Here is a 115,343-nt window from a genome sequence, read left to right as displayed (position 1 = left end):
GCGGATTTACCCCTTCGTATTCAAAAAATTTGGAATCTGTCTAATACCGAACTATTGTTTCAAGTACATGGAAAGAATGCTAAGAAACAATTGCTCATTAGCACTCATTCTTTATACAATCGCATTCAATTCACCAATAGGAAATTCTCTACTCCGGAAGAACCAATTTCTTTTGTGATGTTATTGCGAAAATACATAGAAGGTAGCACCATTGAAAGCATTGAACAAGTCGGATTAGACCGTTGGTTAATTATGAACATTCGGGCTAATAATCATTTAGGAGATATTGTTCATTACCAATTTGTGATTGAACTCATGGGCAAATACGCTAACTGTATCCTCGTTTCTCCGGAAGGAAAAATTCTAGATGCCTTAAAACGTATCCCACCTTTCGCTAATCAAGTTCGAACAATTCAACCAGGTGCTTTGTTTATTCCTTGTGAAGCTCAGAAAAAAAAGAATCCTTTTCAAGATTTTCAATTTGATGCAGATAAGAATTTAACCACTCAATTTGCCGGTTTTTCCCCTCTTTTAAGCAAAGAAATCGAATACCGCCTAGACCATGGACAACATTTTTCTGCCATTATGCAAGAAATTGAAATGTCCAACTCTCTTTATTTTTCAAACGATCATAACCCCAACCATTTTCATACCATTGCTTTAAACCATCTTGGCACCAACAAAGAGCTTTCTTTGGAAGAAGGCTTAGATTATCTTTACAAAGACCTTGAAGAACAAGATCGCATCAAACAATTGGTTGGTGATGTCATGAAGTTTATTCAAAAAGAAAGAAAACATCAAGAAAGAAAATTACCTCGTTTACAAGAAGAATACCAAGAAGCCTTGGATTGTAATCGTTATCGCATCTATGGAGATTTACTCTACGCTCATCAAGAAGAGGTTGAAAAAGGGCTAAATTCCATTTCTTTACGAAGCTATGAAAACAATGAAATAATTACCATTCCTTTAGATCCCGAACTTGATTGTAAGAGTAATGCTCGTAAGATGTTCCGGCTTTATAACAAACGTAAAAAAAGTCAATCTTATCTTCAAGAACAAATTCAAAAAACCATCTTAGAACGTGATTATTTCTTATCCCTTGAAGAACAATTGTCTTATGCAAATGTGGAATCCGCTCGTCAAATTCAAGAACAACTCATTAAACAAGGCTATTTAAAACGTAAAAATAGGAAAAACCAAAAGAAAAAGAAAGACCGAAAGCTAGCCATTCATAGCCTTGTTTCAAAAACCGGACTAGGCATTCGATTTGGTAAGAATAGCTTTCAAAATGAAGAAGTTACTTGGCATAGTCCCAAATCATTCACTTGGCTTCATGCCCAAGATTACCATGGCGCTCATGTGGTGATTGAAAGTGAATCTCCGGATGAAGAAACACTTCGTTTGGCAGCGAATATTGCTGCGTATTTCTCTTCCGGTCGCTATTCCTCTTCTGTTCCTGTCAGTTATTGTTTGATTAAAGAACTTAAAAAAATACCTGGCGCCAAACCGGGTATGGTACAACTAGGCTCTTATAAAACCATTTATATTGATCCAAACGAAGAAGAACTTAACGCTTACAAGCTGCTGAATTAAGTAGCTTTTTTACTTCAAAGCTCTTTAGACGACGATATTCTCCTTGTCTTAAATTCCCCAAATCCAAGAAAGAATAAGCAATTCTTTTTAAGGTATGAATATCCACGCCAAAGTAAGCCATCATTCTTCTAATTTCGCGATTACGACCTTCCTGAATCGTTAAATGAATGCGTGTCTTATTCGTTTTACGACTTCGGGAAAGAACTTCTACTTTAGCTGGTAAGGTAATACCATCTTCTAATGGAACACCGGCCTTTAATTTCGCTAACATACTATCCTCTAAATAACCATCTACGAAAACTTCATAGGTTTTCTCCATCTGATTTCTAGGATGCATCATTGCATTCGCAAATTCACCATCATTTGTTACTAATAATAAACCCGTTGTTTCATAATCCAAACGACCGACCGGAAAAATACGTTGTTTCACATTTGGAAAACAATCCATAATCGTCGCTCTTTTCAAATCATCATGAACCGTACTAATCATTTTCTTCGGTTTATTCAAAAGAAAATAAACCCTTTCTTCTTTTTGAATACTTTGTCCATTAACGATAATTTCATCCTCAGCAGAAACTTGAAGCCCCATTTCCCGAACAACTTTACCATTTACTTTCACTTTTCCTTGAGCAATTAATTCTTCCGCTTTTCTTCTTGATGCGATGCCGGCTTGAGCAATGACTTTCTGTAATCGTTGCATATTCCTCCTTTTAGTGATGATTTTGTGTATGACCCCAAAATCCACTTCCTGCTTTCTTAAAGTTATTTTCAATACAAACCATCGCTTCTTTTTTTCCTAATTCTTGTAAACAAGTTAAGCGTTGATGCCCATCTAAACAAAGATAACCCTCATCCACTTCCTTCACTCGAACCGGAATTGCCATTCCTCTTTGTTCAATCGACTTCTTCAATATTTCATTTGGTTTATCTTGAAATACAATCTCTTTTAATAAGACTTTCTTCGTTATCATACTATAAGTATAAAAGAAAAAATCCTCCTTGGAGGATTAAAGTAAAGTTTCGATAGCTTGGGATACTTTTTTCATACTCGTAGTTGGCTCAAAACGTTCTACCACACGACCATCTCGGTCTACTAAAAACTTCGTAAAATTCCATTTAATATCCGTTGTTTCTTTGTAGTCAGGATGAAGTTTCTTTAACATCGTTGCCATAGCTAAAGCCTTAGGACCTTTACCAAAACCGGCAAAGCCCTTTTGACTCTTTAAATAAGTAAATAAGGGTAACTCATCTTCGCCATTCACATCGGACTTGTGAAATTGATCAAAGCTTGTGTTGTATTTTAAAGTACAGAATTCATGCACTTCATCATCATTGCCCGGTGTTTGACCTGCAAATTGATTGCAAGGCACATCAATAATTTCTAAACCTCTCTCATGAAAAGACGTATACATTTCCTGCAAATCCTTGTATTGAGGGGTAAAACCGCAACCGGTTGCTGTATTTACAATCAACAACACCTTGCCTTTATATTGTTCAAGAGAAACCTGTTCTCCTTGACGATTTTCTAATGTGTAATCATAAATGCTCATAGTAAATTCCTCCATCTATTTATATTGTATACAATATTATTTGATTATTCAACCGGCTCTTTCTTCAATTCTTCCTGTAAAACCTGATATGCAGTAGAAGCTAGTGGTATTCCTACTAACATACCCATAATGCCGAATAAAGATCCCATAATAACCACGGTCGTAAATACCCAAATGGCCGGTAAACCAATTCTAGCTCCCACAACCTTTGGATAAATAAAGTTACTTTCAATCTGTTGCAATATCAGCAAGTAAATAATAAAGAAAAGCGCCAGAATTGGTTTGACAGTAAAAACCATAAATACCCCAATAGCACCACCAATATAAGCACCAATGATTGGAATAATATTGATAAAACCAACAAGAATACCAACCGACAAAGCGTATGGAAAACGAAATAAAAGCATACCTAAGGCACATAAAGTTGAAAGAATAAAGGCTTCCATCAACTGACCAACGATGAAATTACGGCAATTTCGGTGCAATATACCATACGCATACTTTAACTTTGAAATCCAATCCGGTTTTAAGAAATGGTGCACAATCTTGGCTATTTCACTCTTCAAATAATCCTTATTCACCAATAAATAAATCGAGAAAATCAAAGCAATCAAACCATCCGATAAAATCGTCACCAAGGAATTCACAACGCTTAAAGTGCCACTCGCTAAATTCAAAACATTGGTTTGCACAAACTTTACAATATTTTCTATATAGTTTTGCCAATTTACCTTTTGAATTTGTTCAACAACCAAAGGGGCGTATTTTTTTAACTGTTCATTTTCACCAAGGCTTTGAATCGCACTTGGTAAGTTCTTCACTAAAGCACCAATAGAGTTATATAATTCCGGAATCATCACAAATAAAAGAGCGACCATGACGAGTAGGATTAGCACATAAGCTAATCCTAAAGCCAATCCTTTTCCGATTTTCTTCTTTCTTAAAAAGCTATAAACAATATTCACCAAATACGCTAATACTGCCCCTATTAGTAAGGAGTGAAACGCTGATAGAAAATGCACAAGTGATTGAAAAATCCAATCCATCTTTAATAAGAGGATGGCTAATATAAAAATTAAGAGAATACTTTGGTTAACTGGATTGTTTTTAAATTTCATAATTTCTTCTTTCTTTTCTTAAAAAATAGACTGAATTTAAACGAAAGTCAAACCAATTCCCATTAAAAAATACCTTAATGTTTCCATTAAGGTATCTCCAAAACACTAAAGCTTTTCAACAATCTTCTCCGCTTCTTCAACGATGCTCTTAAACTTCTCTAAAGCCAAACGAATCGGTTCTCTTGTGTTTAAATCAACACCGCCAATCTTGAGGGCTTCTAAAGGATACACCGAGGAGCCAACGCTTAAGAAATGACGATAATTATCCCTATCTTCTTGACTACCTAAACGAAGCTTTTCAGAAATCGCAATGGCTGAGCTATAGCCTGTCGCATATACATAGACATAGAAAGGACGATAGAAATGAGGAATACGTGACCATTCATACTTCACTTCTGGATCCATCACCAATTCATCACCGAAGTATTCCTTCACTAATCCTTCATATAAATCATTGAGGTATTCAGTCGTTAAAGCTTGACCTTGTTCACGGTGAGCATGCGCTTCTTTTTCAAATTCCGCAAACATTGTTTGACGATAAATCGTTCCCTTAAATCCTTCTAAGTATTGGTTTAATAAATGAAGACGCTTTTTTAAATCCGTTTCTTTGTCCAAAAGCTGTTCAATCAATAAGTTCTCATTTACCGTTGAAGCCACTTCCGCAATAAACAAGGAATAATTCGCATAAGGTTGTTCTTGCGTATGACTTGTGAAATACGTGTGCATAGAATGACCCATTTCATGTGCAATCGTACTAACCGAATCCAAAGTCTTCGAGAAGTTGGTTAGAATAAATGGATTGGAAGTTCTTGTTCCACTCGAGAAAGCCCCGGAATGTTTACCATCGTTTGGATATGCATCCATCCAGCGATCCTTAAAAGCTTGACGAACAATATCTTGATAATCCTTACCCAATGGCAAAACCGCTTCCACCACCATTTCTTTGGCTTGGTTTAAATCATATTGCATTTCCAACTCACTAAGCGGTGTGTATAAATCATAGTAATGCAATTCATCTAAGCCCAAAATTTTCTTACGTAAAGCCACATAGCGATACATCACCGGCATATATTCATGAATAGTCTCAATCAATTGGTCATACACCGTTTGAGGAATCGCATCATTGTATAAAGAAGCCTTTAAAGAGCTATCAAAATGACGTAATTTTGCGACCCCTGTTGCACTAGTCACACAAGTACTATATGTTTGCGCTAAGGTGTTATTAAATTGTTTGAACGACTTATAGAAAGAGCGGAAAGAATTCTCTCTTAACACACGGTCTGGGCTGGTTTGATAAAGAATATAATTAGATGCATTCAGTTCATGTAGATTTCCATCTTTATCTAAAATTGAATCAAACTTCATATCCGCATCCATCAATTTAGAACTGATTTGAGAAGAAGCACTTAATACCTCTTGTAAAGAAGCTAAAATACTTTCTTCCTTTTCACTTAACGTATGGGCTTTTTCACGAGCCATCTTCTCTAAAATAAAGTGGTATTTCTTTAAATCTTCATCCTTCATTAAGCTCTCCAATTCAGATTCACTTAACGATAACAATTCCGGTTGTACATAAGAAACCAAGCTGACCAGTTCCACATAAGCACCATAAGCACGTGCATACATATCGCTAGCTTTGGCTTGACGTGTATCTTCACTTTCTCTTAAAGAAGCGTAGGTAAAGACATTGTCCAACTTACCCTCTACTTCATAATATAAATCAAAATATTCTTTTAAAGAAGCCACTTCGTTTAAATAACCGGCGTATTTTCCTAAGCTCTTCATTTCTTTTTGGACTTCTTTTAAGGCAATTTCAAAGTCTTCATCACTGTTGAATAAAGTACTTAAATCCCATTTATCTTCTAAAGCTATCTCTTTTCGATCCATTGTTTTTTAAACATCCCTTCATTTTTAGATTATTCTACCATTTTTCCTTATTTTCATAAAGGGTAGTGCTATTATAAATGCTGGAGGATTTTTTATGTTTAAAAAGGCATTTGATTCAAAACAATACTTGCAGATACAAAAAGATAAGATTTTAGAACGCATTTCCACTTTTGATGGAAAATTGTACTTGGAGTTTGGAGGTAAAATGTTTGAAGATTTCCATGCTTCCAGGGTCTTACCTGGTTATGATCCCAATAATAAAATTCATTTATTAACTGAATTAAAAGACCAAGTGGAAATCATTATTGCCGTCAACGCAAACAATATTGCGAACAGTAAAGAAAGACAGGATTTGGGTATTCCTTATGATCAAGAGGTGTTTCGTTTGATCGATGCTTTCCGCTCCTTAGATTTATACCTAGGCTCTGTAGTCATCACTCGTTACCAAAATCAACCGGCAGCGGATGCCTTTCGTCATGCTTTGACTAGACATGGTATTCCTTCTTATTTACACCATCCCATCGATGGTTATCCAATGGAAGTCGAAAAGATTGTATCCAAAGAAGGTTTAGGTAAAAATGATTACATTCAAACCAGTCGTAATTTAATTGTCGTAACGGCTCCCGGTCCCGGTTCCGGCAAAATGGCAACCTGTATCTCACAGCTATACCACGATCACATGCATCATATTAAATCCGGTTATGCGAAATTTGAAACCTTCCCTGTTTGGAATTTACCTTTAGTTCACCCTGTCAATCGTGCTTATGAGGCCGCAACAGCTGACCTAGACGATGTTAATATGTTGGATCCCTATCACCTGGAAAGCTATGGTAAACAAGCTGTCAATTATAATCGTGATATTGAAATCTTTCCTGTTTTAAAACAATTATTTGTTAAAATACAAGGTTCTTGTCCTTATCAATCTCCTACGGATATGGGGGTCAATATGGTTGGTTTCTGTATTAGTGATGATGAGGCAGTAAAAGAAGCTTCAAAACAAGAAATCCTTCGTCGTTATTTCCAAATCTTAGTTGCGAAAGCACAAGGAAAAGTGTCCACCAATGCGGTTAATAAATTAGAATTACTTCTCAATCATATTGAAGCTCGTCCTGAGGATCGTATTGTTGTGGGGAAAGCTAGAGAAAAGGCAATTGAAACAGGTGCACCAGCCATGGCTTTGGAATTAAATGATGGGCGTATTGTCCTCGGGAAAACTTCTTCCTTATTTGGACCAAGTGCAGCCTTGATTATCAATGCTTTAAAATCTTTAGCGAAGATTGATGATGAAACACTTTTAATTCAACCTGAGTTTATTAAGCCAATTCAAAAATTAAAAACGGAGTATCTAGGTAACCATAATCCTCGTTTACACTCGGATGAATTATTGATGGCTCTCGTGATTATTTCCAAAGATAATAAAACCATCACCGAAGCTCTTGAACAATTAAATCATCTAAAAGGATGCCAAGCGCATAGTACCGTTATCTTACCGGATGAAGATAATAATGTTTTTCGTAAATTAGGTGTTGATGTGACCTTTGATCCACAATACACACAAAAGAAGCTATATCACGGGAAAAAATAAAAGTGAGTTCAAGTTGAATTCACTTTTTAATTTTTGTTTCACATACAATTAGAACAATTAAATAAACGATACTCATAGAGACGGTTTAAATCCTTCCCTTTTTCCAAATACCACTGATATAAAAGAGAATAAAGAAAGAAGCAGTCAAACACCAAGAGATTGGATACACCAATAAAGTATCCAAAATTGAATGTCCCGGATAGAAAAGAATCCAAAGAATACGCACGCCAACAACACCAATCAACGATATAATCATTGGCACAAAAATCACATTCATCGCTCTTAAAGAAGCCGAATAGATTTCCAAGAAAGCCACCGCATTCCAGAATGGACCAACTAGCCACAATATCTGCATACCTACCTTTACCACCTCTGAATCTTGAGTAAATAAGCGATAAAATTGTTCACCAAATAAAATAGATACTATCGTAATATTAATCGAACCAAGTAGGAACATTCCTAAAGCAATACGAATTCCTTTTTTCACCCGTTCAAATTGTTTTGCGCCAAAGTTTTGACCAACAAAGGTCAAACAAGAAGCCCCCATGGCACCGGAAAAATTCCAAAAGAACATATCAATCTTACCAAAGGCTGTAAAAGAAGCGACAGAAACTGTCCCATAACTATTCACACTAGATTGAATGAATAAATTCGCAAAGGAATAAAGTGAGCCTTGAATAGCGGTTGGCAAACCAATACTAATAATGCGTTTAAACAGAACATAATCAAACTTCATCTGTTTTAAATCCAAGTAATACACCTCATCTTTATCATGAAAGATGTACAGCGTTAAAGCACAGGTGACCGCTTGTGAAACAACCGTCGCTATCGCTGCTCCAGCTACACCAAGATGCACATAAATAACCAGAAAAATATCTAAAACAATATTTGTGATAGATGCCACCATCAAGAAATATAAAGGTCTTTTCGCATCACCAACCGCTCTTAAAATGCCTGCACCAGCGTTATAAATCATGGTGGGAATCAAGCCTAATAAATAAATACGTAGATAAATAAGAGCATCTTGCATCATTTCTTTTGGAACAGACAATAATTTCAGCATATCTTCTGAAAAAATGAGTCCTAATACCATGAGCACAATTCCTAACACAATATTCATAAGCATTATCGTTGAAACTGTTAAATGCACCTTATCTTTCTCATTAGCACCAATAAATTGAGCGATAATGACTGTTGCTCCAGTACTTAAACCAACCACAAAACCAATGATTAAATTAATAATCATTGAAGTTGAGCCGCCAACGGCTCCTAAAGCAATCGTTCCAACAAAGTTACCCACTACCATTGCATCCACTGTGTTATACAGTTGTTGAAATAAATAACCTAGTAAAATTGGAAAGAAAAAAATTAAAATTTCTTTCCAAATGGAACCCTTTAACATGTTATGAGAACGCATTATTCGTCCTCTTTATGTAGCTTTCCTGCTAAGAAATGCTTACGGCATAAAGCAATATAATCATCATTTGCCCCTAATAGAACCTGTGAGCCTTCTCGCACAATACCATGTGCATTATAACGAGCATTGCAGGTTGCTTTATGACCACACCAACAAACCGTCTTGACCTCACTAATCGTATCCGCAAGCGCCATTAAACGAGCACTTCCTTCAAATAAATTCAATTGAAAATCCGTGCGCAAACCATAACACAACACCGGTACATTCAAATCATCCACCACATGTACTAAGAAATCAATTTCTTCCACACTCGCAAATTGAATTTCATCGACAATAATGGCATCATACTCCTTCAATTCTTCATTCATCTTACAAACTTCTGTCAGTAAAACACATTCTTTTTCTAAACCCATACGACTCTTAATCGTATGCTTACCATCACGAGTATCGGTATTGGTTTTTACTAACAATGCCTTTTGACCACGTTCACGATAATTGTATTCAGCCATTAACGCATTCGCTGTTTTTGAAGAGCCCATCGCTCCATAATAAAAATATAACTTTGCCATAAAAACCTACTTTCTACTCATCAAAAGATAGCTTTATTGTACTGTTTTTAAAACGGGAAAAAAAGGAGAAAATTCTCCTTTCCTTAAAGACACATCTTAAAGATACATACCACATCTTCTTCACTTAAGCCAACAAAGCTATCAAACCATGGATGTGTACAAGATTTCGCCATTTCTTCAAAATGTGTTTCATCAATACCTAACTCGCTTAAATGCATTGGAATTCCAACCGAAACAAAGAAATCATACAAGGCTTGAATACCTGCTTTCGCTAATTCTGTTTCATCTTTATTCTCTAAGCCCCAAACATTTTTCGCAAACTTCACCAGTCTTGGCGTAATACTTGAATCTTTTTCTAAGATATAACTTAACCAGCGCGGTGTTAAAATGGCTAAACCAACACCATGGGTAATATCGTAGAAAGCCGATAATTCATGCTCCATCGCATGACATGGCCAACCCGAAGATACTTTCCCATATTCTGGTATTCCCGAACAAGCAATCGATGAATTCCAAAATAAATTCGCTCTTGCTTCATAGTTTGTCGGATCTTGTAAGACAATTGGTAAATTATGAATAACCGATTTTAAAATACCTTCTTCAATGGCTTCTGATAAGTCTGCATTCATTGTACGAGAAAAATAGCCTTCCATAATATGCGACATCATATCCGCCCCACCGGCAGCGCTTTGCTTGGCTGGCAAGGTAAATGTATAACATGGATCACAAATTGATACAGCTGGAAAAGTAAAAGTACGACCAATCTTTTTATGGATAGCCATATTACTAATGACTCCACCACTATCAAATTCCGAGCCGGTCGCCGCCATCGTCATAATGGCAACCAACGGTAAGGCTTTTTGACTACCATTTGACGCTAAGACCATTTGCCAATAATCATCACCATTGAAATAGGCTCCAACCGCAATAGCTTTGGAACAGTCTAAAACGCTACCACCACCCACAGATAAAATCACATCAATCTTTTCTTTCTTACAAATATCCGCTCCGCGAGCAACCGATTCCACACGTGGATTAGGCTCAATACCAGCGCATTCAAACACTTCAAAGCCGGCTTTAGTTAAAATTTCCAGAACTTCATCATATAGACCAACTCTTTTAATAGAACCACCACCATAAGTTAAAAGAACTCGTTTACCAAATGACTTTAAAGACTCTTCCAAATGCGAAATCATACCCTTACCAAAGTACAACTTTGTTGGTATATCGTGTACAAAGTTTTCCATATTTCCACCCCTTTCAATTTTATTTTAGCACACAGTCTTCTTCATGGTTGTTGATGATACCGCCAGCTGATAAAAAAGAATAAATGGTTGTCGATCCACAAAATTGAAAACCTCTTTCTTTTAAAGATTGGCTGACTAAATCACTAAGTTCATCATGACCAATAGAACCTTTATTATGATAAATACGTGGTTTTCCTTGGACAAAAGACCAGCAATACTGCACAAAATTCGCTTCCCCCATTTTTTTAATTAAAGTCGCATTATGAATAATTGCTCTTATTTTTCTTTCATAATGAATGACAAAGTTATCGTTTAATAAGCGCTTAACATCATTTTCACTATAAGAAGCTACTTTTTCAATATGAAAGTCATCAAAGGCCCTACGAATTCCTTCTCTTCTTTTTAAAATAGTTGACCGGCTTAAACCGGCTTGGAAAATTTCTAATGAAAGTATTTCAAATAATGAATCCGCTTGGAAACATGGTCTTCCCCATTCTTCATCATGATATCGTTTCATTAAATCACTTTCATTGGCCCATAAACATCGTTTCATAGACCTATTTTATCATTTTGAGCATATCTTTTGTTCCAAGAACTTTTCTTCTCTATAATAAAGTCACAAAATGTTAAAGGAGAAAAATAATATGTTACTAGTGTATGCAAGCCGTCAAGGCAAAACAGAAGCTTTAGTCAATGCTTTAAATGTTCCATCGACTCTTAAATTAGCGGATGGAAGTGAAACGGTAAATGAACCTTATGTATTGGTTACCTACTCTGATAAAGTGGGCGAAGTGCCTGCTATTGTTGAAAAATTCTTATCCACAAATCATCGTTTATTAAAGGCTATTATTGCAACCGGTTCTATTGAACGTCATTATGAAACATTTGGTTATGCTGGGCTTAAGATTTCACAAGAGTACCATGTTCCTTTATTAGCGATAGTAAATGGTCGTGGAAGTGATGCAGATGAAATCAAGATTAAAGAAATGTTGACAACTTTAGAAACAAAACTAAGTCAATAAAATGATGGGGAGAAACGGTTGTTTCTCTTTTTTTAAAAATATGGAATTATCTTAATGAAAAATTAAATTCCAGCATTTTCTCATCTATGGTAGTATTAAGAGGATAAAAAGGAGTTTTATATGGTGAAAAAGAAAAATCACATTGATTTTCGAAGAGCAACTTGGATTTTATTATTGTTATGTTCCATTGTAGCTCTTATAGTATTAAAATTTTCCCCTTTCGTGCCATTTAGATGGTGGGTTATAGCTGTATTAATCGTTGCAATTCTCTTACTGTATCGCTTATTACTATCCACCACTAAAAAGCGCTATTGGTTTTCTAAAATTACGATTGGTTTAAACCTTATCTTCTCCGCTTGTTTGATTGTGGTATCGATTTTCTTACCATATATCAAAGGGAATATCGAAGGTATCTTCAAACGTGTTACTGAACAGAGCACCATGATTAATGTCTACGCCCTAACAAGCGAGTATAAATCTGCTCACAAAGATGTCTTTAAGGATACCAATTTCTACGACGATATATTAAATTATAAAGATAAAACTTTCTTATCTCAGACCAGCAGTTCTCTTGAGGACACAAAGGCCGGCTTAGAAGCTGTCCAGAAAAAAATTGGTACTATTAAATTGCTTGAAAAATCCTCTCCGGAAGAAGCAGCCGCGGCTTTATATAGTAACCAAGGTCAAGCCTTAGTGCTTTCAGAAAATGTTGCCAATCTTTTAGCAAGCAATGAGAAATACAAAACTTTCTTAAAAGACACAAAAGTTGTGTATAGCTTTAAAAAGACGGAAAAGCTTCCTGAAGTGAAACGTCGAACTTTACAAGATGGTACCTTCTCTCTCTATGTAGCAGGTAGTGATACCCGTAGTGGTAAGTTATCCTTAAAAGATCGTTTTGATGTCAACATGATTGTGACGGTTAATCCAAAGACACACCAAATCCTAATTACATCTATTCCCCGTGACTCTTTAGTGCCTAACCTTGCTTTAGGTGGTGGAAAGGATAAATTAACGCATCTAGGCGTTCAAGGTGTACAAAATACAACGAAATCTTTAAATCGTTGGTTAAATATGGAAATTGATAATTATGCGATTGTCAATTTCGTTACTTTCTCAAAAATTATTGATGCTTTAGGTGGTATTGATGTCGATAATCCATACAAGTTCGTAGCAACGAATGCGGGAGGCTATACTTATCCTAAGGGTAAGATTCATTTGAATGGTGCAGAAGCACTTGGTTATGTTCGTGAGCGTTATTCTTTAAAAGATGGTGACTTTGGTCGTGGAATGCACCAAACTTTGGTACTAAATGCGATTATCCGTAAGGTAAGTTCTCCATCTGCTATTACGAAGTTTCCTGCTCTTATGAACTCTTTATCCGGTTCTTTATTAACTGATGCTGATATTAATTATTTCTATCAATTAGGTTCTGAAACATTGGCGGCTGATAAAGCTTGGGATATTATCAACTATCGTATCACTGGCAGTGTTGGTATGTTTAAGACAGCTTCGATGCCTAGCACACCATTATCTTGTGTCTTTCCAAATTCAGAGCAAGTAGCCAAATTGAGGCAAATGATTCAAGATATGGAAAATGACAAAGTCATTCAAAATCCAGCTAAGAAAAATACATCTGTGAAACAATAGATAGAAAAGAAACTAATCTTGAGATTAGTTTCTTTTCTTATATTTTAGTATTTTTATCTTTATAACATTACCAGGTATTTCTTAGTCCAGGCTAATAAACTCAACAAACGAATGACCACAAGACTAACAAAAATAGGCACAAAGTGATAAATCAATAAATTGATATAGGCAAATGGAGTGATATCACCTAATTGAAAATGAATGGCTTCCATAACGATGATATGAATGAAATAAATTGCAAAAGATACTTTTGAAATATAAGCAATCATTTCCCATTGCTGTGCTGGATGTTTGCTTTCAAGTCTACTGCCCCATCGACGTATAATTTCAAAGGAAAAGAGCGCTAAAAGCATAATATCGGAATCATAGTAGCCAAAATTATAATGCGAATCAACTTTTTCATAGCTAAACGTCAAAAAAATCGCTATAATCCAGAAAAAAATAGTCAGAAAATATAGCCAAAATCTTTTTAGTCGTTTCAAGAAACCCTCATAAATTAAATAACCAAATACTAGGTATGGAAAATAAATGGATAAAATATTACTGGTATCCATACCAATGCCCAGACCGGTTTCAAATCCTAACACTAAAAATACATGATTTACGTTTGGTAATAGATACCCATATAACAACAGCAAAGATATTGGTAAAAACATTGCCTTTACGGAAAATTTATGAATAAATATAGCCACCAAAGGAATGATTGTATAAATAGATAAAATCACTGGAATATACCAAATATTACCATAGGTATAAGTTGAATCAAATAATAATGTTCTTACCATCCAAATAAGCTGACTGGAAAATTTAGAAATTGGTTCATATCCTGGTACTTTAAATAGCACAATAATCCAGTACATAATCAAAATCCATAGCTCTGAAGTGATAAAAATCTTTAATAGGTTGTGCTTATAAAAATGAAGCACATCTTCCCATGTTTCAAATTTTTTACTTAGTGTTAATGCTCCAGTAATCATTAGAAAAATAGGAACACCCAAACGACTTAAAACATATAAGACAACTCTAAAAATAGCATCCAAACTAAAATTACCTAATAGAAAGCTTATAATTGAATTACTTATATGTAAAGTTCGATCAATCGAATGATTTAAGATAATGGAAAATATGGCGAAGCATCTCGCCATATCAAGCCATAAAATTCTTTTCTTACTCAACATAGAATTCATTTTATTTCTTTTTATTCTTGATAAAAATCATCTATCACACGCACAATCTCTTTACTAACAGGAAAATCAATAAAGCGATTTTGGGTTTTGGAAGAAATGGCTTTAATAAACGCTGAAAGTTCATAACGAATTCCTTCTCCATCCAGTTGATAGAAATAACGTTTATTCTTTTCTTGATTTTCATAACGAACTTCAAAGTAATCTGTCTTCCACCACGGTGCCGGCACATAGACATAACCCTTTGTTCCGGAAACAACCAATTCGCCTTCTGATTTAGCCCCAACCCCAACTTTAATATTCGCAACCGCCTTTGGATAATCAAAGCTAATTCTTGTGAAAGAATCAAACTTCTTCTCTCGGTCGAAATAAAGGGATTTCCTATTTTTCTTTTCATAGTTAGTGCCTAATAGTTGGAAAACCGGTAATAAAGCCGTTGGTCCCCAAGCGCAAATACTATTCCAATTTTTTGCGACATAATCCTCTTTATTTTCAAACTTTGATAAGCTTGTACAAGTTGCATCTACCGATACAACATCACCAATTCTACCGGACTTCACAATCAACAAAAGACGATTGTAAGCTGTCGCATAGGCTGTCTTAATAGCATCCATGAGAATTAGTTTTTTCTCTTTAGCAAGAGCTTCTAATTCTTCTATTTCTTCCATACGCAAAGCCATCGGTGCTTCACATAAAACATGCTTACCGGCCAATAAAGCCTTCTTAACATGCTCATAATGTAACTCGGGTTTAGAAACAATATATAAAGCATCACAGCTATTGAATAGGCTGTCATAGTCATCAAACATTTGGACCGGTTCATCCCTTAATGTCTCTAAAGTCTGCCCCATGTTATAAATACCAGCCACCTCAGCTCCATTGACTACTAAGCTTTCTGTATAATACTTATGCAAAATATTATGCGCACTACCACCCACAAAACCAAGGCGTACATTTCTATCCTTTTGGCGGATTTCCGTACTAGAAATACCTTTGGTACGATCCAAATAAACCACTTCACAGTATTCTTTTAAATAATCAAAGTAGCCTACCCAATCTGAACCGACGGTAAATACATCAATTCCGAGGCGACGAATATCATCAATTTTTTGACCCTCGTATTCTTCAACAATGATTTCATCCGCTATACCAGTGGCTTTAACCGCTTCAATTCTTTCCATTAAAGACTGTTGCACATTTATCTTCCCACGAATTTTATCGAAACCATCTGAAGTAACGCCGACAACTAAATAATCGCCTAGTTCCTTCGCTCTTTCCAAAAGGCGAATATGACCAAAATGCAATAAATCATAAGTTCCATAAGTGATTACTTTTTTCATAATTCTCTCCGTTTAAATTAGATTTCGCCTTTGCATATCTGCTAAAGCGTTAATTAAAGTTGTATTATCTTCCTTTGTTAAAGCACCAATGTGACCAACACGGAACACAAGCTCTTTTAAAAGACCACCATTTGGACAAACCCATATTTGGTACTCATCTTTTAAGATTCTAAAAATATCACTAGCGTTAGCGGTGGTTGGTTTTAAGGCGGTTACCGCATTTGGTAAAGACTTTGATACAATTTCAAATGGGAAAGCCTTAATTTTTTCACGGAAATCTTCTGCCAAAGCGTGAATACGAGCAATTTCAGCTTCTACACCACCTGCCGCTTTGATGTCTTTTAAACGTTGATTTATTTGCAATAAAGTTCCAACCGCTGGTGTGAATGGTGTTTGACCACGTTCCCCATTGGATAAAGCCAGCTTTAAATCAAAGTATAAACTCTTGACTTCATTGACTTGAATTCTTTCAATTGCCTTTGGTGAACATACAATAACCGAAACACCGGGGGGACAAGCTAAAGCTTTTTGTGAACCAGTAATCAAACAATCCACCTCGTATTCCTGCATATTTAATGGATCACATAAGAATGAGCTGATGGAATCCACTATCAAAAATAAATGATTTCTCTTACAAAAATCAGAAATAAGTTTAATATCATACAACACCCCTGTCGATGTTTCATCAATGTTGACAAGAAAGGCTGTATAATCTTTGCCTTCATACTTATTCAAGTCTTCTTTTTGGATTCCAAGCCACTCAGTTGGAACAATTTCTGTGTAAGGAATTTCATGAATTTTACAAATATCCACAAATCGTTGACCAAAACTGCCACCGTTAACAACCAATACTTTATCCTTTTTCGTCAACATATTCATGACCGAAGCTTCCATGGAGGCTGTACCGGAGCCGGTTATGAATAAAACACGAGCTTGGTCACCGGATTGCGTAAATTCTTTGATTAAAGCTTCATTTTCTAACATAACCTCTGAGAACTCAGGTGTTCTAAAGTAAGGGATATTTTGCGCTCCAATTGCACGAACCGCTTCACTTGATTGGACAGGTCCAACGGTAAAATTTAACATAATACTCTCCATTTCTTTTTATTAAACGGCTAATAGCAAAGTTTTAAGACCATTCAGGATAGTTTGTTATTAACGCTAAAATTATACCACATCTAAAAAATGGTCAATGTATATCTGTGATTTTTTTCAAATATTGGTTTGTAAAAATGACCATCGAATTTCACAATAAAAAAGAATATCTCCAGTATCATTCAATATCAAAAAAATCCTTGTTCTACCTATTGTCTACCAACTAATTTTCCATTGGAATACACTCAAATAAATTAAAAATTCCTCGTCAAATCACCCCATAAAAAGTAGAATTCTAAGATATTTTCATTTAAATTATTTTAAGTAAGATGGTATAGTATATGAGTGTTTTATTGAGGTCAATTTATGGAAAAAAGAATTACTTTTTGGGATAATCTAAAATTCCTTTTAATTATATTTATGGTCATTGGTCATTTAGCCTATGAATTTACCGATATATCAAAAACAGCTCGTTTTCTTTACCTAAGTATCTATTCCTTTCATATGCCCCTATTTATATTTATATCGGGCTTATTTCATAAAAGTGATAAATTCAAACAGCATATTTTATTCTATATCAGTATTGGCTTTAGTCAAAAAATGTTCAATGTCCTTTTAGCCTTTCTTTTTCACGAAAGCATCCATTTTAAATTATTGAGTGATGGTGGTATTCCATGGTTTATGTTTGTCTTAGCTATTTATACCCTATTAGCCGAATTACTAAAAGATCAGAATCATACTTATCTCATTCTTGCTTTTGTCTGCTTAGCCTGTTTCATTACTTATGATTCTTCTATCAATGATTACTTATATTTATCAAGAACTATTGTTTTCTTTCCATTCTATTTACTTGGTGTTATTTGTCAGCCGGAGAGATGTTTAGTGATAAAACAAAAATTTTTCTTGCAAGGGAAAATCCTGGCCTCTATTTTCTTGACCGTTATTTTATTCCTATTCTATTTCAAATTAAATAGCTTTTATCCATTCCGCTATCTATTCACCGGACGAGCTATTTCCCCTGAACAATTTAATGATTACAATCCTTTACACCGATTATTCTGTTATGGATTAACAATTTGTATGTCTTTATCCATCATGGCTCTTGTACCAATAAAACATCTTACTGGAATTAGTCATTGGGGTAGAAAAACCATTAACGTCCTTTTCTATCACTGGCCTTTAATTAAAATAATTGGTCATTTTATTTCCTTCAAACAACTATATCAACACCCTATTGGTATGGTTTCCTATTACCTAATAGCCATTTTAATTAGTATCCTTTTATCACAAAAAATCTTTGATTATCCAATCCTTTGGATTAGAAAACAAATCTTCACAACAAAAAAAGTGATTTCCAACTGAAAATCACTTTTTAAAAGGAGGCTTCTTAAACACTTTTCTTTGTGTTAACTAATTCTGGAATAAAACCATTCATAATCAAGCCGGCAAACATCCAAAAGAAGAAAGCTGGTGTATTTTCCATGAAGAAAATCCCTTGATCAAATATAGCTGAAATAAGTCCCGAGATAACGATTAAGAAAGAAAACACATACAAATCTTGCACATGCGTAATCCTTTTCACATATAAGAAGTTATCTTTGAAACTCAATAATAAAAAGGCAAGTAAAGAAAGAATGCCTATATAACCCGTACTAACAAATACCTTTAAATAGCCATTATGTGTATGATAAATCGCCCCTGCCGCAAACTTCTCAGGAAAATTCGTTTTTACATATTGAACAATGTATAAATTTGGTTGGTTTTTAGCTATGTATTTCATATAGTTACCGGGAGATAGACCAATCACGCCAAATTCTCGATAATTGTCTAAATAATCCTTCCAAATAGCCAAACGGTTATTAGAAAAATTGTCCTTTAAATCTTCATTCCGATCTAAAACATCCTTATCCGAAGGTTTGCTGTTATTCGTATTTAATAGCGAAGAAATCGTCGATAAACCATTCGAATATACCCTTATAGAATAATACACTCCTACCATAAAACAAGCACTCAAAACTAAGGCAATCACTGTCCTTTTGAAGTTTACTTTCTTAAAATGGCTTCGATACAATAAGAAAAAACCAATAAATGAACAAATCAACAATGAAAACTTGGCGCTTCTTGAACCGGATAAAATAATATGCACCACAAAAAGAACAGCCGGAATACTATACAACCATTTAAACTTTCTCTTCTTACGGAATTCATAGAGAGTTAAAATAAACAACATTAAAGAAATATAAGCCGCATGATTGATTGGATCAAAAATGCCAAATAAGCGATTTTGTAAGAAACCCTGTCTAGCAATAGAAACATCCTCTGCTAAAGGATTAATCACATAGGTATAACCAATATCCATAAAGAATTGAGCAATGGAAACCAAACAAGCAATACTCCAAATTAAAAACAATAGGTGTATATACATATCCATCGTTTTAATAAATTCTTCCTTCTCAATCCTTGCCGAAATCGAATAAAACAAAGAAAAACTAATCGTTGCCCAAGCAATAGAAAATAAATTATCTTTAATACCAAACTCTCTTGTCCGAACTGTCGCAATTAGAGCAATAAAAGAAATCAAATAGAGCAAATACACGTACTTGGCTTTAAAAACAGTTCTCTGAAGAAGAACATCCACAGCCAAAAGAAGTGCCCCAAATATACCTAGGTAACTTTGAAGATGATAGAAAGGTGTTTTTGTCAAAAAAGATAATACTGGTGAAATAATCATCAATGTAAAAACAACAATGGTTATCCAAATATAATGTAAAACAATTTTATCAAAGAATTCTTTTTTCACCTTTACCATCCCCCTCAAAGAAACCTACTTTTTTCTACTTAATGTTCGTAAAACAATACTCAACAAATGCTTGAACTCATTCGTTTTATAACTAAACCCAACCCAAATAATACCATAAATCACGATAGCTATCACGAAACGAAGTAAAATAGCCACCAAACCATAGTTTTTAACAAAGACTTCCGCTAATCCATAAGCGGCTGAACAAGCCACAATCGCTAACATAACATACAAGCCAATCTTCTTTAAATATCCCTTTAAGCCAAAGCTAAATTGGAAACCAAACAAAGCCCAAGCTTCCCAAGGAAAATAAACAAAGATAAACACAAAGATAGTTGGCCATAGAACCCCTGAAATATCATGGGTAATGGAAATCCAAAGAATACTGCCAATTAAATTGATAACCAAGCCAACATATGGCTTTAACCAATCCTTTGTCCATAAACCGGCCGCATCACGATAGGTTAGCTGCATAATTCGAAACATCCAAGAAAAGAAATAAACAACAATCAAAATCATCAAATCATTTCTTAACAGATAATCTTTACCAACCCATAATACAATAAATGGTTGATACATACATAACATACAAGCGGCAGCCGCTCCAACAATCCCTAGCCAACCATAGCTTAGAGTAATAAATGTTTTATAGTTAGCTTCTTCACTGTCGGTGATTAACTTATTGCCAATACCGGCAATACTACCGTTGGTCACAATTTCAATTAAAGCATTCACTGCTGTTAAAATGTAGTAATAATTACTATATTTTGATAAAGTCGCTAAACCTAGGAAAGAAGAAATTAAGATACTATCAATACTTACCAAAACCGTACTTCCTACTTTGTGACCAAATAAAGTTAGAACTCGCTTTTTAATGACCCTCTTTGTTTCATCATCCACTTCCCCACGACAACTAATTTCAGGGAATTCTTTTCGTGCCATCCATAATATCGCTACATTATTGGGAATGACCATCATCAAATAAATACCCATATAAATGTAGTAATTTGGAATTAAAAATAAGAATAAAACCTGCAAAACATACATCACAATCGACTTAATCGAAGAAATCTTTAGGAAAATATCCTCTCTTTGATAGGCGGAGAAAATTGCTGTATTGTAGGAAAACATCAAGTAACCAAGAGAAGTCTCCAATAAATAAATAACAAATAAAACCTCTAGGTTCATACTCGATGGATAATCACCACTCACTAAATTCTTGACAAATGGAACCAGTGCTAAACCGGAAAATAAGATGACTAAACCCACATACTTATACACTTTCTTAAAATAGTTCAACAAGGCACAGAAGGTATCCATATCATCATTTACAACCGCTCGATACATCATAAATACCAAAGAAGAACTAAATCCCATATTAGCTAAGTTCAAAACACTTAGAATGGATGTAAACAAACTTCCTAAGCCATTGTATTCAGAACCTAGCCGGTAAATGATAATTGTCTTGACAACAAAGGATCCCAATATTGTTACAAGACGGTAAATCATCCCCCAAGATGCATTTCTTACTGTATTTTTTGCTCGATTTAATTTCATAGTTTACCTAATTTCAAATGAAGATGGATTTGGATAACGCTTTTGAAAAGCTCCATCAATGAACTTCTGTTCCAAGTCCATATCAAAATCACCCGGATCATCGTTAACACAAATCACTCTTTTACGTGGCTTTAAGATTGCCTCTTGGATGGTACCTGAATTTTGGTGACCAATCGTAAAATAATCAGAACTTGGCTTCATTGGTGAAAATTCTCCTGAAACCAATTGCCAATAACGGAATAAATATTGATTCACATCGGCTTTATTTCTAAATCTATGTTCACAGGTTTGTTTTAAATCCTCCGAATAAGTCTGCCACACTTCTTCAAATGTTTTCTTATTATAAGAAATAACAGAATGAAAATTACGGAAACCTGTAAAACAACTGAATGGAAGTAAATACAAATTATTTAATAATAAGTGACCATATTTAAAGCTCAACCACTTAGAACGATGCTTTGAAATCACTTCCTTTTTAGCAAATTTTTCATTTATCAAGGCCATCATGTTCAACATAATATATGGCATGAAATTTTCTCTAAGATTATTTTTTATCACGCCGAGAACCGCCGCATCCTTTGGTAAGCCATTATCAAAAAAATCTTTCGGTTGACAAGGTAAATTCAAATACACATCATCGTTAAAATAGATAAAATGGTCAGCCAAATCAGGAATATGATGAAGATTTAACTCAATTACATGCGAACTAAAAGTTGGTAAGTATTCCTTTGGAATGAAATCTTCGTGTTTCACTAAATGAATTTTTTCATGATGAATATTTAACCATTGGGGATAATGACCAAAAGTTAAGAAATGAATTTTTCGGACCCATGGCGCATTTTCTTCAATAGCACGAAACCAATAACGAAAAGTATCCCATGCTCGATAGCGTGAAACATGATTATCGGATAACTTATCAGATGTATACTGATTGTGCACTTGAATCCAATTAGGATCACTTCCATCCACCCAAGGAATCACAATATCAATTGGACTATTCATTATAAGTCTCCTTTATAATAAATATCGTTATGTTCTTCCAAATCCTTCTTTAAATCCATACTAAAACCAACAGAATAGTGTTTCTCACGATCTGCCTCCGGTGGAATGGTCATATAATCGTTGTATTGATTTTTAAGATACGTATCATAATCATGAGGAATATTGATTTGCATATCCTCAAAAGTTGCTTTCACTGGTGGATAATATACTTCTTTCGGCATAATATGACCAAAATAATGACCCATATCCGTCGGTACAGCCCATAAATTCGATGGTTTATGCCATTGAACATAACGATCAAAGGCATCCCCCCATTTCTTATACGAACGGAAAGAGAATAAAAAACCAATCACACAACGAATACGATAGTTGATTTTTCCTCCGCTTGTTTGATAGAAAAATTGTTTCTTTTCTGGACTGCGATAATGATAGAACAAAGTGGATACTGCAATGTATTGCAAAAACATAGCAGAATAGCCCTTAAAGAAACGTGCTACTTTATTCATTGGTACAGCTTCAATCGGAAAAATATCAATGTGAACACCTTTTGGGAATGGTGTATTGTAGTCAAAGAAGCTTGCTTTTAAAGTGTTTTTCTTATAAATAGCAGAAATCATGCTTTCTAAATAATACTTGGAATTGGGAGAAGTCATCTCGTACTTATCCCCCATCTCTTCATCAAAAATTTCAATAAAGCGTTTCAAATCTTCATGGGGCATTAGAATATCCACATCATCATCCCAAGGAATAAAACCATTATGACGAATGGCTCCTAAACAGGTTCCTCCTGCCGCCATATAACAAATACCATGTTTCTCACATACACGGTCAATATCTTTTAAAATTTCTAAAAAACAAGCTTGAAGTTGTTTCAATTCTTGTTCATTCACTTCATGCACGATGTCCACCGGTGGTGTACTTTGCATCGCTTTTCTGGTGGACAATGCGTCTCTAATTCCCATGTCACTTCACCTCTTCTTTTTCAACACAATATTGTATACCCTTATACATCTTATAACTATTTTTCATATCATAGAACTTAATATTATGTCTCAATATTCGATCTTCTTCTTTTGGTGGTGTCATATAATCCCCATAAGAAACTTCCAGCCACTTCTTATAATCCTTCGGTACAGGCATCTGTACTCCTTCAAATAAAAGATGTTCCGGATGCTCAAACCATTCCTTTGGAAAGCGTTGACGCATAATGGTTAAGCCCTCCACAAAAGAGGCGACTTGACCATTGTTCTTTTTACCAAGTGCCAACATTCTCTTTTCACATTTCTTCCAAATTCGATAACGATAATCAAAGGATTTCACCATAGACAAAGCCAACTTTGTCATGTTATACATAAACTTACTCTTATGAGCTGGTAAGCGTTGGAAATTGAAACACGCAAACATCATGGCATAAGGAATTTGTAAAAAGCGTTTAATTGGATTCGCCGCCACATCGTCCACTGGAATGACATCAATCATAATACCTTGGTGAATATCATTGTTTTCATTATGGTAATTGATAAAGGTTGTATTATTATCTTTAATTTCAATAACCGCATGATGAATATTCATTTTATCATTGGAACGAACGCATGAAAAACGATTCTTATCCGCATACTTTTCCCATAAAGATTCTAATTTTTCATAATCCTCTCTTAGCATGAACACATCCACATCATCATCCCAAGGTATCATTCCTTGATGGCGTACTGCTCCTAACAAAGTGCCACCTGCTAAGACAAACTTCAAACCGTGCTCTTCACAAAATTCTTTGAAATACATTAAAATACCAATTAACTTTTCTTGTATTTCTCTGATACCATATTCATTTTTTGTGTCCATCGCTCTTTCCTCCTCAAAAAAGAAATTTAAGCTTAAAACCAAGCTTAAACTTTCTTTTATTTCAATGGTGTAATCAAATCAATAATTGACTGATTTGTAAACTGATTTGTTTCTAATAAATTTTCTAACTTCGAAAGTTTATCGCTTACTAAATCCATGGATATATCCTCCGGTTGTGTGATAAAGATTAAATTGTTGTTCGTTTTCTTACATTTTTTCGGATCTAACAGTAATTCTTCATACAACTTTTCTCCCGGTCTTAAGCCGGTGAACACAATTTCTATATCCTCACCCGGCACATAGCCAGCCAATTCAATTAAATTCTTCGCTAAATCTAAAATCTTAACCGGTTTACCCATATCCAAGATAAAGATTTCACCTGTATTCGCAAAAGCACCCGCTTGTAGCACCAATTGAGCCGCCTCTGGTATTGTCATAAAATAACGGATGATATTTGGATCGGTAACGGTTACCGGACCACCATTTTCAATTTGTTTCTCAAATAAAGGAATAACGGAACCATTGGAACCTAATACATTACCAAAACGAACCGCGCATAACTTCGTAACACCATTGTCTTTATAACCTTGCACCAATAATTCGCACATACGTTTCGTTGCCCCCATGACATTGGTGGTACGAACTGCTTTATCCGTTGAAATCAAAACAAACTTTTCCACATTAGCCTTAATGGAAGCTTCAATTACATTCTTTGTTCCAAAGACATTGTTCTTAATGGCTTCTAATGGCGAATCTTCCACTAATGGTACATGTTTATGCGCCGCCGCATGAAATACAACATCCGGATGAACCTCTTGAAAGATTTCATCCATTCTCTTTTGATCACGAACGGAACCAATCAAACAAGTTAGTTTTGATTTATCAGGGTGGTATTTCATATTCAATTCCATTTGTAAATCATACATATTATTTTCATAAATATCGATTAACACTAAACGTTTTGGATTAAAAGTGAAGATTTGGCGCACCAACTCAGAACCAATTGAACCACCTGCACCAGTTACCACAACAATCTTCCCGGTTAAAAAAGTACCAATCGTTTCATTATTCAAATTTAATTCTCCACGCCCCAATAAATCATCCATCTTAATGTTACGAATAGAAGCTGTTTCCTTCTTTGCACCATCTTGGAAGGTAAAACCGACAATGCGTGTTCGTAATTTCAATTCATGGCACTTTTCAATCAATTTTTTCAAGTCTTCTTTTGTAATATTCTTAATCGCAATATAAGCCGTATCCACATTGTAATCAGAAATAATAGCTGGTAAATCATCATCGGTACCAAGCACCGATACGCCATTTAGAATCTGTTTCTTTTTCAAAGGATTGCGATCCACAAAGCCAACCACGCGAGAGTCATACCGATTTGAACTCATAATTTCTCGTAAAGCCATAACACCTGCTTGACCTGCCCCAAGGATCAAAGCACGATGATTTCTCTTTTGTAGACGAGCTGTGCGACGATACAAACGATACGCCATACGAACTCCAACCATTAAAAGAACTTGTAAAATAAGGGCAATCAATGGCAATGAGCGGAAATAGTCTTCAAAATTGATCGTAATGACAACTAAAAACCAACATATATTCCCGAATAAAGAAGCCATACCAACACGAATGACTTCGTCTAAAGAAATGTATTGCCATAAAGAACGATTTAGATGGAATATAAAGAAGGAAATCACATTTAAAATAACCGGAATAAGCATGAATTGCCATAATAAATCAAAAGCTGCTTGATAGCTTAAGCGACCCAAATCAGTACGAATAAAATAAGCCAATCCATAAGCCATAATTACTAAAACTGTATCAATAATCACTAAAGACACTTCTCTATATTTTTTTATCCAGTTTGTAATTTTGCTCATACGACACTTCCTTCTAATAAATCACTCTAATTATAAAGTTTTATTGATACAATGACAAATTCTTCACTTTATAACAGCCACAATCGTTTTTAATACTAATTGCAAATCTTTTAAGACGTGAAATTCTTTCAAATATTGAAGATTATACTTCATTTTCTTAGGTAGAATTTGTTTCACATAAGTTTCGTTTACATCAGTGCTATTTGCCAATAAAGTATCTTCATCCTTATAGGTAATACTTGCTTCACTAGTTACCCCGGCCGGCAACAACAACGTCGCTAACATTTCTGTTTCATATTGTTTCACATAGCGAGCCACTTCTGGTCTAGTTCCTACAAAAGACATATCGCCTAAGAAAATATCAATTAATTGTGGAATTTCATCCAAACGAAGTCCTCTTAATTTTGAACCTACTTTTGTGATTCGGCTATCATATAAGGTTGTGACCTGAACGTTGCCCTTATCTGCATCGGATACCATTGTCCGAAACTTGTGAATACGAAAGATACGACCATATTGTGTCACTCTTTCTTGACGAAATAGAATGGGACCTTTGGAATCCAATTTAATCCAAATGGAAAGAATTAGGAAAAGTGGTGATAACAATACTAACAAGACCAGTGAAAAAAGAATATCAAACAAACGCTTTAATATAAGACTAAATTGTTTCTGACATAAATATTCATAATAAGGTTTAATTTCTTCTTTTTGAAACTCAACCGGTAAATTGTCCCACTTTTTCAAAATCCCTAACATAATTCCCCTTATTTCAAATATTCGCTAACAATCTTTTTAACCCAATAAATGACATAGTCCTCATCTTCTTCGCTCATCAACGTATGATTTGGTAATGTGATTAGGTTGTGATAATAGTTATAGGCATTTGGATAATCTTTCATATCAAAACCCATATTCTTATACGCTGTCATCATTGGTAATGGCTTATAATGCACATTACAAGCAATTCCTTGTTCTCCTAAGCGTTCAATGATTTCTCTTCTTTCTGCATCATCAATACCTGGTATGCGAATGAGGTATAAATGACCGGTGGATGTGTATTCTTCACTATAATGTGGTACGACTTGAATCCCTAACGGTTTAAAAGCCGAATCATACTTTTCATTAGTAGCTCTTCTTTTTTTCAATAAATCGGGATAACGATCAAATTGTGCTAAGCCGACAGCCGCCAACAAATCCGTCATATTGCACTTAAACCAAGGACCAATAATATCGTATTCCCAAGAGCCTAGCTTACTCTTAGACAAAGCATCTTTATTTTGTCCATGCAAGGAAAGTAGTTGTAAACGCTTATAGATTTCTTCGTTGGAAACCCCTGGAATATCCTTCCAAGTTAAAGCCCCACCTTCAGCAGTAGTAAAGTTTTTAACCGCATGGAAAGAAAAAGCACTAAAGTCAGCGATGGAGCCAACCATCCTACCATGATAGCTTGAACCAAACGCATGCGCTGTATCCGCACAAATAGCGATACGACCAATCGCCTTTTGCAAATCATTCTTTGCTTGAAATAAATCTTTCTTACTTTCAACAATCTTAAACAAACGATCGTAATTACAAGGAACACCACATAAATCCACTGGAATAATGGCTTTCGTTTTGGTTGTGATGGATTTTTCCAAGGCATCGTAATCTATTAAATTACTATCTTTTTGACAATCCACTAACACAATCTTAGCACCCACATGATCAATAATAGAAGCAGATGCTGTATAGGTATAAGCACAAGTAATCACTTCATCTCCTTCACCAATACCTAAAAGACGTAAAGCCATTTCAGCACAAGCTGTCTGACTGTTCAAACAAACCGCTTTTTCAACGCCAATCCATTCCGCAATTTTCTTTTCTAATAATTTCGTGCGAGGACCAGTTGTAATCCAACCGGACTTTAAAGCCGCAACCACTTCTTCCACTTCTTTATCACTAATGTCTGGTGGACTAAAAAGAATTTTTCTTGCTTCTAATGTTGCGTTATTTTCCATACCGGCCTCCAATTTTAAAATTTTTCTTCTTAATTATAATCTTTTTCTTATTTTTTTCTATTGCATACCATTAAATCCGTTTATCCATACGACTTCCTATTTGGATTAATAAGGAAGACGCACAATATAACACAATGATAAAAAGGTAAAACATATTCTTATAATAACGACTTCTCATCATTAAAGTACCATCGTATAAACCATGATAAATCACTGGCACAACAAGGGCTAAAATAAGATAAATATACTTGCGAACCATATAGCCCTTTTTCTCCATTATCTTAGCGTGACTATACATTAAACCCATTCCTATACCAAAACATAAATGCCCCGGTATTGAAAACAAGGCTCTTTCAAACGCTACCCTTAAACCCAATTGATAAACATATAAAACATTCTCGAAAGCCGCAAAACCTAACGAAACTGCCACTGCATACACAATTCCATCAAAACGATAATTAAAGTTTGAATCTCGCCAAGAGAATATCATCAAAAAGAGAAGCTTCATTCCTTCTTCAACCAAAGCAACCGCAAAAAATGCATAGTAAAAAGGATAATATAGATTTCTTTGTCTAACGAATAAAGATAGGATTACTTTTGGCCATTTACCCATATAAATAACCACCAAACCAGCTAATACTCCGGCAACTAATAATTTAAAAATAAGTTTCTTTGGTTCAGATTCTATTTTATCTATCCGATATACATAATTTAATAAGAGAAAGGCAGGAGCCAAAGCTGCTACCAACATAAAAATTCCACTATTCATACATCCATTCCTTTCCACTGCTAAGTATATTTACTATTCTCAGCTTGCATTCTTAAAAATACATCTTTATCAATGATAACCTCATAACTGCTTTCAACATAGTACTTTGTTGCAATTCCATTATTGGCTGCTCTTTTCTTTGATGACAGTTACCTGTCCCGTATCCGGTAAGATTAAGCCCATCATCATTTTTAATAGTATGCTTTTTCCACTACCATTCTCTCCACTAATGCAATATCCACCTGTAAAAAAAGAATAGGAAATTTCTTTTAAAACCGGCTGTTTATCAAACCTCTTGGAACAACGTTCTAATTTCAAATATTCCATTCGACAAGTTCCCCTTTTTTTCCAAATAGTTTCCCATCGCTAAAATCAATCTATCCATAGCAACGCTCAAATACTCTTTATTACATTCCTTTTTAGTGCCTTGGATAAAAGCATTATAGGCACAACCTCCATTGCATAAAAATAAATACGGACAATTTTCACATTCCATATCCACATCCTTTTCACACCATTGGCTTTGCATTAAGGTATCCATATATGGCTTTTTCCAAAAAAATCTTTGTTTAGTAGTACATTTCAAAACCACTCCAATAGACTATTTAAAACACGAGCGCCTGTTTTTTCTAAAACCGAAAAGGATTGGTGTCCTTGAGCAATTAAATAAATATTTTCAACGCCAATGGCTTTTGCGACTTCATAATCGTGGTCGGTATCTCCTAGATAGGTACAATTCTTAGGATTGATTTGTTGGCTTTGCATCCAATCCATAGCTCGTTGAACTTTGGAATTGGCTAAATGGTCTTGAATACCAATCACATCATCAAAAAAACCATCAATCTTCAAATTTTTAACTTGTTTATCAAGTTCATTTTGTTGGGTAGCGGACAGGATGACCTGACGGTAGCCTTGACGTTGAAACTCTTTCGCTCTTTCTTGAAAGCCTAGGCATAAATCAATGGTTTGATAACCTTCATCAAAGCGCTTTTGGAATTCATGTGTAATTTGTTCGTAAGAAACCTTCGTCAAATCATAACCCATCTTTTGATAGTAATGAATCACGGGAAAACAAAAGTTTTCTTGGTATAGTTCTTTCGTTATATATGGTACTTGTAAGTTCCAATCCTTTGCCATTTGATTTTCAATATCAATGCATAATTGAACATCATCAATGATGGTGCCATTAAAATCCCATATCATGATTTTCATGTGTTTATTGTACTAAAAAGAAAAAAGAAAGTGAATGTTCACTTTCTAATTCTCTTGGACTAATTCTTCACCAATTTCGTAGACATTACCTGCCCCAAGCGTTAAACAAAGATCTCCCTTTTTTAAATTCTTTTTTAAATAATCTTTAATTTCTGTAAAGCTTCCTAAGCTTAAGGCATTACCACCTAAATCATGAATTCTTTTTGCTAATAAATCAGATGACATACTACCGTCATTAACTTCTCTTGCCGCATAGATAGGAGCTAGTAGTACTTGATCCACCTGACTTAAAACTTGAGCAAATTCTTCAAATAAGAACTTTGTACGACTATAAGTATGCGGTTGAAATACTATCACCAAATGGTCATGTGGATAATCTTTTGCCATATCTAAGGCCGCCTTGATTTCTTGCGGATGATGAGCATAATCATCAATGATTTCAATATCTTTATAAAAGCCTTTTTTTTCAAAACGACGGTCTGCACCATGAAAATTCTTCAACCCTTCTTTAATAGCTTCAAAACGGATGTCAAAGGAAAGCGCCACCGCTATGGCAGCTAACGCATTGGTGATATTGTGTTGACCACCAACTGATAGTTCAATTGAACCTAAATACTCTTCTTGCAAATAAACATCAAACTTATTTCCACCATGATTTAAATGTTGAATATTCTTCGTGTACAAATCGCCTTTGTACAAACCAAATTGAAGTACCTTACCTGGATAATCTTGAACAATTTCTTCTACGTTATCAATCGCGGAATGGATAACTACGACGCCATCCTTGGATGTTTTTAAAACAAACTGATGGAAAGAATTGCGAATATCTTGAATGTCCTTAAAAAAGTCTAAGTGGTCTTCTTCAATGTTTAAAATAATAGAAGCTAATGGTTTTAAAGCCAAAAAAGAATTGGTGTATTCACAGGCTTCTGCTAAAAAAACTTCACTATGCCCAATACGCACATTACCCTGTATCTTTTTAAAGTTAGCACCAATAGAAATAGTTGGATCCAATTCAGCCGCTAAGAAGATATAACTTAACATAGCCGTCGTAGTTGTTTTCCCATGAGTTCCCGCAACCGCAACTGAGTTATGATAGTGAGCCATAACCTCTGCTAATAAATCCTTTCGATTTAATAAAGGAATACCCAGTTTCATTGCTTGTTGATATTCTGGATTATCACTATGAATAGCAGCTGTATAGACAACCACTTTATATTTATTTGTGATATTCTCCGCTTTTTGACCAATAAAAATAGTCGCACCCTCTTTTTCTAAGTGCTCTGTGTTCATGGAACCATGGGCATCCGAACCGGCAACTTCAAAGCCACGGTCTATCAAAATATGAGCTAAACCGGACATAGATACCCCACCAATACCAATGAAATAAACCGATGTTGGTCGATCAAACTGAATCGTCTTCATAAGAAACCCTCTTTTTCTTTACTAGTTTAGCACAATCAATTCGTTTTATTTTTGAAATTCAAACACTTGTTTCAACATGTCTACCCTAGCTTTTGTATTGATTTTAGTTTGTTTATTATAAAAAGTCTCCACGATAGTGAAGACTTTCTTAGTTCTTATTTAATAGAAGCTTGATAGATTGAATTAGCGGATTGAGCTAATAAAGCATCAAACTCTTCATCCGTTTGTTGAGCAGATAAGCCTTCTACTAAAGCTCTTGAGAAAGAAGCAATTAAACCATGATTACGAGCCAATTTTTCATTCGCTACTTCACGCGAGTAACCACCTGATAAAGCAACCACACGAACCACATGCTTATCTTTCATAAGTTCTTCATAATAATTATCCACATCTGGAATAGTGAGTTTAAACATCACTTTCACATCAGCTTCTAATTGACTAAGTTCAGCCAATAAAGCTTTCTTTAAGTACTCCTCCGCCTTTGTCTTTTCCGGACAATGAATATCCACTTCCGGTTCAATGATTGGCACCAAGCCATACGAAGCCACTTTCTTAGCCACCTCAAATTGTTGAGAAACAACATCCTGAATACCCTTTTCATTCGCTTCCTTAATAACCGAGCGTTCTTTGGTACCAAAGATATGATATTTGACCGCTTTTTCTAACAATTCATCCAATGTCGGCATTGGTTTCATCAACTGAACGCCATTTTCTAACTCAGCTAAACCTTTATCAATCTTTAAAAAAGGAACAACCCCTTTATCTTCCCATAGATAATCAGCGGTGTATTTATGATTCACTTTTCTTTCCATGGTCATTTCAAATAAGATAGCACCAATCATTTTTTCACTGGTAAATGAAGCCGATGTAACAATTCTTGTTCGCATTTGGTGTACCAAATCAAACATTTCTTCTTCATTTTTCCAAGCATCTTCACTAAGTCCATACGCCTTCAATGCTTTTGGTGTGCTTCCTCCACTTTGATCCAAAGCAGCGATAAAGCCTAACCCGGACGACATTCTCTCTAACATTTCTGTATTCATAAATCCCTTTCAGAGTAACAATCTCTTACTACCTTTCTACTTTAGTTATATACCACTAACCCAAAATTTCAAGAAGATTGTTCATCAATCCAACAAATCCAGTTGATTAAGGGCATAGGCGATACTAAAATACCATCTATATCAAAGAATAAATACTTCATTTTCTTTCTCCTTGAATGGTATAAAGAACATCTTCAAAATCTTTTATTGTCCAAATCACCGGTACTGGATAGGTTGGATTGGTCTCCTTTTCCGCTCCTTTAGCTAAGAAAGGAATATCTTTCGTTTGAATTTCAGCTAAATGATTTGGAATATCCATCTTTTCATTCATGGAAGAAAGCCAAGGAATAACCTCTTCCTTCTTTAAACCAATAACAGAACCAATTTCTTGTAAAGAAGTTTGAATACCAGCCCCATATTTTTCTAACACAATTGGTAAACAAACCGCATTGATATAACCATGTGGTAAATGGTATTTAGCCCCTATACCATGAGAAAGCGCATGAACAGAACCTACATAATTATTCGTAAAAGCAATCCCGGCTTTATAAGAGGCTTCCAGCATTTTCTCTCTTGCTTCTAAATCTTCTCCATTTCGATAAGAACGATATAAATAACGATGAATAAGAGCAATCGCTTCTAAGGCATAAGCTTTAGTTTTTTTATTATTGAAATAATTCATATAAGCTTCTATTGCATGGGTTAAAGCATCCATTCCACTATATGCCGTTAAAGAAGCTGGTAAAGATAGCAATAAAGCAGGATCTAAAACCACCACCTTAGGAATTAAGAAAAAATGATTTAAAGAACGTTTGCGCCCCATCTTTTCGTCTATAATGACAGCTCCAGCTGAAACCTCCGAACCACTACCCGCCGTCGTTGGTACGCAATACAATGGATCTAAATGGTACTTCAATTTTCCTTTCATCACATCCGTATACGATATTTCCGGATTTGAAACCTTCGCCAAAGCTACTTTAGAACAATCCATCACTGAGCCACCCCCAATAGCGATTAAAGCTTCCGCATGAATTTGTTTATAAAACTCCACTAATCCTTTCACGTCTTCAAGACTAGGATCTGGATGCGTTTTATCATAAACCGCATATACAATTCCACAATTCTTTAAAGCCATAAAGAATGGTTCCAAGGTTTTTCGTTTGATAAAACCAGAAGTGGTGACCACCATTATCTTTTTCACTTTTAGCTTTGAGGCGAATTGAACTAACGTATTTTTCCCTTGGTATAGCTTCGGTAAGAACTTTAATTGCGTCTTTTGAATGGGACTAATAAGTGCTTGTTTCAAACGTATAAGATTTGTATTCATCGACTTGCCTTTCGTATCTCTTGTTGAATATAGTTTAACACATGCCTTTTATTCGCTGACCATTTCGGCTCGATTAAGTTTTTCTTATCCCCATCTCCGGTCATACGATGGATGACACAAGTTTCCGGTAGGATTTTCAAGCATTGAATTAAAACCGCTGTGTATTCTTCTAAACTAAAGATATGAAAAGGATGTTCTTCATATTCCAATGCCATTTGTGTTCCCTTTAAAAGATGAAGCCCATGGATTTTAATACCATCCAAACTAGGTTTTAAATCAGAAAGATAACGCATACTAGCATACATCATTTCTTCTGTTTCAAAAGGAAGTCCTACAATCATATGAACAATAACCGTCATTCCTATTTTCTTTAAATCCACATAGGCTTTTTCAAAAACATCTAAGGAATAACCACGATGAAACGCCTTTGCACTTTCCTCATGGATGGTCTGTAAACCAAGTTCTATCCAAACGGGTTTTATCTTATTTAAAGCTTCTAAACCTTCTAACATATCTTCTTGTAAGCAATCCGGTCTTGTTCCAATAGCCAAACAAACAATTTCTTCTTTTTCGATGGCTTCTTGAAATAAAGATAATAAACGTTTCGTATCCCCATAGGTATTCGTAAAAGATTGAAAGTAAGCTATATATTTCCATTTTTCTCTAGCAATGGATTTTGGAAATTTAGCTTCCACTTTCTTTTTAGCTTCTACGATTTGACTTGAAATATCTTTAGGACGGCTCGCAAATTCACCTGCTCCTCTTTCTGAACAAAAAGTACAACCACCATAGCCAATAAGTCCATCCCGATTGGGACAAGTACAACCGGTGCTTAAGGATAAACGATAGACTTTCGTACCAAACAATTCTTGACAATAATCCGACATTGTTTTCATTTTCATATTCCTATTATTCCTTAAAAGCCAGGAAAAGAGAATGCTATAATAGGGCAAATGGAAAAAAGTATTCGCTTTCAAGATAAGCTTAAAAACCAAATGATTAAAATTGCCATGATTAGTCTTGTTTTATTAGTACTGGTCTTTTATTGTTCGGCTTATATTTTTAACCAACACTCTAGCCATCAACGATTAAAAAATAATAATGATAAAATTGAAGGATTCGGGTGATGATGATATTGTGGTAGCTTTGAGTACTATTTTAACCATTATAACGATTGTATCACTATTGATCTTTAATGGTTTTTCAAAAGAAAAGGAGCGTTTAAACTCTCCTTTCCTTTATGAAATAAGCAATAATACTTAAACCGATGATTTGTCGTAAGATAATTATCCAACGAAGTTCAAAAGACATTGTTTGTAACATAAGTGTTTGTTTAAGCTAAATCATTGCTACGACAAGCAGACAGGTATATAATAGATTTTTTCTTGTTTGTTTACAATCCATTTATACCTCTTTATCTGTGTTTATTAACTATGCCTAATTAAATAATAGTGGTGTGCCTTTTGCTTGTTAATCATAATGATAAGAGAATTCAAAAAGTGACTAAGAGTATTGCCTCTTAATCACTTAAATTATAATTTCCAACTAGCCGCTTGACTTCTTTCCTGAATAAAGCGTTGATAAATCCCCTCTTCGTTCATCAGAGATTTATGATTCCCATCTTGAACAACATGACCATGATCTAAAACAAGAATACGATCGGCTTGACGAACGGTTTTTAAACGATGTGCAATCATAATAATCGTTTTGTTTTTCGTTAACTCATGGATAGCTTGTACCAGAGATTTCTCGTTTTCCGGATCCACATTGGCGGTTGCTTCATCCAAAATAATGATTGGTGCATTCTTTAAAATAGCTCTTGCAATCGAAATACGTTGTTTCTCTCCACCCGATAAAGAAGAACCACCTTCACCAATAATTGTATCGTAACCATTTGGTAAAGCCATAATAAACTCATGACAACAAGCACTCTTTGCGGCTTCAATCACCTTATCCATGGATACATCCGGCTGACCAAAACGAATATTATTCGCGATCGTATCATTGAACAAATACACATTTTGAAAAACAAAGCTAAAATTTTTCATTAAACTATCCAAACTATAGTCTTTGATATTTCGACCACCTAATAAAATTTCACCCTCTTGTACATCCCAGAAACGAGCTATTAAATGACATAAAGTTGTCTTGCCGGAACCGGATGGACCAACAATTGCTGTCGTTGTTTTCTCTTGAATTTTCAAATTCATATCTTGAATTAAATTTTCATCTTGATATGAAAAAGTAACGTGTTTTAATTCAATGGAATGATTTTCCGGCTCTATCTCTTCACCATCAATATCCATTCTCGGCATTGTTAAAATTTCACCGGCTTGATGAACACAATTTTCAATCACGCGCAATAAAGCCGAATAATTACCGGCCGTATCCAAATGTTCATAAATCATAAAAGACGCTACCAACATCAATAAAGTCATTGCTAAATCCATGGAACCGCTCAAATAAAACCAAATAGAAACCATACTTAGCACAACACCAATCCACTTAATCCAAAGGCTTTGAACCGCCATGAATGGAATAAAAGAATATTCCATTTTTGTATTCACTTGCACATTTTCAGCAATCAGTCGGTGCAACTCTTTCGCTTGCTTGCCGACCAACTGAAACTGTTTAACCTCTGCCATTCCTTGAACCTGTTCCAAAACCTTACTAACTAATTCTGAAGTATTATCCACTTTAGCTTTAGAGATTGCCTTTGAACTATTATTCATCCAATAATTCAAAAGAATATACAAACCAAAGCCAGTCACCAGAATCAATCCTATACGCCAATCAAAAACAAATATCGCAACTGTAATCCATGACGTATTCAATAAACCACTTGAAACCAACATCACCGCTCTTGTCGCAACTTCTCCTAAATTTTCCATGGTATTGGTTGTGACTGAAGTGATTTCTCCTAAACTCTTTTTATTAAAGAAACCCATTGGAAAGTAACGCAAATGTTCCGCAATTTCAATACGCTTATCACAAGCAACACCATAACCGCCCTGTGTTTGTAGCATAGTGCTTTTGGCACGAACAAGAATCGCTCCAATCGTACCAACAACTAGAATAAGTACTACTTTTAAAATTAAAGTCATATCAATGGTATTCTGCACAATTCCTTGTAAAGAAAGTGAAATAGCACCAATCTTAAAAGATTCAAAAAAAGCCACTAGAACACTTAATAAAATTGAAGTATGGAATTTCTTGCGATTCTTTTCATCGCTAAAAGCAAAGAATTTACGAATAATAGAAATCATTTCACCACCTCCATTCCTTCATCTTTAACCGAAATATGCGCTTGCCACATGGATTGATATAAAGGACAAGAGTTCAGTAAATCTTCATGTTTTCCTTGTGCAATCACCTTTCCTTTTTCAATCATACAAATTTGATCCGCATCTTGAATTGTAGATAAACGATGGGCAATCACAATCAAAGTTTTATCTTTTACCAACTGGGCTACAGACTGTTGGATAATAGCCTCATTTTCCGGATCGGTATAGGCTGTTGCCTCATCTAAAATCACAATTGGTGTATTGGCTATCATCGTTCGAGCAATCGCAATTCTTTGTCTTTCACCACCAGATAAATGACCACCTGCCTCCCCTACAATCGTATCGTATCCATTTGGTAAAGCCATAATGAACTCATGGCAACCACTTTCTTTTGCTATTTTCTCTACTTCTTCATCACTCGCATCCGGTTTGCCCATACGAATATTTTCACGAATACTTTGATTGAATAAATAATTATCTTGGGACACAAAGCTAACCAAGCGGTAATAATCCTTTAAAGGAATCTCTTGTCCATTCACCGAGCCAATCGAAATAGAGCCTTCTTTCACATCCCATAAAGCCGCAATCAATTTCGCAATAGTGGATTTCCCGGACCCGCTTGGACCAACGAAAGCAGTCAATTTCCCTTCCGGAATTTCTAAATCAATCCCATGTAGCACTTCCTTTTCTTGATAGGAAAAATGCACATTCTTTAAACTAATATGGTAATTATCCACACTTTGATTTAAAGATTCGGCATGGTTTTGAATTGGATTTTCTAAAATACCAACCACTTCACCTACAATCGTACGAATACGAGCCATGTCATCAGAATAAGACATCATTGTAATTAATGGTGTTAATAAACCCATCGATAAAAGAATAATAACAATGAAATGATAAGTGCTTAAAGAACCATTCATCACAAACCATAAACCAAACGGCAGCACAAATAATAAAGTGTTTGGTGCAACCGTTAAAGCTGTGCTTTGTTTATAACGATGTTTATTCATCCAATCCACATAACAAGAAGCTCCTTCTTTCGCTGCTACAACGAATTTCTCATAAGAGGTTTTGGATTTACCAAAGGCTTTAATCACCTCAATACCTTGAATATATTCCACCGCTGTATCGTTTAAAATCTTAGTTTTATCAATGGTATTCTTATAGTCCTCTTCATAACCATTCATCATCAACATATATGCAGTTATACCAATTGGTAATGGAATTAAAGCAATCAAAGCCATACGCCAATCCAAAAAAAACAAATACACAAAAATAAGAATTGGAATAACCATATTCCCACTCACTTCGGGAACAATATGAGCCAATGTTGTTTCAATGGAATCAATGCGCTCGACCATAATATTCTTTAATGTGCCTGAAGAATAGCTCTGCACTCTTCCCAATTCCATCTTGGATAAATGAAGGCTTACTGCTTCACGCATATTTCCTAAAACTTGAAAGGTTGCCCTATGAGAAAAAGTTGTGGATACTTTCTTTGCTAAAACACTAAGCAACCAAAGTAACGCTAAAACGAAACCCTCATGAAGATAGACTAACCAATCCATTTGTTTGGATAATAGTTGTTGTATCATTTGGGCAATCAATAAATATGGAATAATAGCTAAGGCAACGCCAAGTAGTGATAACACAATAGAAATCACATACGAAGATTGATATTCACCGGCAAACTCGTAAATCCAAGTTGCTGTGGATTTCTTTTTCTTTTTCATACTCCCTCCTTAAAGTTTGTTATAACTAACTAAATAGATTATATACCCTATTTTATTTTTGAACAAAAAAAGACGGGTCTTTGATACATTAAAATTATCATAGATGGATTTAAGCCATCTATACAAAGGCTTTTTTTAGTATTTGATTCTCTTCCACAAGCTAAGCCATACGTTTCTAAAGTTCTTTGACTTGTTTGGCTGTAAGAACTTCTCCACTGTCTGTTTCAACGAGGGTTCGTTTGAAATCCTCGTCGTAACGATTTCTTGTGAACATAAAGATACCTTCTTGTAGTGTATAAAATAACCGTATATCTATTCGGTTAATGTGTCTACTTTAATAAGTATAGTGCAATTTAAGTATAGAACAGACTATGAAATCATAACTGGAAAGACTTTAAAATCCATTATTAAAGAAAGCTAATAATATATACGCCTATTAGCTACAAAATCAAAAAGTTACCGAAACCCTTTGAATAAAGGACTTCCGTAACTTTTTACTTTCTTGAAAGTGTTAAAAATAGGATTTTAGCATTTATTGTTCAAGATTTAAAGATAGGAGTAATCAAGTTCAGTTGTAGGTAAGTTTATGTTGATTTAATATGTATTTTTTGTGTAATATTATTGAGGGTGAAAGGCATTCAATATGGAGGGTGTTTGAATATGAAGATATTAAATAAAACTAAAAAAATATTTATGGCTAGTCTATGTGCTATTTTTTTTATTTGCAAGCAACGTTGAGGCAAAAACTATTGGGGCGTTTTCTAATTTTAGAATTACATATTTTGGTCAAAAGACAGGATATTTAAAAAAACAAAATAAAAGTTATTATGTTTTAAACTTGAAGCCGTGTGAAGATCTTGCACCGATGAGGGTTAAGCATGTTCTTTTGAATTCGAATGGTTCTGAAAGAAGTGGACAAAGTACATTAAGATGTGGTCAAAGAGCTACTTACAGCAACTGGGCTTCACCAGGATACATATATTCTTTGAAAATGGCTAGAGAAAATTGGTGGGACGGTTCAGCGGCTATCACAGGAAGTTGGTCTCCTGATTCTTATTAATTAATAAATTTTGCCTTTTATCTTCTTTTCTATTCAAATAAAAAAAACAATGAAATTATTAAGTAAAAAAAAGTTTATATTAATAGTGGTGCTTGTGTTTTTGTTTTTAATTTTTAAAGATACTATACATACAGCATTGTTTTTTGATATAAATAGTCCAGATTTGTTGAATTCTGATGGTGCTCAGATAAAACTTTACCTTTTAAAAGACAGCATTTCACTAGTAAATCTTAGATTTAATTTTATGTCATATGTATCATTCTTAATACCAATTCTGTTGATTATTCTTGGATATGATTATAAAGAAATTAAGAATAATCTTTTGAAGTATAATATTGGTAAGAATAAAGCATATAATAAGAAATTATTTTTCGGCAAAATGAAATTTGCTGTTTTTGCTTCATTAATAGTGTTATTTGCTTTTTCATTTGTAATGAGTGTGTCTATTTTTTTTAATGGATCTACCACCAATGTAGTAGATGAATTTGTATTTGACAACTCTAGTGTATTAAGTAAAATTTTTAATTCTGATTATGGTTTTTTACTATTTACTGTTTTGTCAGTTATGTTTTCAATTATTATTAATGGGTTTTTTTATTATATATTGATTGACTATATTGATTTTATAAAAGGAACATTACTTTTTATTAGTTTTATTTGGATAGGTTCGATGATATTATATAGGTTTTTACCTTTTTATTTAGTGCCTATGTCTTCGATAATGATAACTTCGTACGGAAACATATCAATTCCAAAAATGTTGTCTCCTTATATTTTTCATATCATGATTTTAGTATATATTCTTTCTTCTAGAAAATATGAGGTTAAGTAAATGAAAGTATTAAAAAGTATTACACTAATAATTTTTAAAATTTTAATTGTTTATCTTTTAGTTGACACTTTGGCTTTTAATGTTCAAGTTGATAGTTGGAATAGTTTTGATATGGAACGATGGTTGAATCAGGCAATAAAAAGTATCTATGTTTATCCGCAAAATAGTGAAAAAATATTTGATATTATTAAGTTTCTTACAACAATTTCTATTTATTTTATAGTGGAAATGGATTCAATTATTAATATTTCCAATCTTACTTTAGGATTTAAAGAAGTTATTAAATACCATTCTGTTAGCAAGCTTGATTACATAAAAAAAGTAATAAAAATTCTTTTTAGCTTAAATTGGTGTGACTTATTATACTGGGGTGCTGTTTTTTTGATCCCTATTTATTCATTTGGAAAAGGTGTATTGGATGCTAGTTCCATACTGAGTGTATTGTCTTTTATAATTATAAACTATTTATTTAATAATTTTATAGCGTTATTAAGTAAGAATCCATTAATATGCATAATTCTATTTATAATAAAGCATTTAGTATACTCATTGTTTATAGGATATGAATATATTTTGATTGTATTGATTATAGTAATAATCGTTATAACATTTAATATAGAGGGAGGGGAATATATATGAATTTAGTTGTTCAAGATGCAAAAAAGAGTTTTGGTGATTTGCTTGTATTTAAGAATATTAATTTAACTTTTGAAACAGGTAAATTTTACTTAATAAAGGGGAGAAATGGTTCAGGAAAGACTGTCTTTTTAAAAACACTTTGTGGATATTATTCTTTAGATGATGGCAGCATTTATCAAGATGGAGTTCGTATTAGAGATAAAATCAACTACATAGAAAATGCAGGAATAGTTATTGAAAATCCTAAGTTTCTATCTCATTTAACATTAATTGAGAATTTAAGATTGTTAAAGACTATGTCCGATAAAGTAGATGAGCAAGCAATAAAAAAATGGATTGATTTTTATGATTTGACAGATTATAAGAATACAAAATATAAACACTGTTCTTTAGGGACAAAGCAAAAAATGTCTTTAATTCAAGCTTTTATTCATAACCCAAAGGTTTTAATATTGGACGAACCCTTTAATGCATTAGATACGCACAGTATAGAAAAAACACAAAAATATTTTAACGATATAAAACAAGATACAATCACAATTCTTAGTACTCATATTGATGATAATTTACGGTATATTTCAGATTATGAATTTATTTTTGATGATGAATTTCTTCTACAGACAACTTAATTTTGGTTTAACGACTATGATTAATTCAGGTATAAGATGTAATTTTAAGGCAAATCAGCAATGTTTTGAATAAATACCAAGGTGTATACATATATTGGTTCTGGTATTTATTTAAAGTCTATCTAATTAAGCTAGGTGCTATAGAAATTTAGAAGTGAATAGTTTGAAATAATTAAACGTATAGAGCAAGCAAGAAGTAAATAAAATTGTAAAAGGTTAGACGATAGTTTTATATAGCTATTTGAATTAAGGACTTCCGTAACTTTTTACTTTCTTGAAAGTGTTAAAGACAGGGTTATATTCCGGATATAAAAAGCCGATGTAGTCCTAAGACCACACTGACCAAATATTTATCTCTCAACTTCTTTTGATACTTCTTAATTACATCAATGACCGATTCTTTTTTCTCATTCGTTTTATCCATACCAAGGTAGCTATCCATATTAGTTTTCAGATGCTCCAATTCCTCATACTGTGCCGATAATGAACTATGTTTCTTGGCAATCTCCTCTTACGAAACTTCATGGAGACTAAATTCCACTTCCCATCTCTGATGTGGAATTTACCTTCTCACTTCAGACCAGAGTTATTGACATAGAAGATTCCTTTACTAAAGCAAAAATAAGCATTACTGTTATATTTCAAAATTGAAATTAGCATTGTAATATCTGAATATGAACCAGCAACTACCAGTATGAACAAAAATGATATTATACTTGAAATCTTATATTTCAAAAACAAAGGTAAAATCAAGCTTAGAAATACAACAGGAAGGGTTATAACCACATTTGGTAATAATAATATTTTCACCACTTGCTTTTTACTAACCTTCTCTGTGCAATACGTCAATAATGAAGTTTGATAAACATAAATGCACTTTTCTTCTTCATTAGAATATGAAATACAGTGCAAGAGTTCATGACAATAAAACAAAGGAATTAAAATAAATAAACCGATGACATCAAAAATTATAGTTTCATATAAACTGAATTTTGCACTGTGTAACATACTATAAAAATTCAAAACACATGGTATGACAATTACGATAAGCGAGATAATTTTTTCTTTTAAATTTATTGATACTTTTGAATAATTTGTAGTATCTGTTTCTTTTAATTCATTATATGACTTAAGCCATCCACAAAATTTAATCATACAATCAACCCCTTTTAAAATTTTATGATAAAGTGAAAAAAAATTTAATTAGACAATGTACATTAAGCGCCAAGAAATCAGTTAAATATATTACGTTCAAAAATTAGAGAGGAGGAAACTCTTTCTCCCCCTCTCTAATTTTTGTTAACCACAAATTTCTTTTGCTGAGGCAGTTTGAGTAATTGATAAACAAGTAACTAGAATGGTAATAATAGTAACTTTAAACGACTGTGGATTTACTGTTCCACCATCATTGCCACCAACGAGAGCTAAAGATTCAAGTTCATCTAAATCAACTTCTCGACTCATAACTTTTTCCATAAAATCCTCCTTTCTAGCGATACTTCTATTTATAATCAGTGAAATTCCTAATAAATCGCAATCAAAACTTATTTTATACAGTAAGATTATATTTCTCTGTATTTTTGTCTATTGCGTATCACATTAAAGTACTTCTCATCTTCAACTATATTTTAATTCATTACTTCTATTTGTCCATAGCCATTTAAGAATTATTATAAAGTGGTAGGTAAAAGAATATTGCAAACCTTGAAATGTTTCCTTGAGGATGAGCACAAGCAAGAATATAACGCAGGTTCATTCAGATAGAGAACAGCACAGATGCTTCATATCATAAATTATGAGAAGCACTTATCGACAGCAAGAAGAGTAACAAAAATGTTTATTCCTATATGATTCGAAAGAAGTTTACTTAAAGGGGGTAAAACGGATTTTGCCCAAGAAATTTCCGCATGCGAAGCTAAAAGTATGACAGGGGCATAGCCACTGTACGAAAATTATCGCCGACACTCTGCATATTGCGAAATGTTAAAGAAAGAGATGTCACAGCGGTCGCTTTTGGATTCATCGGACGCGGATATTTTGACTGTTACCTATATGAGGAATCAATTATTCAATTTATGCTAACAATGAATTTGCGCCGTTATCCAGAAACTGTGGATGACAGTACTTCACTATTATCAAATGCTTCAATGCAATTAACATCCAATAGAAGAACGGATGGAAAATTATTATATTTTTTTGATAAGCACGCATAAATATATCCGGATTCTCCTAACATAAAAGATATGTCGCAACGGAAATTATAATTATCCCAGTTGATTACGTTCGGAGACAAAAGCGATGGTGTATGATAATTCACTTGCTTTAGTGACTGTTTGACTAGCTTATTATTTGCACAATCAATAACAGAGGCGATTCCATGACACAAGGTATAATTTTCCATTTTCTTTAAAGAATTACTGATTTCATTTAATACATGCTCATAATTTTGCTCGATTTTTCTTGAACCAATCAATAAAGAGATAACACAAAATAATCCAAATTGACCCGAACACCATTTATTATTATCTTTATTTAAATTAGAAGTAATTAAGGCAAGTTCTTTTTTTGCTTTTATCCTTACAGTTGCATTTTTCGATATAGATAAAACTTCTAATAATATTCCCAATTCACCATGTAATAATCCATATTCTGATTTCATAGTTCCTTCATCATTTAAATATTGTGATTCTAATTTATTCTCTAATTTATTCTTTATTTTCACAAGTTCTTCAGACAATTTACAATTATTCAAAAATCGAATAACACCCGAAAGACCCGAAAAATATGTTAAATCAACTATATCCTTTTTTTCTATAGAATTAAAAATATCAGTAATTATTTCTGAAAACCTATGGTAATGCATTATATTACCAGATATGACATATGCGTTGTATTCCAAATAAGCCAGTCCACCTATCCCTGTAAACATTCCAAAATCTTTTATATTACTATCATTAACTTTCTGTTGAAAATAGTTTGAATAAATATTTTCTAATAATTTCCTTGCAATATTTTTATAATATTTGTTGTGATTTCCATATTGTAAAAAAAGCATTATAAGCCCGCCACCATTGTATAAACCAGGATTGACTAGCCCTATTTTTAAATCGTTACCGGCAACTTCTAAGATAGGAATATTACATTCGCTCTCATTTATCTCTATTATATAATTTTTTAATCTCTCAAAGTAATCATCAATCTCTTCATAGAGCATATTATTGTCATAGATATCTTTTGATACTTGATTATATACAAAATAATCATTTGATTTATACCATGTACTAAGGGATAGTTTAATTAAATAATTCTGGTACTCGATATAAGATTTATCAAATATGTTCATTTTGTCTATAATAGAATCAATTGGTGATTTTATTAGGTAATTTTCCAATTTTATATTATTACTAAAAAGTGTTTTTTCTCCCAAATTGACATAGTAATAAGGGATATAACCTCTTTTTAAATTATGTATTTCATCTTCACATCGACTATATCCATTTTTACCCGCAACGAAATTTCTTTCCAAAATCGAAAAAATTTTATTATAAGAGATATATGATTTCAAATTTTCGGGTGTTCTAGCTGCAGAAATGAATTTTGCATATATTTGGGTAGCACGTAAAATGAGACGATTCTCCGCATATTTTAGTTTATGATCTTTTAATATTTCTAGAATATAACTTTTATTATTAAGAATAAATTCAGCACCATCATTAAAGCCACGTAAAAGGTATTCTTCAACTTCGTCAGGAGAGATTTCAATTTCATTATAAAAGTTACCGGATGCTCTATTACTTACTGAAGCAAAGTATTTCTTGTAAAGGAAATCATTTTCTTCATCCTCCTCCAGACGGTAATTCTGTAATTTTGTAGAAGTCATATTTCCCGTAAATAAAGCACTAAAGTTAATATCAAAACCACTACTGCGATCAATTACAGGTAACATAGAAGAAAATACTACACTTGACTGAATATCACGGTATTTCTGTGATTCCGAAATGTTATTTACCTCTGCTCTACATAAAGTTTCTAAATCAATAAAATATGGATTATCATCATGAATTATTAAGTTTTCATAATGTAAATCAGATGTTCCAAATAACAAAAAAATAGCCAAAAATATTCCACATTTATAATAGTATTTTTTGACACTATCGTATTCTGAAAAAACTTTTAAGGTAATATACTCTTGCCAAAAATGATCTTTTTTACTTACAAACTTCGTGTATTTTAAATAATTTTTTTCTTTTGTATTATTATATAAATCAATAATAGATGAGAAAAGTATAAAATTTGAATTACTGTTAGGCTTGTATACCAATTTACAATTTGTTGTTTCAACAATCATCACATTTCTTCCACAATGAATATCTCCATCTGTCCACTTAATTGCCCTAATTTTTCCTGGTGGAATTTGTAATGTTTCGGTGAGAAGATTATAATCCTCAGAAAAAAAATTACAGATCTCTTTTATTTCTTCAATAAAATCTAAGCATCTTATATTTATCAGATTTATTAATACAGGATATTTTGCTGAAAATTCATCATAAAAGAATGTTTCTTCCATTTCTTTAAAGAAAAAATTAATCCTTTCCGCGTGATTATACCCTTGTTTTCTGTACACCTCTCTTTTACTTTGATAAATATCAACAACACATTCAACTATCATCTGGTATACCATTTCGTTGATATCTTTTTTTACATCCTTAAAGATACTTAAATCATTTTCTAAAAAAACTTATTTAATTCAAATAATTCATTTTCACAATTATTTTTTATTATTTCATCAATCAATGGCTGTAAATTAGTTTTGTTCATACTCCCTCCATCTCAATACACTATTATCAGACTAAATATACTATTTACATATTAACCCATTTAACTTTTTAAGTACATTAAACGCTTATTTAAGTATCAAAATACTAAGACTAACCACTTTATGTTGACTAATTTCCTTACAGTTTAAAAACTAGTTTTTAATTTACTCACATATCTTATTTCATCAATCACATATCTCTATTTTTTATACATATCAATTATTTGCTAGGACTTTATTGCTGAGATCTTTTTAGAAAATCTTATAATTTCTTTATTATTAATTTCTAATTCACCACAATCGCCAATACTCAATTGATCATATTCGAACTTACTAATTGATATTTCAATTAATTTATCACCAACATCAAAAACAACATCATATACGTTTTTAATGTTACCTTTTGCAGGAATTTGATTATATCTCCCAGTATTTAATAAGCATACCTTCGCTTTGGGATAATATTCACTTTTATTTTTTTTCATTATTACATTTCCTCCAGACTTCTATCTTTAATTTAAACGTTTTATTTTCTGTTTTATAATCACTCAAAACAATTGGTCTTTTTCAAATATAGTGAATGAATTATGAATCCATTCTTTCAAACTATCAGACATTTTATACTTAATAGCACAACCAACTTCATCCTTATTGGAAAATAGATTTTGCCACATGATTTTTTCGTTATTTTGATTAGGTCTATTTTTCATCGAATTCATTTGAAGCTTATAAAATTGATGTTGCAATTCACTTGCAAAAGTTCCATCATGTAGCTCATATACTAAATTAATTACTTCATGTTTGATAATACTGCGATGTGCTTCTTCACTTAAGTTATTTGTATATACGGTAAAGCAACTTTTGCATGAAAAGCCCAAATACTCCTGAACCTCTTTCAGATAGTGCTCAGCTTCAGCAGATCCATTATTATCTGTATTAATTATTACTACACCTATTTTCCCCAAAAAATACATTATGTGACTTAAGAATGCTAGGCGATCAATTAGAGTTTTCATGTATCCAGATATTTGATGAAAATAAACTGGCACAGAGAAAATAACGATATCAGAAGCCATCATTTTAGAAATAACAATATTCATATCATCAGTTAAAGAACATTTTCCATTAGAAAAGCATCTGCAGCATCCAATGCAATTATTTATCTGCAACTCGTTGGGAAGTAATATTTCGTTAATACATTCACCGTAATGATTTAAGGCATTCCCAAAATATATTGCACTTCGTCTCGAATAAGAATTCGCATTTCTATAACTTCCGATAATTGATACAACTTTCACCCTATTTATCATACAATTCTGTATATGCTCCTTTCTTTTCCAGTTTCCCATTGTTCATGACACATATTTTATTGCAATTTTTCAAAACGTTCTTGCGATGCGTAATAACAAGTAATGTTTTTCCTATTTTCTTTAGATAATCATAAATAGCAATCTCTTCCTCTTCCTCCAGTGAGGATAATGCCTCATCAAAGATTAATAAGTTCGGATTCTTTACCAATTCTCTTGCCAAAGAGAGTCTCTGCAATTGTCCGCCTGAAAAATTCGTACCAGAATTAGAAACAACTGTATCCAATTTCATTGGTAGTTCATTCACTTCTTCTTTCAAATGCGCTACAGCCAAGCATTCCCAAAAAACATCATCCTCTATGTTTTTTAAATCCATAGCCAAATTCTCTTTTATAGTACCATTTATGGTTAAAGGATACTGTGGAAGTATTGCAACTGAATAATCAAAAACTTTATTATTTTTTAAATCATCTCCATTTATTAGAATAGCTCCAGTTCTTGGTTCATATAGATGAGTCAACAATTTAATAATTGTTGTTTTACCTGAACCACTATCCCCCACAATTGCAATAAAATCTGATTTGTTAATTTCTAATGAAAAACCACTTAACACATCCCTACCATTATCATTATACTTAAACGAAATATTTTCTAGTTTTAGACATTTAAATGCTACAGACTTTTTTTCCTTTATATAGTCATTTTCCTTTTCATCTATAATATCATCAATATAATTAAATGTTTCAGATAATAAGCTCAATGAATTTATTTCACTAACTGCCATAAAAGACTGTGAGAATAAGGTGTTAATTATTGAATATAAAACAAATATACTACCTACCTGATGATTAAACAAAAGTGCATAAATAATAACAATTAAAAATGGAATATACGAAAAGAACATGCTTAAATATAAACTGCTAAATTGTACATTTTTTTGATTTTTTTCAAATGAATCAATATACTGTTCTAGGGTTAATTGACAATTATTTTGATAATAATTTTGAACGTTTTCACATCTAATTTGATACATATTATTAACAAGATCTGTTTCTGAATTCTTAAATTGCAAATTCTTCTTTTGAGATTCTTTTTGAGTTTTTAAAAGTTTATTATGTATTATTATTGCTATAATTGCTATAACAATAAGACATATAAATATTAAAATTTTTATTATAACTGGATAAATAAAAATAATATATGCCATAATAACCACGGAATTAGAAAAAGCTAACAAGAAATTCACAAAATTATAGCTAATCGCATTTTGTAAATGATCTGATAAAGATAATCTATATAAAATATCTCCTTTGCTACGATTATCATAATATGAAAAATTAATATTAATAAGTTTCATTATAATTTCATTATTAATTTTTTTGATTAGATATATTTGCAATTTAACTAATAATCCATTTCTAATAAGTGATAAGCCAAAAAAACTTAAAATAAAAATAAATATAAATATTATTTTTGTCAATATATTCTCAACAACGCCAAAATCTGTTAGCGCATTTAAAATCACGCTAACTTGAACTGGCAAGAAAACAGAAAAAAGATATGAAATTAAAGAAAGAAAAAAGATAATACTGAGGATTTTTTGTGCACCATTGAGATATTTTTGTAATTTTTTAAAAATATTTGGGCGGTCATTAATAAAATATTCTACGCTCTTTATAGGACTAGCAACGACATAATAGCCACTGAATTTTTTATTTATAGAATCAATAGTGGTTTTTTTCTTTTCATGTGAATTCGGATCAAATAAAAAAATAAATTTCCGTCGCTTTAAAATAACTACATAGTGATTGCTTGTTAAATGTATAATGAGTGGTCCATTTGTAAACATTTCTTCATCAATTCTTTCGGTTTGATAAACTTTACAATTAAATCCCAATTTCCCGAAAATATTATGTATTTGTAGAAGCGAAAGTCCATCACGTCCAACATTTGCACAATTTCTATAGTACGCTATTGAATTATAAAATCCATAATACGAACAAATCATCGCAATACAACATAAGCCACATTCATTTTCTGCGAATTGCGAATAATGTATAATTTTTTTCATGAGTATTTAATCTCCTATATTCTAGAATTCATCTTTGCAACTTTCAATTTTGTAATCTGGCAAAGTTCAATATATTTACGTATTAGAAAGTTGATAAATCATGTTAATAATTATATTATCTCATGATTATGAGATGATGTGTATAACAGAATATGCGTTTTAATTTACCTAGTAGTTTGATATTTGTATATAATTTGTGACTATATATTCCAAATCCTCAAGTTTAAATTCACAGCATCCGGTCCCTGCGGATGAAAACAACGAAATATAAGTTAGTATATTATTAATCATCTTGACTTACTACTCTCTTTCAATATTTTCGCTTGCAATATGTTCCATAATGTCATTCACATCGCAATCCAGTTCATCACAAATTTTGTCTATCATTCTTAAGCTTACAAACTTACCCTTACCTATGTTTGCTAATGTAACCGAAATGAATTCGGTTACATTCTTCAAATCTGTTTTAGTCATATTTTTATCTATCAGTAGTTTCCATAGTTTATTATAGCTAATCGCCATGTCGTCACCTTTATTTTTATAAAGATAATCTTTATAAAAATATACCGCATTCCTTCATATTTTCCCAGAGAAAGAGCAAAAAATCATAACCACCCGTAAAACGAGTGGTTTGTACTGAGGCTATAAGCCTCTTTTTCTTTACCTGTGTACTCAACAGGGCTCGTTACCTATAAAAAAGAGCATTTCATAAAGCCCTAAAACTTCTTATTTTCTCGCTAAAATAAAGTTTAATATAATACCCACAACCGCGGATAAAGCTGTTCCGCTCAAAGTCACAAAACTACCAATTGGCAAGATGGCTCCACCGATACCAATCACTAACATCGCCGAAGCAATAATTAAGTTTCTTTGTTCACTAAAATCAACTTGATGATCAATTAAAACACGTAAACCATTGGAAGCAATGACTCCATATAAAAGAATGGACATACCACCCAATACCGCATTTGGAATGGTTTGAATAACCGCCGATACCAATGGGAACATCGATAACACCATTGCTATACAAGCCGCTCCAACTGTCACATAAATCGAAGCTACCTTAGTCATACCGATAACCCCTGTGTTTTCGCCATAAGTTGTATTGGCTGGTCCACCTAATAAAGCCGATACTGAAGTCGCAATACCATCCCCCATTAATGTTCGATCCAAACCGGGATCTTTCAAGAAATTTTTACCAACTATCTTAGAAAGAACGGTATGGTCACCAATGTGTTCAGAAATTGTCACTAAAACAACCGGTAAAACTGCAATCGTTTCTGGTCCAAAGTAGAAGTGCCATTGGTGAAAATGACCTAGTTGAAATGGCAATAAGAATTCCGGAAGAGCAACTAAACGCCCTGATTGAAGCACTTGCTTAATAGGCGTAAAATCCACAATTCCAAAAGTAATCGCTACTACATAACCAATCACAATTCCACATAAGAAAGGAATAATTTTAAAGAAACCCTTTGCTTTTGTTGAAATCAAAGCCGTTATCACAAAAGTGATAAACGCAACCACCATCGCTCTAGGATTACCACCCTGTACCAAGCCGGCATTACGAATTGCCGAAGATGCTAAGCCTAATCCAATCACCGCAATCATTGGTCCAATCACAATTGGTGGTAATAATTTATCCACCCAATCTTTACCCACAAACTTAACAATCAAACCAACAACCACATAGATTAAACCGACTAAAAATAAGCCGGAAAGAGCCGCATCCTTAGCACCACCCATGGCTTTAACTGCAATTTGTACAGCCGCAATATATGCAAAACTACTACCTAAGTAAACCGGTACCTTAAATTGTGTAATAATCGCATATAATACCGTACCTAACCCCGACGCAAATAAAGCTACAGAAACCGGAAAGCCCGTTAAAATAGGCACTAAAATCGTGGCTCCAAACATCGCAAAGACATGTTGAAAACTTAAGAAAAACCATTTTGATGCTTCTGGCTTATTCTTAACGTCCAAAATCATTTCATTACTTTCTTTCATTTATCCTCCTTTGGTCCTAAAAAAAGTGACCTTATCAGGCCACTATAAATGACATATTTCCATTTTCCTTACTGACCTCTCGTGTCAATTTAAAGGACCTTACCAGTACTTTAGCAGATTTCACTTCTTTTGACTAGATAGAAAGAAAAATTTATAAACAATTTAATTCCTTCAACCAAACTTCCCCACTTACATCACTTGGCATGCGCCAATCCCCTCTTGGTGATAAGGAAATCGTGCCCACTTTTGGTCCGTCCGGTAAACAAGAACGCTTAAATTGTTGACTAAAGAAACGCTTTAAGAAACGCTCTAAAGCTAGCTTAATCTCCTTTTTACTTTGCGATGGATAGGCTACCATCGCTAACGTAACTAACTTCTTTACACTACTTCCAAAACGAATCATGTGATATAAGAAGAAATCATTCAAATCATACTTACCAATTACTTCTTCTGTCTTTTGCACAATTTCACCATTTTGATTCGGGGTTAATTCTGGTGATATTGGTATATTCACAATCCTATGCAAGACATCCGATAAAGCTTTATTTTCCGTTTCTAAAGCATAGGATTCACATATGTACTTCACTAAAGTCTTGGGGATGGAACTATTTACCCCATACATCGACATATGGTCACCATTATACGTACACCAGCCTAAAGCCAGTTCTGAAAGATCACCGGTACCAATCACCAAGCCCTTCTCTTGATTGGCAATATCCATCAATAGATACGTACGCATTCTCGCTTGAGCATTTTCATAGGTTGTATCTCCTTCCCCTTGGTAACTAGTTGGATGACCAATGGCTTTTAAATGTTCCTGAACCATTTCTTGAATGGGAATTTCTCTTACTTCAATGTTTAAAGCTTCCATTAAATCTAAGGCATTTTGATAAGTATAATTAGTTGTATTACCATATGAAGGCATCGTTACACCAATCATTCTTAAGTCTGGATAAAGCTTCCTTGTTTCATGAAGAACCAAAAGAGCTAACGTGCTATCCAAACCACCTGAAACACCTATGACTGCTGTCTTTAAGCCGGTTGCTTTATAGCGTTGAAATAAAGCCCTTGACTGCATTTGCAAAACAGCACGACTTCTTTCTATACGTTCCTTCTTTTCCCTTGGCACAAAGGGGAATGGATTCACATCATAGTGATTTTCATGCAAGAAAGAAACCATCTCCTCAACACTTTCTTCTACTTGTCCTAAATCCACTTCAATAGAAGGAAATAATAAACCATTTCCAAAGGTATTTAGACTACGACGACTTGCGATAATCTTATCCATGTCCACAATAGCTTCTAAGATAGTTCTTTTTAATGGCCAAATCATTTCTTTTAATAAATGACCTTCACCGGCAATCATACAATGACCAGAAAACACAAGGTCTGTACTGCTTTCTCCTAATCCACTTGAAGCATAAATATAAGCACAATGACCAATTGCACTTTGTTGAAGGACAAGATGACGGCGATACTTCGCTTTACCAATCATTTCATTGGAGGCGGATAAATTCACAATCACATTTGCGCCATTTTCGACCAAGACATTTGATGGACGATTTACTACCCAAAGATCTTCACAAATCTCACAACCAATCTTAATTTCACCATCTTTTAACAAGTAATGTTTACCAAAGGCAACTTCTTCCTTTCCAATCATGATGAAATCACAATCCACATCCATTCCACTCGCAAACCAACGTAGTTCATAAAATTCATGATAATTCGGCAAAAAAGTTTTTGGAACTACTAATTTATACTCACCATCTTGAATAAAAACAGCTGTATTGTATAAACGATTTTCTTTCATTAAAGGAGCTCCCACCACTATGAGTTGTTGCGGATAGCTTTGACTAAATACTCTTAATTCCTCTAAGCCGAAAATCACTTCTTTTAATAAACCATCTTGATGAAATAAATCTCCTAGACTATACCCCGTTAAACTAAGCTCGGGAAAGACCACCAGCTTTGCATCGGTTTCTTGTAAGGATTGCTTGATTTGACGAACATTCTCCATCACATTTCCTAAAGCTGTTTCCAAAGAAACACTCGCCATTTTTATAAAAGGATTTTTCATAACACCTCCTGTAATACCGCTAAGGAAAAAGGCAACACTTCTTCCAATTCTTTTCTGTGTTGATGTTGGTCTTGAAGCCAAAGACGCACCTGGCTGGAAGAAATAGTTTTTGACCAATTGGGACTTTTAATGATTGTCACATAAGGCATTAAAGCCATCAAGAAAGAAGAATTTTTCATTTCTTCTAAAACATTTTTTCCTCTTTCCAAGCAAACAATCCCAAATTCTTTGGCAATCTTATCGACATTCAACCAAGTACTTTCCATTTTTAAAAATTGATCGTCTCCCAATAGTAAAGCACAATCATAACCTTTTTGTTTTAAGGCTTTAAGACTTTGATAAGTACGAGGTTGTTCTTTTTGTTCTAAATCATAGGTGGATATTTTCATCCATGGATGATTTTCTTGGCACTTTCTTAATAAAGCCAAACGTTGATTGGCACTTAAGGCATAATTTTTTCGTTGATCTTGTTCAATGTAATGACTTTGACTGGGTAAAAAGATAACACAGTCTCTTTTGGTTTGTTCTAAAGATAGTTTGGCTAACTCAATATGAGCTTTTGTGACTGGATTAAAGGCTCCGGCAAATAAGAGAGCTTTCATTTTCCTGCTTCCTTGTATAATTTTTCGTACAAATCAGCACGTAATTTAGCTAATTTAGGACTTAAATCCACATAATGGCGATGCGGTAACTCAGTTCTTAATTCTGATTCCCAAACACGATATTGAAGTTGTTCACGAATGTATTCTTTTTTAGCACGAATATCCGGTAAATCCAAGACTATTTCCCCTTGAATCATATGTGGAACTAAAATTCTTTCAATGTGAAATGGAGTGATACGAATGATCGGTTCTAATGCATCCGGATCTAAATTCACCACTTCAATTTCTTGACCATTCTCAAAAACTTCATCGTCTAAAGCAATGATGTCACATTGCCCCTTTCCTTCTTCATCAAATACTCGCCAAGCCATTAGTTTACCCGGAATAATGGCTTTTGAAGCTGAATCAGAGAATTTCATCTTTGGTGTGTAAGTTCCATCTTCATTCTTGATAGCAACCAACTTATAAACCCCACCAAAAACCGGATCTGTAGCAGAGGTAATCAACTTTTCACCAACCCCATAGGCATCAAACTTCGCTCCTTCATATAATTCCATATTTGACATTTTCTTTTCATCCAAAGAATTGGAAGCCACTAATTTAATATAGCTCTTGCCAACTCCATCCAAAGCTTTTCTTAATTTCTTATAACCACGGGCTAAATCGCCAGAGTCAATACGTGCTGCTTTGACACGCTTATTTGGATCATTTGGATACTTCGCAATCATGGCATCATCCAACTTAATTAAGTTGGGCAGACCGGAATTAAAGATACTATAAGTATCCAGCAATAAGGACACATTATCTGGGTAAGTTTCAGCATAAGCCTCAAAGGCCTCGTATTCACTTGGAAAGAATTCCACATAAGAGTGAGCAATCGTTCCTACTGCCGGTACATCAGGACCATACTTCATTTCCGCCAAACAATTTGCTGTACCAATACAACCACCTAAGATAGAGGCATAAGCTCCATCATTACCGGCTGAAGCTCCTTGGGCACGTCTCGTACCAAATTCCATGACATTGCGTTCATGATTGGTGCTTAAACCTGTAATCTTAGTGGCTTTAGTGGTGATTAAACTATGAAAGTTCATGGTTTGAAGTAAATACGTTTCAATTAAAATAGCCCCCACCATATCGCATTCAATCCGTACCATTGGTACTTGTGGATAGCACACCGTTCCTTCTCGTAACATATACACATCGCCTTTCCAACGATATGTTTTTAAATAGTCACAGAATTCAGCACTCATTCCCTTGTAAAGTAGCCATTGAATATCTTGATTGTTGAAATGATAATTTTTTAAAAAGCGTAATAACTTATGTTGACCGGCTGAAATAGAATAGCCTAAGTCATCAGGATTTTCTCGGAAGAACATATCAAAGACCATAACAGTATCTTTATAGCCATGTAAGAACAATGAATTTGCCATTGAGAATTCATAAAAGTCAGTGACCATCGCTGGATTATCATAATCTTCATCCGGAATATATGCGTTTACTTGAATATTTGTCATAATGGGAACTCCTTTATTTCCACTTGATTTATTTTTAAGACCTCTAAACTTTTTTCTTTCAATAAGGGACTTGTGGCACTTGTCGCATTTTCATAAACAGAAATCGTACTTTCAGACAAAGCGGTTTTCACTAAAATAGCGTTACTTAAAACACAAATATCGGTACAAATACCTATAAAATCCACTTCATCCGGTTGGCTTTTCTTTAACGCTTCTACCAATTCAAAACTACCAAATTGCCTTTTTTCAATTTTTATAAAAGACTTCTTATTTAATTCTTCAGCAATTGAAGCTTCTAATTGCCAACCGGGACTATCTTTTACGCAATGAAATACCGGTAAATGACGACCTTCATTACTGGATAAATACTGATTATCATGCGTATCCATTGTCACATAAATTTCATCATAAGGCTCTTGAATAATTCTTTTAGCAACCTTTAGAATTTCAGGTGCTTCTTTTGTGCCCAAACTCCCTGTCACAAAATCCACTTGCATATCGACCACAACCAAACATCGTTTCATTTCAAGTTCCTCCCCCATTTCGTTAATGGATTGTATTGATATAATTTAACTCTTCTTCCTTTCTGGATTGCAAAACGTTGAATATCGGTCACATACTTACGTATATCTCGCCGGAAATTTGGTGTATCCACTTTCTTATGTAAAACAGCTTCATAAGCTAATTGGGCTGCTTTCAAACTAAAATTCTTTGGTAACAAGTGAAATAAAAGTCCATCACTCATCACCCGATCTTGTAAATAATCCATAGCTCGATTGATGGCTTTATAATGATCCCCTGCTAATTTAGTCTTGCTTAATAATGTAGAACTTGTTTGAATGTAATTTTCTTTTACCGTATCGCATATTTGGTAACGAATGGAAATATCTTCATATTCCAACACCAAGGTTGAAATTCTCTTTTCATCATCCACACTTTCCACTTTTTTTCTAATTTCAAACCAAGTCGTATTTAAGGCATCATCTGCCGCCATAGCTAAAGGGATAGAAGATGGTGGTACCATCGTTAAATATACGGTTGTAATAATCCGTGTTCGTGGATCCCGGTCTACTTTAGAAAAGGTATAAAGCTGTTCAAAGTAAATATTCTCTGACAAAGAGGTTTCTTCCTTGAGTTCCCTTAAAGCCGCCCCATCTAAATCTTCATTCATATCTAGAAAGCCGCCGGGCATTGCCCAATCATGAATAAAAGGATGGTTTCTTCGTTGAATTAAAAGGACTTTCAACTTTCCTTCATCCACGGTAAAAACAAGACAATCAGCTGTCTGACTGGCTTTTTCATAGTGCGAACTATCGTAACGTTGGAGAAATTCTTCTAAGCTTTCTCCTTTCTCATTCAATATCTTTTTCATAGTCATTTTGACTATTTAATAATAGCCTATTCCCGAAAATAGTCAAGCACCAAAAAAGCTACTTTAGAAAGTAGCTCCTATTGTTTCTTTAGACGACGATATTTTTTTCCTATTTTCTCTTTTAATAATTGTTCTACTGCTTTCTGATTCTTTAAATCAAAGTTTACTTCACGTGTCAATTCTTCAAATTTACGCTTGCGATTTTCCTCTTGGATAATAAAGATAACCGTAAAACGCTTCGCTTGTTTATACACATCATAAGCCTTCACATCCTGATATGGATAGAAATAAGAGCCGGAAACGAAACCCTCATTCCCAACACCATCATGGCTGAAAAAGAAAATTAAGCAGGCAACTAAAGTAACTATATAACGAATAAGCAATAAGACAGAAAAACCGGCAAAAAATTCCAAACTGCTTAAAAGTGCAATTACCAATACTAAGGTACGAATGATGGTCCATTGTCTATCCTTTATTTTAACTTTAGAGGCACAACGAAAATTCAAATAACCCATATACACAGCCAAAAAACCGAAGACCGATACCATTGCCCATTGAAATGTATCATTATTCATAAGAAACCTCTTTCTAACTTCTGTTACTAATGTACCAAAAAAGAGTAGTTTTTGAAACTACCCTTGCAAATGAATTTGATAACCGGACACATCCGCATCTACGATAATTTTCTTTCCTTGTACATCTATATTCTCTAAAAGAACACGAGCCACTCTGGTTTCAATTTCTTTTTGAATATGACGCTTCATAGGTCTAGCTCCATATTCTTGATCCGTTCCTACCGCCACAATTCTTTCTTTTGCGGCATCCGTTACTTCTAATTGCACATCCTTATCCGCTAGACGAGCTTGTAGTTGGGATAAGAACTTCATCGCAATCTTCTTGGATACTTCTTGATCTAAAGAATGGAAAATAATGATGTCATCAATACGATTAATAAACTCTGGTTTAAAATGAGTTTGTATTTCACGACGATAATTTTCCTCTTGGTTTCCTTCTTGGAAAGCGTATTGACTGCCCAGATTGGAAGTCATGATAATGATGGTGTTTTTAAAATCAACTGTAACTCCTTTGGAATCCGTGATGCGACCATCGTCTAAAACTTGCAGAAGAATATTGAAAACATCTGGATGAGCCTTTTCAATTTCGTCTAGTAAGACAATGGAATAAGGATTACGACGAACCGCTTCACTTAATTGACCACCTTCTTCATAACCAACATAGCCGGGAGGCGCCCCAATCAAACGTGAAACAGAGAATTTCTCCATATACTCACTCATATCAATACGAATGATTTTGTTTTCATCATCGAATAATTGTTCGGCTAAAGCCTTTGCGACTTCGGTTTTACCAACCCCTGTTGGTCCTAAAAACAAGAAACTACCTAGCGGACGATGTTCATCTTGAATATTCGCTTTTGCTCTTAAGATGGCATCACTGACCAATGCCAAGGCTTCATCTTGCCCCATCACTCTTTGACGCAAATAATCCGCTAAATGAAGCACCTTTTGTCTTTCCGTACTTAAAAGTTTAGAAACTTCAATATGTGTCCAATTGGATACAATCTTAGCCACCATATCTTCATCTACATCCTGTTGAATTAAAGTGTTATGGTTATTTTCTTCCGCATCTTGAATTTTCTTTTCTAAATTAGGAATAGTTTCGTATTTTAATTTAGCTGCTTGCTCGTAATTAGCTTCATTTTGTGCTTGATTTAAAGCCAACTTTTCTTTTTCCAATTGTTCCTTCGCTAGTTTGACCTCATCCGCCTTTGCTTTTTCTTCTTTCCATTGGCTCATTAATGCTGTCTGTTCTTCCGATAAATTAGAGAGGTCTTTTTGTATTTCTTCTAAACGCCCTTTCGCTTTCGCATCACTTTCTTCCTTCAAAGAAGTTTCTTCAATTTGTAAGGTCATGATTTTACGCGATAGTTCATCTAATTCGGCCGGCATGGAATCCATTTCCACACGAATGGTTGCGCAAGCTTCATCAACTAAATCAATGGCTTTATCGGGTAAGAAACGATCCGTAATATAACGATTAGATAAAGTAGCGGCCGCAATAATCGCTTCATCTTTAATACGGACACCATGATGCGATTCAAAACGCTCTTTTAAACCGCGCAGAATAGAAATCGTATCTTCCACCGATGGTTGATTAACCATAATCTTTTGGAAACGACGTTCCAAGGCTCTATCTTTTTCAATGTATAAACGATATTCATCAAAGGTAGTCGCTCCAATGCACTTGAGTTCCCCTCTTGCTAGCATTGGCTTCAATAAGTTCGCCGCATCCATGGATCCCTCTGTTTTACCGGCTCCTACTAAATTATGAATTTCATCAATGAATAAAATAATTTCACCAGCAGCGGCTTTCACTTCTTTCAATACACCCTTTAATCGTTCTTCAAACTCACCACGATATTTTGCTCCGGCAATTAAGGCTCCCATATCGAGTTCAATAAGCTTCTTATTTTGTAAACCTAAAGGGACATCACCATTCATAATACGCCAAGCCAATCCCTCCACAATAGCTGTTTTACCAACCCCCGGTTCTCCAATCAGAACGGGATTATTCTTTGTTTTACGAGATAAAATTTCCATCACACGGCGGATTTCTTCATCACGACCAATGATTGGATCAATCTTTCCATCCTTCACATCTTGAACAATGTCATGACCATATTTCTTTAAAGCTTCTACTTGGCTTTCCGATGTTCTTTCTTCCATTTTAACACCCCCTCTTCTTTTCAATTCTGCCTCTTCAATCTGAGTAGCACTTAATTGATGTTTCTTTAACCAACTTTGAATAAAGTAATCATTTCCTTGAAAAAGCCCGACTAACACTGCTCCTTGACTTAAGTATTGATCACCTTGTTGCTTGGCCCAAGTTTGTCCGGCTTGAAAAGCTTGGTACAAACCTTGAGATAAGCGTGGTTCATAATTTCCTTCTACCGTTGCGACTTTATGCAGAGCATCCGCTATTTCTTGAATAAACCCTCTTTTATCAATGCCCAAATCAGCCCACAAAGAATCAAAGTCATGTTCATCGACTACGCTTTGTAAAAAATGCAAACATTGAACTTCCGGATGCTTTAGCTTTTGGGCTAAAGCGATAGAAAGAGAAAGAAGCTCTTGAAGAGCTTCTGTCATTTGTTCGATATTCATAGCCATTCCTCCTTAAGAGAACTGTTTCTTGAACTTTTCCCAAAGGGTATCCCCTTTTCCAGAATGTTGGATTTGCGCCAACTGCTGATAAAGCTCTTTCTCTTTTTTGGTTAAGTGTTGATCCACTTGAACCCTAACTGTACAAATTTGATCACCATATTGATCCCGACTGCGCACATCAGGAACACCTTTGGATCGTAAGCGTAACTTCGTGCCATCTTGTGTACCCGCCGGAATTTTCATCTTCACATCACCATGAATGGTCGGCGCCTCAATCTCACAACCCAAAGTCGCATCCACAGCTGAAATTGGAATTTCAAGATGAATGTTACGACCTTCTCGTAAGAATTGTTTATGCGGAAGAACATGGACTTCTAGGTATAAATCACCATTTGGACCACCATTTCTACCTCTTTCACCCTTACCACTAATACGTAAGGATTGACCTTCATTGATACCAGCCGGGATACTTATATCCACACTTTCTCTTTCATGGGTATAGCCTGCTCCATGACAATGATGACAAGCTTTGCGAATCTTCTTACCCGTACCCGAACATTCCGGACAAACTGTTTCTGTTTGCATCGTACCAAAGATGGTTTGTTGAACACCAATCACTCTTCCTGAACCATGACATCTTGGACAAGTTTCCACATCACTTGGCTTTTCCGCTCCACTTCCATGGCAATGGGTACAGGTTTCATCCACCTCTAAATTCAAGGTCTCTTTCTTACCAAAACAAGCATCCATAAAGGAAAGATTGATGCGCATATAACGGTCTTCCCCCTTCGTTGCTCGATTTCTTTGCCGTGATGAACCGCCAAAATCAGAACCGAAACCAAATCCATTACCGCCAAAGAAGGAACCAAAGATATCACTAAAATCACCAAAGCCGGCACCACTAAAACCACCGGCTTGATTGGGATCAACACCCGCAAAACCAAATTGGTCATAACTTTGTTTCTTGGATGGATCGGAAAGAATTTCATAGGCCTCATTGATTTCCTTGAATTTTTCTTCTGCACCCGGCTCTTTGTTCACATCAGGATGGTATTTCTTCGCCAAGTGGCGATACGCTTTCTTGATTTCATCAGCACTGGCTGATTTAGCGACACCTAGGACTTCATAATAATCTCTTTTATCGGCCATATTGCCTACCTTTCTAAAGGAAAGCGGAAGTCTAACTTCCGCTTCTGCTTATTTCTTTTCTTCGAAGTCAGCGTCTACGACATCATCGTTATTGTGATCCGTGGATTGACTGGCATCTTGTTGCGCTTGGGAAGCCGATTGTTGCTGATACATCGCTTGACTGACCGCATTCATTGCTTGTTCCAATGCTTCTAAGCGTGTCTTTAAAGAATCCATATCATTTTGATCAATAGCTTGTTTCAATTCATCTCTCAGCTTTTGAACTTCTTCTTTTTGTTCAGCTGTTACATTTGGAACATCTTGCTTCAAGGTTTCATCAATTTGGTTAATATACATTTCCGCCTTGTTCTTTAATTCCACATTTTCTTTGAACTTATCATCTTCGGCCTTATGAGCTTCAGCTTCTTGCACCATACGGTTAATTTCATCTTCACTTAAACCGGAAGAATCTTTAATCACGATGGACTGTTCCTTATTCGTAGCCTTATCCTTTGCCGTTACGTGAACAATACCATTGACATCAATATCGAATGTGACTTCAATTTGAGGCATACCGCGACGAGCTGGAGGAATCCCATCCAATTGGAAGTTTCCTAATAACTTATTATCCATTGCTGTTGAGCGTTCCCCTTGTAAAACCTTAATATCCACGGCCGGTTGATTGTCCGCTGCCGTAGAGAATACTTGACTCTTTGAAGTTGGAATCGTTGTATTACGAGGAATTAAGACCGTCATTACACCGCCCAATGTTTCAATACCTAAGCTCAATGGTGTGACATCTAGCAATAAGACATCCTTAACATCCCCGGAAATAACGCCGCCTTGAATAGCAGCTCCCAAAGCTACCACCTCATCCGGGTTCACTGACTTATTAGGTTCTTTGCCTAATTCATTCTTAACCGCATCTTGAACAGCCGGAATACGAGTTGAACCACCAACCAATAGAACTTGGTGAATATCATTCTTACTTAATTTTGCATCACTTAAGGCTTGACGAACCGGAACCATTGTTCTTTCCACTAAATCTTTGGTTAATTCATTGAATTTAGCACGCGTTAAAGTTGCTTCTAAATGCAATGGACCAGAAGGACCGGCCGAAATAAATGGTAAGGAAATTTGTGTTTGTAATGTACCACTTAAATCCTTTTTCGCTTTTTCAGCAGCTTCTTTCAGACGTTGAAGTGCCATCTTATCGTTTCTCAAGTCGATGTTATTATCAGCCTTGAAAGTATCCGCTAACCAATCCATGATGCGATTATCAAAGTCATCACCACCTAATTTTGTATCACCGGCGGTTGAAAGAACTTCAAATGTTCCATCTGCAATTTCCAAAATAGAAACATCGAATGTTCCGCCACCTAAGTCATACACCAAAATCTTTTGTTCCATATCATTATCTTTATCCAAACCATAGGCTAAAGCGGAAGCAGTTGGTTCGTTGATAATACGACAAACATCCAAGCCGGCAATCTTACCAGCATCTTTGGTTGCTTGGCGTTGGGCATCGTTAAAGTAAGCCGGTACTGTAATAACTGCCTTTTCTACTTTTTCACCTAAGTAAGCCTCTGCGTAATCTTTTAAGTAACTTAAAATCATTGCTGAAACTTCTTGTGGTGTATATTGTTTGCCTTCTAAAGTTACTTTTTCATTGGTTCCCATTAAACGCTTAATGGAATAAACCGTCTCCTTGTTGGTAATCAATTGACGCTTCGCCGCATCACCAATAATTCTTTCCCCATTCTTAAACGCAACCACCGATGGTGTTGTTCGATTCCCTTCTGGATTAGCGATTACTTTCGCTTCTTTACCTTCCATAACAGCGACACAAGAGTTCGTTGTTCCTAAGTCAATACCAATAATCTTGCTCATATTCTAGTCCTCCTTATTCTGAAACTTTAACCATTGCCGGTCTTAATAATCGATCTTTAATCATATAACCTTTTTGCAATATTTCAATCACTATGTTTGGTTCAACACCTTCCTTAGCTTCACTCATTAAAGCTTGATGGAAGCTACCATCAAATTGATGATTTAAAGCATCAATTTCTTGAACACCTTCTTTCGCTAGAGTGTTTTGAAGTTGACTATAAATCATCTCCACACCTTTGCGATAGGCTTCATCTTGTGTTTCTTGCGCCAAGGCTCTTTCACAGTTATCTAAAATCGGTAATAATTCTTTCGCAAAATTTGCCATTTGGAATTTTGTCCTTTGTTCAAAATCTGTTTGTAAACGTTTCTTCATGTTTTCCGCATCCGCATAGGCTTTTGCATATTCATTTTTCAAGATAGCCACTTGTTCTTCTAAAGTTATGACTTGAGCTTGCAGCTTTTCTTCTGCACTCAATTCAACTTCTTCTTCAACCGGGCTTTCTTCTAATTTTTCTTCTACATTTTCATTTTTTTCAGTCATGGTCATCTCCCTTTCGATAGGCCTCTTCAATCATGCGTGCCACATAATCCAGCAGTGGCACAATCCTGTCATATTCCATACGACTAGGACCGACCACCATTAATTCCCCGCTGTCTTCATCATTCAAGTGAAACTTTGAGCGGACAATCGCTAAATCATTCACCCAAGTTAATTGCGAACCGCCCCTTGTTGTAAGAGCAACCGCATTCGCATTTTCATCCATTTGTTTCCAGATGCTTTCATCTTCAAACATACCCATCAATTTTTTCATCTTATTGATGTCTTCAAATTCCGGTTGGAAAAAAACCTTATCTTTCCCAGAGAAGTAAACGGTATCGTTTGCGAAACGAATGAAAGCTCTTAGAAACGCAGTAAATAAAACATCATGCCTTTGCACAACCGCATTTAGCTCTGGCTTAATTTCTTCTAATCTTAAAGCCAATTCCGTTAAAGCGACACCTTTTAAGCGACGATTCAAAATATCGGTTGTGGTTTCTAAGTCTTGAATGGAAACGGATTGCTTGAAATGAAAGTTTCTTGTTTCCGTATGCCCTTGATCAGTAATAAAGACACAAACTGCATTTCTTTCATCTAACGGGAATAATTTAATGTGTTCTAAGTGCTGTTTTGAAGCATCTGGTCCAATTGCTCCAGCCGTCATGTTAGTCATTTCTGAAACAATTTCACAACTTTGACGAATCGCTTCATCTACACTCATAAGTGATGCTTCAAAGGCATCATGAACAGCAACCTCCATGCGCTTATCCAAATTGGACTCATCCAATAAAGTTTCGCAATAGAAACGATAGCCCATGGTACTAGGAATACGACCACTACTCGTATGTGTCTTTTCTAAATAACCCATTTCTTCCAATACTTGCATATCATTACGAATAGTTGCACTGGAATAAGCTAGGTGATACCTTTCTTGCAAGGCTTTGGATCCAATCGGTTCGGCGGTTTTGATGAACTCATCCACGATAGCTTTAAAGATTTGAATTCTTCTTGGCGTTAGCATCCAACATCACCTCCTTATTGGCACTCTAATTGAATATCTGCTAGTATCGTATCCCATTCGTTTAGCACTGTCAACTATTAAGTGCTAAATTCTTCCAACTTTTTTTGGGATTGCTTCTTCTATCTCTCTACTTGTATGATAGATGTGTTAACAAGGAGTATTTATGAAATATAATGCAGTGATTTTTGATTTTAATGGAACTTTACTATTTGATACGGATTTACATGTCAAGGCTTGGGATACAATCTCACAAAGCTTAAATTGTGGTCCTATTACATTAGAAACCATTCTAACAAAGTATTGGGGACTAGCGAACATTGATTTATTAAAGGGCTTAACGGGAAATCGCTATAGTGATGAAGAATACACTAATCTTTCAAAGAAAAAAGAAGCTTTATATCGCTCCTATGTTGAAGCTGATTCTTCTTTTCAACTAGTGGATGGTGTGCCTGAATTATTGGATTATTTAAAAGACAAGAATATTCCTTTTACCATTGCTTCAGCTTCCATCAAGGATAATATTGATTTTTACATTCGGCATTTTCACTTAGATCAATGGATGGATCCTAAAAGCATTATTTACGATGATGGTAGCTATGCGAATAAGAAAGAAATGTACCAACAAGCCATGAAAAATTTAAAGGTTAGTGATAAAGTACTTGTTTTTGAAGATTCTATCCATGGCATTAAAGCCGCCTTAGAAATAGGAGCCGATGTGATTGCGATTGATTCCCCTCAATTAAGAAATCTTCACCATCCAAATATCAAAGCTTGTATCCACAATTACCAAAATATCTTTGCCTTATTTGATTAGGGAATGAATATTCTTTAGATAATAAGCTTATGGATAAGGTCTTATCCATAAAAATTTAAAAATCTCCTTGAATTGTCAAATCAATTGCAACTTAACTGAATGATATACCTCATATGGAGTTTCCAATTTAAGCATTTACGAGGTCTAAGATTAATTTCTTTCATTTTTGCCTAATCATTGTATGCTTAGAAAATCCTTTCCCTCTATCTGGGGTTATCGTTTTAAGATTTTTTGCTCGCTCCAGTTCCAAATTTACAACACCCATAAACTTGTATATTTTTTTGTCACAAATCAATTGTTATGGTATTCCATTTAGATACGCACAACATGACAGCAACTTCCTAAAATTCAAGAATATTTTTCATCTATTAATTTTATCTGTTCTATACCTTCATATTTCAATACATCAATCTTTTTTATTTCGAATATCGCTCTTCTTAAATTTTCACAAACATTCATAAATCCAACTATTTCAGAAATTAATTTATCATTTTTCTTCAGTCTCGAATGTTCGTTAGGAATATTAGAATGAATATGAATTTCCACCACGTCTTTTAACATGTTTTTATCACTTACAATTGTCTTGAGCATTTCAGATTCTTTTTTGCAATGTCCTAAATCAAAACATATTTTAACTTTGTCTTTATGTAAAGTTGATATAGTACTCTTTATATTTTTGATTTTTTCAATAAACTGTTCATCTCCACTTTCGTTTTCCAATAAAATAGTTGTATTATTTGGAAGTAAATCACAAATAGAGTTAATCACTCTTACATCTGTGTTATTTTGAATGTGTGTTACCAAAAAATCTACTCTTTCTATTTTTTTTAAAATACAATCAAAATATATACTTCTTTGCTCAAAGTTTTCAATCAAATCAGCTTCTAAATGCAACGAAATTCTATCATTATATTTTTTTATTAATTCGTTAATTTGTTTTATGAAAATGTAATTATCCAAATGTTTATTCTTAACCTTAATTTCAACAATATCATACATTGAGAAATATTGATTCATTTCATCTCTTATATTTTCATCCACAACTAATTTCAATGCATATCCATATTTCATAGAGATTTACCTATTTTCTGTTTAATCAAATTCGAAAGATCTTCTGAATTATAAAATGGAGATTCTCCATCTTGATTTAAAAAAGAAATAAAAGAGTCTCTTGAATCATTTGGAAAAATAGGAACAATTTTTTCGTATAATAAAGGTAAAAGCACACAAAAAACAGGATCGGGATTGTATACGCTTCCCGTCAAATATTTTGCCTTTGCTCTACAACCTGAATTGCATACAACAACATATTTACATTTTTCACAATGCTTGATATCTTTAAGAAGTATTTCATTTTCTTCAAAAGAATTTTTATGATTTAAAGTTTCTTTCACATTAAAATTATATTTCTGGTAGTCATAAAGTACATTATGAAAAAAATTGACAAAGTGTTCCTTTTCCATCACTTCTAATAGTTGACTGATGCTGAATATAAGCACATGGAGAAAGATTTAAAATCTTTTTGAAATATTTGTTTTTTTCTTCATATGTATTTAGCATCGGTGGTTTTGTTAAAAGATTTGTTTTAAAAACACCATTTGCTTCTATATCTAATTTATTGATAAGGCTATGTTCTATATAGTGTCTAAGTGTTCGACTCATTTGATCCATAAATTCATGATAATATGTAGAAACATCAAGCTCTTTTATATTTTGATTTGCAGCGCCCTCGTATCCAACATCAAAAATCCGCCACCTGTCCGCCTTAACCTCAAGAATTTTTTTATATATGTCGAACATTTTGTTTGCATTGTGCATAGATGAAACAGTATGAACAACAGTATTTATTTTAGTATTATTTTTAATATATTTACACTTTTCCCACAATTCTTCTACATTACTACCTATTCTATATTTATTATGTTCATCACCAACACCATCAATACTTATCCTAATTCTTTTTAAGCCCGCTTTTGAAAGATTATTTATCATCTTTTCAGTAAGTAATTTGCCATTTGTAACTAAATCCGATTTAATTTTTAAGTCTGTTAAAAGTTGCACAATTTCAACAACATCACTGTTAAGTAGTGGCTCTCCACCAGTCAAAAGCACTTTATTAACTCCTAATTCTTTTTTAAGTGAGATAAGTAATGCTTTAATTTTTTCCGTTGTCATATCATTGTTTTTGTTGGCAAAGTCCAAATTATGGCAATATTTGCAATTTAAATTGCATTTTGATGTGATTTCTAATCTTACCGAGGTAAATAAACTCATTGTAAATCTCCTTTATCTATTTTTTTTATGACCATATCAACAGTTTTATCTTTTAAATCAATTGACAAAACTGTGTCCCAATTTATTTTCTGCAAAAAATTATTTATTCTACCTTGAATTAATATTTTAACCTTATGTGAATTCATTTTATTGATTTCAATATTTTCCGATTCTAAAAGTTCAACTTCTCGATCAAATTCAATCAAAAGTTCGGTGTATTTAACAGATAATACATTCTTCGTTAAATATTCAATGGCAGAACCATCTTCTCTTAAAATCAGTAATCGGTCACACAATTTTGTAATATCTAAAAAATTATGCGATGTAATTACCAAAATACAATCCGGATGGGTTTGTTTATAATCACATAATAATTCAATTATTGTTTCTTTAGTGTGGTAATCCAACCCTATAAACGCTTCATCTAAAAAGATATACTTTGGTTCTCTTATTAAAACCGCTATAATGTCCGCTTGAACTCTTTGCCCATAACTTACCTTTCTTAGCAAATTATTCCAATAATATTTCAAAGTAACTTTTTCACCATAATATTCTAAATTTTCAACCATTTTTTCAGGATTGACATCGTAAATTTTACAAAGTATCTCTATACTTCGTCTAATGGATAAGTCCCACCAAAGTGAACTTCTCTGTCCCCAAACAACTCCTATTTTACTCATCAATTTCCTTCTGAACTTATAAACACTTTTATCGCCAAAATAGATATCACCTTGCTGTGGTCTTAAAATAGATAACATCAATTTAATCAATGTCGACTTCCCTGTTCCATTATTACCCACAACTCCAATGCTTTCTCCATCTTTAATTATCAAATCTAAATTATTAAATAATCTTTTTTTATCTTTATAGTTGAACACAATTTTTTCTAGTTTTATCATAATTCCTCCATTACAAAATATCTATAGCTCTAAATTTGAATATTTAGTAAATTTGTTTTACATCTTTTTACCTATTATTGCTTTGATATTTTAATAACATATAATTAAACATACATATACCCATTAGATTCACTAATACCATTGTGAAAAATGGGTATATATACCCTAAAAAAACAATATCACTATTTCTAATCAAATCTACTGGCAGATATAGACAAAAATAAATTGGGACGATGAATGTATATATAAATTTAGCTGGATTTTTTAATAATGTAGTTGGATAAAATCCTATATTAGCACTTGAATCAACTAAAATACTAGCTAGCATTGTCCCTTCTGTCGTTATAGTTAATATAGATGCTGCAATTAACATCAACCCGATATAAGTTATCCCCAAAATTAATATCAAATATAATGTAGCTATAATAGATAACTCAAACCCTTGCCTATAGCTTTCTAATATAGATATTATTCCAACAATGATACCCGAAATTCTTCTGATAAATATTTCCGAAATTATAACTTGATATATTATCGATAGTGGCCTTGTAAAATAGATATCTAAATCTCCAGAAAATAATAATTGCTGATAATTATCTAAGCCTCTTGCAAACATTCTAGCAAAATTATAAGCAACCAAAATAGAACCATACATAAAATGTACCAGCATAGATACATTATTATTGCTGGCAACACTTCCTTTCAAAAATAAATTGACAGCAATTAAAGGAATTATTGAATAAATAAACCAAATCACTAATTCCAGAATCATATTTTTTTTGTAACTTATCTGCCCAGTTAGACTTGCACGGTACAACATTAATGTTTTTTTCATTTTCATCCTCCATATATTTCAGTTTTATTAGATAATATCCTAAACAAATAGTATGATATTAGCGCAAGCACACTACACCAAATTAGTTGAAAAATAATAATTTCTTTTTTTTCATATAATAAAACTTGAACTGGTCCATCAACCAAAAATGCAAATGGAGTAAAATAACAAATCTTTATAAATTGCTGTGGCAAATATTTTAAGGGTATGATTCCACCAGATAAAATACCACTAACACCGTTTAATAGTGCTTTGGAAGCAGAGTGATTATTTAACGGTAAAGATAACGAGTAGAAGCATTCGCCCACAAATACACTCAGCAATAAACTCAAAAAAATAGATACCAAAAAAAATGCACATCTTAAAAATGAAATTTGCAAAAATATCATTAACAAAATTAAAAATAATATGTTCTCTGCAAAACCAGCAATACAAGTTGCAATATCTTCAAGTACGATAATTTCCCATATTTCTTTTGGAAAAGTATAATATTTGGATATTTCTCCCTTTTTTAATAAATGTATAAAATTTGGAAGTCTATTTGTAAGCAAGCAATTATTTAAGACATTGGCAATCACCAAATATGACATCAGATTACTCTCTTCATTTTTTAAAAGACCCGTATAAACAGAAAATTCAGCATAAACTATTATGATAATAAAAAAATAATTCAATATTATTTTTTCTTTATATTTAAAACTTCTTTTTAGCTCATTTTTAATAATTTTTAATACCATTTATTTTTTCTACAATTAAGTTTGGACACTAAAATTATTGGCAAAGCCTGATAACAAGCTTTGCCAATAATCATCCTAATTTCTAAAGCTCATAACTCATCTGATTTGTAATTATAATTATATACTACCAAATAGAAAGCTAAAGATTCCAAGAGCCACACTCTTGTGAAATTAGTTTCCCCAAGTAACCAGCATTGTATACCTTTCCCTTTATGTGAATATTTTACCATATTACTGGATATTATAAAAGCATTTACGAGGTCTAAGATTAATTTCTTTCATTTTTGCTTTAAAAGAAGCAGGATATTCTATTAGATACCTTTAGAATGCTAAGTGGATATGTACTTTCTAAATATTTTTTCATCAGACATGAGTGACCTTTGGAAGAACAAAAATGAGACCAAGAGATAGATTTCTTCTAATCGCATTTTTCAATCTTTTCTCATTTATTTTAAAATTCACTCACGATTCCCCACAAACAAAAACAGACCTCCTTAGAAATCTGTTTACATACGATAAACGGAAGCATCTGGATCGGCTGTGAAAGCATCCTTCACCCTGTCTAATTCATGAGCAATTTGTTGGCTGACTAACCATGGCATACAAGCTTCTTCCCTTAGACCTAGGGCATAAGCTTTTTCAAAAGCTCTTATCTCAGCACTTAAATCATTACCCTCATAAAGGTATTCAAAGACCTTTTCTTCTTTGCCTTTTTTTAAAATGAAATGATTAGGGCGATGGAAATTCGGTATTTCAAGCATTCCTTCATTTCCTTTAAGAATAGCGAAACGAGTAGATGGTTTTTCAAGACTGAGTTCCATTTGAAAGGAAACACCACTCCTTTCAAATATAGCTAACACGTCCACATCCACCTCTTCTTTAAAGCAAGCATCCACTTTCTTTAAGGGAATATTGGTCCCCAATAAATCCACCAAATAATTCAAGACATAACAACCCACATCCAAAAGCACTCCACCTTGAATGGCATCACTTAGATAAGATTTTTTAAAGAAAGAGGTCTCTACTTGTGAACAAAAAGAGACTTGTATGGATTGTAGTTCACCAATAATACCTTGTTTTAAGGCTTTCTTTAATTCTTGATAAGCCGGAAAATAACGAGTTTTCATAGCTTCCATGAGCAAGACATTCTTTTCCTTTGCCTTTAGAATTAGGGATTGCACTTCCCATTCATTTAAAGCCATTGGTTTTTCAATAAGAACGGCTTTCCCTTCATCCATTGCCTCTAAAGCATATTTATAATGAAACCCATGTGGTAAAGCAATATACACCGCATCCACATCACTTTTTATCAGTTCACCATAACTATCATAGACAACAGGAATGGAAAACTCTTTTTGCAAAGATAACGATTTTTCTTTGTTTCGACCAGCTATCGCTACAACTTCATTGACCTTTGCTGTGAGAAAACACTTAGCAATATTCCCTGAGCCTAAAATCCCCCACTTCATCAAAGCTCCTCAACTGGAATATAGAGTTCATCCATCACTTCTTGAATAATCGGGGAAGGAATAAAGCCATAAAGCTTTCCGCCATTCATCGCAATTTCTTTACAAACGGAAGAACTTAAGAAAGAATAGGCTGGTCGAGCAATAAAGAATAATGTTTCAACTTCATCATCCAAGCTTAAATTAGCCGTGGCTTGTTGCAACTCATATTCATAATCCGAAACTGCACGAATACCACGAATAATCGCTCCACAACCTAAACGCCTTGCGTAATTCACCGTTAAACCATAGCCAATTTCTACCCGAACATTTACGGGATGACCTATATCCGCTAAACTCTTTTCAATCATTTCTTTTCGTTTTTCAACACTAAAGGTACATTTCTTACGAGGATTATCCATAATGAGTACCACGAGTTCTTCAAACATCTTACTCGCTCTTTCAATAATGTCTAAATGACCATTCGTAATTGGATCAAAAGTTCCTGGATAACAAGCTTTCATCATTTCTCCTTTCGATAAAACAAGAGTTGACTAACTCCATATTCTTTCTTTTTCCATAATTTCATTTTGCCTATTGTTTCAGCATAAGCATCGTTTCGATCTGCCTCTACCACGATGACACCATCTAAGTTTAATAAGTCTTTTTCTATCAATAATTGAATGACCTGTTCATTTTCTTGCTTGGCATAAGGAGGATCCATATACACCAAATCAAAGTTTTGACCTTTTAAAACATCTAAGGCCCGTTGCACTGACATTTTCAATAAGCTTGTTTTTTCTTGCAAAGATAATGAGACAATATTGGCTTGAATAATTTTTTGCGCATGACGGTCTTTTTCGACAAATACAACCCTTTTAGCTCCTCTTGATAAAGCTTCTAAGCCATTCGCTCCACTTCCGGCATACAAATCCAAAAAAGAAGATTCCGGAACATTGTTCATTATGATAGAAAAAACCGCTTCTCTTACTTTGTCTAACGTTGGTCTGGTTTTCATTCCTTTGGGTGCTTCAATTGGTCTTGAACGAAATTCTCCAGCGATAATTCTCATTGGATTTCTCCTCTATTTACTTGTGAAATAATCGCTTGTGAAATACCGATACAGGTCATAAATGACCATGTACTTGAACCACCTGCGGAAATCATCAATAAAGGAACACCCGTCAAAGGAATTAATCCCGTAGCTCCACCAATATTAAAGACCATATGAACCAATAGATACATCGCTGTACCCACTAAAATCATCTTTCCCGCTTCACTCTTCATACGTATTGCATAGCGGAATAGTTGCAATAGAATAGCCCCATATAATAGCATTAAAAAGCCAAAGCCGATCATCCCGACTTCCTCAACCACAACAGCTAGAATAAAATCAGTATTAACAGCTGGAAAGTCGGTGTATTTACGAATCGATTGACCAATCCCTCTACCCTTTAAACCGCCGGTCGCAAAGGAAACCAAACCATTGATAATCTGATAACCAACCCCATAGGTATCATGGAAGGGATTAAACATAGCTGTAAAACGAGCTTTCTTATATCCCGTTATAACCGAAGAAATAATTCTTTCCCCAAAGCCCGTATACAACAAACCATATCCTGCCACAATACCTAACCAAAACGATATCTTAAAGAAGCGTTGCACTGCTTTTAACTGCGGATGTTTTGGAATCAAGAGAATAACGGAAAAAATGATAAAGATAATCAAAGCCGATCCTAGGTCATTCTCTAGTAATGCCACAATCAAGCAAATCGCTAACACATAGCCAAATGGTCTTAATAACATTTCAAAGGTACTATGGTATCTTTTTCGATTATCTCCTAAAAAGCGAGCCATGATTAAAATCGTTACAATCTTTGCGAATTCCGATGGTTGAAGTGTCACAGGACCCAGACGAATCCAAGCTTTCGCTCCACCCGCCGCACTAAAAGCCAAAGGTACAAACAATAATACTATCGTTGTTATAATCAGTGTATTGAACGCTTTTGTTTTCAAAAAAGAAAGGCGAAAGTGATTGCCCATAAAACACATAGAAATATAACCAACCATTAAAAACACAATCTGTTTGCCGGCAATACCAATTAACTTTTTATTATTACCATTTACCAAGCCCATAGAAGCTGATACAATCGCAATTAAGCCAAAAATCATCAAACCAATCACGCAAAGATGAATGATAAAATCCACCGTTTTTGGAACACGATAAAAATATGGCAACATTCTTCTTTTCTTTTTCATACTCATGTTATAATAGTAGCACGAAAAGAATTACGTTTATTTAATAAAATAAATTAAATGCTACAATGGAATTGAGGTAAAGGTTTTTATGTTGATTAATAATGATACCATCGTCAAAGATAGTGATCCTATCATCCGAACGAAATCAAAAAAAGTGAAACTTCCTTTAAGTGAGAAAGATGCTTCTTTATTGCGTGATATGTTGCAATATGTCAAAGATTCAACGGATAAAGAAAAAGCGAAAAAATACAATTTAAGACCGGCGGTTGGCATTAGTGCTATTCAAGTGGGTGTCCCGAAACGTATGATGGCAGTTGTTGTCGATGATGTCGATAAAAATGGTGAGCTTGTGCATTATGAATATATGTTAGTCAACGCTAAGATTGTTAGCGAGAGTGCTCAACCGGCCTATTTAAGTTCTGGAGAAGGTTGCCTATCCGTTGTTAATGATCATCCGGGTTATGTGGTTCGTAAAGCAAGAGTAACGGTAGAAGCCTATGATTTAGCTAGTGATAAGATGATTTCCATTCGTGCAAGAGGCTATTTAGCGATTGTTTTACAACATGAATTGGATCACTTTGATGGTCGTTTATTCTACGATCGTATTGACAAGAAAAATCCTATGAAAAAAGTTGATGGCGCATTAGTCATCTAGAAAGTTAATTAATTTATGTCCGAAACAAAAATGAGATATCCAAGAAGAATAAATACTTATAAAAAAGTAATTCAAAATGAAGACTATTCAAAATCCATCCGTCATGAAACAGATACGATGGTTTATGCGATGGGCGGTTTAGGTGCCATCGGTATGAACATGTATTGTGTGGAACATAATGATGAAATTATTATTATTGACTGTGGCGTTTTATTCCCTCAAAGCGAATTATTAGGTGTGGATTATGTCATCCCTGATTTCTCTTATTTAGTGAAAAACCAATATAAAATTAAGGCTATGGTCATTACTCATGGTCATGAAGATCACATTGGCGGTATTCCTTTCTTCTTAAAAACCATTCGTCTAAAAGAAATCTACGCTCCTCGTTTTGCAAAGCGTTTGATTGAAAAGAAACTAGCAGAACACCGTTTAACTAGAGCTTGTAAAATTATTGAAATTGATTCTGATTCTTCCATCAATACAAAATATTTCAATATTGGTTTTTTTGATACAGTGCACTCTATTCCGGACTCTTTGGGTGTTTTAATTAATACTCCAAATGGTCGTATTGTTGAAACCGGAGACTTTAAATTTGATTACTCCCCTGTTGGCAAACCGTCTGATTTTCAAAAGATGGCTTACATTGGTCAAATTGGTGTGGATTTATTGTTATCGGATTCCACCAATTCCTCGGTACCTGGTTCTTCTATTTCAGAAAGAATGGTCGCTAAAGCTATCCTTTCACAAATGAAGAAAACCCCTGGTCGTCTACTAGTGTCTACGTTTGCTTCAAATGTCTTGCGTGTCAATCAAATTCTGGAAGCGGCGGTTGCTTGTAATCGAAAGATTGCGGTCTTTGGTCGTTCTATGGAAAATGTGGTTGAAATTGGTCGTGAGTTAGGGGTTATTAACATTCCTAAATCAAGTTTTATTTCCGGCAATGAATTGAATACTTTACCGGCTAATCGTATTTGTATTGTATGTACCGGCTCACAAGGTGAACCAATGGCCGCTTTAAGTCGTATTGCGAATGGCTCTCATCGTTTCATTAAGATTCTTCCCGGGGATACTGTCTTATTCTCTTCTTCACCAATTCCCGGCAATGGTCAATCGGTTGGCGAGGTTATCAACCAGTTAACCAAAGTTGGTGCTAACGTTGTCACCAATTCACCTTTGACTTCTTTTCATACCACCGGTCATGCTCCGGTTGAGGAACAAAAGTTAATGTTGAATTTGATTAAACCAAAGTGGTTTATGCCAAATCATGGTGAATATAAGATGCTTGTAGAACATTGCCGTACCGCTGTTTTAACCGGTGTTCCTGAAGACCATTGTTTCATTTGTACCAATGGAGATGTGGTTGTTTTAAGAAATCATGAAGCCTTTATTGCCAATGAAAAGGTTCATACCGATGCAATTTATGTGGATGGAAATGATATTTCCGGATTGAGTACTTCCGTTATTAAGGATCGCCAAATTCTAGCTGAGAATGGCTTGGTATCGGTAATTGTGACCATTGACTCTCGTTACAACAAGATTCTATGTCGCCCAAGTATTGTTTCGCGTGGCTTTGTCTACATCAAAGATTCGCACACTTTATTAAAGGAAGCGGAGTTAGTGGTTTATGAAGCCCTTAAAAAGACCATGCAAAATCGAACCACCTTTGGTGAAATCAAATCTTGCATTAAGTCTTCTTTAGAGCCCTTCTTATTCCAAAAAACCAAACGAACACCAATCATCATTCCGGTTATCTTAAATCAAAAAGAAGCGATGAAAGAAGTTCAAGAAAAGATGAAACAGCGTAATACAAAGCGTCTTGTTCATAGAAAAGTAGTAGCTGGCAAATGATTGCCGGCTACTACTTTTATGTTGCCGAAAACTCCTAAATCGAAGTTTTTCTATTGTTAACAATCCAATAGCAGTAAATTCCCCAAAGACCCTCCATACTGCCTTATTCTTGTTTCATTTCATTTTCTTAAAATTAAAAGGATTAATTCCTATCAAAAATAGAAATCAATCCTTAATTAGAACCATTCAAGCACCTAACTAATAGTCATATAGATAGTTCAACTATCATTTATTTTTAATTTAGGTTTTATTCAACAACTACGTGTTTCTTCATTGGCTTAAACAACTGATACAACATAGCTGCCGCAATTACTACGGCAACAATGAAACCTGCCATGTTCATCTTCCCTTGAATAGCTAAACCAAATTGGTAAATCATCAAGGCTACTACATAGGCAAAACCACATTGATAAGCAATCGCAAACCAAGTCCAACCAACGTCATTCATTTCACGACGAATCGCTCCGATAGCCGCGAAACATGGGGCACATAATAAGTTGAACACTAAGAAACAGTAACCCGCTAAGGCTGAACCAAAGAAAGCCGCATTCATGGATTGGTAAATCTGCCAACCATTTTCACTGACTTCCCCTGCTCCATAAAGCACACCCATTGTGGATACAACGTTTTCTTTAGCAATCAAACCGGTCACTGTCGCAACAGCGGCACGCCAATCGCCAAAGCCAAGTGGTGCAAAGATAAACTTCACAGCATTGCCAAACATAGCCAATAGAGAATCCGCTTCTTCGACCATCGCAAATCCTTGGGCTGTATAGCCAACATGAGATGTTAGCCAAATGAAGACGGAAGCTAGGAAGATAATTGTTCCTGCCTTCTTAACAAAAGAAAAACCACGTTCCCACATTGAATGAAGAATATAAGATGGTGTTGGCCAATGATAAGCAGGTAATTCCATTACAAATGGTGCCGGATCACCTGCGAAGCGTTTTGTCTTTTTAAGCATGATACCTGACACAACAATCGCTGCAATACCTAAGAAATAAGAACTTGTTGCAACTAAACCGGATTCCTTAAAGAAAGCACCTGAAATCAAAGCAATAACCGGCAACTTCGCCGAGCATGGCATAAAGGAAGTTGTCATAACTGTCATACGACGATCACGATTACTTTCAATTGTACGCGAAGCCATAATACCTGGAACCGAGCATCCTGTTCCAACTAACATCGGAATAAAACTCTTACCGGATAAACCAAATCTTCTAAATAGGCGGTCCAGCACGAAAGCGATACGCGCCATATATCCACAACCTTCTAAGAAAGCAAGGAAGAAGAATAATGTTAACATCTGTGGTAAGAAACCAAGAACTGAACCAACACCAGCTAAGATACCATCTAAGACTAAGCCTTGTACCCATTCTGATGTATGAATACTCTTTAAGAAATCCCCTAAAATAACCGGTAACCCAACTTGATATGGACCGAAGTCATGGGCATCCGGTTCTTCTTCAGCTGCATATTTTTCATAAGTCTTGAAGTCAACAGCACGTGTTTCAACCACTTTACCAGATTCATCATGCACTTCTGTCGAAACAGTGAATTTTTCAAGCGCTTTTTGGTCAAGAACTTTAACTTCCTCACCCTCTTTTTTCATCAAACCTTTTTCAATAGCCTCATTTTCAAAAGCTTCTTTCGCCTCTGAATCCATACTGAAGTTAGCACTAGCTTCATCAAATTCAGCACGACCTTTGCCTAACCAGAACCAACCATCACCGAATAAGCCGTCGTTTACCCAGTCTGTTGCTTTTGTACCAAATGTTTGAATCGAACAGAAGTAAACAATAAACATAATCAAGGCAAAGATTGGTAAACCTAACCAGCGGTTGGTAACAACCGTATCAATCTTATCAGAAATACTCTTTTCTTCTGAATTATTCTTCTTATAGATACCGGATAATAACTTAGTAATATCGTTATAACGTTCATCGGTGATAATAGATTCACTATCATCTCCCAATTCAGCTTCCAGCTTTTCAATCTCAGTCAATATTTCTTGCTTTTGTTCAGCACTGAAATCAATTGTTTCTAAAACTTTTTCATCTTTTTCAAATAACTTAATCGCATACCAACGTTTTTGTTCCGATGGAATTGAAACCAATTGTTCTTCTAAAGAGGTTAAAAAATTTTCGACTTTATCCGTGAAACGATGAATGGTTGGTAATTCCTTCTTCTTAACTGCTTCTAATACAACTTCCATCGCTTTCGGAACATTAGTTCCCTTTAAAGCTGAAATTGGTACTACCGGGCAACCCAATTGTGCTTGTAGAGAAGCTAGGTCAATCTTATCGCCTTGCTTATCAACCAAATCCATCATATTCACAGCCACAACCACCGGTAAACCAAGTTCCATTAATTGCGAAGTTAAATATAGATTGCGTTCAAGATTTGTTCCATCAATGATATTTAAAATAGCCGATGGTTTTTCCTTCACTAAGTAATTACGTGAAACAACTTCTTCCAATGTATAAGGCGATAAAGAATAAATACCAGGTAAGTCTTCAATAATCACATCATGGTGTTTCTTAAGCTTACCTTCTTTCTTTTCTACCGTAACTCCCGGCCAGTTACCAATCGTCTGGTTCGCTCCTGTCAACGAATTAAAAAGAGTGGTCTTTCCACTGTTTGGGTTTCCGGCAAGAGCAATCACAACTTTATTTTTACTCATACTTCCACCTCAATCATTTCTGCATCCTTTTTACGAATGGATAATTCATACCCGCGCACTGTCAATTCAATGGGGTCTCCCAATGGAGCAACCTTACGAACTGTAACCGCTGTTCCTTTCGTAATGCCCATGTCCATGATACGACGACGCACAGCGCCTTGTCCATGAAGTTTCTTGATGACAACCTTTTCGCCAACCGCTACTTCCTTTAACGTCATTCTATCCTCCTATATCAAAATCTTCGCTGCCATAGAGGCACCCAAAGCAACCCGTGTTTCCTTCACTTTAACAATGAGATTTCCACTGTTCTTCGATATAATTTGAACATTAGTGCCCTGGGTAAATCCTAAATCCTGAAGGTGTTTTCGTGTATGAGCGTCACCACCAATTTTTTTGATTGTGTATATTTGGGCAATATCACCAAAAATTAATGGCATAATCTACATCCTCCTCAGGTTAGTCAGATCTAACAATAGTTAGTCTATACTTACCATCTTTTCTTGTCAATGAAACATTCTGGATGGGGAAAATTTGTTTCTTGCAAAATGAACATGCTAGAATAATAAGAAAGAATCGAGGTTATCTATGAAAGAATTTATGATTGCTACAACTTCAACAGCTGACCTACCTATCGAATATCTAAAAGAACACCAGATTCCATTTATCTCTTATTCATATACACTAAATGATCAAGTTTATGTGGATGATTGTAGTGAAGAGTCGAAAAGTCGTTTATTTAATGCCATGCGTTCTGGTATACAGCCAAACACATCACAAATTTCTGAATATGCTTATGAAGAATTCTTCCGTGATTTAGCGAAACAAGGAAAAGATATTCTTTTTATGGATATGACAAGGGCTTTATCGAAGTCCATTCATAATGCTGAAAAAGCGATTGAAACAGTCTCCCTTGAATTTCCTAATATTCGCATTCAAATGGTTGAAAGCTATTCCGTCACTTCTGGTTTAGCACTATTGCTTAAATACTTAGTTCATTTAAAAGAAACCGGTTCTTCCTATGAAGAATGTGTGCAATGGGCAAAGGAACACGCTTTAGAATATGTGCATCATTTTATGGTTGAAGACTTAAAGTGGTTAAGAAAAGGGGGGCGCTTATCCAACGCTTCCGCCATAGTTGGCTCATTACTATCCATTAAACCGCTTATTTATTTAGATAAGTTTGGCTCCTTAGTTTCCATGCGCACGGTACGTGGTAGAAAGCGTTGCTTAAAGGAGTTATTAGAATGGGTAGGACAAGACTTTAGCGAAGAAACTTACCAAGAAGAATTGGCTCTCATTCATGCCGATTGTTTAGAAGATGTACAAAAATTACGTGAAGAATTATTAACCATGTATCCAAGATTAAAACCGGAATTAGTGATTATTATGAGCCTTGGTCCAACCATTGCCAGTCATGTTGGCCCTGATTTTGTCGGTGTTGCTTATAGAGGAAAGAAAAGAGAAGCTTAAAAACTTCTCTTTTTAACTTTTCACTTCCATTAACTGAAGTGCCTTTTTGTAATAATTTTGTTCCATCATTTCTTTAATAATGGTAGAAAGAGTGGAAATATCATCGGTTAAAATACCATCTACCCCCTTGAATAATAATTCTTTCATTTGTTTTTCTTTGTTGATGGTCCAAACAAAAATTTGTTTCTTTTGTTTCTTAGCGGATAGAGCAAACAAATAGTTATAACTAAATTCTTCAACCACATAAAAATCCACAGGATAATCCTCTAAAGATCCTAATTGGAAAGGAATGATATAACCGGTTTGAATGGATGGTATTTCCTTTTTCGCTTCCATTAAAGCAACAAGATTTAATGAAATCAAACGATTTTTTTCTAATGGTTTCAAGGCTTGATATTGCTTGATGAAAGCCTGCATGTACTCATGTACCTTATTTTTCTCTGGCTTTAATTCCAAAAATAAAGCTTGATTTAAGGCATTTGATGTTTCGATGTATTCTTTTAAACTTGGAATACGACTAGTTTGTCCAGCCTCATTGCGAATGGTTAATCTCTGAAGCTGCTCTAATGTTAATTCCGATACTTTTTGATTTAAATTTGCCATGCGCTTTAGTGTTCGATCATGAAAGACCACAAATTGCTTATCCTTGGTCATTAACACATCCATTTCCACAAAGTCAGCTCCCTTTTTACTAGCAGATATTAAAGCCTCTAAACTATTCTCAACATAGCTGGCACTATCGCCTCGATGAGAAATTTTTAAAGCTGTCGGTTGATCTTCTAATAAAAATAATTGAATACCCCCTGTCACAAATAAAGAAATAATCCCCGCCACGACTACCCATAAACGAATATTTTGATAAAGTGGTCTCATCTTTCGTTCCGCTGATTTTTCATGGATTTGAACCATCAACATAATTAAAACAAACTTCAAACCCATGTCTACCGCATAATGAGCACCTGTCAAAATAGAAAAGAATAAACTTTCTTTCACTAAAGAAGTTCCCATTGGATCCCATTTGCTAAAAAGAATGGCACAAGAAGCCGAAATCGCAATCAACACAATCGCCGCAACAATAAAATATAAAATAATATAGGCCATATGAAGCAGTGTTTTCCCTTTTGTTTTATGCCATGAATCCACAAGTGATTGTTTCACACCTCTTTTAGTCAAGCTAAACAAAGGTATAAAATACAATAATCTTAAATTGATATAAGCAACTAATACCAAAAGACCACCATAGCCTAACATACCCACTTTACTTTTCATGAATTCATTACCAATGAAATCAGGAATTTTCCATTTTGCCAGAATACTAGAATTCAAACCCAAATTTGCTAAAGGTATCATTAGTGCCAAATATAACAGAAAAAGAAAGATTTCCGGGCTACATAGTTGTTTGCATTTAGACCAAATTCTTTCTCTAAAGAAGGTTTTTAATTGATCCCAATGCAGCTCATCCACCACTGAATAAAGTAATAAAGAAAACTCTGAAAAGATAATGGCACAAGCCACTAGTGCAAAAAACAAGATAGCGATAACCATCACCGGTTGTTTCACAATATGCAATAGATTTTCTTTATTTAAAACATAATAGCCAGAATGGCGAATGATTTGGCGAAAGAAATAGGTCAAAACATTTTTTAGAAAAAGTGTGTAAACCGGATATAAAGCAATACTCATACTTAAAAAACGAAAGAAAGCTTTCATCCATGTATTTGTGTCCGCTAACCATTTTTTCATAGGACTACTATACCATTTTTACCTTAAAACATAAAAACGCATCACTACAAGGAAGGAGAAGTTTTCAATTTATCATTCCCATTTTCATTTCATAGCAACCATACCCAAAGAACTTATGTTATGGCTATTACTTATTCTTGGGGTTTGTTGGCTTCTTTATCTGATTTGGCTTTTCCTTATTTCCAAAGCCTTTTTAACAACAATTTAGTAAGAATTTAAATGATTTTAGAATTTTTTATTCATTACATAAAAAGCACTCATCTTTTTTCCGAAATGAGTGCTTCTAATTGTTCATTAGTGGCTTGCCATTGCCAATTCTTACCAATCGTTCCCGGTTGATTCATTCGTGCTTGATCATCCAAATGAAGAAGATCCTGTAAAGGAATTATGCGAACATTCGCATCACTTTTTATCACTTTATTCAGCAAAGAATCCGCCATTGCTCTAGCATCACAATTTGGATAACGACTTTGGCACCAACCAATTAAAGTTTGATTATCATGCGTTCCGGTATAACTAATCTTCCCATAGACCGATGAATAGTCTTCATTTGGATCCACATTTCTAAACTGCAGAATATCCATACCCATAAAACCAGTTTGATTAACCAAGGCTCTGACAGAAGCCGTCAAACTACCCAAGTCCTCCGCAATCAATGGCAAAGCTCCAAACTTCTCATACATTTTAGAAAAGAAAGAATAGCCCGGACCTTTTTTCCAATAGCCCTCATTTGCTTGCTTGCCATTTGGAATAACCCAATATGCATCAAAGCCAAGGAAATGATCCAAGCGTACATAATCATACAATTCAAAACAACGCTTTAACCGTTGTGTCCACCATTCATACTGGTTTTCTTCCATCTTTTCCCAATTGTATAAAGGATTACCCCAAAGCTGTCCCTCTTTCGCAAAATAATCACCGGGAACACCAGCCGTTGCCAATAAATTTCCCTCTTGGTCCATGGTGAATAAATCACGATGAGCATATACATCGCTTGAATTTTGTGACACATACATTGGTAAATCACCAATAATTTGGATTCCCTTTGCATGAGCATATTCCTTCAATTCAAGCCAGCGAACCATAAAACGATACTGCATAAATTTATGGAACTTTGCCTCTTTTTGAAGCGAACGTTTAAAAATTCCCTTCTTTTCTTTTATCCACTTTTGCCAAGGAAGATTTGGGTAATCCTTTCGTAATGCCATAAAATGCGCATAATCCTCCAGCCAATACGATTCCTTTTCACAAAACAACTTATAATCCTTTGTTTCTTTAAAAGATGAAAATTCCTTTCGTAATTCCTCTTCACTTTTTGGATATAATGCCATATTTGTAGCGAAGGCAGATGTACCGGCATAAGGAGAACCATACTCATCCGTTGGATGAATTGGCAAAATTTGCCAATACGTTTGTTTCATAGTTGCTAAAAAATCAATAAACTTTTCTGCCTCTTTTCCAATTGTTCCTTGTCCTTGTGTATTTGGAATAGAAGTAATATGCGCTAAAACACCTTGTCCCCTTTCCATCCTCTTTGCTAAATGAAAATTTTCATTTGAAAAAGAAATCAACCTGGCTTGCATTGGCCATAACTGTCCCTTCAGCCTACTATTTTCACAGATAAAGCTATCTCCATTTAATAAATCCACCCCATGCAAAGACTTAGCCTCAATTTCAAAAGAATGAGTTTGATAAGAACTACGATTCACCAAAAAAACACACTTTGTTTTCCTATTCTCACGATAATAGCCAAAAACATCTTCATTCACACTAAAACAAGATAAGCAACCATCTTGAAAAACATCGAAACAATGCCTTAAGGAAATCGCATTTCGATACATCGTTAACACATCTTGGTCTTCATGACCCCAAGGATAACTAGCCCGATTATAAGGATCTTCAAAGCCTTCTAAGCCAGCTTCATCTCCATAATAAATAGATGGCACACCGGGCAAGGTCATTTGCAGTAATAACATCAACCAAATTCGTGACTTAGCTACTTGTCTTTGCTCATAAGAAAGGCGATAATGACCTTTTTCCGTTTCACTTAAATTCATTGTTGCACAGCCAAGCCTTGTCATAGAGCGAACCGAATCATGTGAACTCATCATGTTCAGATTAGCTTGTAAAGCCTCTAAAGGATAATTTTCTTGAATAGATGTAATGATTTCACATAAGTCGTAAGCACTTATCTGATTTAAAAGAAAATTTTGAATGCCATCTCGCCATGGATAATTCATCACTCCATCCAACTCATCACCTAAAAGATAATGCCTTAACTCTCCATAACTAATCTTATTCGATGCATCTTCCCAAACTTCACCAATCAAAAGACCATCATCATCGGCTTCTTTAACAGCCTTCTTAATTTCCACTAAGAAATCTTCTTTCAATTCATCCGCTACATCTAAGCGCCAACCTTTAGCACCTTCTTTTAACCATTTACGAATGATACTATCTTTATTTCGACAAATAAACTGTCGATAGGCTTCATTATCCTGATGAACGGCCGGTAAATCATCGACACCCCACCAAGAACCATACGTACCATCCTTTTTAAATTGAAACCAATCCCGATACTTTGATTTCTCTGATTGATAAGCACCCACTTCTGCATAATTTCCATAACGATTAAAATATAAAGAATCACAACCGGTATGATTAAATACACCATCTAAAATGATTGAAATACCATATTTCTTCGCTTCTTCGATAAGCGAAGAAAAAGCCTTATCGCCCCCAAGCATTTCATCCACATGACGATAATCCCCTGTATCGTAACGATGATTACTAGCTGCTTCGAAAATAGGATTTAGGTAAAGTACTTGAATACCCAATTCCTTTAGATAAGGAAGCTTTTCTTGAATACCAGAAAGCGTTCCACCATAAAAACTCCAATTCTTAATACGCCCCTGTTCATCTTTGTCGTAGGAAGGCAATTCATCCCAATCCTTTACTAAATAACGTCCCGGACCTTTTCTTTGCTTACTTAAAGCCTTGTTGCTTAACTCTTGCCAATCCTTACCACGATAAAAACGGTCGGGAAAAATTTGGTAGACAACCGCTTTTTTATACCAATCCGGGACTGGATGAGGCTGATAAACCGTTAATTGAAAAGATGGTGGTTCATGCGTATAAATCTGACCAATGCCCCCTCGATACCCTTGCCTTGCTCCATAATAGAGAATAGAATTGTCTTCTAATGTTAATTGAAAGCAATACCAAACAATTGCCTTTTCTGGACAGGGAAAAAGTAGATGAAATCCATTCTCATCTACTTCCATTGGAATCAATCGTTCACCCTGACCATCTACCCAGGTTCTTAATTCACATTTTTTGACGGTGATATCTTTCACCCTTAAAGTTAGTTTCAATTGACTTCCCACTGGTATTGCCCCAAAAGGATCACGAAACTCTAATTGACGTGTGTTATGCAATATTTCCATAAATGTTATTTTCGCTTCTTCAATACAATCTTCTTCTTTGGTCTCTCAACCTTTTTTTCTTTTACAACTTTCTTCTTTACTTCTTCTACTCGGCTTAATTCAGGACACAAACCATAATATATATCAGCATATCGCTTCGCTGATGAACGCCAAGAATGGTCTTTTTCCATTGCCTGCTTCATAAGCTTTATCCATTCTTCTTTATGATTGTAGTACACATCCACCGCATTTAGGATAGTTCCAAACATTTCTTCTGCATTGAAATTCGCAAAGCTAAAACCATCGCCATCGCCGGTAAATTGATTGTAAGGAACAACCGAATCTTTTAATCCCCCAGTTTCACGAACAATAGGTAAAGTTCCATAAGCCTGAGCAATCATCTGGGTTAGACCACATGGTTCAAATAAAGATGGCAAAAGCATCATATCTGCCCCCGCATAAGCATGATGAGCCAATCCTTCATCAAAACGAATTTGAGCTGAAATTTTACCATTAGATTCTAACGCATAATACTTTAATGTATCCTCATAATCCTTATCCCCTGTGCCCAGAACCAATAATTGAATATCATGTTTCATAAATTCTGATAATTTATTCACCACCAAATCCAAGCCTTTTTGTCTTGTTAAGCGCGAAATAATAGCGACTAACGGTTTATCCGCATTCACTTCTAAGCCCACTTCTTCTTGAAGAGCCTTCTTACATTCTGCCTTAGCCCTCAGGTCTTTTTCATCATAATTCTTTACCAACCAAAAATCCTTTTTTGGATTATAAACCGATGTATCAATACCATTTAAAATACCATGCAAAATCGAATTTCTTCTTTGAAAAATAGCTTCTAAATGTTCCCCATATTCCATGGATTGAATTTCATTAGCATAGCTTGGACTAACCGTTGTTAAAACATCACTATACGATAAAGCCCCTTTCATAAAGTTAATCGAATCTTTATCACTGCGTAATTGACTAGCCGCGGCCGGAATATCCGCTAAGCCAAGCACATCACCTAAAACATAATCTGACATTTGTCCTTGGAATTTTAAATTATGAACAGTAAAGACAGTCTTAATACGATCATACTTTTCAACTCCACGATAAAATTCTCTTAAAAACACCGGCGATAAAGCGGTATGCCAATCATTACAATGAAGCACATCCGGCTCAAAATCTAAATATTGAATAGCTTCAACAACCGCCTTTGCAAAGAAAGCAATACGTTCGCCATCATCAAAATAACCATAAACACCATCACGTTTAAAGTAATATTCATTATCGACAAAGTACCAAGTTAGTCCCTTGTACGTTAATTCTTCAATGCCACAATATTGTTGACGCCAGCCTAGTGGCACTTGAAATTCACAAATATGATTCATCTTCTCCACATACTCACTTGGAATAGCAGAAACCTTTGGTAAAATCACACGCACATCACAATTGTTCTCTTTTAAAGCCAATGGTAATGATCCAGCCACATCACCTAAACCGCCAATCTGTAAGAAGGGAGTCGCTTCATACGACGCAAACAAAACACGCACATCTCTTTTCATCGTTTTTAATCTCCTTTTTTAGCTAATACCAATAAATTCTTAGCTGTTCCCTTTAAAACACTATCTTTTGTTACGACATTACGTCGATCAAGAATAGCATACTCTATACTCGCACCCTCTTCAATCACACACGACTGTAGAATAATAGAATTACGAATGACAGCCCCTTTGCCAACTCGTACATTTCTAAATAAAACTGAATTTTCAACCGTTCCCTCAATCACACAGCCAGCTGGTATTAAAGAATTTGAAACTTCCGCATCCTCACTATAACGTGTTGAAGCACGATCACGATCCTTGGTCATAATTGGATTTTCCTTTGAAAATAATTCATGACGAATATCATTCTTCAATAAGTCCATCGTTGCTTGATAGTAGTCGCTAATGGAGGAAATCGAATGTACATAGCCATTAAAGCAATAGCCTTCTATCCGCAAATTCTTAACATTGTTACTCAAGAAATTTAGTAAATCCATATAATCCACATGAGCATACCAATCGAGAACTTTTAAAAGTAGCTTACGACTCATGACAACCGTTGGTATTAACATAGCATCGCCCTTTTCAGCATTACGATCCAAATCCACAATACGGTTCTTCTTAAATTCAATCTTTGTAGATCCCGGCATATTCTTAGAAGCCAGCTTGTACAACAAAGTAACATCCGCCCCTGATTCATTATGCTGGTTAATCATTCCTTGATAATTCATGTTGTAAATCACATCACTGGAAGTGATTAACACAAATTCCGCTTGAGAACGTTTCAAATAGGCCAGATTTCTACGAATATCTCGAAGAACCAAACGAGATTGGTTATTATTAGGTCCATACGCTACTCCAGGCAATATAAATAAACCACCATTACGCTTCGTTAAATTCCAATATTCACCTGAACTAATATGGTCTAATAATGAACGATAGGAATAAGGAGTAATAATACCCACGCTGTTAATACCGGAATTCGTCATATTTGATAAAGTAAAGTCTATCAAACGATAGCGTGAACCATAGGGTAAAGCGGACACTGTGCGATCTTTGGTTAAATCTTCCAATTCGGGTGTACTAAAATTCGCTGAAATAATGCCAATTACGTTATCCATTCCTTTTCCTCCTATTCAATAACTTGAGCATCACCTATAACCGTGATGCGACCTTTCTCAGCCCCAAGGCTAGCCCCTTTTTTCACAACTGAATTTTCTCCCATAATACTACGGGTTACAATAGCGTTTTCCTCAACACGAGCACCCGGTAAAAGAATTGAATCCGTTACCTCAGCTCCTTGCCCAATGTAACAATCGCTACTTAAAATACAATGATGCACCTTACCGAAGATTTCTGTTCCATTACCAATAATACAATTGTGCATATCCGCATCCTTAGAAATATAATGAGCAGGATTGACTTCCTCATTACTGTAAATTGGAAAAGATCGATCGTATAAGTCTAGCTCCGGATGCTTACTTAAAAGATTCATGCTTGTATGGTAATAGCTGGGGATAGTACCGACATCTTTCCAGAAACCGGAGAATTCATACGCAAACAAGCGTCCTTTATTCTTAAGTAAGGTTGGAATGATATTCTTACCAAAATCATGTTCAGAATCTTCTTTTTCATGATCTTCAATTAAAGCTTTTTCTAGGCAATCGGCATTAAAAATATAAATTCCCATGGAAGCTAAATTTGATTCAGGATGTTCTGGTTTTTCCATAAACTTAGTAATACGACCACTCTTATTTGTGGACATAATTCCAAAACGAGAAGCTTCTTCCAGTGGGACAGACTTCACCGCAATGGTTAAATCCGCTTCACTATGAATGTGAAAATCCAGCATCTTTTGGTAATCCATACGATATAAATGATCACCCGATAAAATCACAACATACTTTGGATGATATAAGCGAATATATTCCAAGTTTTGATAAATCGCATCGGCTGTTCCTTCGTACCAAGAACCGCCACTTTCTGTCGCATAAGGAGGTAAAATCGAAACACCGCCATCTTTTGAATCTAAGCCCCAAGCACTTCCACTACCAATATAGCTATTTAATACATAAGGACGATACTGAGTCAAAACACCAACCGTATTAATATTGGAATTCGCACAATTGGATAAAGAAAAATCAATAATTCTAAACTTTCCTCCAAAAGATACAGCCGGTTTTGCGGTTGCTTTTGTTAAAGCTTCTAAACGACTACCTTGACCTCCCGCCAGCAGCATCGCAATACAATCTTTTCCTCTTTTCATAGTCCCCTCCTAATTATTTTATTGATTAAAGTTCCCAGATTTCCTTAACGTATTCCTCAATAGTACGGTCACTTGAGAAATACCCTGAGTAAGCGGTGTTATGAATGGACATCTTCCACCAAGTCTTCTTATCGTCATACACCCGAATTAACTCTTCAAACGCATTCACATAACTTTCAAAATCTTTTAATACAAAGAAGCTATCGTTATCCCTTAGTAAGCTATCGTAGATTAAATCAAAGCCACCCGATAAATGACTATACGTACCATCAATTAATTGATCTAATACCTTCTTAATGCGATTATTTTCATGGTATAACGTCCAAGCTAAATAGCCGCCTTGACTCTTCATCGTCTCAATTTCATCTGCTTTTAAGCCGAAAATCTTGATATTATCCGGACCAACCAATTGGGAAATTTCCACATTGGCACCATCCAAAGTCCCTAATGTGATTGCCCCATTCATCATGAATTTCATATTCCCAGTTCCCGAAGCTTCCATACCGGCAGTTGAGATTTGTTCGGAAATTTCAGCGGCTGGATAAATCAATTGTGCATTAGAAACCGAGAAATTTGGAATGAAGACAAGCTTCATCATACGATTGACACGATTATCACGATTGATGACATCCGCTATTGAACAAATCAAACGAATCACATCCTTCGCAAAGGCATAACCTTGAGCCGCTTTTCCTGCAAAGATAAATGTGACAGGATGAATATGGAAATTAGGATCTGCCAATAAACGATTATACAAATCCATAATCTTTAACACATTCAATAATTGACGCTTATAAGCATGGAACCGTTTCACTTGAACATCAAAGATAGAATTTGGATGAACATCAATACCGGTTGTTTTCTTGATGTATTTCGCTAAACGAAGCTTATTTTCTTTTTTACTAGCTTCTACCTTTTCTAAGAAAGAAGCTTTTTCTTCATAATCCTTTAATTTTTCTAATTCTTCTGGATGATGAATCCAAGTATTTCCAATCGTTTCGGATAACAACTTTTGGTAACTGGGGTTAGCTTGGACAAAGAAACGACGGTGACTGATACCATTGGTTTTATTGTTAAACTTCTCCGGTGTTAAGCTATAGAAATCTTTAAGGACAATCTTCTTTAAAATTTCTGTATGCAAGTCCGCTACCCCATTCACATGATGAGAAACAATCACTGAAAGATTAGCCATATGCACTTGACCATCCCATAAGATAGCGGTGTTCTTAAGCTGTTCTTGCCAACCAGGCACATTCTTATCAAGACTATCGCGATAGCGTCGATCGATTTCTTCGATGATATCATACAAGCGTGGCAATAGATTTCTAAACATATCAATTGGCCACTTCTCTAACGCTTCTGGTAAGATAGTATGATTAGTATAAGAAATACTTTCTGTAGCAATCTTCCAAGACAAATCCCAACCTAAGTCTTCTTGATCCATTAAAACACGCATTAATTCCGGTGCACTAACAGCTGGATGGGTATCGTTGGTATGAATCGCTACTTTTTGGCTAAAGAGTTCCCAATGATTGCCATATTGTTTCTTAAAGCTATTCACAATATCCTGAATACCTGCCGCTGTAAACATATATTCCTGTTTTAAGCGTAAAACCCGACCTGATAAAGAATGGTCATTTGGATAAAGAATATCGGTAATAGCTTGTACATCCGCACGATGCTTATTCGCTTTCGCATAATCACCACGGTTGAAAGCATCCATATCAAAGCCTTCTTCCATTGGTTTAGCTGACCACATGCGCAATGTATTCACTTGTTTACCATCATAACCAACAATCGGAATATCATAAGGAACTGCTAAGATGGTTTCTTCTGGTAGCCATTGATAATGCATTTCACTACCGTCATAGTTCTTTTCAACTCGACCACCAAACTTCACCGGAACCGCCGCCTCTAGGTGTTTGACTTCCCAAGGATAGTCTTTCTCTAACCAGTTATCCGGGTCTTCGACCTGTTGACCATTTTCAATTCTCTGCTTGAAAAGACCAAAGCGATATCGGATACCAACGCCTTCTGCTTCATAACCTAAGGCGGCTAAAGAATCCATGAAACAAGCAGCCAATCTTCCTAAACCACCATTTCCTAATCCCGGATCCTTTTCAATCTCAAAATACTCCTCTAGGGATTCTCCCATATCCGCTAAGCCTTCAGAAACAACCTTGGTTAAACCTAAGTTCATTAAATAATTTTCTAAAAGTTTACCAATTAGAAACTCCATGGAAAAATAATAGATTTTCTTATGACTAATCTTTTGTGTATGCATTTCACTGACTTGGCTAGAAACTAACTTTGCTAGCGCAAAGTATCTTTCCTCGGTGGAACAATCTTCAAAATCCTTACCAATAATCACCAAGCACGCATTCTCAAATTCTTTCTTAAATTCTTTTTTTGTTCTAAACATAAATCCCCTTTTTAACTTATTTACTTCTTTGCAATTTTTTCTTTCACTTCTTTTGGTCCTACTCTTTCAAAGACCATACCACCAATTGGTGGTGTCTTCACACAAATGGAATAAGGTTGACCATGCATGGCAAGCTTTTCTGCCTTATAATAGCCTTCATTGATACGACCACTACCCCCATATTCCTTTGCGTCGGTATTAAAGACTTCTTTATACCAAGCTTTCTTTGGAACACCAATGCGAAATTCATCATAAACTTCCGGCACAAAATTGATGAGGATAATTTGTTCATCCTTATTCTGCTTGCCTTTGCGACGATAGAGAATCGTTGATTGATCTTTATTATCGGCATCCAACCACGCAAAGCCTTCCCAAGAATAATTCTTTTGCCAAAGAGCTTTTGACGATAAGAAGAAATGATTTAAATCACGATTGAAATCTTGTAAGTGTCGATGTGTATCGTATTCCAATAGAAACCACTCCAGTCCTTCGTATTCCCGCCATTCAATAAATTGCGCAAATTCATTCCCCATGAAATTATGCTTGGCACCAGGATGTGTTATTTGATAGAAGGCTAAAGCACGCATCCCCGCAAATTGACGCCACCAATCCCCCGGCATGCGACCAATCAAGGAACATTTACCATGTACCACTTCATCATGGCTTAAGGCCAAGACAAAGTTCTCATTGAAGTTGTACATCATGGAAAAAGTTAGTAAATGATGATTTCCGGGACGATATGGAAAGTCTGTTTGCATATAGTGCAAAGTATCGTGCATCCACCCCATATCCCATTTATAATGGAAACCAAGACCGTTGTCTTTTGGCGGATAGGTCACCAAAGGCCAAGCTGTACTTTCTTCAGCTATCATCATGATATCCGGCATTTTTTTACCAATGACTGCGTTTAAGTTTTGAATAAATTGAATGGATTCAAAATCTTCTTCCGTTCCTTTTTCATTAAATTTCTTTAACTTCGGATTATCAATACCAAAATTCAAATAAAGCATGCTTGTAACACCATCTACTCGCAATCCATCCACATGAAACTCCTTTAACCAGAACATCGCATTGGATAATAAGAAACTTCTCACTTCCCCTTTTGAAAAATCGAATTTTAGCGTTCCCCATTGCGCGTGTTTTTCTTTTTCGTAGAGTTTTGTACCATCGAACATTGCTAAACCATGGCTATCTTGACAGAAGTGACCGGGCACCCAATCCAAAATCACACCAATACCTGCCTGATGGCAAGCATCAATGAAACCCATAAAATCGCATGGATTACCAAAACGACTTGTTGGTGCATAATAACCTGTAATCTGATAACCCCAAGAACCATCGTATGGATATTCCATCACAGGCATTAATTCCAAATGGGTATAACCCATTTCTTTAACATAGGGAATTAAAGTCTTCTTTAATTGTTCATAGCTATAATACGAGCCATCTTCATTTCGCTTCCAAGAACCAAGTTGTACTTCATAGATATTTAAAGCCTGTTCCATGTGATTGGTCTTATGGCGTTTCGTCAACCATTTTTTATCTTTCCAATGATACTTAGATAAATCAAACAAACGAGAAGCGGTTTCTGGTGGTTGTTGAGCATAATTCGCATAAGGATCAGCCTTATAGAATAATTCACCACCCTCACTTTCAATCACATATTTATAGCATTGCCCTTCTTTCACATCGGCTATAAATAAAGAAAAGATTCCCTGACTTGCGTCGCATTTCATTGGATAATGAAAAGCTTGCCAATCACAGAAATCCCCAGTCACATATACAGCTTTGGCGTGGGGTGCCCACACCGAAAAAACATAGCCTTGTTTATCATTCTTTATTGCCGGTTGGGCTCCAAAACGCAGATAGGCTTCTTGCCAAGTTCCTTCTTTAAATAAATATTGTTCTGATTGAGTCAAATACTTACCCATAGATGATCACCCCAAATTCATTCTTTTGTATAAAGCGAAACCAATTTACACATTCATCATACCAAATTTTTAGGTCTAAAAACCGTTTTCTTGGTATATTCATAAGCTTTTTCCAAGTAAAAAAGTAAGCACTTTCATTTCCAAATAAAAAAGTCTACCGTAGTAAACTGGGAGTTTGACAGTTAAAAGATAAAGAAATCGTGGTAGGCATTGATATGTACCCGGAATCCTGGACACATATCATTTTGGTCTAACTTTTGGGGGTCGGTACATCATGCAGCGGCACCTTTTTCTGCAGCAATTTTCTTAACTGTAGCTACTAAAGTAGACCATCCCACTGTCAAAATAGCATCCACTCCTCCAGACAGCAAAGTAGTGATTGCCAAAATGATAGTGACTACTGTTGAAGCCCCTAATATTATGCTAACGATTGTCGTTGCTACTGTAGTAGTAACTCCCAAAGTTCCTGCTATCTTAAACATACCTATACCTCCTATTCTTTGTTTTTATGAAAATGAGTGTAATATAAACGAACTCCAAAAATCATTGGTAATAAAACCAAGATATACCACGCAGATAAGTTTAGTAACCTAAAAATTATTGAAATCAAAATTACAATCGCATAACAAATCACTTCTCCCATTTTAGGTTGAAACCTCTTAATTTTATCTGTATCATTTTTGTTGTTCATACAAAACACCCCTTAATTTTCTAACACTAGCTGAACACATCAAAAAGCTAATCTCCATTTTTGTACCTTTGAGGATTTTTATAATTATTCACAAAAACCACCTGCCTTCCATATAATTAACAACTCACGCTCTGATTATTCTCACAACTACAATTCGTATGAGCATAACGACCTGTACCATCCAAATCAAACACCTGATATACACATACATTCAAGACATTCGCTATATCATTTGCTATTTTTAAACTCGGTATTGTTTTTCCTGTTTCTATTTTATTCACACTTACTCTTGATATTCCAACCTTCTTTCCTAGTCTATGTTGGGATAATCCGAGCAGTTTTCTATAAATTTCAATTCTATTCTCCAAAGACTACTCCTATCCTTTTTGGTTAACTAAAGTTAACCATACTTATTTTATTTTATCAACTAAAAACCCCTTTAATTTCTCTAATATCTTGTTTCTTCTCTTAATAAGAGCTGGATGTGTGAACTGCCCGGAAGTTTGGCAGTTAAATAGTAAAAAATCCTCTGTAGGCTTTGTAAATATCTATCTTTTTTTGTCAAATTTTTAAAATATTTATTGCACAATGTACTATAATTTATATGCCTCGGAGGTGCATATGAGACTACAAATTTCTAAATCCAAAAATGCTATTTCTTTTTACATTGTCGAATCTATTTATGTTGATGGTATAAGAAGCAATAAAGTCGTTGAAAACTCGGAACTTTAGATGATATTAAGAAAAAATGTAGAATATTTTAAAGGAATATAAAAAGATTCAAAAAATCTTTTTAATGATTGCTTAGAATGTTTTATTAAATCTCTTAAAAATATCCATATTTTCATAATAATGCATCCTGTTTTCAAATAGTTCGTTATCTCTCTCGCCAAGTAAAAACATTAGATTGATTATACCATCATAATTATCTTGGCAATTAGGGCAAGGTGCATCGTATGTTTTATATGCATAGTAAGTTTCCCCTCTGCATCCACCACCACAATAGTATTTTACGGCACAGTTCTTACACTTCTCAGAGAAATTATTAACATTCAAGCTTCTAAGATATTTTAACTTCTTGCTATTATTCCAAATGTTTATCATATCATCCTTCAATACATTTCCTAGTAGCATATCTTTGTGCATGTTGTTATAGCAAGGATACACATCACCATTGTAATCTATAACTAAAGACGCAGCACCTACACCACAGTAAACAAATTTCCAATTCATCAATAGAATAGCACCCAAATTTGCAAAATCGGTCAAAGAAGCATATTTAAACGATTTATCACTCTTTTTGCTACATTCATATATTATTCTATTCACATCTTTAAGAAGTGCTCTCTTAATACCGCATTTATCTGCTCTTTCTAATACATTTAAAATATTTATCGCAATGCCATCTACATTTAGCTTTTCAGAAAGTTCGAAAAATCCAGGAAGATCTTTAATGCTTTTTGAATGCATCGTCATAGAAAGTTTAGTAATGACACCATGTTGTTTTAAAAGTTTAATCTTTTCAATAGTCTTATCAAATGTATCTTTTCCCCTAATAAATTCGTGAGTTTCTTTTGTAGAACCATCTAAAGAAACTAATAACTCAGTGCCTGTTTCCCGCAACATATCCATATAATTCTCTTCTATTAGTATTGCGTTAGTATTCACAAGAGGAGTCGCACCTATATTCTTTATATAGGAAATTATTTCATATATATCTTTCCTCAAAAATGGCTCACCACCTGACAGCAGTATTCTTTTATCAATAGTCGTTTTAGCGTAATTAAATACTATGTCATGAATGACTTTTTTGATTTGGTCTGTCGTCATTTCTTCATTGTTCCATTTTTCTCCAGCATCAGCATAGCAATGTTTACAGGATAAGTTTCATCTTCTTGTTACATTGATAACTGGAAGAGGAAAGTAAGTATTATAATCAATTTTTTCAGATGTATCATCTTTACTATCTTCATCTAGTTTTGCCGCAGAAAAAATAGATTCAAGATTAGCTAAAGTTTCTTGATACTCCTCAGGCGAATAATTGTAATTGGAAATAGCTCCATTCAACAAGACACTCTCTTCTATTTCGTCACTAAAAAACTTTACAAACAATTCTAAAGAATCATCATCGACCAGCCAGAATGGTTTTTCGGGAAAGATAATTAGATTTTTCTTATCCCTTTTAAACAAACAATACCTAGTTTTGATTTTCATCGATCTGTTAAACCTCCTTAAAACGATATCCAAAACTTTTTATAATAGATAATATTTTTTCTTCGATTAAAGAATTTCCGATATATTCAACCCAATAATTAGATAATGGTTTAGAATCTTTGACAATCTCTTTAGAAACTAATTTATCATAAAAAGAATTTTGTCCAATAAGCAAAATTGGTTTTCCACAAAATAGTCTCAAGATTAATGATATTCTATAATTACTATATTTATTAGCAATTGATTCTTTTATTGAATTTGCGTGACCAGTTATAGAGTAATTTTTATCACCTATTTCTCTTATCATACCATCGCTCAAAGCATCGGTAAGAAATTTATCAAAATCATATCCAAAATTCATACATATTTTTTTAATATAATTTCTATGAACTGTGTTCCCGCCCCATTCTACTGATTTTACACATTCATTAAATAGTTCTTGATAAACAGGTAAGTATTTTTCTAATGTAATTGAAAAATAGCAACCTCTGAAGTTTATCCAAGCTTTATAATCGTTGTATAGCTTCCTATAATTGCCGTATTTAATAATGTTATCTACTAGACTATCTGGATTAAAATCATAATCGTTAATATTAATGTTTTCAATTATAGCAATCAATCTATTAATTAATTCTATTGTTTGAAATTCACTGTTGACCTTTTTTCTATAACGTTGCTTAGTTTTGTTTCTTGACCACGAGTTATTGATTAGCGATAATCTTATGTAATCAGACATTATGTCGACATCGTTGATAATAAATTCTACATACTCATTTAATAAATTAATTGTTATAGGTATCTCAAAGAATTGTTCTTCATTTTCATTTAGTAAAATATTTATATCTGTAAAGCCTTTATCAGAAAGCTTGCAATCTCCACCTGAAATGACTGAATATGCTGAATAAAGCATTCCTTCAACCTCGTCCTTAACATAGTTAAGACTAGTTTTATTCCTTTCAGAAATGGATTTAATAGTTTCAGCATTAATATTATTATTATTATTTTTACACATATCATAAATATCTTTATATATGGCAACTCTTGTTGTATTAATATTATGTAAAACATTGTGACAAATATAATACATTAAATCCTTACCCCTGCTATAAACTAACTCATACCATATAATCTTGATTCGTAAAATTGAATATCTTTATGAATTAATTTTAAACCCAAATTACTATCTATTCAATAAGTAGATATTAATTAATCGGAAGTTTGACAGTTAAAAGATAAAGAAATCGTGGTAGGCATCGTGAAATGAACCCCAAAAGTTGGACAAACCAATAAAGGAGGTTCACTTCACATCCTGTGTAATTCATATATTAATTTTTAAATTTCATATTTTTTATACCTTATACTCTCCCGTAGCCTCTTTTATCATCCCATCATGCCAATCTATCGTCTCTAATGGCATTTCATGGTATTTATCAAACACTTCATACAGATACTTATACTTAACTTTATTTTCAATTATTTTCTTAAGAGAATCAGTATCCATTGAAATAATCTTCATACCTGTAATCGTTTCTTCATCTCTGGTGTATGGAATTATCTTTCTATACCTAAAATCTGAAATCACATTTTTATCTAAGTATGTACTAACAAACAAGCTATAATCGAATGGATTATTAAATCTAATCCTATAATCTCCTAAATGTCTTGAAACAGGTTCCATTTCCATTCTTCTTTGATTATTTCCATCGGCAAGTGTCGCTTCAAGTAGCAATGAATGCTTTGGATAAGAAGTACATGCCTCATATTCATATATAATATCTGCATAGCCTCCGGCTGCATGTGTCTTAGGCAATAAATTGGCTTCTAATGATAATTTCATGAAGTCCAAAATATTTCCCTGTCTTTCGCTTACCTTGTACCATATAATTCCCAAAATATATTCAAAAATAGTAGGTATTGCAGCCTCATCTGTAGCAAGTTCTTCAATCCTTTTATCATCACGTTTCTCAAAACAATTTAGTAACTCTATAAGCACAGAATCGTTAAATTTCTTATCAATCAAAGTATTAAATCTTCTGTATCGTTCATCATTTACATAAGTTGCAGCTTGTTCCGAACTCTTAATTGTAATTCCTAAATCTTTACTTAACACAGCATATACTTTGCTAATATCTAACTTGAATGCTTCTGATATAGTTTCAAGTGGGGCATCAGCTCTGAGATTATTATCTCTACTAAAAGTTTCTGTATACAGAATATCAATAATTTCTTTAAAATAATACTTTGGAATCATATCCAACTTAATCATACGATCTTCAAAAATTAGAGTATCTGTAATATTAAAATATCTTCTATTCAAATCAAAATAATCAGATAAAGTCGCCATGGCTTTAAAAACATGTAAATATTTAAAGAACGCTTCTTTTAGTTCTGTTTCATTTTTACAGTTTATAAATGGGCATTGTTTGTGAATTGAAGACTTCCCATTTTTTCTTACAACACCAATATTGGTTGTTTTAAAGAGTAAACTTCTCCACAATGTTCCAGGTTTTTGATTTATATTCTTTGCAGAATTTAATAGTGATTCATAAATGTTTTCGCCATCAAGAAATACCTTCTTTAAATTCTCATACAATTTATAGTACGGCTTGTCATAGCTTCTACTTTTACGATTCATCCCCACTAAACATGTCAGATTTTCATCAACATCAGAGGCTATAAATTCTTCTTGTGCAAGTTTGTAGTTTTCCATTTGCATAAGCCTCTTATGAATTATTTCTTCCGGCAAAATTTTACCTTCTCGATATAATTTAATATCCGATATGATTTGTTTTACACTTTCGTCATCTCTAATTAGCGGAACAAAATAAGTAAACTCGTCATAACTTAAAAACTCAAGTTCCGTCAGGCACTTTATAACTGCAATAAACGGTCTAACGATACTACCACTTACATCTATACTTGTTTTAAGAAGCTGTTTTAGATAGATAAAGCTATCTCTATTAATATTAAACACATTATTGGTTTCAAAATCCCCACTACTTGTTATTTTAAGGAGTTCTCTTCCTGCAACCGTAATCAATCTATCTTCTGTAATTAAACCAATATCAACCAATCCTGATGTTTTTTCTCTGGCATCTTTGTCTTTTCTTTTTGCTTCTCCTGTTAGGAAAGCTCTATCTTTCATAAAATCATAATATTTTTCTTGCAATTTATTGTTCCAGTTCCAACTTGATTCCTTTATGACCTCATTATAAAACTCATCAAGAAGCAACAACTGTGCCTCGATTTTTAAATTTAGTTTTGCCGTTCTAAAACTTGTCGTTCCTATAACCCAACAAAAACTTTGATATGGAATACTTTTATTAGACATTTACTTATTCCTCCAATTCACAGGATAGTTAGTAATTAAAACTTCTTCAGATATACTGTCTTTATCTTTTCTATGATAGTTACTATTTGAATAACTTTTATTTAAGTAATTGCAATAATATCCTTTGCTTTCAATCCAATTATATAAAATATCATTTCTTTTATTTTTACTTTCCAAAACATTGGACAAAGCAAAACTAAAACCTTTTTCATTGGCTTCGTCCAAAAATTCAAGTAAAGCTTTTTCTTCTATTTCAGTCCACATTCCATTTTCATTATATGTTGCATTTGTAATCAAATAAGGTGGATCACAATAAATAAAAGTCTCCTGAGAAAAATCATCCAAGGAAATTTCCCTAAAATCCTTTTTCATAAACTGGATATCTTTACTTTTTAATTCTTCAGAAAATAGCACAAGCTTACTCCTCATTTTAGAATTAAAATCCCTCTTCCCCACAGGAAGATTAAACAACCCTTTTCGATTAAAACGAATTTGATTATTAAAAGAGAAAACCATCAATACATATAACATGGAGTAATCTGTTTCTTCGGCAAGGACTTTAGCGTTAAAATCATCTCTTAACTTGAGAAATCTTTCTTTATTATATTCGGCTAAGCCTCTACTACTATCACAATCATAATAAGAATATCCATATAGCGATGTATTGGATAAATTATATGCCTCAATAATATTGTCTATTTGTTTTAATAAAGCATCAGTATCAGTGTCTTTGATAAATTTAATTAAATCTATCAGTTTTTCATTTGAGTCATTAAAGATAACTTTTGAAGAAGAGGAGTTTATCCCAACATTTCCTCCCCCGGAAAACAAATCTAAAAATACTTCCTTTTCATCAAACAATGGTTGTAACTGTTCTAATAATTTGAATTTTCCACCAGTATAGTTAAATGGACAAGGAATATTTATTTTTTTCTTTTTTTCACTAAATACTTCACATAAAAATAGTCTTTCTTTATTATCCTTGATATCTGATTTTCCGGTCGAAAAACTCTTGTAGTCTAATTCAAATATAATAACTTTCCCCTTTTTTCTAAGAATTCTCATAATATCTTCATCTGATATTTTTGCATTTGACCTATCATTTCCCTTGTCAGACATATTATTATATGAAAGTAAGATATACTTTGCATCAGCATTTTCAATAAGTTCCTCAAACGCTTTTGTAGCCGTAATCATGCAGTAATCACTTTTAAGTGAAGTTCTATCCATCTTTCTTGCAACCCCATAAACTTCAGGTTTTTCCCATCTTGCCACATTTTCAAGTAAATGATATGCATCACAATACTGCCTTGAATTATATGGAGGATCCAAGTACAACAAATCACCCCTAATACTTTTAATAAGTTTATTTGCATCTAAGTTATAACAAATATTATTAGAATTTACCGTTTCTTCAGGTAATAAAACATTTAATACTAATTTTTTCTCAAAATCAACATTTTTTCTATATGCATCGTAGTGTCCAACTGTGTTTGCAATCTTATCCATTGCATATAGAAGCGATGTAATCAATATTGCATATTCCTTAAAATTTATTTCTTTATTTTTATACTTTGCTTCTATATCTTCTCTTATATATCCTATCTTGCTACAATCATCAGCAGAAAAGAATGTATCTGCAAAATTTTCTCGCATATAATTATTTTCTTTTGTTTTAACTTGATTATAGTCGTATATAAGCTCAATTATCTTTTTACTTGAATATTTTTCATATCCAAACCATGCATAATTGGAAATATAATTACTATACAGTAAATCATTTGTGATAAGCATTTTATCCTTAAAAGTATTCGCAACTGCACCGGTTCCACTAAATATGTCAATAACAATATTTACACCTTTACAATTTTCATCAACTGTTTTTCTTATAAAATCGGAAAGAGAGTATTTATTCCCTAAATATCGTCTATTATTTATGAATGACTGCTTTAATCCTAATTTAGATATTAAAAAATCTGTGTCATCCTTATCCTGTAAACCATCTATATGCAAAAATCTTTTTATAATTTCAACTGCATTTTCATCCCAAAAGTATCTGCCTGTTTCACTTCTCGGAATCGAAATATTTCCTTTATCTATTAATTTATATAAATATGACTTAGAAATGTTTAATTCTTTTATTACATCAGCAACATTAAGCCTTGCCATCTTTATCCCTCCTTGCCACATTTTAATCTATCTAGTAGACGTTATAGCATATTTTACCCATTTTTTCTATATTTTAATTGAAAAATCAGATGCTAATTGCATCAAAAAATAGAGAGTGTTATTTTTATTTATAATACTCTTGAAACTATTCTTCAAATCATTATCGAATCCGTTGCACTTGATTTGACAATTGGCGAGTAAAAAAATACTACAAATTCAAATTACTCAAAAATTGGTCAAACGCAGTGATATCAATGTGTTGCCGGTTTTTGGTTCTTTTTAACTGTCAAAGATGGGATATATCCATAAGCTTTTTCCAAATAAAAAAGTCTACCGTAGTAGGCTTCTTATAATTGATATAGTTTCGTGAACTTTGTCTTTAAATAATCAATGTAGTATTGAATATTAAATGGTTCACCTGTGCACTTCATTAGAATTTCTTGGAAACTTAAGGAAGCTCCATATTGATGCACATTTTCTTTTAACCAATCCATGATTATTTCAAAATGTCCTGTTCTTAAAGCTTCATCGACATCAATCTGTTTTTCCATGGTGTGAAAGATTTGCGCCGAAATAGCGGATCCTAAAGCATAAGTTGGGAAATAGCCATAGCCATCCCCGGACCAGTGCACATCCTGTAAAACACCTTCACTAACCTTATCGGCATGAATTCCTAAATATTCTTGGTATTTCGCATTCCAAGCTCTTTCTAAATCATCAACATTCAAACGATTCGCAAAGATTTCTTTTTCCAATTCATAGCGAATGAGAATATGCAATGGATACGTAACTTCATCGGCTTCCGTACGAACCAAACTAGGCTTTACCTTATTGATAGCCCAAATGAACTGCCACAAGTCCACCCCACTTAACTGTTCCGGGAATACTTCTTGAAACTTTGGATATAAATATTGCCAAAAGGCTTCACTTCTTCCCAAATAGTTCTCTAATAAGCGTGATTGGGATTCATGAATTCCCATCTTAATATTTTTCGCCAATATTGTACCATCATACTTTGGATGCACGTTGTGTTCAAAATAAGCATGACCACATTCATGTACCGTCGATAAAATAGAACTAACTGGATTATTAAGCAAATACTTTGTTGTTGTTCTGACATCATTTTCACAAACACCGGTTGTAAACGGATGTTCCGATTCATTCTGATAACCCCAATCGCTTGTGTAATGAATGTAGTCCAAAACTTCTTCCATGAATTCTTTTTGTTTAGCAATCGGGTATTCTTTTTCTAAGAAAGAAGTATCCGGCTGTTTGGCACTTTGAAGCTTTTGAATGAAAGGAAGCAATTCTTTCTTAATCGTATTAAAGAAATCATCATAAAATTCCACCGACACCCCATTTTCATTATCACTTAACAATTGATGATACACATCTTCTGGTTTATTGCGATAAGCAATCAACTTCTTTTGATCTTCAATAATACCTTGAACATGAGGTTTAAAGACTTCAAAATCTTCTTCTTTTTTTGCCTTTAACCAAGCATCATAAGACGCATCATTACGGGCATAATGCGCTACATAGAAATCTTGGGGAACAGATTGGTATTTCTCCGTTTCCTTTAATTCCATTTCCACTTCTTTACGGAAATCTTCATTTAACTCTTCTTTCAAAAGAGCTTCCATCACTTCTTTCATCTTTGGATTATTACTCTTTTCAAATGCAATACCAGCCAAATAAGCCGTTCTTGGATCACGATAAGAAGCACCGCTACTTGGTGCCACGGTTTGTTTATCAATGCCAATAATCGTTAATGCCATTTCATAGGCTGAACAAGAAAATTTCCAATCTTGGTAAGTCTTCATTAATTCTTCTTTATTCATGTTCAACTCCTGTTACCATCGCCCCCGGTAATAAGACAAGGGAAGGCACAAGGTTATCGTTATACTGGGTTGATTCTTTTGATAATTTTAAATTTTGAATTTGATTTAACCAATTATCCGATAAAGAACCACCTGTCACCGAAATAATCTTTCCATCTTTATGCAAATATGCCAAACGAATTTCACCACCAAAATCACCATTGATAGGATTCATTTGGAAATCAGAGAATTCAATAACTTCCAAATAATCTCCTTTTCTTAGCTCTTCTTCATCGTAAGTGCCACCTGAAATATAATAATTCTTTGGGATAAAAGTATCCTCTAAGCCTACATAACTAGCGTAACGACGGCTACCAATAAATTTTCTAGGTATATTGTCTTCTAATAAAACACAATCCCCTAAAGCCGAACCATCTTGATCAACGGAAGCGTTATAGGAAGAATTATTTAATTTTGAAAGAGATTGAATAGTCACTTTATCCCCTTTTACATCCTTACAAATTTCTTCACCGCTTTTCCATGAAGAAGCACCGCTCAAAAGCGCTTGGGCGTTCATTTGAACTTTATAGTATTGGAATAAAGTAACCACATTTTCATTTGAAAATAAGATTGGCATCTTTTCTAAAGCCGGGGTTGGAACTGTAGATAAACGATCTTTTCCTTGTTGTAAGACCTTTTGAATATCTTTTTGAAGGAAATCTTTGTCACAAGTACCACTTTTATAATTGCGGTATAGTTCAATTTCATGATTACCTTTGCGAGCATTCAAAATAATTTCTAACATCGAAGATGGATACACATTTTGAACATCCACACCATTGGAATTGATATAATGATCCCTCTTTTCCTCAACAAAGATTTCATAAGAGTTAATATATTTTTCTTCATCTTCCGGAATCGATTGAACGGTTGAAATAAAGTCCTTTGAAATTTGTTTCAAATCGACCTTTTGTACAAAACCTTCGGTCGACTTAGATACTAAAGAATAGGATTTGTTATGAACATAACCTGCTCTTTCCTTTAATTCTTTTAAAATCGAAAGGATTTCTTCTTCGCTTGAAAATGGTGGTACTTCAGCACCGGCATTACCTAAGCTACCATCTTCATTTCCCACATAAACCGTCACATCTGTATGCTTGACATCTCTGATACGGTGTTGATCTAAAGCATGCTTAATGAAATAAAATTCCCATGCCTGACTTGTTCTTTCTTGGATTTCCCAAATTGAAATTCCAAGTTCTTTTAAACTTTTTTTAATCAATTCCAACATTAGCCTAATCTCACTTTCGTCTTTAAATAAGGACCACCATCGGTCACTTTCACCCACTCTTTATGACCTTTTCCACAAGCTCCGGCACCGAAAATCAAACGGTCTGGTGAAGTCATAGAAATATTCCCTAATACATCTGGTACATAACCCGTTAAGATTAATGGTGCAACCACTTTACCTGTTAGTTTTCCATCTTTAATTTCACGACCTAAACCAACCATACATTGAATACCCCAATGCTTTGGATCTTCCATGCCAGAAGCCATTTCTTCTAATAAATAGCCATATTTTATAGAAGCGATCATATCCTCTACACTATCTGTTCCTGAATCAAAAACGGTATTGGTCATACGGGTATACACTTTATGTTCAAAGTTTTCACGCTTACCATTTCCCGTTGCTTGCACACCTAAACGAAGCGCTGATAAAGCATCACAAATGCCCGTTTCTAAGATACCATGGTTGATTTCTAAGGTATCTTGAGCCAGCGTTCCCTCATCATCAAAAGCATAGCTCGTAACATTTTCAGCAATTAAAGCTCCTTCATGCATAGATACTAAATCAGAAGCAACGCGTTTACCAATAAACTCCTTGCCAATCGCACGATCCTTAACAAACATATCCATTTCCACCCCATGACCAAAGGCTTCATGCGCAATTAAGCCGGTGATTTCCGGACTTGTGATAACTTCATATTCTCCCGGCTCAACTCTTTCAGCCGATAATAAATCGTTACCAACCAGGTGCAATTGGTCAATGAGTGGTGCTAATTCATCAATGATTTCTGGCCCTTTTAAACCGGAAGCAGTTTTAACAGCTTGTTTAACCTTACCATCCTTTTGAACCATGGAAACCACATAGGCTTCTGAGTATTCATACGATTGTCTTAAATCACGATTCATGGTTAAAAACATTTTATTCACATGGGTACTATGACTAGCCACCATGTATTCAATCACTTCTTCATGATTATCGGCAATCTTTTTGCCCAATGTTTCTAACTTTTCAACTAGTGACTTTGTGTCCGCTGTTCCAACCAATTGTTCGGCTTCTTTTTCAACGAATAATTCACATGGTTCATCACTTAATATTGCTGTCTTATAGCTTTGAACATGTAGCTCATTTAATAATTGACTTTGTTCTGAAAGCCTTTCTTCTATTTCTTTTGCCAAAGCACTTGGATTTTTTAAATCATTGGTATTAAACGCATATTCTGCGTATTGACCATCCTGACAAACACGAATGACAATACCTCTTTCACTCGCTAGTGTTTTACTGCTGATTTGTGTCGCACTTTTAAGTACATTCACATCTAATCCATAACTATCGGAAGATAAAATAGACACATAATTATACTTTTTATTTAATTGTTGAATCACTTCCTTTAGACTTGAAGCTTGTTTCTGTAAATATTTTGAAAATGGAACCTTCATATGACCTCCTAAATGTTTTTATTATACCTTTATTTTTGAAAAAAAGAAAAGAACTTCTTTATGGAAATTCCTCTAAAATAACCTGCTTATCCCTATAATGATGAGAACAATTCCTCCTGCTAAAGAAGAATAATTCAATAAACCAATGCTTAACTTTTAACCTACAAAACAAGCCGGTAAACAAAGAAGATAGGTCACTAATCCAATAATGAAAGAAGTGATAAAGGCTCGGATTATTGCATAAGTTACTATCGTAAAGCCTACGCTTAAGGTATCCATGGATGTTGCACTTAACTTGACAATTCAAAACATAAATAAAAGAAGAGATGACTTTTTCGTCATCTCACACTCTTATCGTAAGGAATACCTTCTGCCTTAGGTGCTCTTGAATTCTTGGATGTAAAGGCCAAGACCACTAAGGATACAATATAAGGCATCATGTTATAAACCGTTGAAGGAATCTGTAGAGCTGTTAACCAAGACAAGCCTTGATAAACATTTCCTAAAGCTCTAAAGAAACCGAATAATAAGGCAGCTAAACCAATGTTCAATGGCTTCCATTGACCAAAAATCATAACCGCTAAGGATAAGAAACCGAAACCGGCAACACCTGTTTCAAACTTCCATTCTGAAACACCGGAGGTGATATAGACAAGACCACCTAAACCACCTAAGATACCGGAAATCAATACCCCTGCCCAACGCATCTTATAGACATTGATACCAACTGAATCAGCCGCATGTGGATTTTCTCCACAGGCTCTTAAACGTAAACCAAACTTGGTTCTATACATCAAATAGAAAGCTACAATCAATAAGATAACAGCCAAAATCATAAACCAAGTTAATTCAAAGCCTCCCACATTAATTAAGAAGAATTGTTTCTGTTCAACGTATTTTAAAGTGGCTGAAACATTATCCGGATTTTCAGCTTGATTAATTGCCTTAACAATAACTGTCGCCGCAGCTGTCGCAATCATGTTCATAGCTGTACCAACCAAGGTTTGATCCGCACTTAAATTCACTGAGGCAATTCCTAGCAAGCAACTAAATAAGAAACCAAATAATGCGGATGCTAGGATAACAGCAACCAACATACCCAAGGGGCCAACACTAAGTGGCACATACTTCATGGCTAAAGCACCACCCAAAGCGCCCATGACCATGATGCCTTCTAATCCTAAGTTAATTACACCGGAATGTTCTGAAAAGGCACCACCTAAAGCCACTAATAGAAGAACGGAAGCGAAAACTAATGTATATTGAATTAATAAAATCATTTTTCTTCTCCCTTCTGTAATTCTTGTTTCTTTTCAAACTTCATTTGTTGGTGACGTTTGTACCAAACTTTCATAAAGAGAACGAAAGCACTGAAATAAATAATCGTCGCTGAGATTAAATCCGCAATTTGAGACGGATATAAGGACTTATCCAAATACGATCCACCTAATGTGATATGCTCAATGAAATAACTAGAGAAGATAGAACCAATTGGATGTAAACCACCTAAGAATGTGGCCGCAATACCATCAAAACCCATGCTTGGAACGGAAGAAGAAGTCGTTGCCCATTGCTCAAAATCTGTTAAGTACAATAAGGCAGCCGCCAAAGCGGCTAAAGCACCACCAATCATTAAAGTAACGATGATATTCTTCTTTTCTTTCATACCGGCGTAACGCGCCGCTTCTTTGTTGTAGCCGGTGGCTTTTAATTCATAGCCGAACTTGGTTTTATTTAAAACAATCCAAACCAATAGTGCGATTAAGATCGCTAAAGGCACCGCAATGGTTACATATTGGTTACCAAATAATTCATCCAATCCCAATTTTGGTAACACTGAGTTTGTACCCTCTAAGCTAAAGGTATAAGGAGAAGCTGGTTGTTTTACCTTTGCTAATAAGGTGTTGGTGCCATAGAGAATCATCCAGTTCAACATAATACCAGAAATAACTTCATTAACATTTTGATACGCTTTTAAAACGCCAATGATAAAACCGACGAAAGCTCCCATCATTAAAGCCCCAAGCATACAGATATACCAAGGCATATGGAAAGCTAAAGCCAGATAAAGGGAAGTCGCAATACCAGCTGTGTATTGACCGGCCGCTCCAATGTTAAATAAACCAACTTTGTAACAGAAACAAACCGATAACGAACATAGGATTAACGGTGCCGTCTTGACTAAAGTTGTACCAAAATATTTTAAACGCGAGGAACTTCTTGTAAAGGTCATAAAATTTTTAATGATTGTAAAAATACCTTCCGTAGCTCCTTTTGGATTAATCGCCAATAAAACTAAATATCCTATAAACAAACCAATTAAGATACAAATCAAAGAAGAAAGGATGGTTTGCATGGATTCTGATAAACCAGTACTTTTTTTATGCTTCATGAGAAACTCCCTTCTCTTGTCTCTTCGCACCCGACATATATAAACCTAATTCTTCCACCGTTGTTTCTTTTGGATTTAATTCACCAACAATTTCACCTTCATACATCACTAAAATACGATCGGATAAATTCATTACTTCTTCTAATTCCAAAGAAACCAAGAGAACCGCATCACCATTATCACGAGATCGAACCAATTGTTTGTGAATATATTCAATTGCCCCAACATCCAAACCACGCGTTGGTTGTACGGCAACTAATAAATTATGTTTCTTATCCAATTCACGAGCAACGATGGCTTTTTGCTGGTTACCACCCGACATTGAACGGGCAATCGTGGATGACCCTTGACCAGAGCGAACATCAAATTTTTCAATTAAACGGTCAGAATATTGACGAATTTCGCTTTTCTTTAAGAAACCAGCTTTATTAGTGAAAGATTCTTCGTCATACCGTTGTAATATCATGTTGTAATCCAAGGGATAATCCAGCACTAAACCATGTTTCTGGCGATCCTCCGGAATATGACTAATGAATTTAGAACGTTGTTTAATCGTATCCTTACTAATGTCTTTACCATTTAAAAGCACTTCACCAGAACTAATGGCTTCTAAACCCGTAATGCCATAAACCAATTCGCTTTGACCATTACCATCAATTCCGGCAATACAAACAATTTCACCGGAGCGAACATCAAAGCTAACATTCTTAACCGCATTGTTTTTATGCTGTTTAGAAGGAACGGTCATATTCTTTAAAGAAAGCACAACATCCTTTGGCTTAGCTTCCGCCTTTTCTACCACCAACTGAACATCACGACCAACCATCATCTTCGATAATTCTTTTTCACTTGTTCCTTTGACATCAACGGTACCAATGTACTTACCACGACGTAAAACCGATACACGATCCGCTACTTCCATGATTTCATTCAATTTATGTGAAATAAATAAGATACTCTTCCCTTCCCGAGCTAAGTTCTTCATGATTTGCATGAGTTCTTCAATTTCTTGTGGGGTTAAAACCGCCGTTGGTTCATCAAAGATTAAAATATCGTTATCCCGATAGAGCATCTTTAAAATTTCAGTTCTTTGTTGCATACCAACCGTAATTTCTTCAATTAAGGCATTGGGATCCACTTTTAGACCATAACGATTGGATAAATCCAAAACCTTCTTTCTCGCTTCCGTTTTTTCTAAAAAACCATTCTTCGTGGTTTCAACACCCAAAATAATATTATCTAAGACACTAAAACACTGCACCAATTTAAAGTGTTGATGCACCATTCCAATCCCTAAACGATTAGCATCATTTGGATCTTGAATAGTAACCACTTCACCATCTTTCCGAATTTCCCCTTCTTCAGCTTGGTATAAGCCAAAAAGAACAGACATCAATGTTGACTTACCTGCTCCATTTTCTCCCAATAAAGCGTGGATTTCACCTTTTTTCAATTGGAGTGTGATATCATCATTCGCAATAATACCGGGGAAACGTTTCGTAATGTGTAACATCTCAATTGCATATGGAGTTTGCACGTTTGAATCCTCCTTGTTTTTTCTATTATAAAATAATTCACATATAAATTTAAGCGTTTTAAAAAAGGCTACTTTCGTAGCCTTTTAAGTCAAACTACTTGATACTTCCTAGATTTGTTACTTTGACAACTTCAGTCTTAGGAAGTTGTTCTGTGTTCGCATCCGAAGAAATCGTTAATTTCTTTTCATAAATATCTTTCACTAACTTAGCGTAGTCTTCTTTTGTGAAGCCCTTACCAAATTGTGTTGTTGCCGGTAAACCAACATAGTTCTTAGAATCATCAGCAGAAACGACACCTAAGTTATCAATCTTACCAACAATTTCATTCCACTTGCCATCTTTAATTGCTGTTAAAGTATCCTTTGTGGCTGTACCTAAAGCCTTCATAGCTGAAGTAACGGTTAAGCCTTCACCATAAGTTCCATCAATGGTTGCCTTTTGGTCAACGTCAACACCGATAATCTTAGCCTTTGCTTTCTTAGCGGCTTCGGCAACAGATGTGAAGACACCTCCACCACAAGAGAAGACTAATTGCGTCCCACCTTTGTACCATGTATCCATAGCGGCTGTGATATCCGCATCACCTTTGAATTGGTTTGAATAAGCGTACTTAATTTCAACATCCTTAAGACCTAATTCTTTAGCTGCGGCTTCAGCACCTTGAATAAAGCCATAACCATAACGAACAACAGCAGGAACAGCCATACCGCCTAAGAAACCAAGTTTCTTGTAACCTAACTTAACAGCAGCGTAACCGGCCATATAACCAGGAATCTCTTCATGATAAATAGCAGAATAAACATTCTTTGTATTATAATATTTCTTTACGTCCCAATTTTCAGGTTTGAAATCGTATTTTTCACCAGTTTTCTTTGTTCCGGCTTCGATTAAATCACCGGCGGCCACATCAAGAGCAACGAACTTAACGCCTTCCATTTCTTTCTTGCCGGCAACATCAACAATAGCACCCGCAAATAAGTAACCAGGCATAACGATAACGTTATATCCATCATCCACTGCCTTTTCAATCATGTTAACACGATCAGTTGTATTATCTCCTGCAGGCTTATAATAAGTAAATTTAGCCCCATTAGCTTCGGACCATGCCTTAGCAGCTTCATAGGTTGCTTGGTTGAAAGATTGGTCTGTAATATCACCAGAGTCAGTAATCATTGCCACTTTCATATCCGTCTTTTTGTTGTTGTCGGTTGTTTTACCACTATCTTTATTTCCACAAGCAACTAAGCTTAGGGAAAGAAGACCGGCTAAAGCAACCTTGAATAATTTTTTCATTTTTCCTCCTAAACGCTTTCCGTTCTTATCTCAATGATAAATAGGAAATTTTATAAATTCAACCAAAATGTGAAAATTATGTGAAATAATCAAAATATACTTTTTTTAAAATGAAAGCACTTTCAAAATGTATACTATTTTTATGAAACTAAAAATCAAAAAAATTGGTATCAATGGCGAGGGTATCGCCTATGACCGGAAAAAACCAATCTTTATTCAAGGCGCATTTCCAGATGAAATCATTGATGCCAAAATTACCCAAAATAAAAATCACTATGCTTACGGTGAGATAAATCAACTTTTGAAAAAGGCTGATTACCGTTGGAAAAGCCCTTCCCCTACCGAAGAAAGACTAGGTCATCCATTCTTTGCGATTAACTACGCGAAACAATTGGACTTCAAAATGAATTTATTAACTGAAGCCCTTTGGAAATACGCCAAAGTTAAAAGCCGTTGGGTCCGCAAAATCAACCCGGCTGAACATGAATTTTCTTATCGTAATCAATGCAAACTACCAGTACAAGAAAGAAATGGTAAATTGGTCTGTGGTTTATTCTTACCGAATTCCAATCACTTCCAAGTGGTGCATAATTTCTTAACGCATACTCCGGAGGTTGAAAGAATTCGTAAGAATTTATTGTCTATTTTAAATAAGCACCACTTCCCCGCTTACTCAAAACAAACTAAAAAAGGCTTGCGTTATTTAATCATTCGTTCAATCGAAGGTCAAAGCCAAGCCACTTTAATTACTGGTAAGGATACTCTATCCGATAATCTTATCAATGATCTAAAGGATATTTCTAATCTAAATTCTCTTTATCAATCTATTAACACCGTAAAACAAAGCAAACAATTCTTCGGCCATACAACGAAGCTTCTTTTTGGAGAAAAGTCTTTAACCATTCCTTTTGAAAGCATTCAATTAAAATTATCCCCTGAAGCTTTCTTTCAGTTGAATACCGGACAAGCAAAAGCTCTTTATCGCTATGCCATTTCAAAGGTTGAACCATGTCATACCCTCGTGGAAGCCTATTGTGGTATTGGTGTCATGAGTTTATTAGCAAGTTCAAAAGCAGAGAATGTTTATGGGATTGAATTAAATCCAACAGCCATTCAAGACGCAAAAAGAAATGCGACTTTAAATCATATTGAGAATTGTTACTTTGAATGTGGTGATGCAACAGACGGTTTGTATAAGATTGCTAAAAAACATTCCATTGATACTTTATTAGTAGATCCGCCTCGCAGTGGATTGGATGATGGTATGTTGGATGCTATTTTAAAAATTCAGCCAGAAAGAATGATTTATATTTCCTGTAACCCGGCAACCTTATCTAAAAACCTTTCTGTTTTAAAAGAAGCTTACCAAATTTTAACCATTCAAGCCTTTGATTTATTTCCCCAAACGCCTCATGTTGAAACGGTAGTATTAATGTCAAGAGTTGCACCCACTAAGTAAATAAAATGTAGAAAATAAAGGCTGAGTGGGAACATATCCATAGGCTAGGGTTGACACTAGGGACTGGATAACAGAAAAAATGCACCCCCAATATGTGGATTTGTTGCAGAAGGAAAGGTACAGTACCGTATGCAGGAGAAAAAATATTAATATAAGTCTTGACCTGTCCATTAGGGACTGGATTATCCTTTAATCAAGGAAGTGTAAAACCATGCTTAGAAATAAAATTCAAAAGAAAACAGGTTTGACTAGAAAAACCATCAAGTGTTATGAAGAGAAAGGTTTGATTCAGCCGCTGAAATTAGAAAATGGCTATCGAGATTATCGTGATGAGGATTTAGTTACACCAAATATAATTTCATTATTTAGAAAAGTAGGGCTTAGTATATCTGAGATAGAAAAGTGTTTATCGTCCAATGGTAACTCGCTTTCTTCTTTACTTAGAAAAAAGCAAAATATAATTGATGATAAAATCGCCCTGATTGAAGCAGAGGAAAGTATTTATGAAAAATTAGAAAATGCCTTTCCTGGATATTTTGGACAACTAATATTTTCTGCCTATTAACCATTTTTAAACGAAACGCTTGATACAAAAGGGCAGAGAGCATTTTATCTAGTACTTTTTTGTATT

101 protein-coding genes and 1 pseudogene (1 of these 102 cut by a window edge) are annotated in these 115,343 nt (G+C 34.5%); 16 read left to right on the top strand and 86 right to left on the bottom strand.

From position 1 onward, the window contains the following. Window positions 1–1,593, top strand: the 3' portion of a protein-coding gene (locus JOS54_RS02915) for an NFACT family protein (RefSeq protein WP_203245578.1). 48 nt of this gene lie to the left of the window's left edge; only the last 1,593 of its 1,641 coding nucleotides appear in the window; its start codon lies off the left edge, out of view; its stop codon occupies window positions 1,591–1,593. Here the strand turns inward: JOS54_RS02915 and JOS54_RS02910 are convergent. The 5 genes from JOS54_RS02910 to pepF form a co-directional block, all read right to left on the bottom strand. Beyond that, a complete protein-coding gene (locus JOS54_RS02910) occupies window positions 1,568–2,293 on the bottom strand; it encodes a pseudouridine synthase (RefSeq protein ID WP_203245577.1) in 726 nt (241 codons plus the stop codon). The two genes, JOS54_RS02915 and JOS54_RS02910, sit on opposite strands and share 26 nt — an antisense overlap. A gap of 10 nt (window positions 2,294–2,303) precedes the next feature. Further along, window positions 2,304–2,564 (bottom strand): ParB/RepB/Spo0J family partition protein, encoded by a 261-nt coding sequence (locus JOS54_RS02905; protein ID WP_203245576.1) that lies wholly within the window; start codon window positions 2,562–2,564, stop codon window positions 2,304–2,306. 36 nt (window positions 2,565–2,600) lie between these two features. Further along, window positions 2,601–3,143, bottom strand: a complete 543-nt coding sequence (locus JOS54_RS02900) for a glutathione peroxidase (protein WP_203245575.1) — start codon at window positions 3,141–3,143, stop codon at window positions 2,601–2,603. A 44-nt stretch (window positions 3,144–3,187) separates the two neighbouring features. After that, window positions 3,188–4,261: an AI-2E family transporter gene (locus JOS54_RS02895; RefSeq protein ID WP_203245574.1), complete on the bottom strand. Its 1,074-nt coding sequence runs from the start codon at window positions 4,259–4,261 to the stop codon at window positions 3,188–3,190. A 105-nt stretch (window positions 4,262–4,366) separates the two neighbouring features. After that, window positions 4,367–6,148, bottom strand: coding sequence for an oligoendopeptidase F (pepF, locus tag JOS54_RS02890; RefSeq protein WP_203245573.1), 1,782 nt, complete (start codon window positions 6,146–6,148; stop codon window positions 4,367–4,369). 94 nt (window positions 6,149–6,242) lie between these two features. On the opposite strand from pepF, the gene JOS54_RS02885 reads away from it, so the two are divergent. Continuing rightward, window positions 6,243–7,733, top strand: coding sequence for a DUF1846 domain-containing protein (locus JOS54_RS02885; RefSeq protein WP_203245572.1), 1,491 nt, complete (start codon window positions 6,243–6,245; stop codon window positions 7,731–7,733). Window positions 7,734–7,818: 85 nt separating this feature from the next. Here the strand turns inward: JOS54_RS02885 and JOS54_RS02880 are convergent, their stop codons facing one another. The 4 genes from JOS54_RS02880 to JOS54_RS02865 all read right to left on the bottom strand — a co-directional run bounded on the left by JOS54_RS02880 (window position 7,819) and on the right by JOS54_RS02865 (window position 11,519). Then, complete coding sequence (locus tag JOS54_RS02880) at window positions 7,819–9,150, bottom strand: MATE family efflux transporter (RefSeq protein ID WP_238928370.1); 1,332 nt, start codon at window positions 9,148–9,150, stop codon at window positions 7,819–7,821. Next, the gene (locus tag JOS54_RS02875) at window positions 9,150–9,719 is read right to left on the bottom strand and encodes a thymidine kinase (RefSeq protein WP_203245571.1); all 570 of its coding nucleotides are present in this window, start codon (window positions 9,717–9,719) and stop codon (window positions 9,150–9,152) included. Before JOS54_RS02875 ends, JOS54_RS02880 begins: the two co-directional genes overlap by 1 nt. Window positions 9,720–9,802: 83 nt before the next feature. After that, complete coding sequence (locus JOS54_RS02870) at window positions 9,803–10,966, bottom strand: iron-containing alcohol dehydrogenase (protein ID WP_203245570.1); 1,164 nt, start codon at window positions 10,964–10,966, stop codon at window positions 9,803–9,805. 19 nt (window positions 10,967–10,985) lie between these two features. Next, the gene (locus JOS54_RS02865; RefSeq protein ID WP_203245569.1) at window positions 10,986–11,519 is read right to left on the bottom strand and encodes a DNA-3-methyladenine glycosylase I; all 534 of its coding nucleotides are present in this window, start codon (window positions 11,517–11,519) and stop codon (window positions 10,986–10,988) included. A 91-nt stretch (window positions 11,520–11,610) separates the two neighbouring features. Between JOS54_RS02865 and JOS54_RS02860 the strand changes: the two genes are divergently transcribed. Together JOS54_RS02860 and JOS54_RS02855 are read left to right on the top strand one after the other, a co-directional pair. After that, window positions 11,611–11,988 carry a class Ib ribonucleoside-diphosphate reductase assembly flavoprotein NrdI gene (locus JOS54_RS02860; protein WP_203245568.1) on the top strand — a complete coding sequence of 126 codons (378 nt, stop codon included), beginning with the start codon at window positions 11,611–11,613 and terminating at the stop codon, window positions 11,986–11,988. A gap of 120 nt (window positions 11,989–12,108) precedes the next feature. Beyond that, window positions 12,109–13,635, top strand: a complete 1,527-nt coding sequence (locus JOS54_RS02855) for an LCP family protein (RefSeq protein ID WP_203245567.1) — start codon at window positions 12,109–12,111, stop codon at window positions 13,633–13,635. A gap of 59 nt (window positions 13,636–13,694) precedes the next feature. Here JOS54_RS02855 and JOS54_RS02850 read toward each other — a convergent pair whose 3' ends face one another. The 3 genes from JOS54_RS02850 to JOS54_RS02840 are packed head-to-tail and all read right to left on the bottom strand — an operon-like array spanning window position 13,695 to window position 17,245. Beyond that, window positions 13,695–14,813 (bottom strand): acyltransferase, encoded by a 1,119-nt coding sequence (locus JOS54_RS02850; RefSeq protein WP_203245566.1) that lies wholly within the window; start codon window positions 14,811–14,813, stop codon window positions 13,695–13,697. 20 nt (window positions 14,814–14,833) lie between these two features. Beyond that, entirely contained in the window at window positions 14,834–16,159 is a 1,326-nt protein-coding gene (locus tag JOS54_RS07985) for a Gfo/Idh/MocA family oxidoreductase (RefSeq protein WP_203245565.1), read from the bottom strand. A gap of 12 nt (window positions 16,160–16,171) precedes the next feature. Beyond that, complete coding sequence (locus JOS54_RS02840; protein WP_203245564.1) at window positions 16,172–17,245, bottom strand: alanine--glyoxylate aminotransferase family protein; 1,074 nt, start codon at window positions 17,243–17,245, stop codon at window positions 16,172–16,174. 375 nt (window positions 17,246–17,620) lie between these two features. Here JOS54_RS02840 and JOS54_RS02835 point away from each other — a divergent pair, with 375 nt between their 5' ends. Continuing rightward, entirely contained in the window at window positions 17,621–18,616 is a 996-nt protein-coding gene (locus tag JOS54_RS02835) for an acyltransferase family protein (protein WP_203245563.1), read from the top strand. A 25-nt stretch (window positions 18,617–18,641) separates the two neighbouring features. Here the strand turns inward: JOS54_RS02835 and JOS54_RS02830 are convergent, their stop codons facing one another. The 16 genes from JOS54_RS02830 to JOS54_RS02755 form a co-directional block, all read right to left on the bottom strand. Continuing rightward, window positions 18,642–20,054 (bottom strand): O-antigen ligase, encoded by a 1,413-nt coding sequence (locus JOS54_RS02830; protein WP_203245562.1) that lies wholly within the window; start codon window positions 20,052–20,054, stop codon window positions 18,642–18,644. A gap of 24 nt (window positions 20,055–20,078) precedes the next feature. Beyond that, the gene (locus tag JOS54_RS02825) at window positions 20,079–21,611 is read right to left on the bottom strand and encodes a lipopolysaccharide biosynthesis protein (RefSeq protein ID WP_203245561.1); all 1,533 of its coding nucleotides are present in this window, start codon (window positions 21,609–21,611) and stop codon (window positions 20,079–20,081) included. A gap of 3 nt (window positions 21,612–21,614) precedes the next feature. After that, a complete protein-coding gene (locus JOS54_RS02820) occupies window positions 21,615–22,613 on the bottom strand; it encodes a Stealth CR1 domain-containing protein (protein ID WP_203245560.1) in 999 nt (332 codons plus the stop codon). Beyond that, window positions 22,613–23,575: a phosphorylcholine transferase LicD gene (locus tag JOS54_RS02815; protein WP_203245559.1), complete on the bottom strand. Its 963-nt coding sequence runs from the start codon at window positions 23,573–23,575 to the stop codon at window positions 22,613–22,615. The genes JOS54_RS02820 and JOS54_RS02815 overlap by 1 nt, the downstream gene beginning before the upstream one ends. Window position 23,576: 1 nt before the next feature. Next, complete coding sequence (locus JOS54_RS02810) at window positions 23,577–24,455, bottom strand: phosphorylcholine transferase LicD (RefSeq protein ID WP_203245558.1); 879 nt, start codon at window positions 24,453–24,455, stop codon at window positions 23,577–23,579. A 56-nt stretch (window positions 24,456–24,511) separates the two neighbouring features. Beyond that, the gene (locus tag JOS54_RS02805; protein ID WP_203245557.1) at window positions 24,512–26,344 is read right to left on the bottom strand and encodes a nucleoside-diphosphate sugar epimerase/dehydratase; all 1,833 of its coding nucleotides are present in this window, start codon (window positions 26,342–26,344) and stop codon (window positions 24,512–24,514) included. 63 nt (window positions 26,345–26,407) lie between these two features. Then, window positions 26,408–27,088, bottom strand: coding sequence for a sugar transferase (locus JOS54_RS02800; RefSeq protein ID WP_370541416.1), 681 nt, complete (start codon window positions 27,086–27,088; stop codon window positions 26,408–26,410). 20 nt (window positions 27,089–27,108) lie between these two features. Beyond that, entirely contained in the window at window positions 27,109–28,341 is a 1,233-nt protein-coding gene (locus tag JOS54_RS02795; protein ID WP_203245555.1) for a DegT/DnrJ/EryC1/StrS aminotransferase family protein, read from the bottom strand. 70 nt (window positions 28,342–28,411) lie between these two features. Continuing rightward, window positions 28,412–29,110, bottom strand: a complete 699-nt coding sequence (locus JOS54_RS02790; protein WP_203245554.1) for a PrsW family glutamic-type intramembrane protease — start codon at window positions 29,108–29,110, stop codon at window positions 28,412–28,414. 120 nt (window positions 29,111–29,230) lie between these two features. After that, a complete protein-coding gene (locus JOS54_RS02785; RefSeq protein ID WP_203245553.1) occupies window positions 29,231–29,437 on the bottom strand; it encodes an ATP-binding cassette domain-containing protein in 207 nt (68 codons plus the stop codon). After that, a complete protein-coding gene (locus tag JOS54_RS02780) occupies window positions 29,397–29,651 on the bottom strand; it encodes an SPASM domain-containing protein (protein ID WP_203245552.1) in 255 nt (84 codons plus the stop codon). Before JOS54_RS02780 ends, JOS54_RS02785 begins: the two co-directional genes overlap by 41 nt. Window positions 29,652–29,692: 41 nt before the next feature. Beyond that, window positions 29,693–30,322, bottom strand: coding sequence for an HAD family hydrolase (locus tag JOS54_RS02775; RefSeq protein WP_203245551.1), 630 nt, complete (start codon window positions 30,320–30,322; stop codon window positions 29,693–29,695). A gap of 45 nt (window positions 30,323–30,367) precedes the next feature. Further along, entirely contained in the window at window positions 30,368–31,747 is a 1,380-nt protein-coding gene (gene murC / locus JOS54_RS02770; RefSeq protein WP_203245550.1) for a UDP-N-acetylmuramate--L-alanine ligase, read from the bottom strand. Between the two features lie 155 nt (window positions 31,748–31,902). Then, on the bottom strand, window positions 31,903–32,790 hold the full coding sequence (locus JOS54_RS02765; protein WP_203245549.1) for a fructose bisphosphate aldolase: 888 nt from the start codon (window positions 32,788–32,790) through the stop codon (window positions 31,903–31,905). A 157-nt stretch (window positions 32,791–32,947) separates the two neighbouring features. Continuing rightward, complete coding sequence (locus JOS54_RS02760) at window positions 32,948–34,117, bottom strand: iron-containing alcohol dehydrogenase (RefSeq protein WP_203245548.1); 1,170 nt, start codon at window positions 34,115–34,117, stop codon at window positions 32,948–32,950. Beyond that, window positions 34,114–35,019: a TIGR01212 family radical SAM protein gene (locus tag JOS54_RS02755; RefSeq protein WP_203245547.1), complete on the bottom strand. Its 906-nt coding sequence runs from the start codon at window positions 35,017–35,019 to the stop codon at window positions 34,114–34,116. Before JOS54_RS02755 ends, JOS54_RS02760 begins: the two co-directional genes overlap by 4 nt. Window positions 35,020–35,070: 51 nt before the next feature. On the opposite strand from JOS54_RS02755, the gene JOS54_RS02750 reads away from it, so the two are divergent. Then, window positions 35,071–35,244, top strand: coding sequence for a hypothetical protein (locus JOS54_RS02750; protein WP_203245546.1), 174 nt, complete (start codon window positions 35,071–35,073; stop codon window positions 35,242–35,244). A 405-nt stretch (window positions 35,245–35,649) separates the two neighbouring features. Here JOS54_RS02750 and JOS54_RS02745 read toward each other — a convergent pair whose 3' ends face one another. Next, on the bottom strand, window positions 35,650–37,383 hold the full coding sequence (locus tag JOS54_RS02745; protein ID WP_203245545.1) for an ABC transporter ATP-binding protein: 1,734 nt from the start codon (window positions 37,381–37,383) through the stop codon (window positions 35,650–35,652). After that, window positions 37,380–39,137 carry an ABC transporter ATP-binding protein gene (locus JOS54_RS02740; protein ID WP_203245544.1) on the bottom strand — a complete coding sequence of 586 codons (1,758 nt, stop codon included), beginning with the start codon at window positions 39,135–39,137 and terminating at the stop codon, window positions 37,380–37,382. Before JOS54_RS02740 ends, JOS54_RS02745 begins: the two co-directional genes overlap by 4 nt. 706 nt (window positions 39,138–39,843) lie before the next feature. Between JOS54_RS02740 and JOS54_RS02735 the strand changes: the two genes are divergently transcribed. The 4 genes from JOS54_RS02735 to JOS54_RS02720 are packed head-to-tail and all read left to right on the top strand — an operon-like array spanning window position 39,844 to window position 42,297. Beyond that, window positions 39,844–40,197, top strand: a complete 354-nt coding sequence (locus JOS54_RS02735) for a hypothetical protein (RefSeq protein ID WP_203245543.1) — start codon at window positions 39,844–39,846, stop codon at window positions 40,195–40,197. Between the two features lie 49 nt (window positions 40,198–40,246). Beyond that, window positions 40,247–41,029, top strand: coding sequence for a hypothetical protein (locus tag JOS54_RS02730; protein WP_203245542.1), 783 nt, complete (start codon window positions 40,247–40,249; stop codon window positions 41,027–41,029). Then, window positions 41,030–41,668 carry a hypothetical protein gene (locus tag JOS54_RS02725; protein ID WP_203245541.1) on the top strand — a complete coding sequence of 213 codons (639 nt, stop codon included), beginning with the start codon at window positions 41,030–41,032 and terminating at the stop codon, window positions 41,666–41,668. Next, window positions 41,665–42,297, top strand: coding sequence for an ATP-binding cassette domain-containing protein (locus JOS54_RS02720; protein ID WP_203245540.1), 633 nt, complete (start codon window positions 41,665–41,667; stop codon window positions 42,295–42,297). The genes JOS54_RS02725 and JOS54_RS02720 overlap by 4 nt, the downstream gene beginning before the upstream one ends. A gap of 570 nt (window positions 42,298–42,867) precedes the next feature. Here the strand turns inward: JOS54_RS02720 and JOS54_RS02715 are convergent. The 19 genes from JOS54_RS02715 to hrcA all read right to left on the bottom strand — a co-directional run bounded on the left by JOS54_RS02715 (window position 42,868) and on the right by hrcA (window position 65,828). Beyond that, on the bottom strand, window positions 42,868–43,452 hold the full coding sequence (locus JOS54_RS02715) for a DUF3267 domain-containing protein (protein WP_203245539.1): 585 nt from the start codon (window positions 43,450–43,452) through the stop codon (window positions 42,868–42,870). Window positions 43,453–43,596: 144 nt separating this feature from the next. Beyond that, a complete protein-coding gene (locus JOS54_RS02710) occupies window positions 43,597–43,773 on the bottom strand; it encodes a hypothetical protein (RefSeq protein WP_203245538.1) in 177 nt (58 codons plus the stop codon). A gap of 622 nt (window positions 43,774–44,395) precedes the next feature. Beyond that, a complete protein-coding gene (gene lanM, locus JOS54_RS02705) occupies window positions 44,396–47,011 on the bottom strand; it encodes a type 2 lanthipeptide synthetase LanM (RefSeq protein ID WP_255520676.1) in 2,616 nt (871 codons plus the stop codon). Window positions 47,012–47,340: 329 nt separating this feature from the next. After that, window positions 47,341–47,598 (bottom strand): hypothetical protein, encoded by a 258-nt coding sequence (locus tag JOS54_RS02700; protein WP_203245536.1) that lies wholly within the window; start codon window positions 47,596–47,598, stop codon window positions 47,341–47,343. A gap of 63 nt (window positions 47,599–47,661) precedes the next feature. After that, window positions 47,662–48,423 carry a flavodoxin family protein gene (locus JOS54_RS02695; RefSeq protein ID WP_203245535.1) on the bottom strand — a complete coding sequence of 254 codons (762 nt, stop codon included), beginning with the start codon at window positions 48,421–48,423 and terminating at the stop codon, window positions 47,662–47,664. Next, entirely contained in the window at window positions 48,413–50,491 is a 2,079-nt protein-coding gene (locus tag JOS54_RS02690) for a peptidase domain-containing ABC transporter (protein WP_203245534.1), read from the bottom strand. The genes JOS54_RS02695 and JOS54_RS02690 overlap by 11 nt, the downstream gene beginning before the upstream one ends. A 300-nt stretch (window positions 50,492–50,791) precedes the next feature. After that, window positions 50,792–51,013, bottom strand: a complete 222-nt coding sequence (locus JOS54_RS02685) for a helix-turn-helix transcriptional regulator (RefSeq protein WP_203245533.1) — start codon at window positions 51,011–51,013, stop codon at window positions 50,792–50,794. A 204-nt stretch (window positions 51,014–51,217) separates the two neighbouring features. Beyond that, window positions 51,218–52,498, bottom strand: coding sequence for a uracil-xanthine permease family protein (locus tag JOS54_RS02680; RefSeq protein ID WP_203245532.1), 1,281 nt, complete (start codon window positions 52,496–52,498; stop codon window positions 51,218–51,220). A gap of 151 nt (window positions 52,499–52,649) precedes the next feature. Further along, window positions 52,650–54,578, bottom strand: a complete 1,929-nt coding sequence (locus JOS54_RS02675) for an NAD(+) synthase (protein ID WP_203245531.1) — start codon at window positions 54,576–54,578, stop codon at window positions 52,650–52,652. Further along, the gene (locus JOS54_RS02670) at window positions 54,575–55,180 is read right to left on the bottom strand and encodes a hypothetical protein (RefSeq protein ID WP_203245530.1); all 606 of its coding nucleotides are present in this window, start codon (window positions 55,178–55,180) and stop codon (window positions 54,575–54,577) included. Before JOS54_RS02670 ends, JOS54_RS02675 begins: the two co-directional genes overlap by 4 nt. After that, window positions 55,177–56,697 (bottom strand): nicotinate phosphoribosyltransferase, encoded by a 1,521-nt coding sequence (locus JOS54_RS02665; RefSeq protein WP_203245529.1) that lies wholly within the window; start codon window positions 56,695–56,697, stop codon window positions 55,177–55,179. The genes JOS54_RS02670 and JOS54_RS02665 overlap by 4 nt, the downstream gene beginning before the upstream one ends. Continuing rightward, on the bottom strand, window positions 56,694–57,221 hold the full coding sequence (locus JOS54_RS02660; RefSeq protein WP_203245528.1) for a cysteine hydrolase family protein: 528 nt from the start codon (window positions 57,219–57,221) through the stop codon (window positions 56,694–56,696). The genes JOS54_RS02665 and JOS54_RS02660 overlap by 4 nt, the downstream gene beginning before the upstream one ends. After that, a complete protein-coding gene (locus tag JOS54_RS02655; protein WP_238928368.1) occupies window positions 57,218–58,069 on the bottom strand; it encodes an NUDIX hydrolase in 852 nt (283 codons plus the stop codon). The genes JOS54_RS02660 and JOS54_RS02655 overlap by 4 nt, the downstream gene beginning before the upstream one ends. A 77-nt stretch (window positions 58,070–58,146) precedes the next feature. Further along, entirely contained in the window at window positions 58,147–58,644 is a 498-nt protein-coding gene (locus JOS54_RS02650) for a DUF5673 domain-containing protein (protein ID WP_203245526.1), read from the bottom strand. A 57-nt stretch (window positions 58,645–58,701) separates the two neighbouring features. After that, entirely contained in the window at window positions 58,702–61,251 is a 2,550-nt protein-coding gene (locus JOS54_RS02645; RefSeq protein WP_203245525.1) for an ATP-dependent Clp protease ATP-binding subunit, read from the bottom strand. 12 nt (window positions 61,252–61,263) lie between these two features. Then, on the bottom strand, window positions 61,264–62,400 hold the full coding sequence (gene dnaJ / locus JOS54_RS02640; RefSeq protein ID WP_203245524.1) for a molecular chaperone DnaJ: 1,137 nt from the start codon (window positions 62,398–62,400) through the stop codon (window positions 61,264–61,266). Between the two features lie 48 nt (window positions 62,401–62,448). After that, the gene (gene dnaK / locus JOS54_RS02635; protein ID WP_203245523.1) at window positions 62,449–64,269 is read right to left on the bottom strand and encodes a molecular chaperone DnaK; all 1,821 of its coding nucleotides are present in this window, start codon (window positions 64,267–64,269) and stop codon (window positions 62,449–62,451) included. A 13-nt stretch (window positions 64,270–64,282) separates the two neighbouring features. After that, a complete protein-coding gene (gene grpE / locus JOS54_RS02630; protein WP_203245522.1) occupies window positions 64,283–64,810 on the bottom strand; it encodes a nucleotide exchange factor GrpE in 528 nt (175 codons plus the stop codon). Beyond that, window positions 64,803–65,828 (bottom strand): heat-inducible transcriptional repressor HrcA, encoded by a 1,026-nt coding sequence (hrcA, locus tag JOS54_RS02625; RefSeq protein WP_203245521.1) that lies wholly within the window; start codon window positions 65,826–65,828, stop codon window positions 64,803–64,805. Before hrcA ends, grpE begins: the two co-directional genes overlap by 8 nt. A 163-nt stretch (window positions 65,829–65,991) precedes the next feature. Here hrcA and JOS54_RS02620 point away from each other — a divergent pair, with 163 nt between their 5' ends. Further along, complete coding sequence (locus JOS54_RS02620) at window positions 65,992–66,642, top strand: HAD family phosphatase (RefSeq protein WP_203245520.1); 651 nt, start codon at window positions 65,992–65,994, stop codon at window positions 66,640–66,642. 348 nt (window positions 66,643–66,990) lie between these two features. On the opposite strand, the gene JOS54_RS02615 is transcribed toward JOS54_RS02620, so the two are convergent. From JOS54_RS02615 to JOS54_RS02570, 10 genes are all read right to left on the bottom strand, one after another. Further along, a complete protein-coding gene (locus tag JOS54_RS02615) occupies window positions 66,991–67,713 on the bottom strand; it encodes a hypothetical protein (RefSeq protein ID WP_203245519.1) in 723 nt (240 codons plus the stop codon). Beyond that, on the bottom strand, window positions 67,710–68,105 hold the full coding sequence (locus JOS54_RS02610) for an SPASM domain-containing protein (RefSeq protein ID WP_242518097.1): 396 nt from the start codon (window positions 68,103–68,105) through the stop codon (window positions 67,710–67,712). Before JOS54_RS02610 ends, JOS54_RS02615 begins: the two co-directional genes overlap by 4 nt. Continuing rightward, window positions 68,071–68,916 carry a radical SAM protein gene (locus tag JOS54_RS02605; protein WP_203245517.1) on the bottom strand — a complete coding sequence of 282 codons (846 nt, stop codon included), beginning with the start codon at window positions 68,914–68,916 and terminating at the stop codon, window positions 68,071–68,073. Before JOS54_RS02605 ends, JOS54_RS02610 begins: the two co-directional genes overlap by 35 nt. After that, a complete protein-coding gene (locus tag JOS54_RS02600) occupies window positions 68,913–69,815 on the bottom strand; it encodes an ATP-binding cassette domain-containing protein (RefSeq protein ID WP_203245516.1) in 903 nt (300 codons plus the stop codon). The genes JOS54_RS02605 and JOS54_RS02600 overlap by 4 nt, the downstream gene beginning before the upstream one ends. Before the next feature lie 67 nt (window positions 69,816–69,882). Beyond that, window positions 69,883–70,650 carry an ABC-2 family transporter protein gene (locus JOS54_RS02595; RefSeq protein WP_203245515.1) on the bottom strand — a complete coding sequence of 256 codons (768 nt, stop codon included), beginning with the start codon at window positions 70,648–70,650 and terminating at the stop codon, window positions 69,883–69,885. A 2-nt stretch (window positions 70,651–70,652) separates the two neighbouring features. Beyond that, window positions 70,653–71,387, bottom strand: coding sequence for a hypothetical protein (locus tag JOS54_RS02590; RefSeq protein WP_203245514.1), 735 nt, complete (start codon window positions 71,385–71,387; stop codon window positions 70,653–70,655). 506 nt (window positions 71,388–71,893) lie between these two features. Then, window positions 71,894–72,856, bottom strand: a complete 963-nt coding sequence (locus JOS54_RS02585; protein ID WP_203245513.1) for a Gfo/Idh/MocA family protein — start codon at window positions 72,854–72,856, stop codon at window positions 71,894–71,896. Beyond that, window positions 72,856–73,359, bottom strand: coding sequence for a pantetheine-phosphate adenylyltransferase (gene coaD / locus JOS54_RS02580; RefSeq protein WP_220281695.1), 504 nt, complete (start codon window positions 73,357–73,359; stop codon window positions 72,856–72,858). Before coaD ends, JOS54_RS02585 begins: the two co-directional genes overlap by 1 nt. Beyond that, window positions 73,356–73,904: a 16S rRNA (guanine(966)-N(2))-methyltransferase RsmD gene (gene rsmD, locus JOS54_RS02575; RefSeq protein ID WP_203245512.1), complete on the bottom strand. Its 549-nt coding sequence runs from the start codon at window positions 73,902–73,904 to the stop codon at window positions 73,356–73,358. The genes coaD and rsmD overlap by 4 nt, the downstream gene beginning before the upstream one ends. Then, window positions 73,901–75,091, bottom strand: a complete 1,191-nt coding sequence (locus JOS54_RS02570; RefSeq protein ID WP_238928367.1) for an FtsW/RodA/SpoVE family cell cycle protein — start codon at window positions 75,089–75,091, stop codon at window positions 73,901–73,903. The genes rsmD and JOS54_RS02570 overlap by 4 nt, the downstream gene beginning before the upstream one ends. A gap of 88 nt (window positions 75,092–75,179) precedes the next feature. Here JOS54_RS02570 and def point away from each other — a divergent pair, with 88 nt between their 5' ends. Together def and rnjA are read left to right on the top strand one after the other, a co-directional pair. Then, entirely contained in the window at window positions 75,180–75,746 is a 567-nt protein-coding gene (def, locus tag JOS54_RS02565) for a peptide deformylase (RefSeq protein WP_203245510.1), read from the top strand. 15 nt (window positions 75,747–75,761) lie between these two features. Next, window positions 75,762–77,594, top strand: coding sequence for a ribonuclease J1 (gene rnjA / locus JOS54_RS02560; protein ID WP_203245509.1), 1,833 nt, complete (start codon window positions 75,762–75,764; stop codon window positions 77,592–77,594). Between the two features lie 247 nt (window positions 77,595–77,841). Here the strand turns inward: rnjA and JOS54_RS02555 are convergent, their stop codons facing one another. The 3 genes from JOS54_RS02555 to JOS54_RS02545 are packed head-to-tail and all read right to left on the bottom strand — an operon-like array spanning window position 77,842 to window position 80,714. Continuing rightward, window positions 77,842–80,277, bottom strand: coding sequence for a ferrous iron transporter B (locus JOS54_RS02555; RefSeq protein ID WP_203245508.1), 2,436 nt, complete (start codon window positions 80,275–80,277; stop codon window positions 77,842–77,844). Beyond that, window positions 80,274–80,495 carry a ferrous iron transport protein A gene (locus JOS54_RS02550; protein WP_203245507.1) on the bottom strand — a complete coding sequence of 74 codons (222 nt, stop codon included), beginning with the start codon at window positions 80,493–80,495 and terminating at the stop codon, window positions 80,274–80,276. Before JOS54_RS02550 ends, JOS54_RS02555 begins: the two co-directional genes overlap by 4 nt. A gap of 9 nt (window positions 80,496–80,504) precedes the next feature. Then, complete coding sequence (locus JOS54_RS02545) at window positions 80,505–80,714, bottom strand: FeoA family protein (protein ID WP_220281704.1); 210 nt, start codon at window positions 80,712–80,714, stop codon at window positions 80,505–80,507. A gap of 148 nt (window positions 80,715–80,862) precedes the next feature. Here JOS54_RS02545 and JOS54_RS02540 point away from each other — a divergent pair, with 148 nt between their 5' ends. Continuing rightward, window positions 80,863–81,747: a DegV family protein gene (locus JOS54_RS02540; RefSeq protein WP_203245506.1), complete on the top strand. Its 885-nt coding sequence runs from the start codon at window positions 80,863–80,865 to the stop codon at window positions 81,745–81,747. Between the two features lie 12 nt (window positions 81,748–81,759). On the opposite strand, the gene JOS54_RS02535 is transcribed toward JOS54_RS02540, so the two are convergent. From JOS54_RS02535 to JOS54_RS02425, 24 genes and pseudogenes are all read right to left on the bottom strand, one after another. Further along, complete coding sequence (locus JOS54_RS02535) at window positions 81,760–83,490, bottom strand: glycerophosphodiester phosphodiesterase (protein ID WP_203245505.1); 1,731 nt, start codon at window positions 83,488–83,490, stop codon at window positions 81,760–81,762. 257 nt (window positions 83,491–83,747) lie between these two features. Next, on the bottom strand, window positions 83,748–86,936 hold the full coding sequence (locus JOS54_RS02530; RefSeq protein WP_203245504.1) for a 4-alpha-glucanotransferase: 3,189 nt from the start codon (window positions 86,934–86,936) through the stop codon (window positions 83,748–83,750). A gap of 5 nt (window positions 86,937–86,941) precedes the next feature. Beyond that, window positions 86,942–88,483 (bottom strand): glycogen synthase GlgA, encoded by a 1,542-nt coding sequence (gene glgA, locus JOS54_RS02525; protein ID WP_238928366.1) that lies wholly within the window; start codon window positions 88,481–88,483, stop codon window positions 86,942–86,944. A 5-nt stretch (window positions 88,484–88,488) separates the two neighbouring features. Next, window positions 88,489–89,583, bottom strand: a complete 1,095-nt coding sequence (glgD, locus tag JOS54_RS02520) for a glucose-1-phosphate adenylyltransferase subunit GlgD (protein ID WP_203245503.1) — start codon at window positions 89,581–89,583, stop codon at window positions 88,489–88,491. A gap of 11 nt (window positions 89,584–89,594) precedes the next feature. After that, complete coding sequence (locus tag JOS54_RS02515; RefSeq protein WP_203245502.1) at window positions 89,595–90,728, bottom strand: glucose-1-phosphate adenylyltransferase; 1,134 nt, start codon at window positions 90,726–90,728, stop codon at window positions 89,595–89,597. 25 nt (window positions 90,729–90,753) lie between these two features. Then, a complete protein-coding gene (locus JOS54_RS02510; protein ID WP_203245501.1) occupies window positions 90,754–93,150 on the bottom strand; it encodes a glycogen/starch/alpha-glucan phosphorylase in 2,397 nt (798 codons plus the stop codon). Window positions 93,151–93,170: 20 nt separating this feature from the next. Then, window positions 93,171–95,081: a 1,4-alpha-glucan branching protein GlgB gene (glgB, locus tag JOS54_RS02505; RefSeq protein WP_203245500.1), complete on the bottom strand. Its 1,911-nt coding sequence runs from the start codon at window positions 95,079–95,081 to the stop codon at window positions 93,171–93,173. Window positions 95,082–95,353: 272 nt separating this feature from the next. Further along, entirely contained in the window at window positions 95,354–95,563 is a 210-nt protein-coding gene (locus JOS54_RS02500) for a circular bacteriocin, circularin A/uberolysin family (RefSeq protein WP_203245499.1), read from the bottom strand. Between the two features lie 11 nt (window positions 95,564–95,574). Beyond that, window positions 95,575–95,772, bottom strand: a complete 198-nt coding sequence (locus tag JOS54_RS02495) for a hypothetical protein (protein WP_203245498.1) — start codon at window positions 95,770–95,772, stop codon at window positions 95,575–95,577. Between the two features lie 116 nt (window positions 95,773–95,888). Next, on the bottom strand, window positions 95,889–96,140 hold the full coding sequence (locus JOS54_RS02490) for a helix-turn-helix transcriptional regulator (RefSeq protein ID WP_203245497.1): 252 nt from the start codon (window positions 96,138–96,140) through the stop codon (window positions 95,889–95,891). 436 nt (window positions 96,141–96,576) lie between these two features. Beyond that, window positions 96,577–97,005: an SPASM domain-containing protein gene (locus JOS54_RS07930; protein WP_255520675.1), complete on the bottom strand. Its 429-nt coding sequence runs from the start codon at window positions 97,003–97,005 to the stop codon at window positions 96,577–96,579. 222 nt (window positions 97,006–97,227) lie between these two features. Beyond that, a pseudogene (locus JOS54_RS07925) lies at window positions 97,228–97,647 on the bottom strand (radical SAM protein); the annotation flags it as partial. Window positions 97,648–97,659: 12 nt separating this feature from the next. Continuing rightward, on the bottom strand, window positions 97,660–97,986 hold the full coding sequence (locus tag JOS54_RS02480; RefSeq protein ID WP_203245495.1) for a hypothetical protein: 327 nt from the start codon (window positions 97,984–97,986) through the stop codon (window positions 97,660–97,662). A gap of 7 nt (window positions 97,987–97,993) precedes the next feature. Then, window positions 97,994–99,073: a hypothetical protein gene (locus JOS54_RS02475; RefSeq protein WP_203245494.1), complete on the bottom strand. Its 1,080-nt coding sequence runs from the start codon at window positions 99,071–99,073 to the stop codon at window positions 97,994–97,996. Window positions 99,074–99,334: 261 nt separating this feature from the next. Next, entirely contained in the window at window positions 99,335–101,317 is a 1,983-nt protein-coding gene (locus tag JOS54_RS02470; RefSeq protein WP_203245493.1) for an AlwI family type II restriction endonuclease, read from the bottom strand. Beyond that, entirely contained in the window at window positions 101,318–103,486 is a 2,169-nt protein-coding gene (locus JOS54_RS02465) for a Dam family site-specific DNA-(adenine-N6)-methyltransferase (protein WP_203245492.1), read from the bottom strand. It lies immediately after the preceding gene. Between the two features lie 347 nt (window positions 103,487–103,833). After that, on the bottom strand, window positions 103,834–105,327 hold the full coding sequence (locus tag JOS54_RS02460) for a carboxypeptidase M32 (RefSeq protein ID WP_203245491.1): 1,494 nt from the start codon (window positions 105,325–105,327) through the stop codon (window positions 103,834–103,836). Beyond that, on the bottom strand, window positions 105,320–106,597 hold the full coding sequence (locus tag JOS54_RS02455) for a metallopeptidase TldD-related protein (protein ID WP_203245490.1): 1,278 nt from the start codon (window positions 106,595–106,597) through the stop codon (window positions 105,320–105,322). The genes JOS54_RS02460 and JOS54_RS02455 overlap by 8 nt, the downstream gene beginning before the upstream one ends. Further along, a complete protein-coding gene (locus tag JOS54_RS02450; protein ID WP_203245489.1) occupies window positions 106,597–108,030 on the bottom strand; it encodes a TldD/PmbA family protein in 1,434 nt (477 codons plus the stop codon). The genes JOS54_RS02455 and JOS54_RS02450 overlap by 1 nt, the downstream gene beginning before the upstream one ends. 156 nt (window positions 108,031–108,186) lie before the next feature. Then, window positions 108,187–108,309 (bottom strand): hypothetical protein, encoded by a 123-nt coding sequence (locus JOS54_RS07980; protein WP_203245488.1) that lies wholly within the window; start codon window positions 108,307–108,309, stop codon window positions 108,187–108,189. 59 nt (window positions 108,310–108,368) lie between these two features. Further along, window positions 108,369–109,310 carry an ABC transporter permease gene (locus JOS54_RS02440; protein ID WP_203245487.1) on the bottom strand — a complete coding sequence of 314 codons (942 nt, stop codon included), beginning with the start codon at window positions 109,308–109,310 and terminating at the stop codon, window positions 108,369–108,371. Continuing rightward, complete coding sequence (locus tag JOS54_RS02435; protein ID WP_203245486.1) at window positions 109,307–110,422, bottom strand: ABC transporter permease; 1,116 nt, start codon at window positions 110,420–110,422, stop codon at window positions 109,307–109,309. Before JOS54_RS02435 ends, JOS54_RS02440 begins: the two co-directional genes overlap by 4 nt. Beyond that, complete coding sequence (locus tag JOS54_RS02430; protein ID WP_203245766.1) at window positions 110,412–111,935, bottom strand: ABC transporter ATP-binding protein; 1,524 nt, start codon at window positions 111,933–111,935, stop codon at window positions 110,412–110,414. The genes JOS54_RS02435 and JOS54_RS02430 overlap by 11 nt, the downstream gene beginning before the upstream one ends. Before the next feature lie 118 nt (window positions 111,936–112,053). After that, the gene (locus JOS54_RS02425; RefSeq protein ID WP_203245485.1) at window positions 112,054–113,253 is read right to left on the bottom strand and encodes a BMP family protein; all 1,200 of its coding nucleotides are present in this window, start codon (window positions 113,251–113,253) and stop codon (window positions 112,054–112,056) included. 142 nt (window positions 113,254–113,395) lie between these two features. Between JOS54_RS02425 and rlmD the strand changes: the two genes are divergently transcribed. Together rlmD and JOS54_RS02415 are read left to right on the top strand one after the other, a co-directional pair. Continuing rightward, window positions 113,396–114,712 (top strand): 23S rRNA (uracil(1939)-C(5))-methyltransferase RlmD, encoded by a 1,317-nt coding sequence (gene rlmD, locus JOS54_RS02420; protein ID WP_203245484.1) that lies wholly within the window; start codon window positions 113,396–113,398, stop codon window positions 114,710–114,712. Between the two features lie 211 nt (window positions 114,713–114,923). Beyond that, the gene (locus JOS54_RS02415; protein ID WP_203245483.1) at window positions 114,924–115,277 is read left to right on the top strand and encodes a MerR family transcriptional regulator; all 354 of its coding nucleotides are present in this window, start codon (window positions 114,924–114,926) and stop codon (window positions 115,275–115,277) included. Window positions 115,278–115,343 lie beyond the last annotated feature (66 nt).

It is taken from the genome of Bulleidia sp. zg-1006 (assembly GCF_016812035.1).
In the GTDB taxonomy this organism is placed as follows: Bacteria; Bacillota_I; Bacilli_A; order Erysipelotrichales; family Erysipelotrichaceae; genus Bulleidia.
This window is presented reverse-complemented; position numbering and strand designations above follow the sequence as displayed.

What these genes read in the sequence shown, in the direction of transcription:
- JOS54_RS02550 (WP_203245507.1), bottom strand. Translation starts at nt 80,495, where the DNA reads ATGACGTTAAAGGAAGTAGCGGTTGGCGAAAAGGTTGTCATCAAGAAA.
- JOS54_RS02730 (WP_203245542.1), top strand. Translation starts at nt 40,247, where the DNA reads ATGAAATTATTAAGTAAAAAAAAGTTTATATTAATAGTGGTGCTTGTG.
- JOS54_RS02440 (WP_203245487.1), bottom strand. Translation starts at nt 109,310, where the DNA reads ATGATTTTATTAATTCAATATACATTAGTTTTCGCTTCCGTTCTTCTA.
- JOS54_RS02860 (WP_203245568.1), top strand. Translation starts at nt 11,611, where the DNA reads ATGTTACTAGTGTATGCAAGCCGTCAAGGCAAAACAGAAGCTTTAGTC.
- JOS54_RS02885 (WP_203245572.1), top strand. Translation starts at nt 6,243, where the DNA reads ATGTTTAAAAAGGCATTTGATTCAAAACAATACTTGCAGATACAAAAA.
- JOS54_RS02840 (WP_203245564.1), bottom strand. Translation starts at nt 17,245, where the DNA reads ATGTTAAATTTTACCGTTGGACCTGTCCAATCAAGTGAAGCGGTTCGT.
- JOS54_RS02905 (WP_203245576.1), bottom strand. Translation starts at nt 2,564, where the DNA reads ATGATAACGAAGAAAGTCTTATTAAAAGAGATTGTATTTCAAGATAAA.
- JOS54_RS02665 (WP_203245529.1), bottom strand. Translation starts at nt 56,697, where the DNA reads ATGACAAATATTCAAGTAAACGCATATATTCCGGATGAAGATTATGAT.
- JOS54_RS02450 (WP_203245489.1), bottom strand. Translation starts at nt 108,030, where the DNA reads ATGAAGGTTCCATTTTCAAAATATTTACAGAAACAAGCTTCAAGTCTA.
- JOS54_RS02820 (WP_203245560.1), bottom strand. Translation starts at nt 22,613, where the DNA reads ATGAATAGTCCAATTGATATTGTGATTCCTTGGGTGGATGGAAGTGAT.
- JOS54_RS02865 (WP_203245569.1), bottom strand. Translation starts at nt 11,519, where the DNA reads ATGAAACGATGTTTATGGGCCAATGAAAGTGATTTAATGAAACGATAT.
- JOS54_RS02610 (WP_242518097.1), bottom strand. Translation starts at nt 68,105, where the DNA reads ATGGAAAAGGAACACTTTGTCAATTTTTTTCATAATGTACTTTATGAC.
- JOS54_RS02870 (WP_203245570.1), bottom strand. Translation starts at nt 10,966, where the DNA reads ATGGAAAACTTTGTACACGATATACCAACAAAGTTGTACTTTGGTAAG.
- JOS54_RS02455 (WP_203245490.1), bottom strand. Translation starts at nt 106,597, where the DNA reads ATGTTGGAATTGATTAAAAAAAGTTTAAAAGAACTTGGAATTTCAATT.
- JOS54_RS02510 (WP_203245501.1), bottom strand. Translation starts at nt 93,150, where the DNA reads ATGTTTAGAACAAAAAAAGAATTTAAGAAAGAATTTGAGAATGCGTGC.
- JOS54_RS02760 (WP_203245548.1), bottom strand. Translation starts at nt 34,117, where the DNA reads ATGAATACAAATCTTATACGTTTGAAACAAGCACTTATTAGTCCCATT.
- JOS54_RS02725 (WP_203245541.1), top strand. Translation starts at nt 41,030, where the DNA reads ATGAAAGTATTAAAAAGTATTACACTAATAATTTTTAAAATTTTAATT.
- glgD (WP_203245503.1), bottom strand. Translation starts at nt 89,583, where the DNA reads ATGGATAACGTAATTGGCATTATTTCAGCGAATTTTAGTACACCCGAA.
- JOS54_RS02595 (WP_203245515.1), bottom strand. Translation starts at nt 70,650, where the DNA reads ATGAAAAAAACATTAATGTTGTACCGTGCAAGTCTAACTGGGCAGATA.
- coaD (WP_220281695.1), bottom strand. Translation starts at nt 73,359, where the DNA reads ATGATGAAAGCTTGTTATCCAGGAACTTTTGATCCAATTACGAATGGT.
- rsmD (WP_203245512.1), bottom strand. Translation starts at nt 73,904, where the DNA reads ATGAGAATTATCGCTGGAGAATTTCGTTCAAGACCAATTGAAGCACCC.
- JOS54_RS02570 (WP_238928367.1), bottom strand. Translation starts at nt 75,091, where the DNA reads ATGAAAAAGAAAAGAAGAATGTTGCCATATTTTTATCGTGTTCCAAAA.
- JOS54_RS07980 (WP_203245488.1), bottom strand. Translation starts at nt 108,309, where the DNA reads ATGGATACCTTAAGCGTAGGCTTTACGATAGTAACTTATGCAATAATC.
- JOS54_RS02495 (WP_203245498.1), bottom strand. Translation starts at nt 95,772, where the DNA reads ATGAACAACAAAAATGATACAGATAAAATTAAGAGGTTTCAACCTAAA.
- JOS54_RS02655 (WP_238928368.1), bottom strand. Translation starts at nt 58,069, where the DNA reads ATGAAAAAGATATTGAATGAGAAAGGAGAAAGCTTAGAAGAATTTCTC.
- JOS54_RS02415 (WP_203245483.1), top strand. Translation starts at nt 114,924, where the DNA reads ATGCTTAGAAATAAAATTCAAAAGAAAACAGGTTTGACTAGAAAAACC.
- JOS54_RS07930 (WP_255520675.1), bottom strand. Translation starts at nt 97,005, where the DNA reads ATGAATTGGAAATTTGTTTACTGTGGTGTAGGTGCTGCGTCTTTAGTT.
- rlmD (WP_203245484.1), top strand. Translation starts at nt 113,396, where the DNA reads ATGAAACTAAAAATCAAAAAAATTGGTATCAATGGCGAGGGTATCGCC.
- JOS54_RS02620 (WP_203245520.1), top strand. Translation starts at nt 65,992, where the DNA reads ATGAAATATAATGCAGTGATTTTTGATTTTAATGGAACTTTACTATTT.
- JOS54_RS02700 (WP_203245536.1), bottom strand. Translation starts at nt 47,598, where the DNA reads ATGAAAAAAAATAAAAGTGAATATTATCCCAAAGCGAAGGTATGCTTA.
- hrcA (WP_203245521.1), bottom strand. Translation starts at nt 65,828, where the DNA reads ATGCTAACGCCAAGAAGAATTCAAATCTTTAAAGCTATCGTGGATGAG.
- JOS54_RS02895 (WP_203245574.1), bottom strand. Translation starts at nt 4,261, where the DNA reads ATGAAATTTAAAAACAATCCAGTTAACCAAAGTATTCTCTTAATTTTT.
- JOS54_RS02720 (WP_203245540.1), top strand. Translation starts at nt 41,665, where the DNA reads ATGAATTTAGTTGTTCAAGATGCAAAAAAGAGTTTTGGTGATTTGCTT.
- JOS54_RS02585 (WP_203245513.1), bottom strand. Translation starts at nt 72,856, where the DNA reads ATGAAGTGGGGGATTTTAGGCTCAGGGAATATTGCTAAGTGTTTTCTC.
- JOS54_RS02480 (WP_203245495.1), bottom strand. Translation starts at nt 97,986, where the DNA reads ATGAAAATCAAAACTAGGTATTGTTTGTTTAAAAGGGATAAGAAAAAT.
- JOS54_RS02660 (WP_203245528.1), bottom strand. Translation starts at nt 57,221, where the DNA reads ATGAAACGATGTTTGGTTGTGGTCGATATGCAAGTGGATTTTGTGACA.
- JOS54_RS02805 (WP_203245557.1), bottom strand. Translation starts at nt 26,344, where the DNA reads ATGAGCAAAATTACAAACTGGATAAAAAAATATAGAGAAGTGTCTTTA.
- JOS54_RS02535 (WP_203245505.1), bottom strand. Translation starts at nt 83,490, where the DNA reads ATGAAAAAATGGTTAGCGGACACAAATACATGGATGAAAGCTTTCTTT.
- JOS54_RS02710 (WP_203245538.1), bottom strand. Translation starts at nt 43,773, where the DNA reads ATGGAAAAAGTTATGAGTCGAGAAGTTGATTTAGATGAACTTGAATCT.
- JOS54_RS02545 (WP_220281704.1), bottom strand. Translation starts at nt 80,714, where the DNA reads ATGCCATTAATTTTTGGTGATATTGCCCAAATATACACAATCAAAAAA.
- JOS54_RS02470 (WP_203245493.1), bottom strand. Translation starts at nt 101,317, where the DNA reads ATGTCTAATAAAAGTATTCCATATCAAAGTTTTTGTTGGGTTATAGGA.
- JOS54_RS02645 (WP_203245525.1), bottom strand. Translation starts at nt 61,251, where the DNA reads ATGAATATCGAACAAATGACAGAAGCTCTTCAAGAGCTTCTTTCTCTT.
- JOS54_RS02810 (WP_203245558.1), bottom strand. Translation starts at nt 24,455, where the DNA reads ATGGACACAAAAAATGAATATGGTATCAGAGAAATACAAGAAAAGTTA.
- JOS54_RS02605 (WP_203245517.1), bottom strand. Translation starts at nt 68,916, where the DNA reads ATGAGTTTATTTACCTCGGTAAGATTAGAAATCACATCAAAATGCAAT.
- JOS54_RS02475 (WP_203245494.1), bottom strand. Translation starts at nt 99,073, where the DNA reads ATGTATTATATTTGTCACAATGTTTTACATAATATTAATACAACAAGA.
- JOS54_RS02650 (WP_203245526.1), bottom strand. Translation starts at nt 58,644, where the DNA reads ATGAATAATGATACATTTCAATGGGCAATGGTATCGGTCTTCGGTTTT.
- JOS54_RS02745 (WP_203245545.1), bottom strand. Translation starts at nt 37,383, where the DNA reads ATGATTTCTATTATTCGTAAATTCTTTGCTTTTAGCGATGAAAAGAAT.
- JOS54_RS02850 (WP_203245566.1), bottom strand. Translation starts at nt 14,813, where the DNA reads ATGTTGAGTAAGAAAAGAATTTTATGGCTTGATATGGCGAGATGCTTC.
- JOS54_RS02795 (WP_203245555.1), bottom strand. Translation starts at nt 28,341, where the DNA reads ATGGAAAATAACGCAACATTAGAAGCAAGAAAAATTCTTTTTAGTCCA.
- JOS54_RS02765 (WP_203245549.1), bottom strand. Translation starts at nt 32,790, where the DNA reads ATGAATACAGAAATGTTAGAGAGAATGTCGTCCGGGTTAGGCTTTATC.
- JOS54_RS02775 (WP_203245551.1), bottom strand. Translation starts at nt 30,322, where the DNA reads ATGAAAATCATGATATGGGATTTTAATGGCACCATCATTGATGATGTT.
- dnaJ (WP_203245524.1), bottom strand. Translation starts at nt 62,400, where the DNA reads ATGGCCGATAAAAGAGATTATTATGAAGTCCTAGGTGTCGCTAAATCA.
- pepF (WP_203245573.1), bottom strand. Translation starts at nt 6,148, where the DNA reads ATGGATCGAAAAGAGATAGCTTTAGAAGATAAATGGGATTTAAGTACT.
- JOS54_RS02910 (WP_203245577.1), bottom strand. Translation starts at nt 2,293, where the DNA reads ATGCAACGATTACAGAAAGTCATTGCTCAAGCCGGCATCGCATCAAGA.
- JOS54_RS02540 (WP_203245506.1), top strand. Translation starts at nt 80,863, where the DNA reads ATGAAAGAATTTATGATTGCTACAACTTCAACAGCTGACCTACCTATC.
- JOS54_RS02670 (WP_203245530.1), bottom strand. Translation starts at nt 55,180, where the DNA reads ATGAAAGCTCTCTTATTTGCCGGAGCCTTTAATCCAGTCACAAAAGCT.
- JOS54_RS02515 (WP_203245502.1), bottom strand. Translation starts at nt 90,728, where the DNA reads ATGAAAAGAGGAAAAGATTGTATTGCGATGCTGCTGGCGGGAGGTCAA.
- JOS54_RS02555 (WP_203245508.1), bottom strand. Translation starts at nt 80,277, where the DNA reads ATGAGTAAAAATAAAGTTGTGATTGCTCTTGCCGGAAACCCAAACAGT.
- murC (WP_203245550.1), bottom strand. Translation starts at nt 31,747, where the DNA reads ATGAAGACGATTCAGTTTGATCGACCAACATCGGTTTATTTCATTGGT.
- JOS54_RS02740 (WP_203245544.1), bottom strand. Translation starts at nt 39,137, where the DNA reads ATGAAAAAGAAAAAGAAATCCACAGCAACTTGGATTTACGAGTTTGCC.
- JOS54_RS02875 (WP_203245571.1), bottom strand. Translation starts at nt 9,719, where the DNA reads ATGGCAAAGTTATATTTTTATTATGGAGCGATGGGCTCTTCAAAAACA.
- JOS54_RS02900 (WP_203245575.1), bottom strand. Translation starts at nt 3,143, where the DNA reads ATGAGCATTTATGATTACACATTAGAAAATCGTCAAGGAGAACAGGTT.
- JOS54_RS02460 (WP_203245491.1), bottom strand. Translation starts at nt 105,327, where the DNA reads ATGAATAAAGAAGAATTAATGAAGACTTACCAAGATTGGAAATTTTCT.
- JOS54_RS02715 (WP_203245539.1), bottom strand. Translation starts at nt 43,452, where the DNA reads ATGATTAAATTTTGTGGATGGCTTAAGTCATATAATGAATTAAAAGAA.
- JOS54_RS02600 (WP_203245516.1), bottom strand. Translation starts at nt 69,815, where the DNA reads ATGATAAAACTAGAAAAAATTGTGTTCAACTATAAAGATAAAAAAAGA.
- JOS54_RS02435 (WP_203245486.1), bottom strand. Translation starts at nt 110,422, where the DNA reads ATGAAGCATAAAAAAAGTACTGGTTTATCAGAATCCATGCAAACCATC.
- JOS54_RS02780 (WP_203245552.1), bottom strand. Translation starts at nt 29,651, where the DNA reads ATGGATACCTTAATGCAAAGCCAATGGTGTGAAAAGGATGTGGATATG.
- rnjA (WP_203245509.1), top strand. Translation starts at nt 75,762, where the DNA reads ATGTCCGAAACAAAAATGAGATATCCAAGAAGAATAAATACTTATAAA.
- JOS54_RS02755 (WP_203245547.1), bottom strand. Translation starts at nt 35,019, where the DNA reads ATGAAAATGAAAACAATGTCGGATTATTGTCAAGAATTGTTTGGTACG.
- JOS54_RS02790 (WP_203245554.1), bottom strand. Translation starts at nt 29,110, where the DNA reads ATGAATAGTGGAATTTTTATGTTGGTAGCAGCTTTGGCTCCTGCCTTT.
- JOS54_RS02465 (WP_203245492.1), bottom strand. Translation starts at nt 103,486, where the DNA reads ATGGCAAGGCTTAATGTTGCTGATGTAATAAAAGAATTAAACATTTCT.
- JOS54_RS02880 (WP_238928370.1), bottom strand. Translation starts at nt 9,150, where the DNA reads ATGCGTTCTCATAACATGTTAAAGGGTTCCATTTGGAAAGAAATTTTA.
- glgA (WP_238928366.1), bottom strand. Translation starts at nt 88,483, where the DNA reads ATGAAAAGAGATGTGCGTGTTTTGTTTGCGTCGTATGAAGCGACTCCC.
- JOS54_RS02675 (WP_203245531.1), bottom strand. Translation starts at nt 54,578, where the DNA reads ATGAAAAATCCTTTTATAAAAATGGCGAGTGTTTCTTTGGAAACAGCT.
- JOS54_RS02815 (WP_203245559.1), bottom strand. Translation starts at nt 23,575, where the DNA reads ATGGGAATTAGAGACGCATTGTCCACCAGAAAAGCGATGCAAAGTACA.
- dnaK (WP_203245523.1), bottom strand. Translation starts at nt 64,269, where the DNA reads ATGAGCAAGATTATTGGTATTGACTTAGGAACAACGAACTCTTGTGTC.
- JOS54_RS02530 (WP_203245504.1), bottom strand. Translation starts at nt 86,936, where the DNA reads ATGGAAATATTGCATAACACACGTCAATTAGAGTTTCGTGATCCTTTT.
- JOS54_RS02695 (WP_203245535.1), bottom strand. Translation starts at nt 48,423, where the DNA reads ATGATAAATAGGGTGAAAGTTGTATCAATTATCGGAAGTTATAGAAAT.
- JOS54_RS02690 (WP_203245534.1), bottom strand. Translation starts at nt 50,491, where the DNA reads ATGAAAAAAATTATACATTATTCGCAATTCGCAGAAAATGAATGTGGC.
- def (WP_203245510.1), top strand. Translation starts at nt 75,180, where the DNA reads ATGTTGATTAATAATGATACCATCGTCAAAGATAGTGATCCTATCATC.
- JOS54_RS02785 (WP_203245553.1), bottom strand. Translation starts at nt 29,437, where the DNA reads ATGGAATATTTGAAATTAGAACGTTGTTCCAAGAGGTTTGATAAACAG.
- JOS54_RS02855 (WP_203245567.1), top strand. Translation starts at nt 12,109, where the DNA reads ATGGTGAAAAAGAAAAATCACATTGATTTTCGAAGAGCAACTTGGATT.
- JOS54_RS02835 (WP_203245563.1), top strand. Translation starts at nt 17,621, where the DNA reads ATGGAAAAAAGAATTACTTTTTGGGATAATCTAAAATTCCTTTTAATT.
- JOS54_RS02430 (WP_203245766.1), bottom strand. Translation starts at nt 111,935, where the DNA reads ATGTTACACATTACGAAACGTTTCCCCGGTATTATTGCGAATGATGAT.
- JOS54_RS02750 (WP_203245546.1), top strand. Translation starts at nt 35,071, where the DNA reads ATGGAAAAAAGTATTCGCTTTCAAGATAAGCTTAAAAACCAAATGATT.
- JOS54_RS02500 (WP_203245499.1), bottom strand. Translation starts at nt 95,563, where the DNA reads ATGTTTAAGATAGCAGGAACTTTGGGAGTTACTACTACAGTAGCAACG.
- JOS54_RS02615 (WP_203245519.1), bottom strand. Translation starts at nt 67,713, where the DNA reads ATGAAATATGGATATGCATTGAAATTAGTTGTGGATGAAAATATAAGA.
- JOS54_RS02685 (WP_203245533.1), bottom strand. Translation starts at nt 51,013, where the DNA reads ATGGCGATTAGCTATAATAAACTATGGAAACTACTGATAGATAAAAAT.
- JOS54_RS02680 (WP_203245532.1), bottom strand. Translation starts at nt 52,498, where the DNA reads ATGAAAGAAAGTAATGAAATGATTTTGGACGTTAAGAATAAGCCAGAA.
- JOS54_RS07985 (WP_203245565.1), bottom strand. Translation starts at nt 16,159, where the DNA reads ATGAAAAAAGTAATCACTTATGGAACTTATGATTTATTGCATTTTGGT.
- JOS54_RS02425 (WP_203245485.1), bottom strand. Translation starts at nt 113,253, where the DNA reads ATGAAAAAATTATTCAAGGTTGCTTTAGCCGGTCTTCTTTCCCTAAGC.
- grpE (WP_203245522.1), bottom strand. Translation starts at nt 64,810, where the DNA reads ATGACTGAAAAAAATGAAAATGTAGAAGAAAAATTAGAAGAAAGCCCG.
- glgB (WP_203245500.1), bottom strand. Translation starts at nt 95,081, where the DNA reads ATGGGTAAGTATTTGACTCAATCAGAACAATATTTATTTAAAGAAGGA.
- JOS54_RS02825 (WP_203245561.1), bottom strand. Translation starts at nt 21,611, where the DNA reads ATGAAATTAAATCGAGCAAAAAATACAGTAAGAAATGCATCTTGGGGG.
- JOS54_RS02590 (WP_203245514.1), bottom strand. Translation starts at nt 71,387, where the DNA reads ATGGTATTAAAAATTATTAAAAATGAGCTAAAAAGAAGTTTTAAATAT.